The following is a 115,343-nucleotide window of genomic DNA, read 5'->3' on the forward strand; positions in this document are numbered from 1 at the left end:
GGCACGGCCGACAGATCTCAGCCAAGACAGCCAGGCGTCGGTCAGCACTCAGGGTCAGACCGCGCCCGATGGCGCCGCAGACATCCTCACTGTCATCCGGGGGATGCCCGGCAGGGACGATGGCCGGTGGGTGACCGCGGTCCCGCCCCGGCGTCGCTGGAGCGCGTCGCGTCCCCTCGGGATGTAGCCTCCGACGGCGCCCGCATCGTCGTCGTCCGTCGGACGGTGCGCCGCAGCCGCCTGCCGTTCGGGGGATCGGATGCCACATCGTCGGAACCGCGCTGCCGAGGTCACCGTCACCGACCACGACGTCCACGGTGTCCTCCGCGTGAGGCTGCGTGGCGCGCCGGGACACATCAGGGAGGCGGTCGCCCGGGAGCTCGGGTCAGCGGATCCCGCGCCCTCCGGCGAGCCGGACATCACGGTGACCTTCACCGACGAGCTCCCGCCCGAGGGTCCCCTGCGCCTGCTCGGTCTGCGTCAGGCTGCCTTCGACGACGCGCACTTCTACCTCTTGGACGGAGCAGGACACCGGGCGAGGCTGGACCTCTCCCGGCTCGGTGACCATTTCGAGGTGGTGTGCGAGCGCGGCATCAGTCACATCCCGCTCCTGATCCCGATCGTGGGGCTCCGCCTGCTCCTCAAGGACCACGTCCTGCTCCACGCGGCCTCCTTCGTCCACCGTGGGACCGGCGTCCTGGTGACCGGCTGGCAGAAGGGAGGCAAGACGGAGACGATGCTGCCCTTCATGGCGGCTGGAGCCGATTTCGTCGCGGATGAGTGGACGATCGTCGGGGGGCACGAGCCAACCCTCTCCGGGGTCTCGGGCGTCGCACGTCTCTGGGACTGGCACCTCCGCCAGTTCCCTCAGTACTGGCCTCTCATCCGACCGCGGGCGCGGGCGCGGCTCCGCCTCTGGCGGTTGTACCGACGCCTCTACGGGCTCGTCCCCGGCCTCGACCGTCTGCCCGGCCGTCCGGGTCGACGCCTCCGTCGACTCAGCATGGACGGGGGGGCCGACTGGCAGGGGGTGGACCAGATTTATCCGCCGGCACTGTTCGGTGACCGGGTCCGGCGCAGGAACGTCCCGGTGGACCGGGTCTTCCTGCCGGTCGTGGGTCAGGACGACAGCATCAAGGTCATCCCCCTGGCAGGTGAGGAGGTCGCCAGGCGGATGGTCAGCTCACTGGCCTTCGAGCGCGCGGCCCTGACGACGGCCTACCTGCAGTTCCGGTTCGCCTTCCCCGACCGCACCAGCTCGCTGATCGACACTGCGCGCGAGCGAGAGGAGCGAGTGCTCGAGCGGACCCTCGCCGACGTTCCGGCGTTCGAACTCAGGCACCCGTACCCGGTCGCTCTGCGAGACCTGTACGAGGCCGCTGCACCGTACTGCTGAGCCGTCCGTCCCCAGCTGCCTCTGTGCCCGCGGACCTCCACCGAGGCCACGCGGGCCTCCGCCCGGATCCGCCGGGTCGTCGTGTCCCGTGCCCCGCCCGAGGATGGCCTGCGGGCCAGTGCTCATGGATGACCTGGAGCGCCTGGCGGCGAACGGTCTGCGCGTCCGCCCGGGCGTCGACGGTGGCGTGCGCTGGGAACTCCCCCAGCATGGTCCGGTAGGACCGCCGGAGCCCGTCCAGGACCTCGACCGAGTGCTCACCCTTGCGCGCGAAGAGCACCTCGGGTGGGGCGTCGAGGAGGATCACCAGGTCGGGAGTCGGCGCCAACAGGCGGACGGCGAGCGCGTTGAGACGGCCGTTCACGCCGGCGGTGCGGAGCCGGACCTCGTGGGGGGTCCTGTCGAGGACCACGAGGTGGCCGAGCCCGCGATACCAGCGGGCGGCCATCCCGATCCGGACGACCCGCAGCAGTCGTCGCACTCGCGGTCCTCCGCGGACCCCATCGAGCCAGGTGCGACGCTCTCTCCGCTGCCAGAGCCCGCTGTACACGTAGCGGACCGGGACCGGCAGGGCGCCGACGAGGCTCCTCGCCAGCGTCGTCTTACCGGCGCCGTCGGGGCCGAGGAGGGCGATGCACATGCCCCTCCGGACCATGTGCTCACCTCCACCCAGTGGCTCTCGGGTCGGGTCACCGTACACGGCGCAGCGCGGAGAGAGCCCGGGCGGAGTCCCGTGCCGCACTCGGAGCCGCCGCGGACGATCTCCACCCGGGTCCCCGGCGCCTCGTGGCAGTCGACGGCCGGCCCCGGGCTGCCCGCAGCAGGCCGTGGGAGAACGGGTTGACGTCGCCTCCCGGCTGCGGCCACTCTGCCGGAGCCAGCAATCCGGGCACGGCGTCGGTCAGACGCTCCGCGCCCGCGGACGAGCAGGGGACGCGACATGGCTGCCACGGCGACGATCTCGGCGTCGGTCCACGGGTGACCCGTCCATGAGCGCCACGGTCACCGGCCCCTCCGATCTGGCCGGGGTGCTCGACCTGGCCGCCCGCGGCGGGGGCTCTTGTCGGCTGTGCGGACGGCAACTCACCGACGTCTTCGTCGATCTCGGCATGTCACCGCCGTGCGAGAGCTACATCCCGGCTGAGCGGCTGGAGTCGCCGGAGGTCTTCTATCCCCTCCGGGTGTGGATCTGCGCTGACTGTTTGCTGGTCCAGCTGCCTGCACACCTACCGGCGGAGGAGATCTTCTCCGACTACGCCTACTTCTCCTCGTACTCGACCTCCTGGGTCGAGCACGCCCGGGTGTTCACCGAGCACGCCGCCGAGCGAGTCGGGCTGACGGCAGACAGCCTGGTCGTCGAGGTCGCCAGCAATGACGGCTATCTGCTGCAGCACCTCGTCGGCCGCGGCATCCCGGTGCTGGGCATCGAACCGGCGGCCAACATCGCCGCCGTCGCGGTCGAGCGCGGCATCCCCACACACGTGGCCTTCCTGGGGGAAGAGGAGGGACGGCGGGTGCGCGCCGAGCACGGCCCTGCCGACCTGGTCGTGGCGAACAACGTGTTCGCCCACGTTCCCGACGTCCGCGACTTCAGCCTGGGGCTCGCCGCCCTGCTCGCCGACGACGGGTGGCTGAGCATCGAGGTGCCGCACCTCATGCGGCTGATCGAGTTCGCCCAGTACGACACGATCTACCACGAGCACTTCCAGTACTACAGCCTGCTGACCGCCCAGCGGGTACTCGCCACGGCCGGCTTGGCCGTCGTCGACGTGGAGGAACTGGCCTCTCACGGGGGCTCGCTGCGCCTCTGGGCGCGCCACGAGCGGACCGCGGATGGACGGGTCTCGAACGCCGTCCGCGGCGTGCTGGCCGAGGAGGAGGGACGCGGTCTGCACAGCCTGGCGGGCCACCGCGGCTTCGCCGACTCGGTCGCCCGCATCAAGCGGGACCTCCTCGGTTTCCTGCTCTCGGCGGCCGAGCAGGGCAAGCGGGTCGCCGGTTACGGCGCGCCCGGCAAGGGCAACACGCTGCTCAACCACTGCGGTATCCGTTCGGACCTGGTGCGCTACACCGTGGACCGCAACCCGTTCAAGCAAGGCATGTACCTGCCCGGCACACACATACCGATCCTGCCCCCCGAGGCCATCGCCGAGGACCGGCCGGACTACGTGCTCCTGCTGCCGTGGAACCTCCGCGCCGAGATCACGCAACAGTTGGCCTACGTCCGCGAGTGGGGCGGCCGCATCGTCGTCCCCATTCCTCGACTCGACATCGACTGACCTCAGGAGCCACTGCGTGGACGCTCTCCGCACGCCCAAGCCCCGCCTCCTGCGCGCCGGGGATGTCGTCGAGGTCCGCTCCGAGGAGGAGATCCTGGCCACCCTGGGGCCCGACGCGACCGTCGACGGCCTGCCCTTCATGCCGGAGATGCTGCAGCAGTGCGGCTCCCGGGTGACGGTGGACAGCCGAGCGGACACGACCTGCTTCTACGGGGCCCTGCGTGACATGGACGCAGCGGTCCACCTGACCGGGATCCGCTGTGACGGGTCGGCACACGGCGGATGCCAGGCCGGCTGTCTCATATACTGGAAGGAGGAGTGGCTCCGCCCGGTGGAGCCGACCCCCGAGCATCCGCAGGCGTCCCAGCCGTTGCTGCTCGCCCAGCCTCTCCACCGCGACGGCTGCACGCGGGACGACGTCTCCCGCGCGGTGCACCCTCCGGAGAGCTCCGGTGGTGAGGAGCTCTGGTCCTGCCAGGCGACCCAGGTCCGTGCCGCCACCAGACCCATCCGCACCTGGGACCTGCGGCACTACGTCCGAGACGTGCGCCGGGGCAATCTCCGGCCGGGAACGGTGCTCCGGAGGATCCTGCCGTCTCTCCTGTTCACCTACCAGGGTCTGAGCCGGCGGCGTCTCCCACGGTGGCTGCGGGTGGCGAAGGGCGCGGACATCCCCTTCATCCACGGCACATCGAGGCAGACGCCGTCCGTCGACCTGGGCCTCCAGCCGGGTGATCGGGTCCGGGTGCGGAGCCGTAGGGAGATCCGGGCGACCAACGACCGCAAGGCCCGCAACCGCGGGCTCGCGTTCGACGTGGAGATGACGCCCTACTGCGGCAAGAGCATGCGCGTCCAGCGGTTGGTGCAGCAGATCATCGACGAGTGGACCGGGCGGATGCTGCACCTGCCGGGTCGTTGCGTCGTCCTCGAGGGTGGCGTCTGCCAGGCGCTGTACCACGGCCTGTGCCAGCGCAAGACCGAGTCCTACTGGCGCGAGGTCTGGCTCGAGCGTGAGACACCCGCAGCCGCACAGGGGCCGGTGTCGAGGGCCGCAGCCCAGACCTGAACGGGTCGGGTTCCAACGTGCTCCTCCGACGACGAGCTCATCCTGTGCGGGCAGGCAGGAGGGCCTCCACCGACAGCCAACGGGCACCGGAGCGCTCCACCTCCGGGAGCCCCGAACGCACCTCGTCCAGCAGATCGGGCAGGAACAGGAGCACCTCGTCAGGGCGGGTCGCCACGAGCTCGGCCGGCCCGATCACGGGCATCCCCACTCCGGGGATCACTCGGCCCTGCTTGGCAGGCGATGCATCGGCCACCGCCGGGAGCAGGTCCGGGCCGATGCCGGCGGCCACCAGCAACGGGACCGCCCGTGACGCCGCGCCGTATCCGATGACCCGCCGACCGGCGGCCGCTGCCTGCTGCAGATGGGTCCGCAGCGCCGTGACGCCCGCGGACACCGACTCCGCCAGGACGGTCAACGCCGCCCGTGGGACGTCATCGGGGAGGCTGACCGGTGCTGCGTCCGGCGGCAGGGCGCCGTCGCGACGCGCCGCCAGCAGACGAGTACCTCCGTAGAGCGGGTGCAGCACCGAGGCCACGACGGTCAGGCCGCACTCGGCCAGCTGACGGGCGGCCACGGCGGTGGACGGGTAGGCGTGGTGCCCGTGACGGACCGCGTTCCACTGTCCGTGCTCGACCACCGTCTCCAGCGGGGGGAACACCAGCACCAGCACGCCGTGCGGGGTCAGCGCGTCGGCCCGGCGCCGCAGTCCCGCCCGCTGGTCCTCCTCGTGCATGAGCCCGAAGACGTCGATCACCGCGTCCACCGGTCCGGCACGATCGTCATCCCGGACGTCCAGGCCCGCGGTGTCGAGCAGGTGCACCCAGCTGCCACCGTGCGGACTGCCGAACTCCCGCGCCGATGTCCCGGGCACGAGGAGGCCCCGCTCCAGCGCCCACCCGACGGAGTCCCGAGCGTGCGCGGTCAGCGCGGCCGGCTCCACCGCACGAGGCTCCTGCGGCACGGGGGAGCGGTCGGGCAGTTGCACGAGTCCGCAGCCGTCGCAGGCCCACAGCCTGAGTGGGTGCACCGGGGCCGGCGGGTCATCCGGCAGCGGGAAGTCGTCACAGGCCGGCTGCAGCCCGAGGTCGAGCACGGCCTCCCCGTGTGGAGAACCGCACCATCGGCACGACGCCATCGACGTCACCGGCCCCTCTCCCACGCCACACTGCACGCGTGCTGATCGAGCGCTCGGAGCTTGCCGACGTCGTGTGCTTCCTCCCCGAGACCCGGCACGAGGACGAGCGGGGCTGGTTCGTCCGCACCCTCGACGTGACAGTGGCGGAGCGTGCCGGCGTGGACGCCCGGACCTTCCTGCAGGACAGCCAGTCGCGGTCGCGTCAGGGCGTACTCCGCGGCATGCACGGCCGGGCCGGTGCCGGCGAGGCCAAGCTGGTCCGCTGCGCGCGTGGAGCCGTGCTCGACGTCCTCGTCGATGCCCGGCCCTCCGCGCCGAGCTTCGGGCGCAGCGCGGCCTTCCGGCTGGACGACGAGACGGGACGACACCTCTACGTGCCCCCGGGGTTCCTCCACGGGTTCCAGGTGCTCACTCCGGAGGCCGACGTCTGCTACCGCATCGACCGCGAGCACGACCCGGCGGAGGACCTCGCCGTCCGCTACGACGACCCGGACCTGGCGCTCCCCTGGCCGCTGCCGGTGACCGCCATCTCCGCTCGCGACGCCGCCGCCGGTACCTGGCAGGACCTGGTCCAGCGGTTGGACGGTGCCCCCGGCCACTGAGGCGACAGCACTCAGCGCCACCGCATGTCCTCGGTGAGCCGCCCCTGGTGCTGCAGCTGCTTCAGCCACGCCAGCCGGGTGAAGCGCTCGCGCAGCATCGACCGGGTCAGCCCGTACCGGCGGTAGGCCGTGGCGAGTTCACGAGCGCCCTCCAGCGTCGTCCAGGCCGGCTTGAACGCCGGCACCGCCTCGGCGATGCGGCGGAAGTCGACGCGGTAGGAACGCGGGTCGCCGCCGAACTCGCCGGAGATCCGCACCGTGCTGCCGGGAACGGCCTCGGCGACGACCTCGGCGATCTCGGCCACCCGTCGGTTCTCGCTGTCCATCCCCACGTTGAAGGCCCGGTCGTGGACCGCCTCCCGCGGCGCCTCCAGGCAGGCGAGGAACGCCTCGGCGATGTCGCGGGCGTGGACCAGCGGCCGCCACGGGGTGCCGTCGGACCTCACCACGATCTCTCCGTCCAGGACGGCGGAGGCGACCAGGTCGTTGAGGACGATGTCGGCGCGCAGCCGCGGCGAGAAGCCGAAGGCGGTCGCGTTGCGCAGGGACACCGGCTCGAAGTCGTCGTCGGCCAGGTCGTGGAGATCGGCCTCCACGCGCACCTTGCTCTCCGCGTACGGCGTCACCGGGGCGAGCGGTGCCGTCTCGTCGAGCGGGTCCTCGGTCCCGGAGGCCCCGTAGACGCTGCACGTCGAGGCGTAGAGGAAACGGCGCACGCCGGCATCCCGGGCCAGCCGGGCCAGCCGGGTGCTCGCGGCGTGGTTGATGTCGTACGTGACCTCCGGCGCCAGGCTGCCCAACGGGTCGTTGGACAGCGCTGCCAGGTGACAGACGGCGTCGAAGCCGGTCAGGTCGTCGACGGTGACGTCGCGGAGGTCCCGCCGCACCAGCGGCGGCCGCGTCGGCTCCGGCCCCAGTGTGGCCTCGATGAACAGGCCGCTGTCCAGCCCCACGACGTCGTGGCCGGCACCCGCCACGACCTCCCCCATCACGGTGCCGAGGTAGCCCTCGCTACCAGTGATCAGGACGCGCACGGGACCTCCCGGTCGGGGCGGGCCGCGGGAGGCAATCCCACGACGATCTTGTCGCACCAGTAGGCCTCGGCGTACCGCTGGTGACACTCGACGCCGCGAAGGCGCATGAGACCGAGGAACACCTCTCGGTCGAACCAGTCGCGGTCCCGCTGGGACGGGTAGTGCTCGGCAAGCAACTCGAACTTGCGCGTGGCGACCTCCGGGGGCACCGGCAGATGCACGGCCGGCCGGCCGAGATCGCCGTCCCACTTCGCGATCTCGTAACCGAGCACCAGGTGGTCACGGAAGACCGTCGGCGTGAGCTCGGCGACCAGCCGGTGGTCCTGGTGCAGGTCCTGTCGGCAGGGGCTCAGGACGAGGTCGGCGCCGCCGGCCGCCCGTGCCCGGGCGCCCGCCTCCTCCATCGCCTCCTTGACCGCGTCCCAGTGGGCCGGCAGCCGGCCGTCGGGCAGGTCGAGCACGGTCACCTCGAGGTCGACTCCTCCGCTGAACGCCTTGAGCGACGCATGGGCCTCGGCTTCCCGGTCAGGTGTCGAGGACAGCACGAGGACCTGGAGTCGGGCACCGGGGCAGGACGCGGCGAGCTGCAGGAGGAGGGCACCCGCACCGATCTCGACGTCGTCGCAATGGGCCCCGAGGGCCACCACGACAGGGGGACTGCCGTCCTCTCGGGTGAGCAGTGTCAGGCCGCCCACCTCAGGTCGCCGGCACGGGCGCGCGGGTGGAGTCGTTCTCCCACACCATCCACGGACGTTCCCCATGTGAGAAGAGCGTCTCGAGGTTGTTCCGCTCCTTGATGGTGTCGGTGGGGTGCCAGAAGCCGGTGTAGCGGTAGGAGAGCAGCTGTCCCCGTTCAGCGAGGGCGGTGCAGGCGTCACCTACCAGGTCGCCTCCCTTGGGGATGTGGTCGAACACGCCCTGCCGCAGCACGAAGAAGCCCCCGTTGACCCACAGGTCCAGGTCGCTGGCGGCGCGGATCTGCCGGATGTGACCACTGGAGTCGATGTCGACGCAGTGGAAGGAGGGGTCGGGACGGGCCGCGAGGAGGCTCACCGTGGCGTCGCTGTCCCGGAACCGGTCGACCATGATCGGAAGGGGGGCGTCGGTGAGGACGTCGGAGTAGTTCGCCAGGAACACGTCGTCGTCGGCTACGAGATGTCGAACCCGACGCAGCCGCTCCCCGATCGCCGAGTCCACGCCGGTGTCGACGAAGTGGATGGTCCAGTCGGCGATGTCGCTGGAGAGCAGGTCGATCCGCCGGCCGCCTTCCCTGAGCACGAAGTCGTTGCTGGCGGTCTCGCGGTAGTTGAGGAAGTAGTCCTTGATGTGGTGGGCGCCGTAGCCGAGGCAGAGGATGAACTCGTCGTGGCCGAAGTGGGCGTAGTAGCGCATCACGTGCCAGATGAGCGGGCGGTGGCCGACCATGATCATGGGCTTCGGGACCTCTGTCGTCCCGTCCCGCATCCGAAGGCCGTACCCGCCGCAGAAGAGCACGACCTTCATGACGACGTCCCCATCGCACTGTTCTCGTACGACGCCGCGCTGTGGGAGTCGCGCGGCCCGGCACGACGATGACCCGGAGGTCGGGCGCTGGCGACTCGACCGGAGAGGCAGGGTGGGCGTCGGCTGTGCGTGCCCGGGGAAGGACGACTGGCTGTCGCGAGGAGCTCGACCGACCCGAGCGCGCCTCCGAACTCCGACATGACCACGGCAGAGATCCCTTCGTCCGCACGACGGGCGATCCCCGCACGACCGTTTGTCGTGATGGACGTCGACCGCATGAAGACCCTGGAGGTACGGGCGGGACTGGTCAACCACTTCGCGGATGGCAGCGCGAAGCTCGGCCACCGTGAGGGGCGGTTTGGTCCTGGTCCGCGGATCCAGCCACGCCGGGTGCCGACCGCACTCGACGTCTGGGTGACGGAAGGGGATGCCGCCGGCCGACTACCGGTGCGATCTCGACCTCGGTCGGCGCATCTCACCTACCGGTCGAGCACCCGCCGATCCGAGGTCCCCCCGGGACGTCTCTCGGCGGCCGTTCCCGGCGCATAAGGGTCACGGCCTGCCACCAGACGATGGGAACGATGACCCACTGGGCGAGGGACAGGCCGAGGGCCGCGCCGGGAGCCCCCCACAGGTCTAACCCGCCCAGACCGAGGACCAGGTAGGCCGGAGCCTGCACCGCGGACGCCCAGAAGGCCTCCCGTGCGTACCCGTGGGCCCAGAGCACGACGTGAGCTCCGGATGCGCACGCGAGGGCGACGACTCCGAGCAACGTGGCGGGGAGGACGGCCCGGCCGTTGGCCCAGCTGTCCCCGAGCAGTGCCGTCCCGACGCTGTCGGGGAGTGCCAGTACGGTCACGCCCCACGCCAGGTCGGCCACCACCAGCACGGCGGAGATAGCCATGGCGACTCGGATGGCGCTCCTGCCCCTCAGCCGACGGCGCGAGACCTCCGGGGTGGCGAACGTCGCCATGCTGGTCCCCAGCAGGGTCAGGGGGCCCAGTACCACCAGTGCCGCTCGGATCGCGCCGACGTCGGACGGCTCACCCAGGACCCCAATGAGGAGGAGGGTGACCTGGTTGGCCCCGACGAGGCCGAAGGTCGCGGCGTAATAGCCCAGGAGATCACGCTGCCGGGCGAGCCAGAGGAGGCTGGTCCTGAACCGTGGGGGAGCGCCGAACTGCAGGATGCCCACGAGTGCTGCCATGAGCGCGGCGCCGCCCCACGCGAGCAGCATCGCCGTTGACGAGTCCTGGCCCACGAACAGGGCGGCGGCGATGAAGGCGAACTGGGCCGCTCCCCAGAGGACGTCGTTGTAGAACGCAGCTGACGGGCGACCCTGTGTGACGAAGACCGCTCTCCACATGTCCTGCAGCAGGAGGCCAGGGAGCAGGAGACCCATGCACACGAGGGACAGACCCAGCGGCCCACCGATGGACAGGCCGACGATCCCTGCGATGACGCCCGACGCGATCCCGAGCAGCGTCGCCGCTCCGGTGGCGGAGCAGGCGGCGGAGGAGAACGCACCCGGCCCGACCGAGGTGTAGCGGACGACGAGGGGCTGAGCGATGAGAGCGCGACCAGCGCCGAAGAGCAGGGTGTACAGAGTGAAGGCGACGGCGAAGTCCCCGAACTCATCAGCCGTGAGGATCCTCGCGACGAGGACGGACAGGGCGAAGTTGGTGCCGCTCGACACGATCTGGTCCGCGAGGTTCCAGCCCGCCCGTCCCGCCAGGACCCGGGTCTGACGTACCGAAACGCTCGATCGTCCGCCTCGCCTAGTCAAGGACGGGCCCGTGCTCTGCCGTCACCAGAGCATCAGTCGAGGAACCGGTTGACAGGGGGCCGCCGAGGGTCTGCGTCGACGGGCCGGGTCCGCGTGCCGACGGCGCTCGGTTGCGATCACACCGGCCGTCCGCGGCGACCGTCGGCCACGAGGCGTCCGGCCACGGTGGCTCGGGCGGTGACGAGGCCCACGGCGTGTGCCCAGTCCTCCCGAGCGCGGTGGACGTGGCCGAGCAGGAGACGCGCCAGAGCCCGGCCGGTGTACCCGAGGCCGAGGGACGTGACGATCGCCGTGGCCGCCACGGGACGGTGGTGCTTGTGCAGATAGCGCGACATCGAACTGCCGTGGAGCCTGCCCATCTCGAGTGACGGAGCCCCCGAACCCCCGGCCGAGAAGATGGTCACATCCGTACGCAGACGTTGGTACAGCCCGTGGGCGCGGCTCTGCCGGCCGAAGGCCACGTCGTCGTTGTAGACGTAGAAGTCCTCGTCGAAGCAGCCGAGGTCGAGAAAGGTCTGACGACGCACCGCCATGACGGATCCGGACACCCAGTCGACGTCCAGCGACTGGCCGACCTCGGGATGGCAGTAGATCCCGAGTCGGGGAAAGGCCCTGTGCGCTCCCACAGCATGCGCGATCGCGCGCGGCAACGTCGGCTCCCAGCCCCCGACTGCCCACTCGGCTCGCCCTCGGGAGTCGACCACGACCCCAGCGCTCGTCGAGCACAGAGGATCGGTCGCCACGTCCTCCACGAGCGTCGTGATGACCTCGATGTCTGGCCGGGTGTCGGGGTTGAGGAAGACGAGGAACTCTGCCTCTGAGGATCGGGCCGCGAGGTTGGCGGCGCGGCTGTAGCCGATCCCTCCTCCTCTCATGTACCGGCCGTTCGGGCGATCGAGGACGACCTGGGCGAGGCCGTCGCCGTCATCGAAGTTGTCCACCACGGCCAACGGGATGTCCGCCGGCAGGCCAGCGAGCAGTTCGGTGACCTGCGCACGGCTGCGGTAGGCGACGATCACGAGTTCGACGTCGAACGGGCAGGTGTGCTGGCTGTGCCCCGCTTGCATCGTGTGCCGGCCTCTCCCTCAGCCGCGGACCATCGACCGAGCACCATCCACCACCGGGAGTGTGACCACAACCGGCGCACGCCCGTGCGGCGAACGTGACCGCAAGGCGTCGACCACGGCTGTCACGCGTTCAGTAGGCGCAGGACGGCGCGGGAGCATCCGCATCAGGTTCGCCAGGTCGAGCGCGAGCGGCCAGTTCTCGACACACCGGATGTCCGGCTCCACGGCCTCGTCCCAGGTCGAGTCCAACCGTCCGCTGACGTGCCGGCGACCCGTGCTGCCGGGCTTCGCGAGGCAGACAGTGCGCTTTCCCACCCGGTGCTGTGGGGGAGCGGCGGACCCTGCCCGCGCAAACGGACCACCGCACCGATCGTCAGGAGCAGCGGCGAGCACGACACGAGCGACGCGGCGGCGACCTCGTCGGGTATCCCCTCGTCCACCCGCCGGCGGCTGCGGAACTTCGGCTCCCGGACCTCGACCAGCAGGACGCTCGTCGTCGGGCGGATCTGGAGTCGGTGGGGTGCCATCTCCAGCAGAACCCATGCCGTGAGGACGTTGCTGCCGGTCCCCGCGAGGTGCCAGGACGTCCTCGTGCCTGGAGGCGAGGACGGCCGACGGGTAGCGGTCAGCGGCCTGCGCGAGGCAGGCTCCCTCTCCATCGACGACGGTGATGTCCCAGTTGGCAGGTCCCCACTCCGTCCTGTCGTGGCCATGTCGTTGTGGACCGGATCGTGCGATCAGTACGCCCCCTCACCGCGGACGACGGCCCGGAGCGTCTTCCACAGAATCATGAGATCCAACGCCAAGGACCAGTTCTCGACGTAGCGGAGGTCGAGGCGCACGGCCTCCTCCCAGGTCAGGTCGCTGCGACCGGAGACCTGCCAGAGGCCGGTGAGCCCCGGCTTGACGAGCAGTCGGCGACGGACGGAGTCGTCGTACCGGGCGACCTCTTCGGGCAGCGGTGGGCGCGGGCCGACGAGGGACATGTGGCCGAGGAGGACGTTGAACAGTTGAGGCAGCTCATCGAGCGAATGACGCCGGAGCATCTGTCCGACGCGGGTGACCCGTGGGTCTTTCCGGATCTTGAAGAGCAGCCCGTCGGCGTTCTGGTTCCGAGTCCCCAGTTCCGCCCGGTGAGCTTCCGCATCGGTGACCATGGTCCGGAACTTCATCATGGTGAAGGGCCGGCCCGCGCGACCGATGCGGGTCTGGCGGAACAGTACCGGCCCCCTGCTGTCGACCCGGATCGCCACGGCCAGGCCTACGAGGATCGGGAGCGCGAGGAGGACGAGCGCGACTGCACCGATCCAGTCCAGCGATGTCTTGACCACTCTCTTGGGACCGGTGAAGTGAGGCTCCTCCACGTGCACCAGGGGCAGCCCGATGAACGGACGCATGTGCATGCGTGGACCGGCGACCTCCATGAGGCCTGGGGCGACGAGCAGTTCCACACCCGTGCCCTCCAGTTGCCAGGACAAGCGACGGAGGTAGGCCGCGGCGGTCTCACTGCTGCTTGTGACGGCTACCGCGTCGACCTCCCACACCGAGACGGCCTCCCGGACGTGGGCGAGGTCGCCCACCACCTGCACACCTTCGGCGCGCAGCAGCGACGCGTCGTGGGGATGTGGGACGCAGGCCGCGACGACGGCCATCCCGCAGTGTCGCTCGCGTTGCAACTGGCGGACGAGATCGACCACCGCTCCCTCCCGGCCCACGGCGAGGACCGTCCGCATGCACCGCCCGGCAGCCCTGAGCCGGTGCACCCACCGGCGCAGTACGTACCGCCCGACCGCGCTCATCACGACCGTGGTCGGTACGGCGATCACGACCAGGGCGCGGGACAGCTGCCAGTTCCCCGCGTAGGACGCAAACCCGATGGCGGCCAGACCGGCCAGGCCGGCGTGGAGGACGCTTCTGAACTCCTCGTTGCCCGTGCCGATCGTCGAGACCTCGTAGCCGCCGCCGAGGGCCACGACCGCCACCCACACCAGGGGGAACACCGCCACCGCGACCTGCGTCGCCGGACCGACGTCGGTGCCGAACCGGACGAGGTGAGCACCGACCCCGCACACAGCAGCGGCGACCAGGTCGGACGCGACGGCCGCTGTGATGTACCGGGGTACCCAGTGCAGGGGGCGCCGATCCGGACTGCGAGCACGGAGTGGGCTGGCGCCGGTCGGCACCGGTCCGAGCCGTGTGGTTCGGGCCGGCGCGCCGCGGACCAGGTCGGCGAGCTCGACCGGCTCGCGGGTCCGGGGGACCTCTAACGCCACTGCACAGCCCCTTCCTGTCACTGCTGACAGGCACGGGGCAGCGCCTGGAGACGCTCCCCCACTGCGTCCCACGCCGGACCCTGGACACTTGCGTGTCGATGTCCTCGTGTGAGGACGTCAAGCAACCAGAAGCCGTAACCGAGCGCAACCCCCTCGAGCGCCATCACGCCTGATCAGGACGTAAGTCCCTTGTCGGCACGTGAGCCATCGGTGACAGAAGGTGAGGGGCGTCGACGAGCGATCGAGTGGCTGCCGCTCCTCTCCGGCACTCGAGGTCCTCGTCGGGGGTCGGCACGGGAGCGCCGCCTGGCCCCTAGTAGCGCACGACCCGGTCACCGCTTGATGACGTCCGCCTGAGCGGCGCCTGACAGCGGTTCCCGGTGCCGGCGACGACGGCGTCGAGCGACTCCTCGACGCGGCCCTCGGCGGTGTGGTGGGGCTTCGCGCGGGTCCGCGGGCGCAGCACCGAGTGGTGAACCAACCGGCGCATCCCCGCGCGGGCGGTGGTGTGTCGCACGTCCGAGGCGCGCGGCGCCTCGGTCGGGTCGAAGCCAGTCCTGGCTGTGCAGGCGGACGGCAACCAGTGCGACGTCGTCGGGGCGGTGGTCGACCATGCGCTCGACGAGGTGTCGCACAGCTCCGGCAGCGGGCGCGCGGCCAGGTCGTGCAGCACCCGGGTGAGGCGGGCCTGCCCCCGTCAAGGTGAAGTCGCGCCGCTCGACGACGCTCTCGGTGTAGAGCAGCACGGGCGAGCTCTGCTCGAGCACGGTGACCCGCTCCCGCCGAGGCGGACCAGGGGCGACGCCCAGCAGCCCGTCGTGGTGCCCGTCGTCGAGGACAGTCATGGCGCCGGCAGGGGAGAGGGCGACCGGGGGCGGGTGCCCGGCGTTGGACCACCGCAGCCGGGTGGTGCCGGCCGCGATCTCGGCGGGGGTCTGCTCGAGGCGGGCGGCGGCCGTCACCAGGGTCGAGAGCCGCAGCAGCGCTATCGACCGGTCGAGGTCACGCAGGACGTCGGCCGGCCCGGCGCCGGTGCCGGTGCCAATCCCCCGCAGCAGGCTGCGCAGCTGGCCCATCGTCGCCGCGGCCGCGGTATCTTGACCGGCGACGTCGCCGATGACCAGCGTGGTCGCGCCGTCGGAGGAGAAGAAGGCGTCGTATCAGTCGCCGCCACCTGATGCCGCCTCGGCGGCGGGCAGCGACCGGACGACTATCTCGGCGTGGTCAGGCTCGGGCGGCGCGGTGAGCATGAAGCGCTGCAGCTCCAGGGCCAGCCGGCGCCGCGTCCCGTATAGGCGAGCGTCGTCCAGCGCCGTGCCGAGGCAGTCGGCGACGCCGCGCAGCGTCGCCACCTCGTGGCCGGTCGGGACCCGCCCGTCCGCGTAGAGGAGGAAGGTCAGCCCTACCGTGCGGTCCCAGCCGGGCGGGGGCAGGGCCAGCGCGGTGCTGGGCTCCAGCGCGTTCAGCAGTGGCCGCGGCTCGCCGGACGGCGCCGTGCCTAGGGCGGTGACCTCGAGGAGGTAGACCGACAACCCGTCGGCCGCCGGCCAGGCGCGGATCTCGTACCAGCCGTCCAGCGGTGCGGGACGTACGCCTCGAAGGGGACTGGCTCGCCGGTCTCGAGGGCCCGCCGGTAGGCAGCTCGAACGTCGACCCGATGGCGACCGGCAACCTCTCCCCGAGCAGCTCGTCCCGGCGCCTCCCGAGATGCGCTCTGCCTCGGGGTTGACCTGGGCAGAGCGCCAGTCGCGGGTGAGCGGGTAGGAACTAGCGGGCATCGCCTCGAGGACGTGGACCACGCCGAGCTGCTCGGTCACGTCGGAGGCGGGGTCGAGCAGGCGGGTAGCTGCGCCGGAGGCGTCGCTCAGCACCCGGCCGCAGGCGGAGATCCACCGGATGGCGCCGGTGGGGAGCACCCGGCACAGGGTGTCGAATCCACCGCGGGTTTCCATGGCGCGCTGGACAGCGGCCGCGACGGCGTTCCGGTCGTGGGGGTGCACACCCGACCGGTGACGGTCCCGACATCGTGTCCGGACGGGCGGGTCGTCGCCGAAGATCGCGGCCAGGCGCTCGTCGCGGTCGAGCACCCCGCTGACGAGGTCCCAGTCGAACATACCGATGCCGGTGGCCTCCATCGTGAGCTCGGCGCGCAGTGTTCTCGACAGCTCGTCCCCTGTTGCCCGGCCTGCCGCGGATCCGCGTCGAGCGGGTCGCGCGCCGCGAGGTCCCCCGCTGCGCCTTTCCGTTCCTCCGGCCGGACCGGTCCCGTCCCGCCGACTGGAGACGCGACCACTCCTTGTGTTCACCCACGCGTCTGTTGACCGGCAACGCACCGACCTGGTGTCACAAGTGCGGAACTCTCCGTGGCTTTCAGTCGTGACGTGGAGGACAGTGTGGTGCAGCACGGGGGCCGGGCGACGGCTGGAGGACTCGTGCTGTGGTGGATCTGGCTGCTCCTCATGTGGAGCGCCCTCGCGCTCGTCCTGGGTGTCGTGCTGGGGGGAGTCATCCGGACGGCGGACCGGCGCGAGGTCGGTGCCAACCGGGGAGCCGACGAGCAGCCGCGGGGTGTGCGCCTGCCGACGCCCCGACTGCAGGGACAGGTCGGCGGTCAATCCGTCGGTCGAAGACGGTGACGCAGCCCCGGAGGTCTCATCGAGCCGGCCGCCGCAGGTGAGCCGTAGGTTCTCGTAGGGGTCCCCGATCGGCTTGTCGTAGTAGAGCTCATCGCAGGCGAGCATGTCGCCGTCCCGGCAGTCGGCGGCGAGGCTGGCGTACTGCGGGTCGTGGTCGCGGTCCCCGGCTGCGGGTGGCTCCGTCGGCGCGCCGGTGCCGCTTCACCCGGCGCCGGGCGACCCGCCGGTGACGAGGACGGACCCGCCGGTCAGGGCCAGGGTGACCGTCGCGACCACCGCTAGGGCGGCGATCGGCGCCAGCGCGGCGACGAGGGATCCCGTTGGCACGGTCGTGGGGCCGGGCGGCGGCCGCCCGGCCTGCGCCCACGGTATCCCCGGAGGGGCAGGCGCTGGCCGACCTGCAGGCCCTGCGCGACGAGTCCCTGGCGCGGGTGGACCTCGACGGCCGCTGGGTCGCGCAGGTGGCGAGCAAGGACGTCGGGATCACCGACCCCCTGCAGACGGCCGCCAACGGCACCCACCAGTTCTTCGCCGCCGACATCCTGGCGGAGAGCCGTGCGGCGTTGTCGGCGGTGGAGGACCCCGCGAATCTCTATGTGCTGTCGAGCACCGACTTCGGCACGACCTCGACCGCTCCCGACGGCGGCCCGTACTGGGTGACGCTCGTCGACGGCGGCTTCACCGGCGAGAGCGCCGTCGACGCATGGTGCGCCGGCGTTTACCCGCAGCTGAGCGCCGAGCAGCTGGCCAACACCTGCGTCGGGCGGCCCCTCACCCCACCGCACGCCTGAGGTCTGCGCGTCGCCCGTGGCAGGAGATCTGGAGCGCGTCGACACGTACGGGGCAGCCCCACCATGTGATCCAGCGTGCTGCCATGACGGTCAGTACCGTCAGGTCCTCCCCGGTGAAGGGCGCGCACTCATGCACATCGCCTACATCATCTCGGCGTACCGATCACCTCACCAGCTGCTGCGGCTGATCTCCCGCATCCAAGGCCGGGAGACCACGGTCCTGGTGCACGTGGACAAGAAGTCGGGTGACGAGATCATGAACCCGATCGCCTCGGCGCTCAGCGGGACGCCCAACGTCCACCTCCTCGAGCGTCACGTCTGTCATTGGGGGGACTTCGGGCACGTGGCGGCCTCACTCAAGGGCATCCGTTTCATCGTGGAACGGAGGGTGAAGTGTGACCGAGTGGTCCTCCTGACAGGTCAGGACTATCCGATCAAGAGCAACGCCGCCATCAGGGACTTCTTCGCAGCGCACTCGGACCGCGAGTTCATCGAACACTTTCCCCTCCCGCGCGCGGATTGGTACCGCGGTGGTATGCCACGGCTCGAACACTGGCACCTCTGGCTGGGTGGTCGTCACATCGAGCTGCCCAAGGACGAAGCTCACCCGGGTCACGAGGGGCCTGTACAGCTGTTGGTGAACAAGGTCCTTCCCCGGCGCCGACCTGTTCCGGGCGATCGACGACCCTACGGAGGTGGGGGGTACTGGTCCTTGACGAGGGCAGCCGTCGAGTACCTGCACCAGGTCCTCCAGGAGGAGCCGGCATACACGCGGTTCTTCAGGCGCGTCTACATCCCGGACGAGATCTTCTTCCAGACCCTTCTTCTCAATGCTCCACTGCAGGATCGGGTCGTCAACGACGATCTGCGGTACACGGTGTGGCGCGACGGCGCGCAGAGCCCGGCCGTGCTGGCTGTCGACGACCTCGACGACTTGGCCACCTCGCATGGTCTGTTCGCGCGGAAGTTCGACACCGGAGTGGACGCACGAGTGCTCGACCTCATCGACGACGCACTGCTGTGACCGGGCGTCACGAGTTCGGATGAGGTCGTAAGAGGGAGGGCACAACAGGCTGAGCCGGGTCCTCGTCACACCCGTCCAGGGGGCGGTCGCGGGGCAACAGAGGTGCGTTCGCGACTGACGCCGCATGATGGCGCCCGTGCGTCTGGACGGGGACTCGGTGAGGTGGACGGAGAACACGCCGCGGGGCGTCGCGCGAGACGACCCGTGGACCGCCCTGTGGCGGGCCCGGGAGCTGATCGGGTACTTCGCGTTGAGGGACCTGCGGTTGCGGTACCGGCAGGCGGTCCTCGGCGTCGTCTGGGTCCTGGCCCAGCCGATCGCGAGCGTCGCGGTGTTCACCGTCGTGTTCAGCCGGTTGGCAGGCGTGTCCAGCGAGGGGATCCCGTATCCGCTGTTCGCGCTGGTCGGGATGGTCACCTGGACGTATTTCTCCAGCACCGTGGTGTCGGCCAGCACGGTCCTCGCCTCCAACGTGAACCTCGTGACCAAGGTCTACTTCCCGCGGATCGCGGCGCCGGCGTCCTCCCTCCTGCCGCCGGCCGTGGACCTCGGGGTGTCGCTGCTGCTCGTGGGCGTACTCGCCGCCTACTACGGCGTGTCCCCAGGTGTGCAGCTGCTAGCCGCCCCCGCGTGGCTGCTGCTGCTGGTCCTGACGGCGACGGGGGTGGCGTTGTGGGTCTCCGCGCTCAACGTCCGGTACCGGGACGTCCAGCACGCGATCGCCCCGTTGCTGCAGCTCTGGCTGTTCGCCAGCCCCGTGGCCTACGGGGCAAGCCAGTTCTCCGGGTGGCAGGAGTGGGTGTACGCCCTCAACCCCATGGCCGGCCCCATCGAGCTGGGACGTTTCGCGTTGACCGGCACACCCTGGCCGGGATGGCCCCTCGCGGTCTCGGTCGCCTCCACCGCGGTCCTGCTGGCCAGTGGTGCCCAGTACTTCAGCCGGGCTCAACGCTCCTTCGCGGACGTGATCTGACGTGGACCGGATCCAGTTCGAGGACGTCAGCAAGCGGTACGTCCTCGGTGACCGGGCGAACGCACGGGAGGCCCTGGTCGCCGCGGCCAAGCGCGCAGTCAGACCGCGCAGGGCGCCCGCGCCCAAGGAGGTCTGGTCCCTCCGGGACGTCAGCTTCGCGGTGGCCGATGGTGAGACGCTCGGCATCCTCGGCCGCAACGGCGCGGGCAAGAGCACGGTGCTCAAGGTGCTGGCGGGCATCACCTCCCCCACCGCGGGTGTGTCGAGGACCCGGGGAAGGGTGGCGGCACTGCTCGAGGTCGGCACCGGCTTCCACCAGGAGCTGACCGGCCGCGAGAACGTCTACCTCAACGGCGCCATCCTCGGGATGTCGCGCCGGGATATCGGCCGGGCCTTCGACGCCATCGTCGATTTCTCTGGTGTTGAGCGCTTCCTCGACACCCCCGTCAAGCGCTACTCCAGTGGCATGTATCTGCGGCTGGCGTTCGCGGTGGCGGCGCACCTCGACCCGGACGTGCTGGTTGTGGATGAGGTGCTGGCCGTCGGGGATGCCGAGTTCCAGCGCAAGTGCCTGGGCCGGATGGAGGAGGCGGGCAGCGAGGGGCGCACGATCGTCTTCGTGAGTCACGACCTGGACGCGCTCACCTCCCTGTGTCGGCGCTCCCTGTGGCTGGACGCCGGCCAGGTCCGGGCGTCGGGGGACACCCGGGAGCTCGTCCGCGACTACCTCGCATCCGGTGGTGTCGCGCAGCGCGACTCCGGGCCCCTGGCCAGCGGCGGGCCGATCACCCTGCACGGCGTCGGGGTCTACTCGGCGGTGAGCCGCGCGCAAGCGGCGCTCGTGCGCGACGAGCCCGTCCGCATCGAGGTCGACTTCTCCGCAGAGGAGGACGTGGCCGGTCTGGACCTCGCGGTCTTCGTGACTACGGCCTCAGGAGTGCGGGTCCTCGACCAGGCGCTCAGCGATGGTGGTCCCCCCCGCATCTCCGCGGGGCGCTGGTGCGTGACGCTGGAGGTTCCGCCGATCCTGAACGTCGGGGAGTTCACGGTGGGCGTGTGGTTCGGCACCGCGCACACCGACCTCCTGGACGAGCCAGTGACCGCCTCGTTCACCTTGTTCGGCAGCGACCGCGGCAGACCCGGGCGGATCCTCGTGCAGGACCTGCCGATGTCCCTGTCGCGCGCCGACGGCAGTAGGTGACGGGCGGCGATCCGGATGCGGGGGAGCCGGCCGGTCGCAGTCCTCTTCGCCGGGCTGCTCCTGGTGACGCTGTCGGTCACCGGCGGTGACACCGGTGCCCGTCGCTGGACTCCCATGGACTTCGGGGCCGCAGGCGACGGGAGGACGGACGACACATCGGCCCTTCAGCGGGCGTTGGATGCGTTGCGCCCCGGTGACACCCTCGTGCTGCCGGAGGGGCGGACCTTCCTCCACTCGGACGTCCTGACGATCCGGGTGCCGACGACCCGCCTGGCTGGCGGTGGCTCGCTGGTCGCCGTGGAGGAGGCGCGATCGGCGGTCGTGGTCGATGCGGACGACGTCATCGTCGACGGCGTCACCCTGGAGATGCGCAGCACGAGCCGCCGGTGGGACGCCTTCGAGCAGATGAAGCTCCGGGTGGCGGGGCACAGCGGTGTCGTCGTCCGCCGCGTGACGATCGACGGGTCTGCGGCGGCCGGCATCTACGTCGGGACGGGTGCGTCGGGCTTCAGGGTGGAGGACGTCCGCGTCCGGGACACACGCGCCGACGGCTTGCACGTCACCGGCGGAGCGCACGACGGGGTTGTGCAGGGAGTGGTGGCGTCAGAAACCGGGGACGACGGTGTCGCGGTCGTCTCCTACCTGGGTGACGGCGTCCCCGTGCGGCGGGTGCGGATTGAGGACGTGACGGTCCGGGACAACACCTGGGGCCGTGGTGTCAGCGTGGTCGGAGGCGAGGACATCACCGTCGTGGACGGGTTGGTCGAACGGAGTAGTGCGGCCGGCCTGTACGTCGCATCCGAGGGAGCGCCGTACGACACGTTCGCGCCTCGCCGTGTCGACGTCTCGGGGTTCCGGGTGGTGGCCGGCAACACCGATCCCTCCGTCGGCCACGGTGCCGTTCTGGTCTACGGCGGCCGCCCCGACCGACCACCTAGTGACGTCGCCATCTCAGGCCTCATGGTGCGAGCGACCCGCGACGGCGCCCCTTGGGAGGTCGGCGTCGTCGCGGAACCCGGGGCGTCGGTGCGGGATGTCACCTTCACCGACGTGACAGTCGCAGGGCCTGGCCCGGCATTCGTGGCCGCCGGCGTCGATCCGGACTGCTGCCCCCGGATCGGGTGGGTGGTCGACGGCTCGGCTGTCCCGGACGCCCCCTGACGTCGCCGCGACGTAGCAGTTCGGCGGTCCGTCGGGCGGGAAACCGGAGCGTCGGAACGTACAGCGGTCCTCCGCTCGGCACGCCGGTCCGCGTCCCCCTGCTGCATGATGGCTGGACGCCCGAGCACCGGTCCCCGCGGGACGAGCGGCCGGTCGCGCGGCGCCACCGACGAATAGGGGGATCACGTGGACGTCCCGGACCGAGCCGCCGCAGCGGCGTCGAGGGCCTACGTGACCGTCCTGAGCTCCGACGACTATCTGCCTGGATCGGTCATCCTGCACGACTCACTCGTGCGTGTCGGATCCCGGTACCCGCTGTATGTCCTGGTCGGCAGGGCGGTGAGTCCCTCCGTGACGGCAGCGCTCGGGTCTGCGGGCATCGACTGTCTGCCCCTCCCCGCGAGCGCAGGACTCCCCGAGGACGTCCGGACCGTCAACGCCCGCAACGACCGAGACCACTGGACGAGGACGCTGGAGAAGCTTTCCGTCTTCTCCCTGGCGCAGTTCGCCAAGGTCGTCTACGTCGACAGCGACATGCTGGTCGTGAAGAACATCGACCACCTGTTCGAGCGGCCGCACATGTCCGCGGTCGCGGCAGGAGTGCGGGTCCCCGGGAACGAGGACTGGGTGACCCTGAACTCGGGGCTGATGGTGATCGAGCCGGACCCGGAGGCCTACGCCCGGCTCCCCGAGTTGATCCCGGCCACGGCACACCGGAGGCTGGTGGTTGAGGGAGCCCTGGGCCTGGGCGACCAGGACGTCATCACCGAGGCCCATCCGGAGTGGAGGCACACCCGGGAGCTCCGGTTGCCCGACGGATACAACATGTTCACGGACTACCTGGACCTCCACATCCGGCAGCTCGGCGTCTCATGGTCCGGCGCCGAGGGGGTCCACGTGCTCCACTTCGTCGGCCACCAGAAGCCGTGGATGGTCAGCACAGCGCGGAGGCTCCGGTGGTGCGCGTGGGCACTGTCCCGGCACCGCTGGTACGAGTGCCTGGTGGTGGCGATGTACAGCTCCCGCCTGGCCCAGGTCCGGCACAGGTACCGGCACACCGGGCTGGGTGCACTGCTCGGGTCGCGCACGCACGCGCGAGGACACCTCTGGGCCTCGGTGCTGGCGCGCCGGCGGACAACCGACGACGGGTCACGGCCCGTCCGCGGTCCGGTCTCCCCGGTGTCGCCGTCGCCCCGCCGGATGGGCGGCGGCACGCCGGTACGCCGCGTCGTACGACGCAGCCATGGCCGCCACTGAGAACGACCGGCGCGCCCTGACCCGTGCGTCGCGGCCGAGGCGCTCGCGAACGGCCGGATCGATCAACCGCCGGCACGCCGCGGCCAGTTGCGTGGCGTCCTCGGGATCGACGACGAAGCCGGTCCGACCGTCCTGTACGACGTGTCCCATGTCGCCGACATCCGTGGCGATCACGGGCCGGCCAGAGTGCATGGCCTCAAGCACGGCCAACGGCATGGCCTCCCATCGTGAGGGCTGGACGAGGGCGTGGACGGAGCCCAATACCACGCACGGGGAGTCGACCGGACCGAGGAAGCGGACGCGTCCGACGACCCCGACCTCGGCAGCCAGGTCCTCTAGCGCGGCTCGCTGGCTGCCGTCCCCGGCGATGACGAGGTCCGCATCCGGGACGTCGGTCAGGGCCCTCAACAAGACGTCGAGGCCCTTTTGTCGCTCGAGGCGCCCAAGCGTCCCCAGGACCAGCCGCGACCCGAGGGGACCGCCTCCCCCACAGCCAGGATCGGGGACGCCGTTCGGGATGATCTGCACGCTCCCGGCGCGCAGCCCCCCGTACCGCTCCACGTCCCGGGCGGCCGTCCTGCCTACGGCGATGCGCGCCGCGCTGCACCGGGTGAGGAGCCGCTGGACCGCCCGGCCACGCCAGGTCAGGCCGGGAGTGGGGAGGTGGTCGACGAGGACGACCGGCAGCCGGAGCGACAGCGCCGCGACCGCGGCGCGGCGGCAGCTGGGAAACGCGATCAGGTTGAGGTGTACCACGTCCGGCGCCAACCGCCGGAGGGCCCGCCGGAAGGCCCCGGTGCTGTCGTCCACCACCGCGGTCCGCAGCGCCGGGGTCGCGTCGGCCAGCCGGGCGAGGACCGCCGGCGACGTCCCGAGCACGGTGACGTCACGGTCGGTGGGCAGCGCGGTCAACAGGTTGGTGAGGAAGCGCTCGGCTCCACCGACCTCCTGTGCATCGGTGACGACGCAGAGCCGGTATGCCGCCCGTAGAATTGGGGCATCGCCGTGACCAGGCACGTCGCAAGGTTAGTGTGCCGCCATGGCACCCACCGCTGCGTTGCGCAACCTCCGTCGGCGCGCGACCGGAGTGGTCGCGTCCCGGTCCGCGCTGGCCCGCCGTCTGTCGTTCCGGCTGCGTTGGAGCAGCACCCGCCGGACCGACCCGCTCTCCGAGTGGGGTTTCGAGCGCGGTACCGCGGTTGACCGCCACCTCATCGACGAATTCCTTCGCGAGCACCGCGGCCTCGTCCACGGCCGGGTCCTGGAGGTGAAGGAGGACCTGTACTCGTCCGATCTGGGAGCAGCGAGCGTGGAGGTCCTGGACATAGACCCGAACAATCCGCTGGCCACCATCGTGGGAGATCTCTGCGACCCGGACACGCTCCCCGAGCAGGACTTTGACGCTGCCGTCGTGACACAGACGCTGCAGCTGGTGCCGGATCCCGTGGCTGCGGTCGCCCACCTGGTGCGTGCGTTGCGTCCAGGGACCGCCGCGCTCGTGACGGTCCCGTCCGTCAGCCGGCTCGCCGGGGAGTACGACAGGTGGCGGTGGACGGCCCTCGGTTTCCAGGACCTAGTCGCCAAGGCAGGGGCGGAGGCCGATGTGCGGGCGCGTGGCAACTTGCTGGCCTGCCGCGCGTTCCTGATGGGCGCGGCGGTGGAGGACCTCCCGGCAGGAGTGCTCGACGAGGACGACCCCGACTACCCACTGCTCGTCACGGCTGTCGTCCGGCGGCCGGCCACCCGCCGATCGGTGAGTCCGAAGAGCGACACGCCAGGAAGTGTGGTTCTCGGCGTCGAGGATGGCAGCACAGGCCAGTGAACGGCGGTTGACATCTCCGGGTGAGGACGGGATCCCCGACCATCACCTGGAGCCTCCTCGGGTGACCATCTCCCCGAGGGCGGCGGCTGCATACTGCCAACGCACGAAGCTACTGCGCTTCAGCGCCTCCGACTCCAGTCGGCGACGCTCTTCGCCGTCACCGATGAACCGGCCGATAGCTGCGGCGATATCCGTGACTGACGCGTCTCCCGGCACGCTGATCCCTCCGCCGCCGCGCAGGTTGTCGGGAATGCCACCCACAGCAGTGGCGAGGACGGGGATGCCGCACCTGATGAACTCCAGGACTGCGATCCCGGACATCTCCGCCACCGACAAGAGGCAGCCGAGGTCCATCCGTGAGAGAGCCGCGATGAAGGCGTCGGGCTCCGCGCTCTTGCTGATGAACCCGACGGCTTCGACCCCGTCCATCGCGGCGATGTCCGCGGGGCAGCGACCTACGACGAGGAGTCGAACCGGCACGCCTTGACGCCGCAATGCACTGATAGCCGACGCGAGCTTCGGAAGACCCTTGCGCTCTGGGTAGACGCCGATGAAACCGACGACGCATTCTCCGGTGTCCTCACGAGTGGCGCGAGCCTCGAGGACCCGTTCAGCCATCTCGTCGGTCATGTTGGCACCGGGGAGCACGAGGTTCACTCGTTCAGGAGCGACGCCGTAGTGGGACGTCAGCGTGTTCGCTGCCTGTGTGCTCATCACCGCTATCCCGTCGGCTCGTTGGTAGCCGTCGCGCTCGAGTGAGAACACCCTTTCGGCGCTCGACGGGTCGACGCCTGCGACGTCGAAGTCCTTGTAGCCCTCCAAGTAGTCGTGCAGGGTGGCGTCGAGATAGAAGTACATGCCGATCCCGTTTGACTCGCGCTGTCGCAGGAACCGGTCGGAGAAGAACTGGAAGTTGCTGATGACGTCCGTGCCCGCCAGTGACGGGAGGTAGCGGCGCCACAGATGCGCACTGAATGCCTCGGAGAACTTGAACCCGCCGATGGCCTCGTGGCGCAGCAGCCGCTGCGCCTTCCACAGTGCTCCCTTGAGCTGGAGTACCCGGTCCGGCTTTTCCGTGGCGTACAGCGTGAACGCTCCATCGAGTGAGCCGTTCTCGATTCCGGCCTCCGCCAGATAAGCGCTCGATCCACTGAAGGACGCCCGTACCGATCCGCCGTAGCCGGTGGCGATCAGGCGCGGCCGACGCTCAACGGGGAACCCGTCCGTTCGCAGAAACACGTCGGGCAGGCCGCTGATGGCGCGGGGATTGAGCACGTCGCTACCTCCAGGTCTCAGTTGTCCGGTGCAGGCAGTGCCCCGCGGTCGTCATCATCAAGCCCTACGCCTACTCGCCGTGTGGTCGACGGTCTGTGGGGCCGGGTAGTCACGCGCACCGGTTCTCGTGTGGCGATGCTGCTGCAGCGGAACGAGGAGACTGCTGTACGGAGAGTGGCGGAGGATCTGATCTGCCTCGCCCAGAGGGCGGCTGACTCGCACTGGCGGCGCCTCAAGCCGAGGATCCCGGAGACCCCCTCCCGCCGTCGGCATCGTGCGCCGGCGTCACCGATCGCGCCGCTGGCAGCCACGTCCGTTCGCGTGTGGGGAGAGTGCGGCCCGTCAACCCCTCGACCCGGCCCAGGGAGCGTGCGAGAGCCAGTCGCACCGCGAACGCAGGCGATCGGTCGATCTGGCCCAGCCTGAGCCAGGGCGCGGCCAGGATTCGAGCCCTAATCCAGAACGGGTAGGGATGCGTTCGATACACGTACCCGGTTCCTCGTGCATAGCCGCGGTGTTTGGCAACCAGTGAGGATGGATCCAAGTCGCGGCGTTCGCCCTCGCCGATGACGGCGATGTCCGGACGGCTAAGCACGACGCCGCCCTGTTCGATGATCCGCAGGAGCAGGTCAGTGCCCTCTCCGGACTGCCACGGAGTGGAGCACCCGGTGCCGAGGGCCTCGTTAAACCCGCCGACGTCGTCGAGGGTCTCACGGCGGAGGAACATCGCTGGCTCGATCGCTCGCCAGACGGTCAGTCGGTCGAGCGCGCCGTTGTCTGGGAGGGTAAAGCGGGGCTGACCGCGCTCGACGAGCGAACAAGCGAGGCCTGCGATGCCGGGATCACTACGGAAGGCAACAGCGACCTGCTCGAGACAGGTCCGGGGGTACGTGCTGTCGTCATTCGGGAACCCCATGACATCGACCGAGGGGCCGATGGCGTTGATCGCGTCGTTGCGCCCCCTGCTCGCACCCCCCGCACTCTCGACGATGTGGACGTCGAACGGCAGCCCAGAGGTGGACAATGCTAGATCACGACCGCTCTGATTGGCCACCGCAACGGTCTCGGGGAGCAGAGTCGAGTGCGCCACTGACTCGAGCAGTCGACGGAGGGCAGGGCGCCCCACGGTGGTGATCGCCAGTCCGATACGAGGACGAGGGGGTGTGGTCATGGGGTGTCACGTCTTCTTCCGCAGTAGGAGGAAGTACATCACCGACAGCAGGACCTCAGCTCCAGCAAGGCCCCCGAGGGCTCCGCGAAGGCCGAACAGCACGCTGCCGATAAGCAGGAACAGCAGTGAGACGCTCGCGGCCACGACATCGAGCAGTCCGGAGCGACGCGGGGAGACCAGTGTCACGAGGAGGACCCCCCCGATGGAACTCACCGCGAGGGCGCACCGCTGGATCGTGACGATGAGCAGGACCTCCCGGAGCAGCGGTTCTGCGGGACCGACGAGGAGGCGGAGCCACGCGTCCGGCACCAGAGCCAGGACGAGCCCGTTGAGGACGGCCACCACCGAGAGCGCGGCGGTGAACCGGACATACGTCGCGCGAGGCCTGTCGGTCCCTCGAGCGAGGAGGTTCTGCGTCGCTATCCCGATCAGCAGATTGGTCCCCCCGAACGCCAGTTCGCCAGCCCGGTAGACGCTGGCGGACTCGAAGCCGGCGGTCGCGGTGATGACGACGGGGATCGCTTGGACCAACAGCACCCCCGCTGCGACGCCGAGGACGTAGGGCAGCCAGGACGGGCGGCGGTCGCGCACCCAGACCCACGCGCCCTTCGCGCTCAGCCCCCGCCGCCCCAGGAGGATCGACACGCCAACCACGAGGAGTGTGACGAACGGGGACAGCACCACCGCCTGCGAGTGAAGGGTGAGCGCAGCGGTCACAACTCCGAGCGCCTGCACCGCGTATGCCGCGCTGAGCAGCCCGCCCGCGCGACGACTCCCCCCTGTGAACACGTCCCGCCAGAACGTGCTCTCCACGATCATAACCGCCGGTACGCCGATGGCTGCGCTGAGCAGTGTCAGGCGGACGAGCCCCTCACTGGCGAGCGCCGCCACGAGGAGGCCCGTACTTGCGAGGACGCTTCCGATGACCGCGGCTGACTGGGCCTGGGAGGCCTCGAGTACTGGCGCACCACGAGCAGCCAGGTTGGCGAGGGGCTTGCCCACGAGCGCAGGAGCGAGAGCGAGCGACGCGGAGGAGATCACCGTCGCCACCGAGAACGCGCCGAGGGAGCTGGCGTCGACGCGTTGCGCCACCAGGGCGAACACGACGATCGAGGTGAGGCGGGACACGACCTGCGGCAGTGCGAGCCACGCACGATCCAGGGCGCGCCCGAAGCGCGTCAGCGGCGTCGACGAGCTCAGGTCTTCCTCCCTGGCCCGAGCCGGTCGCCACGATCCGGGCAGTCGGAGACGGTATCGGTCATCCTGATCAGCTCACTCACGACGGCACACGAGACGACGGCGCCCGCGACATGCAACGCCATGCGGCATTCGCGGAAGAGGATTGCAGCGACACTCTGCCGCCACTCGACTTCTGTGAGCAACAGATGCGGGAAAGGCAAAGCGGGGAAGGTGCGGACTCCGTCACGTGAGCGGGTGGTCGAATGAACGCGGCGGTGCATGGAGCGTCCTGCACGATCGGTGACACGCTCGTCCGCACCTCCTCGGTCTCTTCCCGAGCCTTTCGCACAGTCGCCCGTCTGACTCCAGAGGAGGAGCTCGGGAGGCTCCGCGCAGGCTGGCACCTTACGCTGCAGAACGGTCGCATTCGCGATGACCAACGGACTCCGAGGGAGAAGGCGCGTGACGGTACACCCCGGACCCGAGTCGCCGGGAGCGCTGGCCACCGACACATCCGAGGTCTCGGGTGATTCCACGGTCGTGGAACCGGCAGGCGAGCCTCGGCGCGGCCGAGCAGCCGGGGGCGGAGTGGCGCGGAGGTCTCGCAGTCAGCGCCGTGGGCTCGCATTGGCCGCGATCGGGGCGATCCTCGGTGGTCTGGTCGGCCTCGTCGTGTCCCTCAGCGATCCAGAGACACCCACAGCGGTGACCCGGCTGTCGTTCGTCCAGGATCCCGTTCTCCCCGGTGAGCAGCCCAGCACCAGCACTGATGCGAGGGACCGCTTCATCCAGACACAAATCCTGATCCTGACTGGTCCTGACATCCACGACACGGTGGCCGATGCGCTGGGACTCGGGGACGAGTTCACACTTACGGCTCAGCAGGTCGGGGCCACCGACGTCGTCGAGTTGCAGGTCCAGTCCGACACGGAGATATCGGCTCGCGACGCCTCGACAGCCGTCATCGAACAGTACGACCAGCAGCGGAGCGCCTCCGTGACCGCTCGAGTCGACGCGCTGCTCGCAGGGATCGAGGCGGAGATCGCGGATCTCCAGGGCGCACTGAACGCGGAAGGTGACAGCGCCCTCGCCACCGCCACCGGGACCGAGTACTCGAGGCTCCTGGCCTCCCGCAGCCAACTCGTCCTCCTGCGCTCAGGGGACCAGGAGTTCACGCAGGTTGTGGGAGCACCACGAGCGTCGGCCGTGGGCGGTGCGGGCACCGTCGTCCAGGCCACCCTGATCGGGCTCCTGCTGGGTGCTGTCGTGGGCATCGCCTTGGCCCTAATCCTGCAGAGGGTCCGAACCGAGTGACGACGGGCGCGGCGCAGCGCACTCCCCCGCAGTCCCGATGGAGCGCGCTGTCGACCGGTGTGTGGTGGTTGTCGCCGGCCGGGGCGGCCTCCCTGACCGTGCCCGTCACGCTCCTGATCGCGTGGCAGCTCGACGACTCCTACTTCCGCCAGTCGTGGGGGACGGCGAAGTCGCTCACGCACGAGACCCTGCTGCTGTTCGGCGCGGGGGCCCTGCTGTTCGCCATCGGCGGCATGCTGCCGCTCCTCCTCAGCGGGGGCCTCGGACGCCACGCGGCGTCCCCCGCCGCCGCGGTCGACACCGGCTTCCTCCACCGGTGCTGCGCGGTGCTGTACCGGCTGACGGTCACCGGCTACGTCGTACTCGCCGCCGTGGGGTTCTCCCGGGGGGCCCGACCCGCGGATCTGATCGACGCGCTGACGTCCCAGGACACCTTCGACTCGACTCTCCGGACACAGTTCACCCCCATCGCCGGGATCACCACGCTGACCCAGCTCGGCATCGCCTACGTGGTCGTGGCCGTCACGCTCCTGACCCGCGGTCCGGACCGCTACGTCGCCCAGCGGCTGGTGGTGGTCTTCGTGCTCGCGCTGATGCGGGCCTTCTTCCTGACCGAGCGGCTGGCGATCCTCGAGCTCGCTATCCCGGCCGTTGGAATCCTGGCGATGCATGCGGCCCGCGGCGGAGGGCTCCGGCGCCGGCTGACCTCGGCCGCGCCGTTCATCCTGGTGCCCGGGGCGATCGCCGTCTTCGGCGTCTTCGAGTACTCCCGGAGCTGGGTCTTCTACTCACAGACGCGCGGCGGGTCGTTCTTCCAGTTCGTCATCGACCGGCTGGCCGGCTACTACGCCACGGCCTACAACAACGGCCAGATCGCCTTGACCTACGGGCTGGGTAAGGACGTACGGCTGCCCTACGGCAGCATCGAGGCCTTCTGGACTGCGCCGGGGATCTCACAGTTGGACCTCTACGGGCGGCTGACTGGGCACTACGAGCCCGACGACTACTCCTACCTCCTGCAGCAGTACGGCAACCCGGAGTTCAACAGCCCGGGCGGGTTGTCGGTGCCCTTCGTCGACTACGGGACGGCGGGCGGGCTGGTGTTCTTCCTGCTCGTGGGCATGGCGCTCGGGATCGTCTACCTCCGCTGGAGGGACGGCGAGTTCTGGGCCTCGCTCATCTACCCGGTGGCCCTGACCGGTCTCCTGGAGTTGCCCCGGTACCTGTACTGGGGACAGGGCCGGGTCCTGCCGGCGTTCGTGGCACTGGTCGTCATCGCATGGTTGACCCGGCGATCCACGACCACGACGGGGGCGACGTGAGACCACTCTCCTGGCTGATGCTGGCCACGCAGGTGCCGGCGTCCGGCTCCGGTGGCGGCATCGTCCGCTACACCGTCGAGCTGGCCCGCGCGCTGCGCGCGAGGACCGACGTCGAGCTGTCCGTGCTCGCCACGGCCTCGGCGCGGGCCTTCTTCACCGAGCTGCTCGGCTCTGGTGACCGGGTGCTCACCGTGCCCAACTTCCCGGTCCCGGTCCGCACGGCACTCGAGCGCACCGGGCTCGCGCAGCTGCCCGCCTGGCGCCGGTTCGACGTCGTACACGGGACCAAGCACGTCCTCCCGCGCTGGGGGAGCGCCACGGGCGTCCTCACCGTCCACGACATGCTGCCGTTCCAGCGCCCGCGCGACTTCGGGCTCCTCAAGCGCACGCTCCTGACCCGGCCCTACCTCGCCTCGATCCGCCAGGCGGATGCCCTGCTGTGCGTCAGCCGCGCCACGCAACGGACCGTGGAGCGGCTCGTGCCGGCAACAGCGGGCAGGACCGTCGCCGTCCCCCTAGCCATGTCCACTGGCCTGCGGACCGCCGAGCGCGAGCCGGTCACGTCGCTGGTCGACCGCGAGTTCGCCCTCATCGTGGGTGACACCTCGCCGCGGAAGAACCTCGGCCTCGTCGTCGACCTATGGCCCCGCGTGGTGGCGGAGCGCCCCGATGCGACCCTGGCGGTCGTCGGGCCGCCCAGCTGGGGGCCGTCGGAGCTGGGGACGAACGGCTCCGAAAGCCTCGCCAGTGGCGCCATGCAACTCCTCGGACACCTCAGCGACGCGCAGCTGCGCTGGTGCTACGAGAACGCCACGGTCGTGCTGTGCCCGAGTAAGCTCGAGGGGTTCGGACTGCCGGCCATCGAGGCACGGTCCTTCGGCGCGCCGTTGATCACGTCCCTGGACCCCGCGCTGGTCGAGGTGAGCGGCGACTCCGCCGTGCACCTGCCCAACGACGACGCCGATGCCTGGAAATCCGCCATCACCGCCGCACTGGGCGCCGGCCGCATACCCGGGACGGCCGTGCCGGTGCGAGGCTGGGACGAGGTGGCCGCGGAGACCGTGGCCGCGGTCCGCGCGGTCCTCGCCCGGTAGGCCTGACGAGCCCAGACGTGGTCCGGGTCACTCCAATCCAGTCAACACGCGTTCTGCGAGTCCCCTGACCGTCTGAACCACCTCCGCCGGTGCATAGCACGTCTCGAAGAGGCGGCGACCCGCTGCGGCGAGCCGGCGGCCCTCAGCCGGATCCGCTGCCAAGCGGGCACAAGCGGCGGCGAGCTGCTCGGGGTCGTTCGCGACCAGCAGGTGCACGCCGTCCACGACGTCCAGTCCCTCGCACCCGAGCGAGGTGCTGACGACCGGAACGCCAAGGGCGAAGGCCTCAAGGATCTTCACCCGCGTGCCACCCCCGAACCGGACGGGGACGACCGCGGCCGTGGCGGCCAAGAGTTCGGGGGTGACGTCGGCGACGTCACCGACCACGTCGACCCCCGGCAGGCCCTCGACCTCGCCGAGGAGGTCCTGGCCGCCGCGGCCGACCAGCCTCACCCGCGCCGAGGGCACCCGCTCCCGCAAACGGGGCAGCACCCGCGTGGCCATGTGCACGGCCGCATCCACGTTCGGCGGATACCAAAAGGTGCCCACCAGGACGAACGTCGGGACCACAGGCGGCGTCCACGTCGCACCGGACGGGAGGGGACCGGCGTACGTGTTGGGTACGACCGCCACCGGACCGCTACCGAGGCGCTGACGGTCCAGATCACTGCAGACCACCACTGCGTCGGCCCGCCGCAGGACCCGTCGTTCGAGCCGCCGCCACAACGGGAGTTCGACACGGCGCTGCAGGCGGATCCGGGGGCGGACCGTCGAGCCGTCCGGTGGGAGGTCGAGGAAGCCGGTGATCTTGGGCGACTCGACGTCGTCCATGTCGACGATGGTCCGCCTTCGCCGCACGGTCCTGGACAGGCTGACCGCGTGGTCGGTCGCCCCGAACCACACGAGGTCGTAGGACGACTGCTGCAGGTCCCGGACCGCGGTACGCGCCAGATCCCACCGGCGCACCGCGATCTGCCATGGCACCCGTCGGACCAGGAGGACCAGGGCGGCCACGGCTCGCGGCCGTGGACCCGCGTCCACCTGCGCGCACCGATGGGCCCGGACACCAGGGGGCAGCGGGCGCTCCACCGGGGGCCCGGCGAAGAGCACCAGGACGTCGAGGTCGACATCGGGGAGGGCGGCAAGTGCTTGCAGCGCGGTGGCTGACCGGGTCCGCTTGCCGCCGTCGGTGGGCCACGGCCGGTCAGGGAGTGTCACGAGGACGCGTCGCCGACGGCGGGGGAGGCGCACCCCACCCGGGCCCTCCCACCACGTCGCCGTCCGGCGGCGCTGGGCCGTCCGTACGACGGCGGGGAGGACGAAGGTCCCCAGCGCCAGCAGTCGGGACCGCGTGGGCTGTGCCCCGTCCCCGGCAACGGCCAGCGCAAGCCGGCGGACCGGCGCGCCCGGACGTCCGAGCGCCTGTTTCAGGCGGTAGCGGGCGGCGATCCGCTCCTGTTCGGCAGCAGTGGACGCCGCAACCCCGGCCTCTTCGGTCGTGAGGTCGAGCCGGGTGAGCGTCTGCCTGAGCAGGGCCGCGATCGACGCGCTCATGGCCGCTCTGTCCGAGCTGAGGCTCGACTCGTGGATGCGGTAGTGGGCGAGTGGGCGCTCAACGCACCCGATGCGCGAACCGGCATTGACCATGCGGATCCACAGGTCCCAGTCAGTCGCGTGTGCGATCGACTGGTCGAATCCGCCGGCGGCCAGGAACGCCTCCCGACGGATCACCACGTTGCCGAAGACGAAGTTGCGCTCCAGGATCGCGCGGCGCTGCTCCTCGTCGGCGAACGGATAGTGCTCGCCGTACCAGGTGCCCAGTTCCACCCCGTCGTGGACGAGCACCGCGTCGCTGGTCGCGACGTCGAGACCGGGTTCACGCAGGAGCAGGTCGCGAATAGCGGCCATCCGTCCCGGCAACATCTCGTCGTCGGCGTCGAGGAGGGCAACCCATTCGCTCGTGGTCGCACTCACCGCCGTGTTCTTGGCGGCTGCCTCCCCGCGATTGTGTTCGTGCCGGACGATGCGGACTGCGTCACCAAATCGGGCGAGTACCTCAGAGCTCCCGTCGGTCGAACCGTCGTCGCAGACAACGATCTCCGCAGGTGGAGGGTCCTGTCCGAGAGCCGACCGGACGGCATCTGCGACGTAGGCTGCGGCATTGTGGCAGGCGATGGCGACCGAGTAGTGGAAGTCCTGAACGGATCCGTCCTGCGACGAGGCCTCCAGGACGCCGCATCGATCCACGCCGAGATGCTAACCACGACGATTCTGTCCGGCGCAGCAGCATGAGGGTCGTTCCCCCCTTTCGGGACGTCTGGTCGCGGCGCCCTGTCTGGCCCCGACGGTTCCGTCCCCGCGGCCGGGACGTCGTCCTGCTCTACCACCGCGTCTCCGACGACCCGTCTCCCGATCCCGGCGGCATGGTGGTCCCCACAGCCCTCTTCCGGCATCACATGACGGCGATCCGGGAGTGGTTCGACCTCGTGCCGGCAAGAGACGTACCGCACCGACGTGACGCCCCCGCCGTCGCCGTCACCCTCGACGACGGGTACCTCGACAACCTGCAAAACGCAGCGCCGGTTCTGCGCGAACTCGGGATCCCTGCGACCTTCTTCGTCGTGGCGGACGCGATCAACGGGGCCGGGGGCCCGAGCTCCGGTCCCGAGTACTGGTGGGACCGCCTCGAGCACCTGCTCCTCGAGCCGGGCCCGGGGCCGTCTCGGCAGGAGGTGCGCGTGGGCTCGCACCGGCTGTTCCTCGACGTCGGTCGCCCCGAGGCCCGCGCCCGGTCCTACGCCCTGCTCACCGGGGTGCTGCACCGTCGACCGCCCGAGGACGTCGAACGGGTCGTGCGAGCTCTCGAGGACGTGTGGCCGCGCGCCGGGTCGTGTGACCGACACCGCCGGATGTCGGCGGACCAGGTGCGTGACCTGGCGCGGGACCCGCTCTTCGACATCGGCTCCCACACCTGCTCGCACGCCGCACTGGCGACCCTCTCCCGCACGCGCAGTCGGGCCGAGCTCGAACGGAGCCGGGACGACCTGCAGCACCTGCTGGGGGAACGTCCGGCACTGCTGGCCTACCCGTACGGCGCGCCGGGAACGGTCGCGCGCCGCAACGCCCGCCAAGCCCGCGGGGCCGGCTACGACCTCGCCTTCGTCAACGTCGCCGGTCCCGTCGAGGGTGCCGACCCGCACGCACTCCCGCGCATCACAGTCGGGCGCTGGAGCGTGGACCACCTGCGCCGCGCCGTCACCGCCTGGCGGCCCCGGTGAACGGGGACTGGCCGGTGCTGGCCCCCGAGGGCCCCTGGGTCGAGCCACCCCGTCCCGTGACGGTCGGCATCGTGGTCACCGCGCACAACGTCGCCTCCTTCCTCCCTGCTGCCCTGGCCTCGGTCCTCGCCCAGACCCGGCTCCCGGACGAGGTCGTCGTCTGTGACGACGCCTCGGAGGACGACGTGGTGGCCGCCGTCGCGCCGTTCGCCGACCGCGTCCGGCTCGTGCGGCGCGCGGTCCGCGGCGGGGAGGGCGCGGCGAAGAACACGGCCATGGCGGCGCTCACCTCCGACCTCGCCGTCATCCTCGACGGCGACGACGAGATGGCCCCGCAGCGCGTCGAGGCCCTGGCGTGGCTGGCCGAGCGCCGTCCCGACCTCCACCTCATGACGACGACGTGGGAGGACTTCGGCCCCGGCGCCACAGAGGTGGAGTCGGAGTGGTCGCTCGACCGCCACTTCCCGGTCGAGGACCAGCGGTCGGAGATCCTGCGGTGGAACTTCCTCCCCGCGCCGGCCATCCGGCGCCTGCCCTTCCTCGAGGCCGGGGGCTTCGACGAGACCCTCCGCTATGGCCCCGACTGGGAGTGCTACGTCCGGATGTTCCTTCACGGGGCGGCCGCCGGACTCATCCCCCTGCCGCTCTACCGATATCGGCGCTGGAGCGGCCAACAGACGGCGGACACCGAGCGGGTGCTCGCCGGGCGAGAGCGGGTCGCCGAGCTGATCGCCGCGAACCCGGAGCTCGGCGAGCATGACCACGAGGTTGCCGCCGGAACCCTGGCCGACGCGGCGTTCGCGCACTGGGCGTGGCGCATGCGGCACCGCCAGGCCGTGTCCGCCGAGGCGCGCCGGCTGTTGCGGCATGGCTCGCTGAGTCCGCGACGCCGGACCGTGCTCCACCTCGCCGCCCGCTGGCCCGGACTGGTCACCCGGCTCCTTATCCGCCAGGCCGGCAGCTGACGGTGCTCGACACCCCACCCGCGTCGGGTGCCCGACGCCCGTCCACACCTCGGAGCGCCGTGCGAGTCCTCCACGTGACCCAGCCAACAGTCGCCGGCGTCCCCGTCGTCGTGCGTGATCTGGTCACCAACCAGCATGCCTGCGGCTGGGACGTCGCCGTCGCGGCACCCGCGGACGGCGACCTGCCCGGCTGGCTCTCGGAGCTCGGAGTGCCGCACCTGCCGTGGCAGGCCTCGCGGGATCCGGGGAGGACCGTCCCGGACGAGGTCCGGCGCTTGCGCCGGCTGATCGACGAGGTGGACCCGGACCTGGTCCACCTGCACAGCGCGAAGGCAGGACTGGCCGGTCGGCTCGCCCTCCGCGGGCGACGGCCCACCGTCTTCCAGCCGCACGCCTGGTCCTTCGAGGCGGTGACGGGGCCGGTGGCCCGCGTGGCGCGGGGATGGGAGCGCTTCGCCTCCCGGTGGACCCACCTCGTCGTGTGTGTCAGCGAGGACGAGCGACGACGCGGCGAGGAGGTCGGCGTCCGTGCCCGCACCCTCGTGCTGCCCAACGGCATCGACCTCGGCCGCTACCGAGTGGCGGACGGCGCCGAGCGGGGCACCACCCGGCGCGACCTAGGCCTGGAGGACCGGCCCACGGTCGTGTGCATCGGACGTCTCGCCCGGCAGAAGGGGCAGGACGTGCTCCTCGACGCGCTACCGGCGCTGCGCACGAGGGTGCCCGATGCCCAACTCGTACTGGTGGGTGACGGTCCGGACGCGGATGCCCTGCGCGCCCGCGCTGCCCCCGGCGTCGTGTTCACCGGCAGCCGGTCCGACGTCCGCCCGTGGCTGACTGCCGCCGACGTCGTCGCGCTGCCCAGCCGGTGGGAGGCGGGCTTGTCCCTGGTCGCCATGGAGGCGATGGCCCTCGGCCGGCCGGTGGTGTCGGCGGACGTGGCAGGAGCACGCAACGGGTTGGCCGGAGCGGGCGCAGTGGTCCCGCGGGAGGACGCGGCTGCCTTGGCGAACGCGCTGGCGGCACGCCTGGAGGACCCCAGCCTCGCCGAGCATGAGGGACGAGCCGGACGGCTCACTGTGGAGTCCTCGCACGACCTTGTGGTCACGAGCCGCCGGATGAGGCACGCGTACGAGACGGTCCTCGCGGACAGCTCACCCGACCGCAGCGGTCGATGATGGCGCCTTCAGCTAGGGGCGTCGCGCAGCGCCTCTCAGGACGAGTCCCGGGTGGTGCTCGTTCGACCTCAATCGGCGGGTCGCGGCCTGGCGCACGGCCTGGGCTGCGGCGACAGGGCGTCCCCCCATGGTTCGAGCGAGCGACTTCTGGGGCGATTCCGCATGCCCAGTGGCAGTTCGTGAGTACCCGACCGCAAGGCGTGGCGTTTGTCCTGAATCAGGTGGAAATGGTCGAGCGAATGGCGATCGTGAAAAGGTCATGTCACGATCCTGCTCGTTGTGCCCAGAGCCGGGCACGACGGTGGAGGACTGACTGTGGCCGACAGCAACGGGGGCAGCGCCACGTCGAGGACGACCGTACGGGGGCTCAGAGGCGTCCGCGTGCAGTTGACCGAGACTGGTGGCGCCGTGCGCCCTGATCACCTCAAGCCTGCGGAGCGGGCGGTTCGGGAACGTCTGCGACCCTTGTGGCTCCGTCGTGGTGTGGGGCCCTACCTGGTCCTCGGTGACGTCACGGCCTTCGCCATCGCGACGGCGATCACGCTGCCGGGCTCGGCGCTGGTACACGGGCTTGCCCTGGCGTTCCTCCTGCTGGTGTTCTGGCGCGCCGGGCTCTACCGGTCGCGGCTGACCCTCTCCCTGCTGGATGACCTGCCCTACGTTCTCGCAGCAGTGATCGTGGCCTGGTTCTTCAAGGTGGCGCTCTTCTCCGTGCTGCCGGGTGTGGACGCCCCGGCCCGCCAGGTCGTCCACACCGTCGTGCTGCTTGTGGCCGTCCTGCTGCTCCGCCTGGTGGCCTACCGCATCGTGCACACCGCGCGGTGCCGCGGCCTGGTCCGCCACCGAACCCTGATCGTGGGCGCCGGCCCGGTGGGCGTGCGCGTCGCCGCCACCCTGCTCGAACGCCACGACTACGGACTCGACCCAATCGGCTTCCTCGACACCGAGTGGCCTGGCGGGTCGGGCCCTCTGCTCCCTATCCCGCTGCTGGGCCGCTACCACCGGCTCGGGCAGGCGATCCAGGAACTCGGGGTGCGCGACGTCGTCGTCGCCTACGGCGGGGTCGACGACGACGAGCTCGTCGACATCCTGCGCACCTGTGACCGGCTCGACGTCGACGTCTTTGTCGTGCCGCGTCTGTTCGAGCTGCACGACGCCAACCGCTACACCGACGAGATCTGGGGGATCCCGCTCGTCCGCCGTCGCCGCTCGGTCTACCGCAGCCCCTGGTGGCGGGTGAAGCGGTTGGTCGACGTCATGGTGTCCGCGCTCGCGCTCCTGCTGCTTACGCCGGTGCTGGCCGTCTGCGCGCTCGCCGTCCGGCTCGAGGGTGGGCCCGGGATCATTTTCCGGCAGGAACGGGTCGGGCTGGACGGACGGCCGTTCCAGGTCCTCAAGTTCCGCTCGCTCAAGCCGGTGGACGACACGGAGTCCCAGACGAACTGGAACATCAAGCACGACGACCGCCTCGGGCCGGTGGGCCGGTTCCTCAGGGCCACCTCGCTCGACGAGCTGCCGCAGCTGTGGAACATCGTGCGCGGCGACATGAGTCTCGTGGGACCGCGCCCCGAGCGACCGCACTTCGTCGACCAGTTCTCCGCGCACATCCCCCGCTACACCGCCCGCCACCGGGTGCCCGCGGGGCTCACCGGCTGGGCGCAGGCCCACGGGCTGCGCGGCGACACCTCGATCGAGGACCGCGCGCGCTTCGACAACTACTACATCGAGAACTGGTCGCCGTGGCTCGACGTCAAGATCGTCCTCAAGACGGTCGGTCAGGTGGTCCGGCGCCAGGGTGGCTGACGGCGCCGACTACCGGAAGCTGCGGCGTCGGTGCACCGACCCAGCCGGGGCGAGCAAGCACACGGCTGCTGCTGTGAGCAGGGGACCGTGCTCGGTGACGGCCACGTGCAGCGCCAGCCACGTCGACCCCAGGAGGAATGCCACGACCGCATCCTCCGGCCCGACGGACCCACGGGACCCCGGACGCGTGAGGTGTCCGTGACACGAGGGGACGGCGGGTCAGCGGGGCACGTCGGGCAGCGCCTCGGCGCTGAACTCGTCCGCGTTCTGCGACAACGTGTCGTTCTGCAGGTAGGCCCACATGCGCTCGCCAGCCACGTCGTCGAGGTAGACGACGCTGGCTGGGCCCTCACTCCCCGTGCCCAGCACCGGCGCGGTGAAGGAGTCGAGGGCATCGGGACGCAGGTCGCGCATCGAGTACGCCAGCCCGAGCAGGTCGGTGTTGCCCAACGACTCGTCGACGGCGACCGCGCTCGTCACCGTGAGCAGCGCGGCGTCGAGCCGGCCAGGGTCGGTGAAGGTGTTCGTGCTGAGAAGCTGGCTGAACACCGCCTCCATGAACTGCTGCTGGCGGCGCACCCGGTCGAAGTCGCCGCCGGGCAGCCCGTAGCGCTGCCCCAGGTACCAGCGCGCCTGATCGCCGTCGAGGTGGTTGACCCCGGCCGGGAAGGTGTATGGCCCGTTGCTGGTGGTCTCGGCGACGACGACGTCGACCCCGCCCAGGTCGTCGGTGACCTGGATGATCCCCTCGAAGTCGATGGCGACGTAGTGGTCGATGCGCACCTGGGTCAGCTGCTCGACGGTCTGCACGAGGAGCGCGGGCCCGCCGAAGGCGTACGCGGCGTTGATCTTGTCCATCCCGTGGCCCGGGACGTCGACCCACGAGTCCCGGGGGATCGACACCAGCTGCGCGTGCCGACGGTCGCCCGAGAGCCGGGCGATCATGACGGCGTCCGATCGGCCGCCCTCGGCGACGCCCGCCTCCGCCGTCTCCCGGGTGTCGGTGCCCACCAGGAGGAAGGTGACCGGCTCGGCGCCGGCCTCCGTGGCCGGCGCCGCCGGCGCGGGGCGGGCGTCCTCGTCGAGGCCGGCGAACACGTCGGTGACCCGGTCGATGTTGCCCGCGTAGCGGTCGGTCAGGTACCAGAGCCCACCGCTCATTAGCACCACCAGCACGGTGAGCAGGACGCCGAGGGCGATCAGGAAGCGCCGCAGTCCCCGGCGACGGCGGCGCGGTGGCACCGTGGGCGAGCCGTCCTCGTCGAGGACGGCTGTCGACCCGTCGCGTGCCTCGTCGTCGCTCACCCGGACCCCTGTCGTCAGTCGGCGCCCGGAGGCTAGACGGCTGGAGTGGTCCGGCAGACCCCCTGGCCACCCTGACGGGTGAGACGGAGAGGGCCGCAGTCGGTTCCGGCGGACCGGTCGGTCGTGCACGATGGAGATCGTGTCGAGTGGCGAGCGGTCCAGTGCAGGTCGTCCGGGTGAGTGGCGCCCGGATCCCAGCGCCGCCGAGCCGCGCCGCTGCAGGTGGCACCGGTTCCGCTGGGTCGGGGAGGACGCCTTCAGCGGCGCGAGTCTCTACGCCTGCCGGTGCGGCGCCGTCCGCCCCGGACCCTGACCGACGCCCCCCGCCGTCCCCCTGATCGGGTCCTCCCCAGGCGAGACACCGCCACCCGTGGTGCACTTCGGAGTCGAAGTGTCCGGACGGAGGGAGACGGCGGTGCGCATCTCGGTCATCGGTTGCGGCTACCTCGGAGCCGTCCACGCCGCCTCCATGGCCGAACTCGGGCACCAGGTGGTCGGCGTGGACGTCGACCGGCGCAAGGTCACCGCGCTCTGCGAGGGGCGGGCCCCTTTCTACGAGCCGGACTTCCCCGAACTGTTGCGCCACTCGTTGGGGTCGGGCCGCCTCTCCTTCAGCACGGAGGTCGCGGACGCCGCCGAAGCGGACGTGCACTTCCTGTGCGTCGGCACCCCGCAGAAGCACGGCGAGTACGCCGCGGACCTGCACTTCGTCCAGGCCGCCGCCGAGTCGCTGCTGGAGGTCCTGCGCCCCGGCCAGCTGGTGGTGGGCAAGTCCACCGTGCCGGTGGGGACCGCTGCCGAGCTGGCCGCGATGTTCGCGGAGAAGGTGCCCGGGGCGCTGCTCGCGTGGAACCCGGAGTTCCTGCGCGAGGGCTTCGCCGTCCGCGACACCCTCCACCCCGACCGGCTCGTCTACGGACTACCCGCCGGCGAGGACGGCGCCGCCGTGGAGCGGATGCTCGACGAGGTCTACGCCCCGATCGTCGAACGCGGGACGCCGAAGGTGACCACCGACTACGCCACCGCCGAGATGGTCAAGACGGCCGCCAACAGCTTCCTCGCCACGAAGATCAGCTTCATCAACGCGATGGCCGAGCTGTGCGAGGCCACCGGCGCCGACGTCAAGCAGCTGGCGGACGCCATCGGCTACGACGACCGGATCGGGCGCAAGTTCCTCAACGCCGGCCTCGGCTTCGGCGGCGGCTGCCTGCCCAAGGACATCCGCGCCTTCATGGCCCGTGCCGGCGAGCTGGGCGCCGACCAGGCGCTGACGTTCCTGCGTGAGGTGGACAACATCAACATGCGCCGGCGCATCCGAATGGTGGAGCTGGCCCGCGAGGTGCTCGACGGGTCGCTGCTCGGCAAGCGGGTGGCCGTCCTGGGCGCGGCGTTCAAGCCCGACAGTGACGACATCCGGGACTCACCGGCGCTCAACGTCGCCGCGCAGCTGCAGCTGCAGGGCGCCGTCGTCCGGGTGACCGATCCGGCCGCGGTCGAGAACAGCCGCCGTGAGTGGCCTCATCTCGACTACGCGGACACTCCCGAGGAGGCCGCCGACCGCGCCGACGCCGTCCTGGTGCTCACCGAGTGGCGGCAGTACCGGGAGATCGACCCGGTCGCGTTCGGCGACGTGGTCGCGAGCAAGCGGGTGCTCGACGGGCGCAACGCCCTCGACCGCGAGGCCTGGACCGCGGCCGGCTGGACCTACCGCGCGCTGGGCCGCCGCGCCGGCTGAGGCCGCCCTCCACCTCGGGTGACCGCGCACGGAGATCTGGTGCCGGAGTTCGTCTGCGCATGTCGACCACCACCTCACCCATCCGGCTGGTCCCGCCCGTCCCACGTGACCCGGTGGTGTGACCGGGCGGTCACGTCCGGGCCCGGACCTGCCGAGATCGCACGTGTGTGGACGTGGATCGTCGGCGGGCTCGCCGCGTGGGGAATCGTCGCCGTCGTCTTCGGCGTCGTGGTCGGCCGGAGCATCCGCCTGGCCGACGAGCGCTCGCCGGGTACCGGCGCCGACCGGGCGCTGACGGTCGCGGCGTTGGACCGGCCGGCGACCCGGGTCCGCCCCCCGCGCCGGCGGGTGCCGATGCCGCCGGTGGCCGTGGGCCTGGCGCTGCTTGCCGTCGCGGTCGAGGCCGTGGGCTACGCCACCCGGCTGACCGGCACCAGCGGTCCGACAGCCCGACTGCTGTCCATGGACGCCCCGGGCTCACTGCCCCGCACCTACGTCGCCGTCCTGTTCGCCGCGGCGGCGCTGGCCGCGGTCGCGGGGGCCGCGCGCAACCCCGGACGGCGCACCTGGTGGCTGGCCGTCGCGGCGGTCACCGCCGGCATCGCCGTGGTCAAGATGGGCGGCACCGTGCACGTCGCCGGGATGCAGGTGCTCGCGGAGCTGTTCTCCCCGACCGGCGCGGTGGTGGTCAGCGTGCTGCTCGCCCTGGCGGTCCTCGCCGTGCTGGCGTTCGTCAGCCGCGCCGAGCGCCGTGACCGGCGCCGTGTGCTGAGCACCCTCGGCCTCTACGCCGTCGCCGCGGTCGGCCTCTCGACGGTGTCGGCCGTCGTCGACGGCCGCTGGACGGCGATGGCGACCTTCGTCGAGGAGTCGGGCGAGGCGCTCGCGGGCGTGGCCGTGCTCGTGGCCGTCCTGGTCGGTGTCGCGCCGCGCCTGGTGCTGCCGTCCTCCTGGCTGCGCCGCTCCGACGACAGCCTCTCGCTCGAGGCGCCGGCTGTGGGAGTGCGGACCGCGCAGGACTGAGTTCCGCCGCCGTCCACAGCACGGGTTGCCCAGGCCTCCTCCAGCCGTATCATCCGCGCTCAGCAGGACGCCGCCATGGAGGGGGGCGCCGGAAAGGGCTCGCGGTGCACGCTCCGGGCGAGGAACGACTGCCCAGTCCAGACGACCTGCTCCCTGACGACTCACGGCCCGAGACGCGGCCCCGCCTGCGTGCCGTCGAGGAGCCGCCCCCACCGGCGGGACCGTCGTGCACCTGCGGTCATGGACGGACGGCGCACGAGCACCACCGCCGCGGCCGGGACTGTGCGCTCTGTCACTGCGTCGCCTTCCGTCGCCACCGGTGGTTCCGCCGCACGCAGGTCTGAACGCCCTCGTCCGCGCGATCCGGGGAGCCTCCTCGTCTCCTGAAATCGCTTTCGGGACGACAGGGGGCCGTTACGTAGCGTGAGACCTGGCTGGTGGGTCGCGCGCCCTTCGCCGTATCCGGTGGACGTCGCACGCTCCTCCGGGGAAGGTCGCTCGGGGACGTGCGCGGGCTGGTGCCCGTGCCCCCGCCACATCGCGACCGGCGCGCTGTGGCCACGAGGAGGGCAGCGTGCTGGCGAACGGACACTCCGCGGGAGCGCTCAGCTCCGCCGCGGTGCCCGTCGCGGCCGGCTTCCCCACCCGCGGCCCCGTGCTCCGCCGTGTCCTCGTCCTCCTCCTGTTCCTGGTCGGCGCCTGGGTGGTCCTCGGGGTGCTGGCCGGTCCGGCCCGTGCCCACGACGCGGGGACCGCCGCCGGGCCCGTCTCCCGTGGCGCCGACGCGGACGCCCGGTGGTGGGAGGACCACGGCGAGGCGGAGCTCCCCGAAGCCGAGCCCGTCGAGGAGCCGGTCGAGGAGCTGCCCGCGAGCGAGCCCGCGCCGTCCGAGGACGCGGCTCCGGCCGAGCCGGCCACGCTGCCCGAGCCGGTCGAACCGGTCGAGCCCCCGGCGGTCCCGGCTCCCGTTCCGCCCACGGCGCCCAGCACGCCCGCCCCCGCGACGCCTGCGCCGGTCACGCCCACCCCGGCCAAGCCCGTCCCGGGCGCGCCGGCCACGACCGTCCCGGCCAAGCCCGCTCCGGCCACGACCGTCCCGGCGTCGCCGGCCAAGCCCGCGACGGGCACCACGGGCGTGCCCGCCACGCCGGTCAAGCCCGCGACGGGCACCACGACCACCGGCACGACGCACACGGGCACCACGACCACGGGCGCGGCGACGACCGGTACGACGCACACGGGCACCACGACCACGGGCGCTGCGACGACCGGCACGGCGACCGCCGGCACCACGACCACCGGCACCACGACCACCGGCACCACGACCACCGGCACCACGACCACCGGCACCACGACCACCGGCACCACGACCACCGGCACCACGACCACCGGCACCACGACCACCGGCACCACGACCACCGGCACCACGACCACCGGCACCACGACGGTCCACCCGGCCGTGCCGGTCGCCCAGACGGTCGTGGAGGACCAGGTGGCGAGCGGGGTCACCACGCACGAGGCCCCGGTCACCCCCGCCGTGGACGCGACCCCTGTTGCGGAGCACGGGGTCCCGCACCCTCCCGCCGCACCCCCGGTGTGTGACGACGCCGCGGCCACCGTGCCGCCGCACGCGCCGGAGACGGTCGTCGCGCCCGACGACGACGGGACCTCGACCCGGGTCGAGCCCCCGGCGGAGACGCACGCCGCGGCGAGGGAGCGGAGCACGCCCCCCAGCAGCAGCGCGACCGCCGGTGCCCCGGTGCTCGAGTTCGTCGCGAGCCCTCCGCCCGTGTCCCCGGACTCTCCTCCGGCGCCCGCGCAGCCGCCCATGCCGACCCCGATGCCGCCGCCGGCCGTCCCGGCGCCGACGGGGTCGTGCGCCACGGGCGCCGCGGGCAGCTCCGCCGCGGGCAGCGGCCAGTACGGCGGGGGAGCGCAGGACCACGCCGTCCTCGGCGCGCGGGTCCCGGCTCTGTCCTTGTCGGACCCCGACCTCCCGCACGGCACCGACGTCGACCCGGTGACCCACCGCGCCGACGAGCCCGGCTCGCCTCCCGACTGAGGCGCACGCGGCAGGCCTCCCGACCTGCCGCTCCCGCGGTCGAGCCCCGGCACGCGCCGGCACCGCACCCCCGCCCGCCTCCTCGGAGCGCCGTGCGCAGCACCCCTCGGACCCCTCGTGGTCCCCGGTGCTCCCGGACGAGGACGCGGCCCCAGTCCCCAGTGACAGCGCACGAGGAACGAGAGCTGAGACATGACCCAGACCCAGAGCCACCCGGACGTCCGCATCCCGACGCAGGCCCGCATCCACCACGTCCCCGTCCGCACCGCCGCGCCGCGGGTGAGCGTCGTCATCCCGACCTACAACGAGGCGCGGAACCTGCCGCACGTCTTCTCCCGCCTCCCCGAGGGCCTACACGAGGTGATCGTCGTCGACGGGCACAGCATCGACGACACCATCGAGGTCGCCCGGGCACTCCGGCCCGACGTCCGGATCGTCCGGCAGACCCGCCGCGGCAAGGGCAACGCGATGGCCTGCGGCTTCGCGGCCGTCACCGGCGACGTCGTCGTCATGCTCGACGCCGACGGCTCGGCCGACGGGCAGGAGATCGAGCGCTTCGTCGCCGCGCTCACCGCCGGCGCGGACTTCGCCAAGGGCACGCGCTTCGCCAGCGACGGCGGGAGCTCGGACATCACCCGGACGCGGGCGTGGGGCAACCGGTGGCTGAACCGGATCGCCAACCTCCTGTTCGGCACCCGCTACACCGACCTCTGCTACGGCTACAACGCGTTCTGGACGCACTGCCTGTCGTCCCTCGACCTCGACCCGGGCACGGAGCGGGGCGACGTCAAGCTGTGGGGCGACGGCTTCGAGATCGAGACGATCATCAACACCCGCATGGCCAAGGCGGGGATGCAGATCACCGAGGTGCCCAGCTACGAGCACCCGCGGCTGCACGGGACCAGCAACCTCAACACCTGGCGGGACGGGTTCCGGGTGCTCGGTGCGCTGGCCGTCGAGCGGTGCAACCGCAAGGGCCGCCGGGTGGCGGTGGCGCCCATCGCCCTGCCGGCGCCGCACGTGCGCGACACGGCGCCGCGCGGAGCCGAGAAGACGGCGTGACCTCGGCCCCCGGCGACGGCGCCGGGGGCGCACTGCCCTCCCGCGGTCGGCCGAGGTCCCGACGGCCCCGGTTCCTGCAGGGGCCGTCGGGACGATGACCACCGTGACGAGTGGGACCGCTGCGTCGCCTGCTTACCCCAAACGGTGAGTAACTGGGCGACAGCGAAGCGGAGCCGTAGGCTTCCGTCGGTGCACGGCCCACCCGGGGCCTCGCAGCCCCAGGAGGTCGACCATGGAGCCTGCTCGCCGAGCCGAGTTCACCGGGAACACGGCGCTCGCCCGGCCGGAGGTCCGGCTGGCACCCGCCCCGAGCGCGGGCGTGGCGACCTGCAGCGACTGCGGCCACGGCCGGCAGGCGCACCAGCACTACCGCCGCGGCACCGACTGCGCGATGTGCGACTGCGACCGCTACCGCCGCTCGCTGCTCGCCCGGCTCCTCGGCACCCGCTGAGCCCCGCCCGGCGGACGGCGGCCTGACCGTCGCTGCCGGGACCGCTCCCGCGAGCCGGGCGCCGTCAGCGAGCCGGGTGCCGTCAGCGCGTCGATGCCCTCAGCGCGGCGTCCATGCGCGCCGCCAGCTCGGGGGTGTGCTCCCCGCTGAGCAGGACGTGGTGGGAGCCGGGGATCGAGACGACCCGGAGGTCCGGCGCGACCCGGCGCCACACGTAGAGCAGGTTGGCGATCACCGGCACCCGGAACCGGGCGCGGAAGTAGGTGACCGGCCCGGCGTGGGGCCGCAGCCGGTAGGCGTTGAACACCCGGTAGGCGGCCGTGAAGGTCTGCCGCTCCTCGTCCACCGGCGTCACGGCGCGGCCGAAGCGCCGGCGCAGGACCGCGAGCACCGAGTCCTCGACCATGCCGGGCACCAGGAGCGCGATCCACCACGCCACGGTCCGCAGCGCGCGGGAGACCCGGGACAGGTGGTCGAAGGGCGGCTCGGTGTCGAGCAGGCCGAGGAAGGTGACCGTCCGGCCGGCCGCGGTGAGCTGCCGGGCCATCTCGTAGGCGACCAGGCCCCCGAAGGAGTACCCCGCCAGCCGGACGTCCCCCTCGGGGAGCGTCTCCTGCACGCCGGCCACCAGCGGGGTGGCGATGTCCTCGATGGTGATGCCCTCGGTCGCGGCGATCCGGGGGTCGGACGTCAGGCCGTAGACCGGTGCCGAGGTCTCCAGCGCGTCCACCAGGGTGCGGTAGATGTCGACGTCCCCGAGGTAGCCGTGCACCAGGAACAGCGGGGTCTCGGCCGGGTCCCCGCGGCGCAGCACCTCGCACGGGGTGTCGGCCGTGGCCCCGGTGGTGACGGCCCGGGTCACCCCGCGCACGGACGGGTCGGCCAGGAAGTCCTCCAGCAGCAGCGGGCGGTCCAGCTCCAGCCGCAGTCGCCGCATCAGCGTCATCGCCTGGCGCGAGGTGCCGCCGGCGTCGGTGAAGTGGGCGTCGTCGGCCACCGGCCCGCCGAGCACCTCGGCGAAGACCCGCGCCACCGCGGCGTGGGTGTCGCCGTCCTCGGCCGGCACGGTCGCGGTCGCCGCGGCCTCCTGCGCACGCCGGGCCGCCGCGCCGATCGACTCCAGCGACCCGGGGTTCTTCAGCGCCGACAGGTTGCGGACCGGCTGGCCCGAGAGCACGGCCCGCGCCGCGCTCTCGGAGCGCTTGCCGTTGTGGGTCAGCGGGATCTCGTCGACCGCCAGGACCACCGACGGCACGTGCGCGGGTGACCCCTCCCGGCGCAGCCTGGCCCGGATCTCCCGGCTCAGCTCGTCGTCGAGCTCCGTGCCGCGCTGCAGCACGACCAGCAGCACCATGCGGCTGCTCCCCGGGGCGGCCGGGTCCTCGGTCTCGACGGCGACGGCGTCGGCGACGCCGGGCACCGCGCGGACGATCCGGTAGACCTCCGAGGGGCCGATGCGGATCCCGTTGACGTTGAGGACGCCGTCGGACCGACCGTGCAGCCGCGAGGAGCCGTCGGCGGCGATCTCGATGCGGTCGCCGTGGGTCCACGTGCCGGGGTGCTGCGTGAAGTAGGCGGCCCGGAAGCGCTCCCCGTCGGGGTCCCGCAGGAAGCGGACCGGCCGCGACGGGAAGGGGTTGCGGCAGACCAGCTCGCCGACCTCGTCGAGGACCGGTCGCTCGTCGTCGTCCAGCGCGGCCACGTCCAGCCCCAGGCTGAGCGACTGGCAGCGGCCCGGGCGCACCGGGACCTCGGGGTGGCCGAGCACGAAGCAGCCGACGATGTCCGTGCCGCCCGAGATGGACTGCAGCGGCACCGGGCCCACGTGCTCGGCGAGCCAGGCGAACTGCCAGTCGTGCAGGACGGCGCCGGTGGACAGCACCGCACGGATGGCGCTGACGTCGACGTCGGCCCGCGGGACGTAGCCCTCGTCCTGGCACAGCTGCAGGTAGGCGGGGCTGGTGCCCAACACGGTCACCCCGTGCCGCGCCGCCAGGCGCCAGAGCGTCTCCGGACCGGTGACCGGGCCGTCGTAGAGGACGACGTGCGCGCCGACGGACAGGGCCGACAGCTGCCAGTTCCACATCATCCACGCGGTGGTGGTGTGGAAGTACAGGACGTCGGTCGGCCGGAGGTCGACGTGGAGCCGGTGCTCCTTGACGTGCTCGAGGAGCGAGCCCCCGATCCCGTGCACCATCGCCTTCGGCGGTCCGGTGGTCCCGGAGGAGAAGAGGACCCAGAGCGGGTCGTCGAAGGCCACGCGCGGCCAGTCCGGCCCGGGGTCGTCGGCCGGCACCGCCGCCACCAGGTCGGCCAGGCGGGTGACGGGCAGCCCGGTGAGCTCGGGCAGCGGCCCGTCGTCGAGCAGGACCACCCGGCGGGTCGCCGGCAGCCCCGACACGACCTCCCGCAGCACCTCGTCGGCGGGCCGGTCCCCGCCGCCGAGACCCGAGCGGTCGACCAGCACGGTGGTGGCGTCGACCTGGCCGAACCGCCCGAGCAGGCTGCTGACCCCCATGTCGGGCGTGGCGGTCGACAGCGCCGCCCCGAGACCGGCAACGGCGAGTCCGGCGACGACGACCCGGGCGTTGTTGGCGGAGATCGCGACCACCGTGTCCCCGGCGCTCACGCCGGCGTCGGCCAGGGCACGCGAGGTCCGGCGGGCCGCCGTCCGCAGCTCCGACCGCGAGAACCGCTCGACCGAGCCGTCCCCGTGCACGGAGGTGAGCGCCGGCGACGCGTCGTCGACGCCGGGCAGCGGGCGCAGGAGGTTCTCGGCGTAGTTGAGCCGCACGTCCGGGAAGAAGCGGGCGGTCCACACGTCGTCCGACGTGCTCACCGTGTCCGCGGACCCCTCCCACGCCAGGTCCGCCCAGTCGAGGAAGGTGCGCCAGAAGTCCCGGTAGGAGTCCACCGACCACGCGTGCAGCGCCGTGGCGGTGGGGAGCGGGCGGCCGGCGACGGACTCGCAGCGCAGCCTGAGGTCCGCGACCTGGTGCACCCGCGCCGGCGCGCGCACCTCGTCCGGTGCGGTGCCGAGCTCCGTCATCTCCTACCTCCTGGCATCAGGGCCACCGGGCCGAGCGCGTCCCGGTCCGGCGGGAGGTCAACGGGCAGCCGGCGGATCCCGGTTCCCCAGGTACCCGACACGGCCTCCGCCGCGACGTCCCACCGGGGGGCGGCGAGGTCGACTCCGCGCACGGCGACGGGCGCGGCTCCGGAGGCGACGTCAGGGCGGGCGGTTCTCCCGCGGACCATCCGAATGACCATCACGCTCCGTGTGCGGGTTCGTCGACCCAGCGTAGTGGACGTCAAGCTAGTCGCTGGTCCGACCACTGCCAAGGCCGCTCTGAGCCGAGCATGGGCGCTCGACGGGCCCGGGTGCCCGTGCGCGGTCGTGCACTCACCCCGACGGATGACCCGCCGCTGCCGGGCCGGGTGGGGACGGCGACCACGATCGGAGGACCGAGGTGGGTCCCGCCGGTACCGGGCCGTTACCGTCGTCGGGTCCAGCCCGCAGGAGGAACGGTGTCCATGTCTGCCCCCGCGTCCGGTCCACCCGTCGCCGGCCCCGCCCGCCGCGCGGGTGCCGTCGCGTCCGTCTTCGAGGCCGTGGTGGCCCAGCGGGGCGGTGCGACCGCGGTGAGCGGACCGGACTCGTGCCTGAGCTTCGAGGAGCTCGGCGCGCGGGCACGGGCAGCCGCCGGCCGGATCGCCGCCCTCGTGCCGCCGGAGGCCGCACCCGGTGCGCCGGTGGCCGTCCTGGCGACCCCCGCCCCGGAGCTGGTCGTCGCCGTCTTCGGCGTGGTGCTCACCGGCCGGCCGCTGGTCGTCCTCGACCCGCAGCTGCCGACCGGGCGCCTCCAGCAGATCCAGGAGATGGCCGGAGCCGCGATCGCCGTGGTCGAGGGCCGGCTCGCGGCGCGCGCCGAGGAGGTCGGGACCTTCCCGGTCGTGACCGACCTCGACGCCCTCGTCGCCCCGCCGGGCCCGGAGGACGTCGCCCCGGCCGACGGGTCCGGGGAGCCCCCGGCGGCGCCCGGGCCGGACAGCCCGGCGACCATCGTCTTCACCTCCGGGTCCACCGGCCGGCCGAAGGGGGTCGTCCACGGCCAGGCGTTCGTCGTGGCGGAGGCCGCCATCACCGCCCGGTACATGGACCTGACGGCGGAGGACCGGGTCGGCCTCGTCCTGCCGCCGTCCTTCGCCCTCGGGGAGCACGCCCTCTTCGGCGCCCTCCTGAACGGGGTGGGCCTGCACGTCTACGACCCCCGGGACCGTGGCATGCGGGGCCTGCCCGCCTTCCTGCGGGAGCAGGGGGTGACGGTCCTGACGATGACCCCGTCGCTGCTGCGCGCCCTGACCGGTGTGCTGTCGCCGGGTCAGCGGCTGGACGACCTGCGGCTGGTGGCCACCGCCGGCGAGGCGCTGCAGGGACGTGACGTGCGGGCGGCCCGGGACCGCCTCGGGGAGGTCACGATCATGAACCACCTGGGCTCCTCCGAGACCGGGCAGCTGTCGTTCGCGCCCCTCCTGCCCGCCGACCCGGTGGGCGACGGCCCGGTCCCCGCCGGGTACGTGGCGGAGGAGAAGGAGATCCAGGTCCTCGGGGAGGACGGTCGCGCGGTCCCGCCCGGCGAGGTCGGCACGCTGCACGTCCTGGGCACCCACCTGGCGAGCTACCTGACCGGGAGCGCGGACGGCCCGTTCGGTCGCGCGGAGGACGGCCGGGCGACCTTCCGCACGGGTGACCGGGGCCGCTACGACGAGCACGGTGTGCTGCACCAGCTGGGCCGCACCGACGACGCGGTGAAGGTCAACGGCTACCTCGTCGAGCCCTCCGAGGTCGAGACGGCCCTGCGCGGCCTGACCGGCGTCGCGGACGCGGCCGTCGTCGCGGTGCGGCACGACACCGGCACCGGCCTCGTCGGCTACGTCGCACCGAGCAGCGACCAGCGCACCCCCTCGCCAGCGCAGTTGCGCCGCGAGCTGGTCGCGCTGCTGCCGAGCTGGATGGTCCCCGCCGAGCTGGTGCTGCTCGACGAGCTGCCGCGCAACGAGCGGGGCAAGGTCGACCGCGGGGCGCTGCCCCCGCCCGTCCGGCCCGAGCCCGAGCCGCCCCAGGGGCACTGGGAGCAGGTCGTGGCCGGGCTGTTCGAGTCCGTCCTGCACCGCTCCGGTGTCGGCCGGGACGAGACCTTCACCTCCCTGGGCGGGGACTCCCTCAGCGTCGAGGAGATGCTCACCCGTCTCGGGGAGGAGCACGGTGTCGTGCTGACCTCCGGGGACGTGGCGGAGAACGCGACGGTGCGCCAGCTCGCCGCGGTCGTGGCGCGGTCCCGGGCGGGCGACGCCGGCGGCGCGCGGGTCCGGTCCGGGCGCCGGCGCGCCAGCGTGGTCGCCCTGCGGCAGTCCGGGTCCCGCCTCCCCGTGCTGTGCTTCGCCGGGGCCGGGGCCGGGGGCCAGGCGTTCCTCCCCCTGGCCGAGGTGCTGGGTGACGACCAGCCCGTGTACGCCTTCCAGCCGCACGGGTTCGAGGAGTGGGGCCTGCCGGACTACTCCATCGGCATGGCGGCGCGCCGGCACCTGCGCCGGTTGCGGGCGATCCAGCCGCACGGGCCGTACCGGCTGGTGGGCCACTCCATGGGCGGGCTCGTCGCCCTGCAGGTCGCCCGGCGCCTGGCCGCCGCCGGCGAGCGGGTGGACTCGGTGACGCTCGTCGACACCGTCCTGCCCCAGCGGCTGGTCGAGCGGGCCTGGCCCGCCGAGGCGACCGCGGCCGGGGAGCGCCCGACCGTGGCCCCCCTGCCCGGCGACGACAAGTACGGTCCGCCGACGACGAGGCGCGAGCTGTGGCGGCGGCGGGTCCTGGCGCTCGCGACCGCGGTGCTGCCCCCGGGCGGGGCGCGCATGGAGGGCATGCTCGAGCTCGGGGTGCGGGTGTCGCTCCTGCACCACCCGCAGCCGTGGGACGGCCGCGTGGACGTCTACGTCAGCCACCTCAACGAGGCCAGCCTCGTCGTGTGGGAGCAGCTGCTGGTCGGGGACGTCCGGATGACCACCCTGCCCGGTGAGCACAACTCCCTGCTGCGGACGCCGTACGTGGAGCAGATCGCGCGCGGCCTCGCCACCGACGGCGACACGGCTCCCTGACCGCGGCGCCCGCCCGGGACCGACCGGGCGGGTGCCGACCGGCGTCGAGACCTCACCCGCGGTGACGGACGGCCGCAACATGATCGCGCTCACTCGATCGTGGATCTCCAGGTGTGTCACAGTTTCATCGGGCAACATCTTCGCCGTGATCGGAGCGGATCCGCGGGGGAGCGCCCTCGCCACGACAGCGCGGTCGTCGCCGAGCACGACACCGAACGCTGAGCACTGCGGAGGACGCCCGTGCTGAACCTGTCATCCAGCCCCGCCGGGAACGCGGTGGTCGCCGTGGCGCACCCGGCGCCGCACCGCCCCGCGGAACCGACGGTCTCGGTGGTCATCGCCTGCTACACCGAGGCGCGGTGGGCGGGGATCACCGCCGCCGTCCGGTCGGCGCTCGACCAGGACCGGCCACCGCTCGAGGTCGTCGTCGCCGTCGACCACGCCCCCGCGCTGCTGGACCGGGTCGAGCGGGCGTTCCCCGAGGTCCGCGTCGTCCCCAACACCACCGCACGCGGTGCCTCCGGCACCCGGAACGCCGGGGCGCGGGCCGCGCGGGGCGACGTCGTCGCCTTCCTGGACGACGACACCCGGGCGGCACGCACCTGGCTGCGCACCCTCGTCCGCGGCCTGCAGGAGACCCCCGGGGCCGTCGGCGTCGGGGGACGGGTCGAGGCGGACTGGCCCCGCGGTGTCGTGCCCCGCTGGTTCCCCCCGGAGTTCCTCTGGGTGGTCGGCGCGTCCTACGAGGGGATGCCGACCCGGCGCAGCGAGGTGCGCAACGTGTGGAGCGAGAGCATGGCCGTCTGGCGCGAGGACTTCGCCCGGGTCGGCGGCTTCCGCGACGGCTTCGGGAAGCTGGGGGCCGCGTCCAGCCCGGAGGACACGGAGTTCTGCATCCGCGCGGCCGCCGTGACCGGGCGGACCTGGCTCTACGTCCCGGAGGCCCAGATCGTCCACGACGTCCCCGCCGCCCGGGCCGGCTGGAGCTACTTCGTCCGCCGCTGCTACGAGGAGGGTCGGGGCAAGGCCGCGATGGCCGCCCTGGACCAGGGGAGTGCGCTCGGCGAGGAGCGCGGCCACGTGCTGGGGGCCATCCCGCGCGGGGTGTGGCGCGACCTGCGCCGTGTCCTCCGCGGGGACGGGTGGGGCCTGGCCCGCGTGGCCACCACCGGGGTGGGCCTGCTGGCCGCCGCCTGGGGGTACGCCGCCGGCCGGACCACCGCGGCCCGGGCCGGCGCCTGACGCGCGGGACGCCGGTGACCGGCCCGAGGCCCGGTCACCGGCGTCCGCGTCCCGCTCAGGCCGGTGCGTAGATGGTGACCCAGTCGACCTGCATGGTCGTCGTCCGCGGGTTGCCCACGCCGCAGCCGAAGGCGCCACCGCCGCCCTGGCAGCCGCCGGGCTGGGTCTGGATCGCCAGGTGCATCGCCTCGCTCGGCACGCCCTGGTGCACCGTCGTCGCCCACGGCCGGCCGTCGAGGGTGTAGACGAGGCGGCCGGGGGACCACTCGACGCCCATGGTGTGCCACTGCGTCAGGTCGACGGCGACCCGCTCGCCGACCATCGCGTTGTTCCCGCCGTAGTGCAGCGTGGCCGTCGTGCCGCTGCGGTTGCCGCCGGCGTCCTCGGCGAAGTCGATCTCCGGCGGCCAGCTCGGGCCGTCCGGCCAGAGCAGTGCGGCGTACTTGATCTCATCGCCCGCGTCGACGCGGAACCGCATCTCCCACTTGCCGTAGGTCTGGCCGATCCGGCTGGCCAGCCCGCCGCTGACCCACTGGCCGTTCAGCAGCTCGTTGCGCAGCTGCAGGAACCCGCCGCTCACCGAGACCTGGGAGGGCGACCAGGTGCCGTACGGGGAGCCGCCGGGCTGGCCGGAGTAGGTGCGCCACTGGGAGCCCAGCGTCGAGCCGTCGAACCCGTCGGTGAAGACCTGCCGCCACCCGGTGACGTCGCCCGTGGGCGCCGGGACGCCCGCCCCGCCGGTCGTCGTCGCGGACGGCGCCGGTGCCGCCGCCTGCGGGGCCGGGGTGGGCGACGGGGTCGTGGCCTGCGGCGCGGGGGCGGCGGGCGGCGTGGACGCGGGAACCGGCGGGGGTGCGGGAGCCGGCGTGGTCGGCGGCGGAGCGGGCTGCGTGGTGGGCGGCGTGGCCGGCGGCGGAACGGCCTGCGGAGCCGTCGCTGCCGGCGGTCCGGACCGCCGCGTCGAGGCGGGGGACTCGTTGCGCGGCCGGCGCTGCGAGGTCTCGTCGTTCCCCCAGACGCGCCACCACGAGGCGGCCTCGACCACGGAGTCGGTCGCCGTGGCGTCCTCCGGTGCGTCCAGCGACAGGGCCACGAGGCTGCTGGCGGCCGTGCAGGCGGCCGTCAGGGCGATGAGGCGGATGGCGAGGCGCTTCCTCACGTCTCGGGGTCGGCCGGATGCACGGTGTGACGACATAGCTGGGAGTAAACATGTCGACACGGTGAGCTGTGAAGAGTGGACAGGGTGGTACGGACCACTTCGTCTCTCCCGGGCACCGCGCGCACCAGTGGTCACACGCGTCCCTCGGCCGGGCCGGGGAGCACGGGCCGGCCGGGTCGCCCGTCCGGGGGCCGGGTGTCGTCCGATCCTGTCGTGTGCCCCACACCACCTGATCCCGCCGGTCCGGCCCCGTATCCTGGGATGATCATGTCGTCGCACGTTCGAGCCGCCGGGTCGCACGCCGAGGTCGGCCCGCCCCGCCGCGCCCCCCGCCGCCGGGTGGGTGGCTGGCTCGCCGCCACCACCGTGCTGGGCCTCCTCGCGTCCTGCACCACGGGCGGCTCGGAGCCCCCGTCGGCCGGTTCGGAGGCCCCGCCGACCGGCCTGGACGACGGTGAGCCCCTCCCCTCGACCGCAGCCGAACGCCTCGGCTGGCGGCAGTTCGACGGCGACGAGTTCGACGACGGGCAGCTCGACCCCGCCGACTGGCGGCTCTACGGGGGCGCGGGCGCCAACAACATCGGGGTCCGCAGCCCGGACGCGGTCTCGCTGCGGCAGGGCCAGCTGGTGATCACCGCCTGGCAGCAGTTCTCCGGTGGGCTCGCGTGGCACGGCGAGCCGGCCACCACGTACGGCAGGTGGGAGTTCCGGGCCAGGGTCGAGGAGGGCACGGGGTACGCGCCGGCCATCCTCCTGTGGCCGGACTCGGACAACTGGCCGATCGACGGCGAGATCGACGTGATGGAGATCGTCGCCGGCGACCGGGGGATCAACCACACGACCGTCCACTACGGCGCGAACGACATGCGGATCGACAGCACGGTGGACGGCGACTTCACCCAGTGGCACAACTACGCCGTCGACTGGCAGCCGGACAGCATCACCGTCTACCTCGACGGTGAGGAGGTCTTCCAGACCACCGAGCCGGCGGCCATCCCGCACGGCCCGATGCACCTGGCCATCCAGCTCGACGTGGGACCGCAGGGCACGTGGATCCCCGCTCCGGACGAGACCACCCCGGAGACGGTGAGCCTCTACGTGGACTGGGTCCGGATGTACCGCTGAGCGCCGGGGAGGTCGTGTCCGGCGGACCGGGTGCGGCCACGGGTCCCCGCGGGCGGCGGCGCGCCCGCTGCGCCGCGGGGCTGCTCGGAGCCCTCGCCGGACTGACGGCCGGCGTCGGCCTGGCCGCGCACCACCACCTCTCCGGCACCAGCCTCCTGGTCGCGGTGAGCGCCTTCTCCACCCACCTGCTGGCCCTCGCCCCGGTGTCCGTCGCCCTGCTCGCCGCGGGCCGGCGGTGGACCGGCGCCGCACTGGCCGCCGCCCTGACCGCCGCGGCCGTCGCGGCCGTGGCGCCCACCCACGCGGGCGACCCGGTGGACGTCCCCGGCGGGCGGTCGCTGTCGCTGCTGACGGCGAACGTGCGGCTGGGCGAGGTCGACGCCGAGGGCCTCGTGGCCGCCGTGGAGCGCTCCGGCGCGGACGTCGTGAGCCTGCAGGAGCTCACCCCGCGCCTGCGCCGGCAGCTCCAGGCAGCGGGCCTCGACGAGCTCCTGCCGCACAGCCTCGTCGAGGCCGCCCCCGGTGCGGACGGCATCGGGCTGTGGAGCCGCACCCCGCTGACCGACGAGGCCCGTCACGACGAGCTGACCTTCCCCGCGGTGTCGGCCCGGGTCGTCCTGCCCGACGGGCGGCCGGGCCCCACCGTGCTCGGTGTCCACGTGGCCGGCCCCTGGCCGCAGGCGGCCGACGACTGGGTCCGGGACATGGCCAAGCTGCCGGCCCTGCTGCAGGGCATCGCCCGGGAGGCCGACGCCGGGGACTCCGCCGTCCTCGTCGGCGGTGACTTCAACGCGACGTGGGGCAACGCCCAGTTCCGCGACCTGCTGCAGGACGGTTACCGGGACGTGGCCGAGCAGCTCGGCGCGTCCTGGACGGCGACCTTCCCGGCCGGCACGGCGGTCCCGCCGCTCATCGGCATCGACCACGTCCTGGTGCGCGGCGCCGGTCCGCAGGACCTGCGCACGGTGACCGTCCCGGGCTCCGACCACCGGGGGCTGCTGGCGACCGTCGGCCTGCCCACGGGCTGACCCGCGCGGCGGCGACGCCGGGCCGGCGGAGCCGGACGCCCCCCGGACCTCCGACGGCCCTCGGACCTCCGACGGCCCTCGGACCTCCGACGCTCCTCAGACCTCCGACGCGATGGCGGCCCGCCGGTGGCCCGGGTCGTCCACGCGCACCAGCTCCGCGGGGACACCGAGGACGACGCCCCACTCGGGCACGTCCCGCAGCACCAGCGACAGCGCGCCGACGCGGGCGTGCGAGCCCACGTGCACGGCGCCGACGACGACGCACCCGGCCCCGAACTCGACGTCGTCCCCGGCGCTGGCGACGCCCTTCTCCGAGCCGTCCCGCCGGACCACGTTGCCGATCGTGACGTGCTGCCGGAGCACGCAGTCGGCCCCCAGGCGCACACGGGGGTTGAGCACGATGCCGTGCGGGTGGAAGACGCGCAGCCGAGGTCCCACCTCGAGCTCGGGCGGGAGCTCGACGCCCACGAACAGCGAGGTGAACAGCGAGTAGCCGAAGGCCAGGGCCCGGCCGGGCAGACCCCAGTGGCGCACCGCCCACTGGGCGGTGCGGAACGCCAGGAGCAGCAGGCGGGAGTCCGGGTACCCGGCGTTGACCGCCCAGTCCTGGGTCGCCCAGCGGCGGAACCCCGGGCCGGGGACGGCGTCGCTCACGGCGCGCCGCCCTCGAAGCGGACGATCAGCGCGTCGTCGTTCTCGTACTCGGTGGTCCACCCCGGCGCGCCCGCGACGGCCTCCTCGAGCCGCTGGAGGGACCCGTCGGCCACCAGGCCGTAGTACTCGGAGTACTCGACCATGCTGCGGGTGATGACCAGGTACGGCCGCTCACCCTGGGTCGCCATGAACTCCTCGACCGCGGGCAGCCCGCCCTCGTCGAGCAGCTCCCCGCCCAGGCCGGCGAACGTGATGAGATCCGGGTCGCCGCCGGAGGACGGCACCCCGAAGGCGTTGTAGTCGGCCGTGAGGCGCCCGGGCGCGTTCTGGGCCCCGATCACGAGCGTGCTGCGCTGCTCCCCGTTCTCGTAGAGCCACCGCATGGCCGCCACCTCGTCCTCCGAGAAGGTCGACCAGGCCAGGGTGCCGTGCAGCCCCTGGATGCTGGCGAGCGAGACGGCGACCAGGACCACGGCCAGCGCCGGGGCGAGGACGCGCGCCCACCGGATGCGCAGCACCGCCTGGGCGATCAGGAAGGCGGTGAAGGGCAGGGAGAACAGGTAGACGCGGTAGATGGCCTCGCCGCCGTAGCTCTGCCCGAGCAGGATGAGGAAGGGTGCGAACGCCAGGGCGGCCGGCACCAGCACCCGGCCGGGCGTGCGCCAGGACACCAGCACCGCGAGGGCGCCGGCCAGCCAGATGCCCAGCGCGAGCGCGGAGGCGACCGTGCTGGTGAACACCTGGCCCGCGGTGCCGGTCGTCGTCGAGACGACGCCGCCGGCGTTCTCCCAGAACCGCAGGCTGTCGAGCAGGCCGTAGGCGCTGTTGATGAACTCGAAGCGCGGGAGCAGGTAGGCCACGGCGATGACGAGGCAGCCGAGGACCGTCCACCGGGGCCGGACCGTCCCCAGCGCCGTGAGCAGCACGAAGGCCGCGACGAGCATGTACGGCGACAGCTGGTGGGCGATGGTGACGGTGGCGAAGAGCACGTACAGCAGGGCCAGCGCGGCCCAGCGGCTCCGCTGCGCCACCGGGGTCACCGGCTCGGCCCCCCGCGCCGTCCACGCCTTGAGCCGCCGCAGCCACGACGGCCCGCGGCGCCACTCCGTCGGGGTCCGGCGCAGCCAGGCGAGCACGACGAGCACGCAGCCCAGGCTCAGGTGGAAGGCGTACGCCTGCGGCGACAGGTAGGCGGTGCCCACCCACAGCCCCGCGTGGAAGAGGAAGACCGTCAGGAACGCCACCCGGCGGTCCTCGGACAGGGTCCGGGCGATGGCGAAGACGGGCAGGCAGACCAGCAGGCTGGAGGCGAACGGGGCCCAGGCCGCCAGCGTCAGCGTGCTCACGCCGGTGAGGTCGCCGAGGGCGGCCACCGCCGTGAACAGGGCCGGCCACTGCTGGTAGATGTCGCGGGGGTCGGTGACGCCGTTGCCCTCGCGGAACCACTCGACGACGCCGAGGTGCTTGTAGGTCCAGGCGTACTCGGGGTTGGTGTAGAGGATCGGCACGGTCGCGTCGATGACCGCCACGAGGCCGACCACCCCGGCCACCAGCACCCAGGTGCGCCGCTGGTCGAACAGCTCCAGGACGAACCCGGCGCACAGCAGCGCCAGGCCGGCGTAGAACAGCGGGCCGACGAGGGCCAGCAGGCCGTAGTCCGACCGCGTCGCGGTGTCGACCTGCGTGAGGCTCCCCGCCCACGAGGCCAGGCCGGCGAGGACGACGAGGGGCGCCAGTGCCCGGCGGACCAGCGACGCCCGCTCCCGGCGCGGGGTGCCGCCGCTGGCGGAGGCGGGGAGGGCGTCGGGGGTGCCGGCGTCGGCGAAGGCGCGGGTCATCGGCCGGTCCTCCGCGTCCGCAGGAGCGCGACCGCGCAGGACGCGACGGTGCCGGCCGCGAGGACCAGCAGGAGGGTGGTCGGTGACCACGCGTTGAGCCACGCCATGACGGCGGAGCCGATGCCCCAGACCGCCAGCGACAGCACGTTGGTCAGCGCCCACGCCGTCGACTGCCGCGAGGTCGCCACGTGGGCCAGGACGGCCGCTCCCGGACCCGCGCAGACGAAGGCGAGCACCGTCACGAGGCGCACCACCTGCGGGGCGTCGACGGCGACCGCCAGGGCCGCGGCCACGGCCGTGGCGATGCCGGCCCAGGCGACGAGCGTCCGGGTGAAGGGGCCGGTGCGGTCCCGGATGCGGAGGGACACGTCCGGCGCTCCGGTGGGTGCACTGGTGGAGCTCATGCGGTGACCTCTCTCGCGCGGGTCCTGCTGGGGTCGACCTCGCGGACACGCCGGGCGGGGACGCCGGCGTAGACGCCGTGGGGCAGGCAGTCGGCCGCCACGACGGCTCCCGCCGCCACGACCACGTCGTCCCCGATCGTCACACCGGGCAGGACGGTGACCCGGGCCCCGAGCCACACCCGGTCCCCGATCACCACGGGCAGGCCCCGGGCCTGCGACCGCCACGTCCCGCCCGGACCGCGGTGGTCCGAGGTGATGATCATCGTCTGCATGCCGACGGCGCAGTCGACGCCGATCTCGACCGGGGCGACGGCCTCGACGAAGCACTGCAGGTTCAGGTAGCTGCGCGCCCCGATCCGGACGTTGCGCGGATCGCCCTCGAAGCGGCAGGCGGGGCTGACCACGAAGGAGTCGACCGCCATCCCGCCGAGCCGGTAGAGCGTGCGGCGCAGGGCCTTGGGGACGGCGAAGGAGGCCGCCACCCGGTTGAACCAGAGGTTGCGCCGGAAGACGCGCGCGTCCAGGCGCAGTTCCGCCACCAGCAGCCGGAGGTCGGACCCGCGCAGCAGGCTCCGGCGGGCGGGGGCCGACGTGGTCACGACGCCCCCTCGGGCCGGGCGGGCACCTCGGTCTCGGCCGCCCGCGGCCGGCCGGCGCTGGCCACGAGCTCCCGGTACAGCCGCCGCCCGATCGGCAGGACGGCGAGCGCCGTGACGACCTCCGCGGCCAGGTACACCAGCGCGAGCCCCTCCACGCCGAAGGAGGGCAGGCCCACGGCGGTGACCGCGAGGAACACCACCGCCTTCACCGCCAGGGCCGTCACCAGCGGCCGCAGCCGCTTGCGCGCCACGCTCAGGGCGGTGAAGACCACGAACCCGGCGCTGAAGGGGAAGGACAGGGCGATGATGCGCAGCAGCGTCGTCCCCTGGCTCGCGTACTCGGAACCGAGCAGGGCGAGCAGCAGGGGAGCGGCGAGCACCGACACCGACGTCGCCGCGACGCTCACCAGCGCGGTGAGGCGCATCGACCGCTTGATCAGCCGCCGGAAGGCCCCCGCGTCGCTGGAGTACTCCACGACGAAGGCCATGGCGATGCTCCACACCAGCGTCCCGAAGGCGACGCTGATGTACCACGGGACGTAGAAGTAGGCGGCCGCCTCGCTGCCGAGCTCGGCGGAGACGAGCACGGGCGGCAGCAGCGAGACGCAGCTGGCCAGCGCACTGGCCGCGTAGTCCCCGGCCACGAACCCCTTGATGGAGCTCCAGCCGACGTCGGCCGACCTCGTGGACGTCGCCACGTGCCGGGGGACCAGCCGGCGGAACACGAAGGCGTTGACCACCAGGACGGCCAGCAGGGTGGGCACCACCAGCGCGGCGAGCGCACCCCAGCGGCTGGACAGGAGCACCAGCGGGAACAGCAGCGCCACGCGGAGCAGCCCGGCCACCAGGTTCTCCAGGGGCACCCACACGGCGCTGCCGAGCGCGGTGAGCGCGCCGTCCTGGACCAGGAACAGGGCGTAGCACAGCGTCGCGCCCACGAAGACCAGCGGGACGAACCACTCGTCGCCGAGGATGGCGCTGCCGAAGCCCAGGGCGACGAAGCCGAGCGTGACCACCAGGCCCATGCCCAGCGCCAGGCCGTAGGCGCGGGCGATGAAGCCGCCGGTCGCGCGGCCGGCCTGGGGGACGAAGCGGAGCAGCACGCTGACGATGTTGAGCTGGGCCAGCCCCGCCAGGAAGGTGATGGCGGACAGGGCCGACGACGCCTCACCGACCGCCGAGGCCGGCAGCACGCGGGCGGCCACGATCCAGAACACGATGCCCAGGACACCGGTGAGGACCGTGGAGGCCATGAGCGCCACGGCGTTGAGCTCCATGGCCCGGCGCTTGCGCGGGGCCGCGGTGGCGGTCACGAGGTCTCCTTCGAGCGGGCCGTGAGGTAGGCGCGGGGCCCGGACACCATGCCCCGGAGGCGCAGCCGGCGGAGCTCCGCCGGGAGGCCCTCGAGCAGGGTGGTCACCCCGGGGTCCCGGGGGCGGAGCCGGCCGCGGACCACCGTGAGCACCGCGTGTGCCAGGCCGATCAGGTGGCGGGGGTCGCGCGCGACGACGGCCGTCAGCAGCGCGGTGAACCCCGTCCCGTAGCCGGCCATCTGGCGGGCGAGCTCCGCGTCGGTGCGGCGGTGCGCGTGGCTGGTGATCGCCGTGGGCTCGTACCCGAGCACCCGGCCGGAGGCCAGCATCCGGACGACCATGTCGACGTCCTCGCCGCCGCGGCTGGGCGTCCCGGTGCCGAGCGCCTCGTCGAAGGGCCCCTGCGCGCGCAGGGCGGCGGCCCGGAAGGCCATGTTCGCGCCCATGAAGGTGCCCAGCTGGTAGAGCGAGTGCGTGCGGACGGTGCGCAGGGCGCCGTCCACCCGCCGCTGGACCAGGACCCGGTAGCGCGCCGGGTGCCAGGACCACGCGCGGGGGCGCTCGACGCGGAAGGTCTCGGCGACGAGCACCTTCGCCGCCCCGCCGCTGTGGTGCTCGAACAGCTCCTGCGCCGGGGTCTCCAGCTCGCTGGGGAGCACCAGGCCGCCGAGGCCGTCGACCCCCGGCTCCGCCGCGAACCGCTCGGCCAGTGCCCGGGTCCAGTGCCGGTCGGCCTCGACGTCGTCGTCGGTGAAGGCGACCACGTCGCCCACGGCCTCGGCGACGCCGCGGTTGCGCGCCGCCGAGATCCCGGGGACGGGCTGGCGGAGCAGGCGCACCCGCGGGTCGTCGAGCTCCGGCACGCTGCCGGCGGCATCGCCGTCGGAGGTGCCGTCAGGAGTGCCGGGCCGGTTGTCGACGACGAGCACCTCGACCGGCGGGAGCTCCTGGTCCAGCAGCGCACGCAGGCAGCGGGAGAGCCCGGCGGGGCGCTCGAGCATGGTCGGGATGACCACGGAGACGCTCGGCAGCGCAGCCCCGGCCGTGACCGGGGCGTCCGCCGCGGAGGGCTCCACCAGCCGCTGCAGGGCGGCGTCGAGGGTGGCGCGGTCGAGCGCCTCGGGCAGGGGGAGGGGAACCAGCCCCACGGGGCGCGCCCCCCGCCGCGCGACGACGAGCACGGCTCCGTACCGGGCGGCGTCCGCGTCGTCCAGGAGCGGACCGCCGCCGCCGTCGAGGTCCCGGTGGACGACCCTGGTCGGCCGCCATCCGTCGTCCCCGGTGGGTGACCCCGCCGCCGGGAGGGCCGCGGCGCGCCGGTCCAGCCGCCGCTGGCGGAGGTAGGCCCCGGGTCCGCGGAGCATGCCGGCCCGGTTCGCCGACAGCAGCTCGGCGGGGAAGTCCGCCGCGAGTCCGGAGACGCGCAGGCTGTCGGAGCTGGTCATGTCCCGCACCGCCCTGCCGGCCAGCGCCGCCAGCCGGAGGAGGACGAGCGGTGAGTCGACGACCAGGGAGGTGTAGAAGGCGGTGAGGCCCGTGCCGTACCCCTCCATCTGCCGGCGGAGCCCGGCGAGGTCGCGGCGGTGGTGGTGCCGGGTGACGGCACCGGGGTGGTAGAGCGTGCGGTGCCCCGAGCGCAGCAGGTCGGTGAACACCCGCGTGTCCTCCGCGCCGTGGGTCAGGGTGCCGGCGCCGAGCGCGACGTCGAAGCCGCCGACGGCCCGCAGCGCCGCGGTGCGGAACGCCATGTTGGCGCCGACCCCGAAGGGGGGCAGCGGGTAGAGGGGACTCTGGCGGTCCCCGCTGCCCGGCCCGAACTCGGCCGGCGTGAACCCGCGGCCCTTGCTGTGCCCGCCGAACTGCTCGAACCAGACCTGCGCGCGGGTCGCCAGCTCGGCGGGGACGACCAGCCCGGACACGGCGGCGGCGTGCGGCCGCTCGGTCAGGGCGCGGGTCAGCTCCGACAGCCACATCGGGTCGGCGACCTCGTCGTCGTCGATCCAGGCGACGACCTCGCCCTCCAGCGGCTCCTGCAGGGCCCGGTTGCGGGCCCGGGACAGGCCGGGCCGCGGCTCGACGACGTACCGGACGTCCAGCCGGCCCGCGAAGCGCGCGACCACGTCCGCGGTGGCGGTGCTGACCGGCGCGTTGTCGACCACCCAGACCGCGAAGTCGGGGTGGTCCTGCGCGGTCAGGCTCTCCAGGCAGGCGGCCAGCGCCTCGGGCCGCTCCCTCGTGCACAGCACGACGCTGGCGCGCGGGGCGACGGCCAGGTGGCGGGCGTGCAGCTCGCCGAAGCCGGGACCGCCGGCGCGACGGCGGCGCACGACGTCGCCCCAGCGCTCGTCCAGGAGCCGCCGGAGCTCCTCGGCCGGCAGTCCCCCGTCCGGGAGGGACACGACCTCCCAGCCCACGGGCTCGCCGTCCAGGCGCAGCAGCAGCCAGGCCTCGTCCGCGGTCGACCCGTCCGGAGCCGTGCGCTGCAGCGGACCCACCGGGTCCGAGAGCTCCACGTCCAGCACGTGTGCCGCGATGGTGTGGACCGCCGGAGCGGTGTCCTCGACCAGCGCCATCTCAGCTCGAACCGTCCGTTCCCCCAGTGCAGCTCATGTCAGCTCGCGGCCCAGCACGTGCTTGGCGGCGCGGCGAGCGGTGCGCCACGCCGGCGCGGCGGCGCGCTTGACGTGCGGCGCGAGCCCGGGCTCGCCCCTCTCGACGAGCGCCCGGAAGGCCTCGCCGGTGTCCCCCGGCCGGACGTGCAGGCGGGGGAGACGGTACGGATCGTCCGCGGAGGTGGCGATCCTCCGCCCGACGATGCACCCGTTCGAGTAGCCGGCCTCGGCGACCGCGCGCGCGACCCGGCGACTGGAGTAGCCGTGGGGGTAGCAGAAGGAGACCACCGGCCGGCCGAGGGCGTCCTCGATGGCCCGGCGGCTGTCGACCACCTCCCGGCGCAGGTCGCCGGGGGAGAGCGTGTCGAGCGTCCGGTGGTCGACCGAGTGGCTGCCGATCTCCACGCCGGCCTCGGCGGCGTCGGCCAGCTCCGACCAGCTCAGCCGGGACCCGTGCGGGTCGCCGGGCGGCAGCCGGAGGCCGACGTCGGCGGTGGGGACGTACATCGTGGCGCGGGCGCCCAGCGAGACGAGCACCTCCACCGCGTGCGTGAAGTCGAGCAGCCCGTCGTCGAAGGTCACGCCCACGACCCGGGCGTCGGGGTCGGCGGCGCGGGCGGCGAGCGCCTCGGTGAGGCCGAGGAGGCGCCAGCCGTCCGCGGCGAGGGCGCCGAGCTGCTCGGCGAGCTCGTGCACGGGGACGGCGTGCTCGTCCGGCGTGGCCGGCGGCGTCGCAGGGGTCGAGTGGTACATCAGCACGGGCATCCGCCACCGCACCGACGGGCGCAGCAGGTCGGCGGCCGCGGTCCGGGCGCTCATCGTGCGCCTCCGGCCCGGGGACGGCGGGCCGGCGCGGCCCCGCCCTCGCCCGGGGTCTCGCGCGCGAGGTCGTCGACGACGGCCACGGGGACGGCCGGCCGGTGGCCGCCCGGCCGTGCGGTGAGGTACCCGAGCCCCGCTGCCGCGACCCCGGCCAGGATGGCGGCGGCCCGGCCGAGCCCGCCGGCGACGTCGCCGCGCAGGGCCGCGGCGAGGTTGCGGCCGACGCCGGCCAGCAGCACCGAGCGCACGTAGGCGGCCTCCTCGGCCAGGACGTGCTCGCCGGCCGTCGGGAGCGCCGCCATGTGCCGCTTGCCGGCGCCCTCGAGGTGGCTGCGGCGGAGGAAGAAGCGGAACGTCCGGCGCTCCGGCGGCACCTCGTGCCAGACCACCGCGGACGGGGTGAACCGCCAGCGGGCGCCGGGGCCGGTGTGGGCGTTGAGGCGCAGGCACAGCTCGGTGTCCTCGGGCTGCGAGGCCTCACCGACCTTGCCGAAGTCGTCGCTGAAGCCCCCGACCGCCAGCAGCGCGGTCCGGCGGACCAGCATGTTGGCGCCCCAGACGTTGCGGACGTCGGTGCCCCCGCGCCGGGGGATCGAGCCGCCGACGACCCAGGAGAACTCCCGGGGGAACCACCGGGGCGCGCCGTCCGGCCAGCGTGCCTCGATCGCGCCCCCGACCCCGGTGGCGAAGGGAGCCGCGCGGTGGGCCCGCAGCAGCTCCTCGATCCAGTCCGGCTCGGCCACCTCGTCGTCGTCGAGGAAGGCGATCAGCTCGGCCGTGCTGACCAGCGCACCGGTGTTGCGGCCGCCGGAGGCACCCCGGGAGTACTGGTTGGCCACCACGCGCGCGCGGTCCCCGACCTCGCGGCGCAGCCGGTGCAGCAGGGTGTCGTTGTGGTCGACGACCACGATCAGCTCGACCGGGACGGTCTGCGCCACCGCGGAGTCCACCGCGCGCAGGATGTCGGTCCAGCGGGCCTCGCTGAAGCAGGGCACGACCACGGCGACGGAGGTCATGCCACCTCCTCGACGTCCACCACTCCGGCGCGGGGCAGGGGCGCCGCCCACTCGGCCGCCGAGGGCCGGGGAACGGTCCCGTGGGCGCCGTTGACCCGCTCGACGAGCAGGGCCCACAGGACCCGCATGCCGTCCCGCCAGGTGTTGAGGTTGCTCTGCCCGTGCAGGCGGGGGAACTCGAAGCTGGGGACCTCGGCGATGGTCAGCCGGGCCTTGGCCACGCGCGTGTTGATGATCGTCTCGATCTCGAACCCGTCACCCCAGGCCTTGTGGTCGCGCTCGCCCTCGGAGGCGTCGAGCGCGAGCACCGGCAGGCAGTGCGTCCAGAAGGCGTTGTACCCGTAGCAGAGGTCGCTGTAGGAGGTGCCGTAGAGCACGTTGACGATCCGGTTGAGCCACCGGTTGCCCCAGGCGCGCAGCCGGGTGATGTCGGCGCTGCCGCCGCCCGGCGCGAAGCGGGTGCCCTTGGCGAAGTCGGCGCCGGCCGTGAGCGCCGCGACGTAGGCCGGGATCTCCCGCGGGTCGGCCGACCCGTCGGCGTCGAGCATGACCACGACGTCACCGGTCACCGCCTGGAAGCCGCACGCCAGGGCGTTGCCCTTGCCGCGCCGGTTCTGGCGCACGACGACGACGCCGGGACGCAGCCGGCGGGCCACCTCGACGGTGTCGTCGACGCTGCGCCCGTCGACCACGATGACCTCGTGCAGGTCGTCCGGGAGCAGGCCGAACACGTGCGGGAGGTTCTTGGCCTCGTTGTACGTGGGGATGACCACGCTGATGCGCGGCGCGGCGTGGGTGCGGCGGTGGTGCAGAGCGGTGCCCTCGTGTGGGCGCATGCCCGTCCTCTCGTTGCGGGAACGGGTCCGGTTTCGCCTCTGCTCGCCGTCGGGTCCGTGGCGACCATGTCGCCCGACGGGTCATCGCTACCCGTGGTGCTGCTGCTGAGTGGTGTCCTCTTGGCCGGTCAGTCGGCGCAGGAGCACCGGGACGCGTGACGGCACCTCGGTGTGCGGGTCCCCGTGCCACCTGGCCGGCGTCGCATCCCATGCTGACCGAGGGTCGCGGTCCTGTCCACAGAGTGCAGGACACGTCACGTCATGGGGTGAACGACGCCCCGCTCGGGAACGCGCAGCGCAGCGGGGTAGCGGGGTGGGTCGCCCGTCCGGGTGGGCACGTCCCCCGGACGGGCACGCGCCGACGGATCCGTCGTGGGTCAGCCGAGCCGGTCGTCGACGAGCTCGGCCGTCCCGGACCCGTCGACGGCCGAGCGCATGAGGGCCAGCCCCTCCGGGTCGATGTCCAGCGCCCACAGCAGGTAGTCGGTGGTGGCCTCGGCGACGACCGGCCAGGTCGGGGAGGAGGCGTCGTCGTAGGCGCGGCTGTGGTCGGCGTCGGGGACCTCGATGAAGGCCTTGGGGTCCGGGGCCCGGCCGTAGAGCTCCGCGCCCTGCTCGAGCGGGATGGCGTCGTCCTGGCCGCCGTGGACGAAGAGCAGGGGCCGGCCGGTCTGGGCGAAGGGCTGGGCCGGCACCGGCCCGAGCTCCGGCACGAGGTAGGTCAGCTCCCCGCCCGCGAGGACGAGCGCGGCGTCGAACCGGTCGTCGAGGTCCCCCTCGCTGCGCAGCAGGGCCGTCGTCAGCGCGCCCAGGGAGTGCCCGGCCGCGGCGAGCCGCTCCTCGTCGACGAGCCCCGCGATGTCACTGTCCTGCGTCCGGCTCAGCTCGAGGACCTGGTCGAGGACGAAGGACACGTCCGCCGGCTGCTGCACCACGTCGGCGCGGATCTCCTCGGTCCCCTCGGCGCTCAGCGGGAACCGCGGCGCCGCGACGACGATGCCGGCCGAGGCCCAGCGGCTGAGCAGCTCCTCGTAGGCCTCGGGCGAGGCGAGGTACCCGTGGCTGAACACGACCAGCGGGTAGGGGCCGTCCCCGTCGGCCGGGTACCAGATCGTGGTCTCCAGCGTCCGGCTCGCCTGCAGCTGGTTCCCCTCGAAGTCCACGGTCGGCCTCGACGGGTCCTCGAGGGGAACGGTCGTGCTCGTCACCTCCAGCCCGGTGGGCTCGGCCGGTGCGGGCTCGCCGTCGGTGGTGGCGGAGGAGCAGCCGGCGACGAGGAGGAGAGCCACGAGTGCGAGGAGGACGCGGTCGCGCCGGCGGTTCACCATGGGCTCAGTCTCCGGCATCGGGCCGGAGGGCCCCGGACCCAGGGCACCCGGTGAGGCGTCTCACGGGCGCCGGGACGGGCGGGCGCGGCGGGTCAGCCCGCCGTCCACTCCAGCAGCTCGTCGGCGCTCCACGTGTTGACCACGCGGTCGGGGTCCACCCCCGTCTCGACGGCGCGCTCGCAGCCGTTGCCCTGCCAGTCGAGCTGCCCGGGGGCGTGCGCGTCGGTGTCGATGGCGAAGCTGCAGCCCAGCTCGACGGCGAGGGCGAGCAGCCGCAGCGGCGGGTCCAGTCGCTCGGGCCGGGAGTTGATCTCCACCGCGGTGCCGTGCTCGACGCAGGCGGAGAAGACGGCCTCGGCGTCGAACGCGCTCTCCGGGCGGGGGCGCTGCCGCCGTCCCTCTCGCTGCTCGCGGGGGACGAGCAGCCGGCCGGTGCAGTGCCCGAGGACGTCGGTGTGCGGGTTGGCGACGGCGGCGAGCATCCGCTCGGTCATGGCCGCGGACTCGGCGCGCAGGTCGGAGTGCACGCTGGCCACCACGACGTCGAGGCGGCCGAGCAGCTCGTCGGTCTGGTCGAGGGTGCCGTCGAGGTGGATGTCGCACTCGATGCCGGTGAGGAGCCGGAAGGGGCGCAGCTCCTCGTTGAGCTCGGCGACCACGTCGAGCTGGCGCTCGAGCCGCTCGGCGGTCAGCCCGTTGGCCACCGTCAGGCGGGGCGAGTGGTCGGTGAGTGCCATGTACTCGTGGCCCAGCCCGATCGCGGCCTCGGCCATCTCGCGGATCGGGCTGCCGCCGTCGGACCAGTCGGAGTGGGTGTGCAGGTCGCCGCGCAGGGTGGCGCGGAACTCGGCGACGTCGTCGGCGAGCGGCACGAGCTCGGCGTGCGTCTCCTCCAGCCGGGCGAGGTACTCCGGCACCTCGCCGGCGTGCGCCTGCACGATCGCCGCGCCGGTCTTGGGGCCGATGCCGCGCAGGTCGGTGAGCGTGCGCGTGCGGATCCGCCGGTCGAGCTCCTCGGGGCCGAGGGCGTCGACGACCGCGGCCGCCGTGCGGAACGCGGCGACCCGGTGGGTGGGCTCGCGGGCGCGCTCCAGGAGGAAGGCGATCCTCCGGAGCGCGGCCGCGGGCGGGAGCGGCGTGGTCAGCTGGCCTTCTTGAGCTGCTTCTGGGCGCGCTTCTCGGCCTTGGCGGCCCGCTTCTGCGCCTGCTCGACGCTGCGCTCGGTGGCCGTGGAGGCGCGCCGGGCGGCGCGGCGGGCGCGGTAGCCGACCGACGGGCGGCCCTCGGTGTCCACCGCGGCGATCAGCAGCCCGCCGAGCAGGCCGGCGTTCTTGAGGAAGTTCGACAGCTGGCCGAAGCGCTCCTCCGGGTCCTCGTGCTCCCAGAACCGGTGGCCGGCCAGCGTCGTCGGCACGATGCTGCCGGCCATCACCAGCGCGGACAGCCGCGGCAGCTTGCCCAGCGCGAACAGCGAGCCGGCACCGACCTTGATCGCGGCGTCGACCTTCACCCACTGCTCGACGTCCCGGGGCACCTGGACGGGCAGCTGCTCGTCCGCGGCCCGGGCGATCTGGTCGACGACCGGCCGCGCGCCCGGCACCCGCGTCTGCGGGTTGCGCAGGGTGTCGACGCCGCCGTAGACGAACGACGCTGCGAGCAGGGGCCGGGCGATCCGGCGGACCAACATGGAGGACCTCTTCCGTCGGTGGACGTGTGCGGTGCGGTGACCCTGTTGCCCGGCGAGCCGCGCGGGACACCCTGACCGGGACCGTAGTGATCCACGCGGTGACCCGCCCGTCCAACGCCGGCGGCGGGGCTCAGTCGGTCCGGCTGCAGTACACGGTGAGCGACGGGCGCTTGCGGAAGTGGAACGACGACGCCGGGGGCGCCGTCTCGCCGTCGTAGGCCAGCGGCTCGGGACCCGACCACAGCTGCACCCGCACCTCCGGGCTGGCCACGGTGGCGTAGCCGGAGCTGCGGTCGCTGACGCCCAGCAGCGCGCCGAGGACCGCCCGGGTGCGGCTGAACGGGACGTCGGCGCGCAGGTACTGGACGTCGAGCAGCCCGTCCTCCAGCCGCGGCCGCCACGCCGGCGCCAGCCCGCGCGGGGTGTAGCGGCAGTTGCCGACGAAGAGGATCCAGACCTCGACCGGCCGGCCGTCGACCACCATCGACACCGGCTGCTCGTCGCGGAGCACCTGCGCGGCGGCGACCGCGGTGGCCAGCCAGCGCCCCAGCCGGCCCTCCAGGGCGTCGCGCCGCCGCACCATCTCGGGGTAGGCGCCGATGCTCGCGGTGTTGAGGAAGGGCACCCCGTTGACCTCGGCGACGTCCACGCACACCGCGCGTCCCTGCTCGACCGCCGCGGCCGCCTCCTGCGGCGTCTCGACGCCGAGGTCGCGGGCGAAGTGGTTGAGCGTCCCGGCCGGGACGACGGCCAGCGGCAGGCCGTGCTCGAGCGCCACCGCCGCGGCGGCGGCCACGCTGCCGTCCCCGCCGGCCACCCCGAGCGCCACGGCCCGGCCCGACCGCGCCGCCTCGGTGAGGAGGGCGTCGACGCCGTTCTCCGGCGAGGCGGTCAGGACCTCGGCGGCCGGGAACAGCTCGCGGACGGCCGCCACCGGGTCGTACCCGTCCGGGCCCGAGCGCGGGTTGACCGCGACCACCAGGCCCTCGCCGCCGGGCAGCGACGGGGCCGCCGAGGCCGGGCGCACCCGCGCCGGCCGGGTCGGCCGCACCGGCCACCACCGCCGCCCGGCCAGGGCGACCCCGGTGCCGATGGCCAGTCCCGAGACGACGTCACCCGGGTAGTGCACGCCCACGTGCACCCGGGAGTAGCCGACCGCGAGCGCCAGCGGTCCCAGGGCCGCGCCGGCCAGCGGGCTCTCCAGGGCCACGCCCGCGGCGAACGCCCCGGCCGAGGCGGAGTGGCCGCTGGGGAAGGAGAAGGTGTGGTGCGCCCGCGCCAGCCGGCGGTGGCTGGCCAGGTTGGCGAGGTCGGGCCGCACCCGGCCGAAGACCTGCTTGAGGACGGCGTTGACCACGGTGCTCGACACGGCCAGGGAGCAGACCCCGCGCAGCGCGCCGCGGCGCAGCGGCCCGCGGCGCAGCCCCAGCACGAGGGCGACGGCGAACCAGAGCTTCCCGTGGTCGGCGGTGGTGGACAGCCGGCGCAGCCACCGGTCGGCGGGGGAGTCCGGCAGCGCCCCGATCGCGGCGTGCAGCCGCGCGTCCCAGTACCGGAGCCGCAGCGGGGTCACCCGCGGGACGTTACGGCCCCGTCCGGACCGGCGTCAGGTCTTCCGGCGGGCGCGGTAGGCGGCCACGGTCGAGCGGCTCGCGCAGGTGTTGGAGCAGTAGCGCCGGCTGGCGTTGCGCGAGGTGTCGACGTAGACGTCGTCGCAGCCCTCGGCGGAGCAGACCCCCAGCCGCTGCCACCCGTGCTGGGCGACGACCTGGGACAGGCCCATGGCGACCGTCGTCGTCAGCTGCTCGAGGGCCGGGGCGTCGGGGCGGGCGTAGTGCAGGTGCAGCTCGCCGTCGTGGTCGGTGGCGTAGGGGTGCGGGCGGGCCAGCGCGAGCAGCTCGTTGAGCCGGGCGATGACCTCGTCCTGGGTCGCGGCGACGGCGACCGCCCGCACCAGGTCGGCGGTCGCGGCGGCCCGGCGGGCCTCGGCCGGCGAGAGCTCGAGGGGCGTCTCGATCGTGAACCACTCGTCGTGGGCGCGCAGGAACGCGTCGGCCCAGCCGGGATCGGCGTCCCGGTCGGCGTTGGCCAGGTCGATGGCCAGCTCGACCGCGTTCGACCCGTAGGTGTCGTAGTCCATGTGACTCCCTACCGCCCTGCTAGTGTTGTAGGTGGTCAACGTCGATTGACCAACTACTGTTCCTGGTGCTGCAAGTGGTGAAGCGGGTGCTCGTCGTGCGTTCCTACCTCTCGGTCTGGCGTCTGCCGTCCGCACCCGTCCTGCTGGTCGCCGGGTTCGCCGGCCGGCTGCCGTCGGCGATGGTCCCGCTGGCGCTGCTGCTCATGGTGCAGCAGCAGACCGGCTCCTACGCCGTCGCCGGGCTCGCCGCGGCCACCTACGGCCTGGCCATGGCGGCGATGGCCCCGGTGCTGGGGCGGCTCGCCGACCGGCGCACCCCGCGCCCGGTCCTGCTCGCCCAGGCCGCGGTCTACCCGCTGCTGCTCGCCCTGCTCGTCGCCGTCGTCCTCGGGGGCGCACCGACGGTCGCCGTCGTCGGTGCCTCGGCCGCCGCCGGCGCGGGGACGCCGCTGGTCTCGGGCGCGGTCCGCGCGACGTGGTCGCGCGTCGACCCGGGCGTGCGGGGCACCGCCTACGCCCTCGACGCCACCGCCACCGAGCTGGTCTTCGTGGCCGGCCCCACGCTCGTGGCGACGCTGGCGGTGCTGGCCGCCCCGGCGTGGGCGCTGGCCGTGGCCGGGGCGCTCGCGGTGGCCGGCGCGACCGGCATCGCGACGTCGACGGCCGTGCGCGGGTGGGTGCCGGCGCCGGCGGCGTCCCGCACCAGCCCGTTCGCCACGGTGCTCGCTCCCGGCATGCCGCGGGTGCTGCTCAGCGGCACGGCGCTGATGCTCGGCTTCGGCGCGCTCGAGGTCGCCGTCCCGGCGTTCGCCGACTCCGCCGGCTCGCCCGGGCTGTCCGGCCTGCTGCTCGCGCTGTGGTCGCTGGGCTCGGTCGCCGGCGGGCTGTGGTTCGGCGCCCGGGTGGTCAGCGCCTCGCTGCCGCGCCAGTACCGCTGGCTGCTGCTCGGCGTCACCATCGGGCTGGCCCCGCTGACCGCGGCGTCCAGCCCGTGGGTGCTCGGCGCGCTGCTGTTCCTCGGCGGGACGGCGATCGCACCCACGCTCACCGTGCAGAACTCGCTGGTCGGCGCGCTCGCCCCGGCGCACGCGACCACCGAGGCCTTCACCTGGTTGTCGACGATCGCGACCGGCGCCTCGGCACTGGGCGCGGCCTTCGGTGGCGCGCTGATCGACGGCCCGTCCGGGGTGACCGGCAGCCTCGTGCTGGCCGTCGCGGGGGCGGCGCTCGCGGTGCTGGTGACCCTGGTGCCCGGCCGCCGTCCGGTGCCGGCCGCGGCGCCGGAGCGGGTGGCCGTCTGACCCACCCTGGGACCGCGGGAGGGGCGCTGGTAGTCTCGTCGGCGGTGGTTCCGGGGGGACTCGGACCCCGGGAGGCTTCGCCTAGTCCGGTCTATGGCGCCGCACTGCTAATGCGGTTTGGGTTAATCCCCATCCCGGGTTCAAATCCCGGAGCCTCCGCGCACGACAACTGCACAGCACGCACCCGTAGCTCAACGGATAGAGCATCTGACTACGGATCAGAAGGTTAGGGGTTCGAATCCCTTCGGGTGCACGTCTGGTTGAGACAGCACCGCGGCCCCGTCCTCCTCGTGGAGGGCGGGGCCGCGGTGTCTCCGGGGTCGGGTGCGGGGCGTGGCCGCACGGGGTGTGGATGTGTGGGGCGGGGGGCCGGTCCTGGCGGTCTGGCCGCGTTGGTCGATCCACCGAGCTGTCGGTGGCCACTCGTTTGCCGGCTGCCCCCGCCCACGACCACTGTGAGCCGCGTCACAGGGAGAGTCAACCCCGGGTCCGCCCGGGCGTGTCGCTCATGCCACGCGGCGCAGCACCTCGGGCGTGAGCTCGCCGACCGACGTGTGCCCGGTGAGGCCCAGGGTCAGGTCGAACTCGCCGAGCACGTCGGCGACCACCTGGCGCACGCCGGCCTCCCCGGCCAGGCCGAGCCCCCAGGCGTAGGGCCGGCCCAGCAGCACCGCGCGGGCGCCCAGGGCGACGGCGACCAGCACGTCGGCGCCGCTGCGGACGCCGCTGTCGAGCAGCACCGGCGCCCGGTCGCCCACCGCCGCCACCACGTCGGGCAGCGCGTCCAGGGCGGGGATCGAGCGGTCCACCTGCCGCCCGCCGTGGGTGCTCACCACCACGCCGTCGACCCCCTCATCGAGCGCCCGCCGCGCGTCGTCGGGGTGCAGCACGCCCTTGAGCAGGATCGGCAACCGGGTGCGGGCGCGCAGCCAGGCGAGGTCGGCCCAGGTGATGGAGGGGCGCGAGTAGATCGCCTGGAACGTCTCGACGGCGGCCCGCGGCAGCGGCGAGCGGAGGTTCTCCCGCAGCGGGCCGGGCCAGGCGCGGGCCATGCCGACCATCGCCAGCACGGCGGACAGCGTCGGGCGGGGCTGGCGGTCGCGCCCCGCGGCCTCGCCCGCCCGCGCCGGGGCGGCGTCCCCGGCCTCGGCCACCCGCTGCTCCACCAGCCGCCGGAACACCGGGTCGGAGGTGTACTGCGCGATGCCCTTGCCGAGGGCGAAGGGCAGGTGGCCGAGGTCGAGGTCGCGCGGGCGCCAGCCGAGCATCGTGGTGTCCAGGGTGACCACCAGCGCCTCGCAGCCGGCCGCCTCGGCGCGGGCCACCAGGCTCTCGACCAGCTCGTCGGAGGTGGACCAGTAGAGCTGGGACCAGCGCGGCGCGTCGCCCATCGCGGCGGCGCAGGTCTCCATCGGCACCGACGCCTGGTTGGAGAAGACGAAGGGCACGCCCAGCGATGCCGCGGCGCGGGCCACCGCGAGGTCGGCCTCGCGGTGCACCAGCTCCAGCGCGCCGACCGGGCCGAGCAGCAGCGGCGCGGGGACCCGCCGGCCGAACAGCTCGACCGACGTGTCGCGGGCGCTGACGTCGCGCAGCACCCGGGGGACGACGGCCCACCGGTCGAAGGCCGCGCGGTTGGCCCGCTGGGTGTGCTCCTCGCCGGCGCCGCCCGCGACGTAGGCGTAGGCGCGGGCGGTCAGCCGGGCCCGCGCCCGGCGCTGCAGCGGCCGCGCGGTGGTCGGGACGAGCGGCCTGCGCCCGTACACCCCGGCGCGGTAGACCTCGTTCTGGCGCTGGCGTCCGGTCCCGGTTGCTGAGTCCACGGCGCCACCGTAGTGACCCGGCTCACCGGTTCCGGACCCGTACCGGCCGGTATGACACGCCCGCGTCACGACACGCCGCCGGTGACCAGCACCGCGCCGGGACTCCTCGTCCACGCCTGGTCACGCACCGCATCATGGGGGCGCGTCCCGGGCGGAACCACCGCGTGCGGCGCCGCACGACCGCTCGAGGGGGAATCCGTGCCGGTCGGGACGACGCTCCGGCGTCCGCCCCGCCCCGTCCTGACGACGGGGCTCCTGCTGCTGTCCACCGTGGCCGGCGCACTGGCGCTCGGCGTCGCCACCGCCCTGCCCGCCGCGGCCGTCGACGACCCCACCCGTCCCGACGCGCTGGTCACCCACGGCCCCAGCTGCCGCGCCGGCGGTGTGGTCGTGGAGGTGACCGCCGGGACCGTCGCCTACGCGGTCACGCTCGCCACCACCCGCCGCCCCGAGGGCGAGGACTCGGCGGAGGTCCAGCCCGGCGCCACGGTGGTGCTGCGCACCGGCGACGTCGACTGGGGCGAGACCATCGACACCCGCCTGGAGTACGCCGCCCTCGACGGCTCGGGCCTCACCCACGTCGACGAGCTGGACGGGCACGACTACACCCGGCCCGCCGAGGCGGACTGCGCGGCGATCACCGCCCCGCAGCCGCCGCAGGACGTCTCCCCGGCGCCCGCGCCGGAGGCGCCCTCGTCCGGCGCCGGGTCCGTGGCGGAGGCGCCGTCGTCCCCGACGCCGGTGCCCGACGTCCACCCGCTGCCCGGGCTGCCCGCGCCTCCCCCGGTCCCCGGGGCGCCGGCCGACGGCCCGGTCGCCGGGGGTCCCTCCGTCGGCGCCGTCTCGGCCTCGGCGCGCCAGGTGCCCGCCGGCGGGCAGGTCGTGCTCACCGGCACCGGGTTCACCCCCGGGGAGGCGGTCACCGTGCGGGTGGCCGGGGGCGAGGTGCTCACCACGGTCCCCGCCGGGCCGGACGGCACCGTCGAGGTGACCGTCTCCCTCCCGGACGGCGTGACCGCCGGGCCGGCCACGGTGCAGCTCGCGGGCACGGACTCCGCGGTCACCGCGGCCGTGCGCCTGCAGGTGGCCGCGGCCGCCACCCCGGCCGAGCCCGGGCCGCTGCCGGTCCCGCTGGTCGCGGCCGGCCTGGCGCTGGTCGTCAGCGCGGGCGGGCTGGTGCTGGCCGCGGCGCGGCGCCGCCCGGCGGTCGCCGCCCGGCCGACCGGGAGCGCCTGAGGGCCCGGTCGGCCAGACTGGGAGGATGCTCCCCGAGGACGTGCTGGCCGCCCCGTCCGGCACCGTCCCGCCCGACGAGGTCCCGGCCGACCCCGCGGCGCTCTCCGGCGCGGCACCGCGGCCGGCCGAGACGTGGCTGCGCATCGTCCAGGTGCACGACCGGATCACCCACCGCGTCGACTCCGCGCTGCACCGCGAGCACGACCTGTCGCTCACCGGCTTCGAGGCGCTGCGCCGGATCGCCGAGGCGCCGGGGGAGCGGGCCACGATGGGCCAGGTCGCCGAGGCCCTGGGCCTGTCGCGGGCAGGGGTGACCAGCACCGTCGGCCGGCTGGTCGAGCAGGGCCTGGTGGTGCGCGAGCGGCGCCCCGGCGACCGGCGGCTGCTGCACGCCCGGCTCACCGACGCCGGCCGCGACCGCGTCCGGGCCGCCGCGGCCACCCACGACGAGCTCGTCGCGCACCTGCTCGCCCTCCTGGGGGACGACGCGGCCGTGGTCACCGACGCCCTCGCCCGGGTGTCCGCGGCCACCCGGATCCGCCGCTGAAGAAGGACCCCCTCGCCCCCCGCCCGCTCGCTCCGCTCCCGTGCGGGACCCTGCGAGGGGGCCGTTCCAGTCAGTCACCACGGGGAACTTCAAGCCCGTAGTGTTTGCCGGGTGCCCCGGTCGGGCAGGGCGCGATCATGCTCGCGGAGTGCACCGTCGTCGTGCCGACCATCGGTCGGCCGTCGCTCGACGTGCTCCTCGACGCCCTCGCCGCCGCACCCGGCCCCCGCCCGGCCGCGCTCGTCGTGGTCGACGACCGCCCCGAGGGGCCCCCGCTGGCGGTCGAGCGGCCGGGGTTGCCCCCGGTCCGCCTCGTCCGCACCGGGGGCGGCGGGCCCGCCCGCGCGCGCAACCTCGGCTGGCGGGTCGCGCGCACCCCGTGGGTCGCCTTCCTCGACGACGACGTCGTCCCCGACCCCGACTGGTACCAGCGGCTGGACGAGGACCTGACCGGCCTGCCCGCCGACGTCGCCGGCAGCCAGGGCCGGGTCCGGGTGCCGCTGCCGGCCGACCGCCGGCCCACCGACTGGGAGCGCGGCACCGCGGGCCTGGCCACCAGCTCGTGGATCACCGCCGACCTGGCCTACCGCCGCGCCGCGCTGGCCGCCGTCGGCGGGTTCGACGAGCGCTTCCCCCGCGCCTTCCGCGAGGACTCCGACCTGGCGCTGCGCGTGATGGACACCGGCGGCCGGCTGGTGCGCGGGCAGCGCTGGATCACCCACCCGGTGCGGCCCACCGACCGCTGGGTCAGCGTCCGCGTGCAGGCCGGCAACGCCGACGACGTCCTCATGCGCCGGCTGCACGGCCCGGACTGGCGGGAGCGGGCCGATGCCGCGCTCGGCCGCCGTCCGCAGCACCTCGCCGTCACCGCGGCCGCCGTGACCGCCCTCGGCCTGGCCGCGGCGCGCCGACCCCGCGCGGCGCTCGCCGCCGCCCTGGCCTGGGCGGCCGGCACCGCGGAGTTCGCCGCGGCGCGGATCGCGCCCGGCCCCCGCGACCGCGCGGAGGTCGCCACCATGGCGCTCACCAGCGCCGCCATCCCGCCGCTGGCCACCTGGCACTGGCTGCGCGGCGTCGTGCGGCACCGCCGGGTGACGCCGTGGCGCGGCCTGCCCGACCTGGTGCTCTTCGACCGCGACGGCACGCTGGTGCGCGACTACCCGTACAACGGCGACCCCGAGCTGGTGCGGCCGGTGCCCGGCGCGCGGGAGGCGGTCGACGCGCTGCGCGCCCGGGGCGTGCGGGTGGGGGTGGTGAGCAACCAGTCCGGCGTGGCCCGCGGGATCATCACCCGCGAGCAGGTCGACGCCTGCATGGCCCGCCTCGACGAGCTGCTCGGCCCGTTCGAGACGGTGCAGGTCTGCCCGCACGGCCCCGACGACGGCTGCTCCTGCCGGAAGCCCGCGCCCGGCATGGTGGAGGCCGCGTGCGCCGGGCTCGGGGTGGACCCGGCGCGGACCGTCGTCATCGGCGACATCGGGGCCGACGTCGAGGCCGCCGCGGCCGCCGGCGCGAGCGGCGTCCTGGTGCCGACGCCGGTGACGCGGAAGCAGGAGGTCGCCGCCGCACCCCGGGTGGCCGCCACCCTGACCGCCGCGGTCGACGACGTCCTGGCGGGCCGGTGGTGACCGGGCGCCGGGGAACCGTCCTCGTCGCCCGGCTCGACAACGCCGGTGACGTGCTGCTGCAGGGACCGCTGGTCCGCGCGGTGGCCGCCGCCGCCGACCGGGTCGTGTTCCTGGCCGGCCCGGCCGGTGCCGAGGCGGCCGCGCTGCTGCCGGGCGTCGACGAGGTCTGGACGTGGGCCTGCCCGTGGATCCTCGGCGACCCGCCGCCGGTCGACGCCGCCGACCTCACCGCGCTCACCGACCGGGTGCGCGCGCTGACGCCCGACGAGGCCGTCGTCAGCACGTCGTTCCACCAGTCGCCGCTGCCGCTGGCGTTGCTGCTGCGCGCGGCCGGCGTGCCGCGGATCAGCGCGACCAGCGTCGACTACCCGGGCTCGCTGCTCGACGTCCGCCACCGCACCGACGACGACCGGCCGGAACCGGAGCGGGCGCTGTCGCTCGCCCGCGCGGCCGGCTTCGACCTCCCCGACGGCGACGACGGCCGGCTGGCGGTGCGCCGCCCGCTGCCCCCCGTGGACGCGCGAGATCTGCACACTCGCGGCTTCGGGGTCCCTGGAGGCCACCGGTGTGCAGATCTCGCGGAGGCGCTGGCGCCCGGCTACGTGGTGCTGCACCCCGGCGCGAGCGTCCCGGCCCGCGCCTGGCCGGCGCAGCGCTGCGCCGAGGCGGTCGAGGCGCTCGCCGACGCCGGCCACCGGGTGCTGGTCACCGGCGGCCCGGGGGAGCGGGCGCTGACCGCCGCCGTCGCCGGCGCCCGCGGCGTCGACCTCGGCGGCGCCACGACGCTGGCGGAGACGGCCGCGCTGCTCGACGGCGCGGCGGCCGTCGTCGTCGGCAACACCGGCCCGGCGCACCTGGCCGCCGCCGTCGGCACCCCGGTCGTCTCGCTGTTCAGCCCGGTGGTGCCGGCCGCGCGGTGGGCGCCCTACGGTGTGCCGACCGTGCTGCTCGGCGACCAGGACGCCCCCTGCCGGCTCACCCGGGCGCGCGAGTGCCCGGTGCCCGGCCACCCCTGTCTGACCTCGGTGACGGCGGACGACGTGGTCGCCGCGGTGGAGAAGCTGGTGACGACGTGAAGGTCCTCGTCTGGCACGTGCACGGCTCCTGGACGACGGCGTTCGTCCAGGGCGGGCACGAGTACCTGCTGCCCGTGGTGCCCGGCCGGGGTCCCGACGGGCTGGGTCGGGCGCGCACGTGGGACTGGCCTCCGTCGGCCCGCGAGGTGACGCCGGAGCAGCTGCGCGACGAGGACGTCGACGTCGTCGTGCTGCAGCGGGTGCGCGACCTGGAGCTGGTGCGCGAGTGGCTCGGCCGCGAGCCCGGCCGCGACCTGCCCGCGGTGTTCCTCGAGCACAACGCCCCCGGCCTGGAGGACGGCGCCGCGCCGGTGCCGTACACCCGGCACCCGTTGGCCGACCGCGACGACGTCCCCATCGCGCACGTCACCCACTTCAACCGGCTCTTCTACGACAACGGCCGGGCGCCGACGACCGTCATCGAGCACGGCATCGTCGACCCCGGCGAGCGCTGGACGGGCGAGCTGGCCCGCGCCGCCGTCGTCACCAACGAGCCGGTCCGCCGCGGCCGCACGGTCGGCGCCGACCTGCTGCCCGGGCTGGCGGAGGCGGCGCCGGTCGACGTGTTCGGCATGGGCCTGGCCGGGCTGCACGAGCGCTACGGCCTCGACCCCGGCCGGGTCGCGCTGTTCGACGACCCGCCGCAGGCCGCGATGCACGCCGAGCTGGCCCGTCGCCGCGTGTACGTGCACCCGGTGCGCTGGACCTCCCTCGGGCTGTCGCTGCTGGAGGCGATGCACCTGGGCATGCCCGTGGTCGCCCTGGCCGCCACCGAGGTGGTCGAGGCGGTGCCGGCGTCCGCCGGCGTGCTCTCCACCCGTCCCGAGGTGCTCTGGGACGCCGTCCGCACCTACCTGCACGACGAGGACGCCGCCCGGCTGGCCGGCAAGGCGGCGCGGGCCGCCGCGCTGGAGCGCTACGGGCTCCCCCGGTTCCTCTCCGACTGGGACCGCCTTCTGGGAGAGGTGACGAGATGAGGACGCACCGGCGCACCGGCGGACCGCTGCGCGTCGACCTGGTCAGCGAGCACGCCTCGCCGCTGGCCGCGATCGGCGGCGTGGACGCCGGCGGGCAGAACGTGCACGTCGCGGCGCTCGCCGCGGGCCTGGCGGCGCGCGGCCACGAGGTCACCGTGCACACCCGCCGCGACGACCCCGGCCTCCCGGACGAGGTGGCCACCGACGACGGCTACGTGGTCAGCCACGTGACCGCCGGGCCGGCCGAACCGCTGCCCAAGGACGACCTGCTGGCGCACGTTCCGGCGCTGGCCGCCGGGCTGCGCGCCCGCTGGGCCGTCGCACCGCCCGACGTCGTGCACGCGCACTTCTGGATGAGCGGGCTGGCCGCGGTCGAGGCGGCCGGCAGCCTGCTCACGCCGGTGCCGGTGCTGCAGACCTTCCACGCGCTCGGCTCGGTCAAGCGCCGCCACCAGGGCGACGCCGACACCTCGCCGCCGCAGCGCGTGGCGCTCGAGCGGGAGCTGTGCCGCGCGGTGGGCCACGTCGTGGCCACCTGCAGCGACGAGGTCTTCGAGCTGCGCCGGCTGGGCCTGTCCCGCGACCGCGTCTCGATCGTGCCGTGCGGCGTGGACACCGCCGTGTTCAGCCCGCGCGGGCCGGTGGCGCCGCGCACCGGCCGGCCGCGGCTGCTGGTGCTCGGCCGGCTGGTCGAGCGCAAGGGTCAGGAGGACGCCGTCCGCGCGCTGGCCGCCGTCCCGGACGCCGAGCTGGTCGTCGTCGGCGGCCCACCGCCGGGCGCGGTGGACGCCGACCCCGAGGTGCGCCGGCTGCGCGCCGTCGCCGCCGAGGTCGGGGTGGCCGACCGGGTGTGCTTCGCCGGGTCGGTGGGCCGGGCCGACGTGCCCGCCTGGGTGCGCTCGGCCGACGTCGTCCTCGCGGTGCCCTGGTACGAGCCGTTCGGCATCACCCCGCTGGAGGCCATGGCCTGCGGCCGCCCGGTGGTGGCCACCGCCGTCGGCGGGCTGCAGGACTCCGTGGCCGACGGCGTCACCGGCGACCTCGTCCCGCCCCGGGACCCCGAGCGGCTCGGCGCGGTGCTCGCCGCGCTGCTGGCCGACGACGCCCGCCGCGCCGCGTACGGCGCGGCCGGCGTCCGGCGGGCCCGCGCCCGCTACCGGTGGGCCCGCGTGGCCGCCGACACCGAGGCCGTCTACCGGCAGGTCCTGTCCACCCGGCGTCCCGTCGAGGCCGTCCGATGAGCGCCCCTGGAGGTCGCCCGATGAGTGTCGCCCCCCATTCCGCCGGCGAGGTCGTCACGCCGGACTCCTGCACGCACCTCACCGGCCGCGACCACGTCGCGTCCCTGACGGCGGCGCTGCGCAGCCTCGACGCCTCGGTCGACACGCTCGACCGCTGGGGCGCGCTGCTGGCCGACGTGCTGTGCGGGGAGACGCGCGGGCGGCTGCTCGCGGCGGGCAACGGGGGCAGCGCCGCCCAGGCGCAGCACCTCACCGCCGAGCTGGTGGGCCGCTACCGCGCCGACCGGCCGCCGTTCTCGGCCATCTGCCTGACGGCGGAGACCTCGTCGCTGACGGCGATCGCCAACGACTACCCGGCCGACGAGCTGTTCGCCCGCCAGGTCGAGGCGCACGGCCGGGCCGGCGACGTGCTGGTGCTGCTGTCGACGTCGGGCCGCTCGCCCAACGCCGTCGCCGCGGCCCGGCGCGCCCGCGAGTGCGGCATCACCGTCCTGTCGATCACCGGGCCGGCGCCCAACCCGCTGGCGGCGGCCTCCGACGAGGCGGTCTGCATCGACTCGCCGTGGACGGCGACCGTGCAGGAGTGCCACCTGGTCGCCCTGCACCTGCTGTGCGCCGCCTTCGACGCCGCGGTGCTCGCCGAGCCCGCGCGGGTGCCGGTCAGCCGGATCGGGGTGGTGCAGTGAGCGCCGGACCGCTGGTCGTCGTCGGCGACGCGCTGCTCGACGTCGACCTGGTCGGCACCGCGTCGCGGCTCACGCCCGACGCGCCGGTGCCCGTGGTCGAGGACCTGGAGACCCGCGAGCGCCCCGGCGGCGCGGCGCTGGCCGCGGTCGTCGCCGCGCAGGCCACCGACCGCGAGGTCGTGCTGGTGGCCCCGCTGGCCGACGACGAGGGCGCGGCGCGGCTGCGGGCGCTGCTGGCCGGGCGGGTGCGGCTGGTCGCCGTCCCGGCCACCGGCGGCACGGCGGTCAAGCGGCGGGTGCGCGTGGGCGACCACTCGGTGGTGCGCCTGGACAGCGGCTCGCCCACCGTGGTCCTCGGCGAGCTCCCGGACGAGGCGCGGGAGGCCGTCCGCGGTGCCGCCGCGGTGCTCGTCGCCGACTACGGCCGCGGCACCACCGCCGACGCGGGCGTCCGCGAGCTGCTCGGTGAGGCCGGCGGCCCGGTGGTCTGGGACCCGCACCCGCGCGGCGCCGACCCGCTGCCCACCGTGCGGCTGGTGACCCCGAACGGCGCCGAGGCCGCCCGGGTGGCCGCCGGCGCCGGCGTGCCCGCCGACGGCGACGGCCTGGCCGCCGTGGGCGCCCGGGCCGAGGCGCTGATCCGGCACTGGGGCGTCGGCGCGGTCGCGGTCACCCTGGGCGCCCGGGGCGCGCTGCTGTCCTACGGCGAGGGCGCGCCCATGGTGGTGCCCGCGGTGCCGGTCACCGGCGGCGACCCGTGCGGCGCCGGTGACTCCTTCGCCGCCGCGGCCGCGCTGACCCTGGCCGACGGCGCGGTGACCGGGGAGGCGGTGGCGGCCGCCGTCGCCTTCGCCGGGCGCTTCGTCGCCGCGGGGGGGGCCTCGGCGTGGGACGCCCCGGCGGAGCGGGAGCCGGACCTGGCCGCCGAGGACGGGGTGTCGGCGCTGCTGGCCCGCGTGCGCGGCGCCGGGGGCACCGTGGTGGCCACCGGGGGCTGCTTCGACCTGCTGCACCCCGGGCACGTGGCCACGCTGCGCGCCGCCCGCGGGCTGGGCGACTGCCTGGTCGTGTGCATCAACTCCGACGACTCCGTGCGCCGGCTCAAGGGCCCCTCGCGGCCGCTGGTCACCGCCACCGACCGGGCGCGTGTGCTGGAGGCGCTGGAGTTCGTCGACGCCGTCGTGGTGTTCGAGGAGGACACCCCGGCGCAGGTGCTCGACCGGCTGCGGCCCGACGTCTGGGCCAAGGGCGGCGACTACGCCGGCGCCGACCTGCCCGAGACCGCGGTGCTGCGGCGGTGGGGCGGCCAGGCCGTCGTGCTGCCGTACCTCGACGGCCACTCGACCACCGCCCTGGTCCAGCGTTCCCGCAGCAAGGACCCCGTTCTCCCCACGCTTCGCAAGCTCAGCGCGGGACCCGGAACGGGGCCGTGAGTGCACGGCCGACGGCGGTCGTGCTGCGGCCGCTGGGGCTGGGGGACCTGCTCACCGGGGTCCCGGCGATCCGGGCGGTGCGGGCGGCGGTGCCCGACCACCGGCTGGTGCTGGCGACGACGACCGCGCTCGCGCCGCTGGCCGGGCTGGTCGACGCCGTCGACGAGGTGCTGCCCGCGCGCGAGCTCGAGCCGCTGGACTGGTCCGGGCCGCCGCCGGAGCTCGCCGTCGACCTGCACGGCAAGGGGCCGGCCTCGCACGTCGTCGTGGCCGACCTGCACCCGCAGCGGCTGCTGACCTTCGCCAGCCCCGGCTACCCCGGCCCGACCTGGTACCCCGACGAGCACGAGGTGCGGCGCTGGTGCCGGCTGGTGTCCGAGGGTCTGGGCGTCGACGCCGACCCCGACGCCCTCGACCTCGCCGTCCCGGCCGTGCCCCCGCCGGTGACCGGGGCCGCGCTGGTGCACCCCGGCGCCGCCTTCCCCGGCCGGCGCTGGCCGCCCGAGCGGTTCGCCGCCGTCGCCCGGTGGCTGGCCGGCGCCGGGCACGACGTCCGCGTCACCGGCGGGCCGGCCGAGCGCGACCTGGCGCTCGCCGTGGCCGAGGACGCCGGGCTGGGGGAGGAGGCGGTGCTCGCCGGCCGCACCACCACCCTCGAGCTGGCCGCCACCGTCGCCGCGGCGCGGGTGGTCGTCAGCGGCGACACCGGCGTCGCGCACCTGGCGAGCGCCTACCGCCGCCCGTCGGTGGTGCTCTTCGGGCCGGTGTCCCCGGCGCTGTGGGGGCCGCCGCCGCGCGGGCAGCACGTCGTCCTCTGGCACGGCGACGGCACCGGCGACCCGTGGGGCACCGGGCTGGACCCGGCCCTGGCGCGGATTCCCGTCGACGAGGTCACCGGGGCGCTGGAGGACCTCCTGGCGCGCGGCGGCCACGATCAGGTGACCTGATCGTGGCGCGTCCGACCCGACCGTGGGACGTCGGGTCGGACGCGCTGCGGTGCGGGAGGACGACGCTCAGCGCTGCCGGAGGGCGTCGAAGAGGACGCCCTGGAAGTCGGTCGGGTCGACCGCCGAGTACGCCGCGCCGCCGGTGGCCTCCGCGATCCGCTCCAGCGCCGCGATGTCAGCGTCCGGGCCGAGCGCGACACCGATGACCTTCACCGGCCGCTCGGGGTCGGCCTCGTCCTGCAGGGTCTGCAGCAGCGCGTCCAGCGAGGTGCCGTCGTCGTCGTTGGTGCCGTCGGTGACCACGAGCACGCTGTTCACCGCGGTCGGGTCGAAGTCCGAGCGGGCCGCGCGGACCGCGTCCAGCGTGGTGTCGTACAGGCCGGTGCCCCCGGGGCTCAGCCGGTCGGGGATGGTGTCGAGCTCGGCGTCGAGCAGGTCGCGCTGGCTGCTGCCCTCGACCTCCGACTCCAGCGCCCGCGTGGGCACCGCCTCGGTCCAGTCCCGGTCCTCCTCCAGCTCGTGGGCGAAGAACCACAGGCCGAGCGCGAAGTTGCCCGGCACCAGCGTGAGCGTGCTCTTGGCGGCGTCGCGGGCCAGGGTGGCCCGGGTGCCGTCGCCCGCGGGCGCCTCCATGGAGGTCGAGATGTCGAAGACGGTGAGGATCCGCGACGGCGCGGCCAGGCTGGACAGCTCGGTGAGCAGCCCCTGCACCTGCTCGGCGTCGACCTCCACGGCCTCGGGCGCCTCCTGCGGCACGGACTCGCCGGCGTCGGTGGGTGCGGTGCCCTCCGCGTCGCGGAACCCGGCACCCAGGACGGCGGTGCGCGCGGTCGCCGAGGTCAGTGTCCGGACGACGGCGTCCACGGCCGAGCGCTCCTCCTCCGACGGGCCCCCGACGCGCAGGACCGGGTAGTCCAGCCGCGGCGACCCCTCCGAGGGGTAGACCGGCACGAGCTGCGAGTCGGCCGCCTCCCGGGTGGTGGCGACCACCTCCTGCTCGCTCACCGGCACCAGCGGCGCGTCGGCCGCGCCCGACCCCGCCGCCTCCAGCGCGTCGGCGGGGCTGACGGAGGGGCCGCGTCGGGCGGCCAGCACCGCCTGGACGACGGCGTTGTCGGCGGACTCGTCGCCGCCGAGGGAGGTGCGCAGCGCGGCGAGCGCGGACAGCCCCTCGGCGCTCTCGGCGAGGTCGGGCACCGCGACCGGGCGGACGCCGCTGAGCGCCTCGGCCCAGGACGGCGGCTCGGCGCCCCAGCCGAGCTCGTCGACGGCCGCCCGGCTGGTGCCCAGGACCACCGGCGAGGTGGCCATCGAGCCCGACGACTCCAGGTCGGCGTCGGCCGCCCGGACGGTCCACAGCGAGCTGTCGGGCACCCACACCTGCGGCAGCGCCGCGGCCTCGAGCGCCTGCAGGTCGCCGACGGTCTGCAGCGGCTCCTGCGCGGTCACCTCGGCGCCGGCGCAGGTGCCGTCGCCGAGGTCCTGGGGCTCGGCGAGCAGGTCCTGCGCGACCGGGGCGAGCTCCGGGGCGACGGTGACCCGGACGGTGCGCGTCTCGTCGCAGCCCCCGCCGGACCCGGCCAGCCACCACACCAGACCGCCGGCGACCAGCGCGACCACGACCAGGGCGACGACGAGGGCGACGGGCGTGGGGCGGGCCGGCAGTCGGCGCGCGGAGGTGGTGTCGGCGTGGCGGCCCATGATCGCTCTCCGTGAGTGTCCGGTCATCAGGCGTGCCCACGACGCCGGGCACCAGGGTAGAGGCGATCCGGGTCCCGCTGCCGCGCGGGAGGAGGACCCCGCGGTCCGCGGGCGCGGGGGTCAGCTCGCCCGCAGGGCCGCCGTCCGGCGCTGCGCGGCGAACCAGGCGACGGTCCGGCGCAGGCCCTCCTCGGAGGGCACCGTCGGCCGCCAGCCGAGCAGCTGCTCGGCGCGGGTGGTGTCCGGACGGCGCACCTTGGGGTCGTCGACCGGCAGGTCGACGAACGAGATCGGCGACGACGACCCGGTCAGCTCCACGATCCACTGCGCCAGCCGCAGCATGGACAGCTCGTCGGGGTTGCCGACGTTCACCGGCCCGGGCTGGTCGGAGAACGCCAGGGCCAGGATGCCGCGCACCGTGTCGTCGACGTAGCAGATGGAGCGCGTCTGCGAGCCGTCGCCGGCCACGGTCAGCGGCTTGCCCGACAGCGCCTGCCCGACGAACGCGGGGATGGCGCGGCCGTCGTCGGGGCGCATCCGCGGGCCGTAGGTGTTGAAGATCCGCACGATGCCGGTGTCGGTGCCCTTGGACGTGCGGTAGGCCGTCGTCATCGCCTCGCTGAAGCGCTTGGCCTCGTCGTAGACGCCGCGGGGGCCCACCGGGTTGACGTTGCCCCAGTACTCCTCGCGCTGCGGGTGCTCCAGCGGGTCGCCGTAGACCTCCGAGGTCGACGCCAGCACGTACCGGGCGCCCTTCTCGTGCGCCAGGCCGAGGGTGTGCAGCGTGCCGAGGCTGCCGACCTTGAGCGTCTCGATCGGCATCCGCAGGTAGTCCAGCGGACTGGCCGGGGAGGCGAAGTGCAGCACCAGGTCGACGTCGCCGGGCACGTGCACGTAGTCGGTGACGTCGCAGCGCACCAGCCGGAACCCGGGGTGCTCCAGGAGGTGGACGACGTTCTCGGGCGACCCGGTGAGGAAGTTGTCCAGGCACACCACCTCGACGCCCCGGTCGAGCAGCTGCTCGCACAGGTGCGAGCCGAGGAACCCGGCGCCGCCGGTCACCACCGCCCGCCGGATCGTCCGCGCCGCGTGCACCATCGCTGCTCCCGTCCTCTGGCCGTCCCCTCCGCAGGGCCCCCCGCTGCCCTACCCGGAGATCAACTCCCGACACTTCGGGAGCTGAGTGTCCACCGTGCAGGGAGCCGCGAGAGGGACCCGACTACTGCAGGTAGCCCTCGACCTCGGACCTCGGGCGCACCTCGGCGCTGTCGGGGTCCTCGTCGTACTGCCGCTTGGCGTCCCGCTGGCGGATGAGGTCCCAGAGCTGGTCCCGCTCCTCCTCGATCTGCCGGAGACGGGCGCGCTGCTCCTCGGTGTGGTCCCCGCCGTCCCGGAGCCGGTGCTCCTCCTCGACCAGCGCGTCGATGCGGCTGCGGATCTCGCTGTCGTCCATGACCGGTCCCTGCCCGGCGCAGCGGAGGCGAAACGGTCAGGGCCCGGGCACCCAGCCCTCGACGAAGGCGGCCAGCCGGCGGGTGACGGCGCCCCCGGCCCGGCCCAGCGCGAGCAGCGCCGCCCGGTCCAGGGGCACCCGGACGGTCCGCCGGCCCGGGACGGCGGTGCGCACCGCGTGCCCGGCGGCGACCAGCTCGGGCCAGGGCCGCGCCAGCTGCGCCCGCACGCGGTCGAGCGCGGCGGCCGTCGGCCCGGCGTTGCCCTCGACCATCGCGGTGACGAACGCGGGGTCGCTGCCGATCACGCGGGTGCCGTCACGGAAGCTCCCGGCCGCCAGCGCCAGCGCGAGCGGCCCCGCCTCGCCGGCCGCCGCGGCCAGCGCCGCGGCGAGCAGGTGCGGCACGTGGCTGACGGCGGCCACCGCGTCGTCGTGCTCGGCGGCGGTCACCGGCACCACCTCGGCGCCCGCGGCCAGGGCCACCTCGGCCGCGCGGAGCCAGCGCGGCAGCTCGGTGCCCGGCTCCAGGCACAACGCCCAGCGCGCGCCCCGGAACAGGCCGGGGTCGGTGGCCTCGTGACCGGACCGCTCGGTGCCGCACATCGGGTGGCCGCCGACGAAGCGGCTGCCCAGCGCCGCGCCGACGGAGGCCAGCACCGGGCCCTTCACCGAGCCCAGGTCGGTGACCGTGGCGGCCGGGTCGACGTCGACGCCGTCGAGGGCGGTGGCCATCGCCGGCAGCGGGACGGCGAGGACGACGACACCGGCGAGCCCCCGGGTGACCGCCACGCCGCGCGCGGCCGCCGCCTCGCGCGCCGCCGGGTCGACGTCCCACCCGCGGACCTCGCGCCCGGCGGCCACCAGCGCCGCGGCCAGCGATCCGCCCAGCTGGCCGAGGCCGACGATCCCGACCGGCGGCGCGGCCGTCGTGGGCACCGGCAGGGTCACACCGTCCCCCAGGGGCGGTCGGTGCGGAAGACCCGGGCCAGCGCGGTGCCCACCAGCCGGCCGTCCTCGCCGCGGGCGTCGATCCGGTAGACGGCGGTGCGGCTGCTGCGGTGCAGCTCGGTGCCCTCGGCGACCAGCCGCTCGCCGGGCCGGCCGGGGTGCAGGAACTCCGTGTGCACGTCCTGGGCCACCGCGACCGTGCCGTGGCTGTTGCTCACCGCGGCGTGCACGACGTCGAGCAGCGCCATCGTCGCGCCGCCGTGCGCGGTCCCGACGGCGTTGAGCAGGTGCGGGCCCACCGTCATCGACGCCCGGGCGTACCCGGGCCGGACCTGCTCCAGCTCGATGCCCAGGTGGACCGCCAGCGGGTCGGCGGCGAGCCGGGCGAGGAGGGCGGGGTCGACGTCGGCTCCGTCGTCCGGTGCGGGATCGGCCATGATCGGAGGCTATGCCGTGCTCCCCGCGCCCCTGGTCCCCGACGTGACGCCGCGGTCGTTCCTGCTCACCCCCGAGCTCGGCGACTACGTCCGGGCCAGCTCCGCGCCCCTCGACGAGGTGGCCGCGGACCTGGTGGCCGAGACCGCCGCCCTGGCCGAGCGCGGGCAGGCGCCGGCCACCTTCCAGATCGCCGCCGAGCAGGGCGTGCTCATGCAGCTGCTCACCCGTGCCCTCGGCGTCCGCCGCGCGATCGAGATCGGCACCTTCACCGGGTTCTCGGCGCTGTGCATCGCCCGCGGCCTCCCCGAGGACGGCAGCCTGCTGTGCCTGGACCGCAGCGAGGAGTGGACCGCCGTCGCCCGCCGGTACTGGGCGCGGGCCGGCGTCGCCGACCGCGTCGAGCTGCGGCTGGGCGAGGCGCTCGAGCAGCTGCGGGCGCTGCCCGCCGAACCGGTCTTCGACCTGGCCTTCGTCGACGCGGACAAGACCGGCTACCCCGCCTACGTCGACGAGCTGCACCCCCGGATGCGGCCGAACGGGGTGGTGCTGCTGGACAACACGCTGCGCAGCGGCCGGGTGCTCGACCCGCAGAGCGACGACGACCGGGCGCTGGTCGCGCTCAACGCCGCGCTGGCCACCGACCCGCGGTTCGAGACGGTGCTGCTGCCGCTGGCCGACGGCCTGACCGTGCTGCGGGTCCGGTGAGCGCCGCCGACGCGGCCGCGGCGCCGTCGAGCTGGGCGGTGCGGGTCGGCCGCCCGGACGGCCGCTGGCGGGTGGAGCTGCTGGCCGCCGACGCCGGTGACGAGCTGCCGGTGCTGGAGCGGGCGCTGGGCGAGCCGGGCACGGGGGAGTGGCCGCCGCCGTTCGTCGTGGTCGTCGACTCGCGGCTGTACTTCGTGGTGCTGCGGCACGGCCCGGGCGGGATGGTCCGGGCGCTGATCTCCGACGCCACCATGCAGGAGTGGGTGCTCGGCGCCGAGGTGGTGGAGCGCTACGGCATCGCCGTCGACGAGGACGGCGCCTTCGACGACGACGAGACGGGCTGGCCGGGAGGGGACCTCGACGTGTTCGCCGACGACGGCCTGCCCGCCGACCAGCTGCGGCCGATCGTGACCGCCGACGACCTGTGGGCCGACGAGATGGTCGCCCGCATCGCCGCCCGGTTGGGCTTCGCCGACGAGCTGGCCGCGGCGGTGCGGGCGTGACCGCGACCGTGCGCGCCGTCGTCTTCGACCTCGGCGGCGTGATCACCGAGAGCCCGATGCTCGCCTTCGCCGCCTACGAGCGCGAGGCGGGGCTGCCCGAGGGGCTCATCCGCCGGCTCAACAGCACCGACCCCGACACCAACGCCTGGGCGCGCTACGAGCGCAACGAGCTCGACGTCGAGGGGTTCGTCGACACCTTCGAGGCCGAGGCGCTGGCCGCCGGGCACCGCGTGGACGCCCGGCGGGTGCTCGCCGCGCTGCACGGCGAGCTCCGCCCGGAGATGGTGGCGGCGGTGCGGGCGCTGCGCGCCGCGGGCCTGCCGCTGGGGATGCTGTCGAACAACGTCGCGCCGATGGAGCGCACCGGGCGGCTGGCCGAGCTGCTCGACCTGTTCGACGCCGTCGTCGAGTCCTCGGTCGAGGGCGTGCGCAAGCCCGAGCCGGAGATCTACCGGCGGGCGCTGGCCCGGCTGTCGGAGGCGGTGGGCCGCGAGCTCGCCTTCGCCGACTGCGCCTACCTCGACGACCTGGGCATCAACCTCAAGCCGGCCCGCGCGCTGGGCATGCACACGGTCAAGGTCGTCGACCCGGCCGACGCGCTGGCCGAGCTGTCCGCGCTGACCGGCGTCCCGCTGGCCGGCGCGCGGGCGTGACCAGGCCGGCCGACGACGCCGTCGACGCCGCGATGGCCCGGGCGCTGGAGCTGGCGGCCGCGGCGCAGGGGTGGGGCGACACGCCCATCGGCGCCGTCGTCCTCGGCCCCGCCGGGACCGTGCTGGCCGAGGCGGCCAACGAGCGCGAGCGCACCGGCGACCCCACCGCGCACGCCGAGGTGCTGGCGCTGCGCGCCGCCGCCCGGGTGCACGGCGACGGCTGGCGGCTGACCGGCTGCACGCTGGTGGTGACCCTCGAGCCGTGCACGATGTGCGCCGGTGCGAGCGTGCTGGCCCGGGTGGCGCGCGTGGTCTACGGCGCCGACGACCCGAAGGCCGGCGCCGTCGGGTCGCTGTGGGACGTCGTCCGCGACCGCCGGCTCAACCACCGGCCGCAGGTCACCGCGGGGGTGCGGGCCGAGGAGAGCGCGACCCTCCTACGCGCCTTCTTCCGCGCCAGGCGGGGCCTGTAGTCTCTCCGGCGGTGGCGTGTCCGAGCGGCCGAAGGAGCACGCCTCGAAAGCGTGTGAGGTGCAAGCCTCCGTGGGTTCAAATCCCACCGCCACCGCCAGCAGGACCCGACGGCGGCGCCCCACCCGGGGCGCCGCCGTCGTCGTGTCCGGGCCCGGTGCCGCTCAGGCGACGACGTCGAGGTCGATGAGCAGCCGGCCGTCCTCGCCGCGGACGAAGGTCACCGCGTGCGTCTCCACCCGCCGCTCCCCGGGGTTGAGGAACTCGACGTCGGTGGTGGCGGTGACGGTGTCGCCCTGGTCGCTGACGTCGCGCACGTCGAGCAGGTCGACCTCCGACCAGCGGCCGAAGAAGTCCGCGTAGTAGTCGTAGCTCGCCCGCGACCGCAGTGTCGGGCCGGTGAGCTCGTAGGCCCCGGCGGTGTCGCCGGGCAGCAGCTCGTAGTACTGCTCCAGCGTCTGCTGCGCCGCCGTCGCCGGGTCGGCGGCCGCGGACGTCGCGGTCGGCGCGGGGGACTCCGAGCTCGCCTCGGCGGAGGTCTGCTCCGCCGACGGCGACGGGGTCTCCGGCCCGGCGGTGTCCGCCGGGGCCCCGTCGCTCGCCTCACCCGTCGCGCCACCGGTCGCCGAGGGCGCCGCGGACGACGAGGTCCCCGCGCCGGCCTGCGGGTCGGCGCCGTCGTCGCGCAGGCCCGCCCACGCCAGCACGCCGGCGATCGCCAGGGCCACCAGGGCGAGCAGCGCCACCAGCCGCGGACGGCGCCGGCGCGGCCGGGGGCCGACCAGCGGGCCGGAGCGCTCGGCCGGCGCCGGTCCGGCGGCGGGCAGGTCGGTGCGGGTGTCGCCCCGGGGCGCGGTCCCGGCCTCGGTCGAGGGCTCGGGCTGGGCCATCGGCACGGGCGGGCCGGCGGGCGTGGGCGGGGAGACCGGCGGCAGGGGGGCCCCGGGCGTCGCCGTCGCGTCGGGGCGCGCGGCCTCCGTGGGTCCCGGCCGCAGGTCCGTGCGCGCCAGCAGCACCGTCGTCGTGTCGCCGTCGCGGCCGGCGGCGAGCTTGGCCAGCTCGTCGCGCACCTCGGTCATGCCCGGCCGGGCCGCCGGGTCGGCGGCGAGCATCCGGGTCAGCGGCCGGGTCAGCGACCCCGCCCGCCGCGGCGGCCGGACCTCCCCGCCGGCCACCTTGTGCAGCAGGCGCAGCGCGTTGTCGTCCATCCCGAACGGCGGCTGGCCCTCCAGGCAGGTGTAGAGCGTCGCGCCGAGCGAGAACACGTCGCTGGCCGCGGACATCTCCACGCCCTGCGCGACCTCGGGCGCCAGGAAGGCCGGCGTCCCGGTGATCTGGCCGGTCTGCGTGAGCGTGACGTCGCCCGCGGCGTGCGAGATGCCGAAGTCGGTGATCTTCACCAGGCCCTGGACGCGCGGGCCCTCGCCGATGAGCACGTTGCCCGGCTTGACGTCGCGGTGCACGATCCCCGCCGCGTGCACGGCGGCCAGCGCGTCGGCCAGCTGGGCGCCGATCTGGGCGACCTGGTCGTGCCGCAGCACGCCCTCCTGGGTGAGCACCGCGGCCAGGCTGCGCGAGGGCAGGTACTCCATGACCAGGTACGGGATGCCGTCCTCGAGCACGACGTCGTAGACGGTGATGGCGTGCGGGTGGCTGAGCCGGGCGGCGATGCGCCCCTCCCGCAGGGCGCGCTGCCGCTGCTCGTCGCCGAGGCCGGGGCTGGTGCCCGCCGGCAGCAGGATCTGCTTGACGGCGATCTGCCGGCCGAGCAGCTCGTCGCGGCCGAGCCAGACCGAACCCTGACCGCCGCCGCCGATCTGCGTGAGCAGCCGGTAGCGGGCCGCGACGAGGCGGCCCGGGGCGGTGGTGGTCACCGGAGCGCCTTACCCCCGGGAGCGGTCCGGTCGAACCTGCAGGTCAGACCGAACTGGGGACGCCGTAGCGGCGGGCGTACTCCTCCTGCGCGCCGGAGGGAAGCGCGTCGTACAGCTCGCCGAGCTCGGCCACCGCGTCGGGCGCCAGGTCGTCGAAGAGCCGCTCCCAGGTGGGCGGCTCGTCGTAGCTGCGGGTGAGCAGCAGCTCCCACGCCTGTGCCTGGCGGTCGCGCTTGCTGCGCTCGGCCACGAACTCCGAGAGGTAGCGGTCCTTGGCCGCCGCCTTCTCCTCGCGGGTCGCCGAGGGCGGCAGCCCGGCGGGGTCGGCGCCGTGCAGGACGGCCACGATGGCCGCCACGACCTCCGGTCTGACCTGCCCCGGATCGCTCATCCGTCCTGCCTCCTCCTCGCCCCGGGACCAGCTGCGTGTGTCGTCGCCTCGGTGAGGCGTGCGGTGTGGACGCCCTCGCTGACGTCCGACGGGACGGCGCGGGGTCGTCGCACACTCCCGTGAGGGGTCCAGCCTGCCCCGTGCCGGGCGCGCGGACCACCCGGGGCGGCACGCGGTGTCCGCCGGGCCCCGGACGACGGTCCGCTACCATCGGCGGGCACGGGAGGATTCGCCTAGTGGCCTATGGCGCTCGCTTGGAAAGCGGGTTGGGGGCAACCCCTCGGGAGTTCGAATCTCCCATCCTCCGCACGTCGGCGACGGGCCCCGGCAGGCAGCCGGGGCCCATCGCCGTTCAGGCCCCCGTCGCCTCGACCGCCCGGCCCCGGCCCCGGCCGCCCAGCTCGCGCAGGTAGAGCCCCGAGACGGCGGCCAGCAGCAGCAGCCCCCCGGCGGCGGCGGCCGGCGCCAGGCGCTCACCGAGGAACACCGTGGCCAGGACGGTCGCCGTCAGCGGCTCGAGCAGCGTGACGATCGACACCACCGCACCCGGCACGCTGCGCACCCCGGTGAAGAACAGGCCGTAGGCCAGCGCGCTGGGCACCAGCCCGAGGTAGAGCAGCACGGCCAGCGCCACCCCGTCGGTCGGGACGGTCAGCCCCTCGGCGAGGACGACCGGCGTCAGCAGCAGCGCCCCGAGCACGAACCCGACGAGGGTGACCGGGGTGCCGGCCGGCACCCCGCCCCCGGACAGCGTGACGACGGCGTAGCCCAGCGCCGAGCCGGTGGCCGTGAGTGCGCCGAGCAGCACCGTCGTCCCGGTGTCGGCGCCCGCGGAGACGCCGACGAGCAGGGTGAGCCCGACGAGGGCGACGCCGAGCACGAGGAGGGTCGCGCGGCTGGGCCGGCCGTGCCCGAGCAGCGCGCCGCCGACGGCGACGAGCAGCGGCGCCACGCCGAGGGCGACCAGCGTGGCGATGCTCACGCCGGCCAGGGCGACCGCGGAGAAGAAGGCGAGCTGGTAGGCGGCCAGCCCGGCGCCGATGAGGACCAGGCGGACGGCGACCGGGCGGGTCACCCGGACGGCCGGACCGCAGCGCCGGCCGCCCACCGCCCAGGCCGCCAGCAGGGCCACCGCGCCGATGGCGAGGCGGTACCAGGCGATGTCGAGGGCGGACAGGCCGCTGCGGTCGGCGACGACGCGGCCGGACAGGCCCGCGGTGCCCCAGCACAGCGAGGCGAGGACGACGAGCAGGAAGCCGCGGTCGGCCGCGGAGGACCGGCGGCGGACGGCGGGGGACGAGGAGGGGGACGAGGCGGTGGACATGACGCTCCTGGGCGCTGGTGCCGGACGGGGAGGCGGTCCGGAGCACGGCGCAGCGGCGGCCGGCGGGCGCGCCGGCCGCGGGTCTCAGCCCGCGGTGCTCCGGGTCAGGAGCGGGGCGGGGGCAGGACGAGGGCGCGCCGGGGCGTCATGGGGCCGGAGCCTACTGGCCGGCGTCCTCTACAGTGGTGCGCAGACCCCTCGTGTGGCGTCACCCTGTGAACCTCCCCAGGGCCGGAAGGCAGCAAGGATAAGCGGGCTCTGGCGGGTGCGCGGGGGGTCCCTTCTTTCCCCCGGACGGTCGGCGACCCGCCGCCCGGCTTCCCTCCGACGACGACGGCACGGCACCCTGTGCTTGAAACGTCAAGGAGAGGAGCCCGCCGTGGCCCGTCGTCGTCGCGTGTGGTGGGTCGTCGGGGGCGCCGTCACGCTGCTCGTGCTCGGCCTGGTCCTCGGCCCGCTGGTGTACGCCGCGTTCCAGGAGGACGCCGCGGCCGCCCCGACCGTGCAGGCCCAGCCCTCCGACGTCGAGCTGGCCGCCGACACCGACGGCACGTGGACCGTCGGCCCCGGCTCGTCGGCCGGGTACCGCGTCGACGAGGTGCTCAACGGCGCGAACGTGACCGTGGCCGGCACCACCGACCAGGTGACCGGCTCGGTCGTCGTCGAGGGCGGGGACCTGGCCACGGCCGAGGTCACGGTCGACGTCGCCGGCATCCGCACCGACGTCGGGCAGCGGGACGGCTACTTCCGCGACGGCGTCATGGAGGTCGGCACCTGGCCCACCGCGACGTTCGCCGTCCAGGGTCCGGTCGACCTGCCCGAGCTGACCGGCACGCCGGTGACCGTCCCGGTGACCGGCGAGCTCACCCTGCGCGACACGACGCGGCCGGTGCGGACCGAGCTGGCCGTCGTCCGCACGGCCGAGGGCGTCGAGGTCTCCGGCGCCGTCCCGGTGGTCTTCGCCGACTTCGGCATCACCCCGCCGGACCTGGGCTTCGTCCGGGTCGAGGACCGCGGCCAGGTGGAGTTCCTGCTCCGGCTGGCGCAGTGACGCGTCCGGCGTCCGGGTGCTGCCGGGACGTCACCCCGGGCACGTAACCTCGCCGCGTGGCTCTGGCGCTCTACCGGAAGTACCGCCCGGCGACCTTCGCCGAGGTGGTCGGCCAGGAGCACGTGACCTCCCCGCTGGTCAACGCCGTCGACGGCGGCCGGATCAACCACGCCTACCTCTTCAGCGGCCCGCGCGGCTGCGGCAAGACGTCCTCGGCGCGGATCCTGGCCCGCTCGCTGAACTGCGAGCAGGGCCCGACGTCGACCCCGTGCGGAGTGTGCGCGTCCTGCGTCGCGCTGGCGCCCGACGGCCCCGGGTCGCTCGACGTCATCGAGATCGACGCGGCCAGCCACGGCGGTGTCGACGACGCCCGCGACCTGCGCGAGCGGGCGTTCTTCGCCCCGGTGAGCAGCCGCTACAAGGTCTACATCGTCGACGAGGCGCACATGGTGACCACGCAGGGCTTCAACGCCCTGCTCAAGGTGGTCGAGGAGCCGCCGGAGTTCCTGGTGTTCGTCTTCGCGACGACGGAGCCGGACAAGGTGCTCCCCACCATCCGCTCGCGCACCCACCACTACCCGTTCCGGCTGGTCCCGCCGACGACGCTGCGCGGGCTGCTGGAGAAGACCTGCGCCGCCGAGGGCGTGCAGGTCGAGCCCACGGTCTTCCCGCTGGTGGTGCGGGCCGGCGGCGGGTCGGTGCGCGACTCCCTGTCGATCCTCGACCAGCTGCTGGCCGGCGCCGGGCCCGAGGGCGTCACCTACGCCGGCGCCGTGGGCCTGCTCGGCGTCACCGACGACGCGCTGCTCGACGAGGCCATCGACGCGCTGGCCGCCTCCGACGCACCGGGCGTCTTCCGTGCCGTGGACCGGGTCGTCGAGGCCGGCCACGACCCGCGCCGGTTCGCCACCGACCTGCTCGACCGGCTCCGTGACCTCATCGTGCTCGACGCCGTCCCCGACGCCGGCGGCAACGGGCTGCTCGACTGCCCGCCCGACCGGCTGGACCTGATGAGCCAGCAGGCCCGCGCGCTGGGCTCGGCGACGCTGTCGCGGATGGCCGACACCGTGCACGAGGGCCTCACCGAGATGCGCGGGACGACGGCGCCCCGGCTGCTCCTCGAGCTGGTCTGCGCCCGGATGCTGCTGCCGGCCACCGACGACTCCGCCGCCGCGACGCTGCAGCGCCTCGAGCGACTGGAGCGGCGGCTGTCGATCGCCGGTGGCGGCGGCGCGGTCGCCGACGTCCCCGCGGACGTCCCGCCGGTCCGCGAGCCGGCCCGGCCCGCCCCCGCGCGGGAGGACCCCGCCCCCGCCGAGCGCGGCGGCCCGTCCCGGCGGGAGTACGTCCGCCCGTCGCAGCGCACCTCGGCGCCGGCTCCCCAGCAGGCCCCCCAGCAGGCCCCGGCCCCCCAGCGGGCCCCGGCTCCCCAGCCGGCACCGGCCGCCCCGGCTCCGGCTGCCGCGGCCGCTTCCGCCGGTGACGACTGGCCCGAGACGACCGCGCCCGGCTCCGCGGCGCCCCGACCGGCGCAGCCGGCCCCCGCCGCGGACGACGACTGGCCCGAGACCACCCCGCCAGGGTCGGGGGCCGGCCGTCCGGCGACGCCCCCGGCGCCGGCGGCCCGTGCCGGCGCGCGGGTGGCCACCGGCGAGCCGGACATCCCGCTGCCGCCCGAGCCCACCGACGACGAGGACTGGCCGCACGCCGCCCAGCCGGCCGCCGCCCGCGCCGCCGCGGACCGGGTGGCCCAGCCGCGCCCGCCGGCCTCGCCCCCGCGGGCGGCCGCGGAGTCCACGCCCGCCCCGCGCGGCGGGGAGCCGACGCCGGTGGTGTCGGCCGACCCCGAGGGTGCCGCCGCGGGTGGCGCCGGGGGCGACGGCGCGCTGACCACCAGCGACGTGCGGCGGGTGTGGCCCGAGCTGCTCGCCGTCGTCAAGCGGCACAAGCGCACCACCGAGGCGCTGCTGAAGAACGCCCAGGTGCACGAGCTGCGCGCCGGCGTGCTCACGCTGTCCACGGCCTCGCCCGCGCTCGCCCGCCGGATCGGCGACGACCTCAACAAGGACGTCCTCCGCGAGGCGCTCAACGAGCTGCTCGGGGTGCGCTGGAAGGTCGAGGCGGTCGTCGAGGGGGCGGCCGGCACCGGCGGCAGCCGCGGCGGCGGGGTGACGCCGGAGGTGGCCCGCGAGGCCGCCCGCGCCGCCGAGGCCGCCGAAGCGCGGGAGCTCCTCGCCGAGCGGGCCGCGGAGACCACCGCCGACGGCGAGCGGGAGCACGTGCCGGCGGTCGACCCGGAGCAGGCCGCCCTGGCGCTGCTGCGGGCCCAGCTCGGCGCCCGGCCGGTCGACTCCTGACCCGCCACCGGGCCGCCGTCCCCCGGATGTCGGTGCGGCGGCCTACGCTCGACGCATGTTCCCCGGTGGTGGCCAGCCCGACCTGCAGGCGATCCTCCAGCAGGCCCAGCAGATGCAGCAGGCGCTGGCCGCCGCGCAGGAGCAGCTGGCCGCCGAGGAGGTCACCGGCTCGGCCGGTGGGGGTCTGGTCACCGCCACGATGACCGGCGACGGCGAGCTGGCCGCCGTCACCATCGCGCCGGCCGCCGTCGACCCCGACGACCTGGAGACGCTGCAGGACCTGGTCGTCGCCGCGGTCCGGGACGCCTCCCGCCTGGCGAGCGAGCTGACCGCCGACCGCATGGGCCCGCTGGCCGGCGGCCTGGGCGGTGGCCTGCCCGGTGGCGGCCTGCCCGGCGCCGGCGGCGTCCCCGGGCTGCCCGGCGCCTGACCGGCGCCCGCCCACCCGACTTCTCGAGGAGCACCGTGTACGAGGGGGCCGTCCAGGACCTCATCGACGAGCTCGGCCGCCTGCCCGGCGTCGGGCCGAAGAGCGCCCAGCGCATCGCCTTCCACCTGCTGGCCGCCGAGTCCGCCGACGTCGGCCGGCTCGTCGCCGCCCTGCAGCGCGTGCAGGCCGAGGTCCGCTTCTGCGTGACCTGCTACAACGTCGCCGAGGCCGAGCAGTGCCGGATCTGCCGCGACCCGCGCCGCTCCGACGACGTCATCTGCGTGGTCGAGGAGCCCAAGGACGTCGTGGCGATCGAGCGCACCCGCGAGTTCCGCGGTCGCTACCACGTGCTCGGCGGCGCGATCAGCCCCATCGAGGGCGTCGGCCCCGACGACCTGCGGGTCAAGGAGCTGATGACCCGGCTGATGGACGGCGCGGTGACCGAGCTGATCATCGCCACCGACCCCAACCTCGAGGGCGAGGCGACGGCGGCCTACCTCGCCCGGCTGGTCGGCCCCCTCGGGCTGGCGGTGTCCCGGCTGGCCAGCGGCCTGCCGGTGGGCGGCGACCTGGAGTACGCCGACGAGATCACGCTGGGCCGGGCGTTCGAGGGCCGCCGCCGCATCGACGCCTGAGTAAGGACCCCCTCGCCCCCCACCCCTCGCTCCGCTCGGGGCGGGCCCCTGCGAGGGGGCCGTCCCATCCCCTCACTGGCTCGCGTCGGGGCCCTGCAGCGGGGCCGTTCCAGCACGTCACTCCGCTCGGGGCGGGTCCCTGCGAGGGAGCCGTTCCATCCCCTCGCCTTGCTCGCGGCGGGCCCCTGCAGGGGGGCCGACCGCCGCCAGCGGCGGGCTCCTGCAGCGCGGCCGCACGTCGTCCCCGCGCTGGTGGGGGCGGTGTCGGCAAGGTCACAGGATGGTGTCGATGGGCTGGCGCGGCTCACGACCCGCCGCTGCGCGGACCTAGGGTCCGACGCACGTCCGCGTGGCCTCCCGCCGTGCGGCCGCCCCAGTCGCAGACACCCGGCCCCGCGTGGGGTCGAGAAGGCAGGTCTCCCGCGATGCAGCGTCGACCACAGCGTGTGCTGGCCGCCTCGGCGGCGGCACTCACCGCCCTCACCCTGGCCGCCTGTGCCTCGAGTGACCGGGACTCCGGCTCCGGCGAGGGGGGAGGCGAGGAGGCGCAGTCCGGGGGCACCCTCGTCTTCGGCGCGGCCGGCGACCCGGCCATGTTCGACCCGGCCTTCGGCAGCGACGGCGAGACCTTCCGCGTCGCCCGCCAGATCCACGAGGGCCTGCTGACCAACGAGCTCGGCGGCACGGAGCCGGTCCCGCAGCTGGCCGAGGACTACGAGGTCAGCGAGGACGGCCTCGAGTACACCTTCGCCCTCCGCGAGGGCGTGAAGTTCCACGACGGCACGGACTTCAACGCCGAGGCGGTCTGCTTCAACTTCGACCGCTGGTACAACTTCGAGGGCCTCGCCCAGAGCCCCAGCGCGTCGTACTACTACCAGGCGGTCTTCGGCGGCTTCGCCAGCACGCCGGACACCCCGAGCATCTACGAGAGCTGCGAGGCCACCGACGAGAACACCGCGGTGATCCGGCTGACCCAGGTCACCTCGAAGTTCCCGGCCGCCCTGTCGCTGCCCGCGTTCTCCATCCAGAGCCCCACGGCCCTGCAGGAGTACGACGCCGACAACCTGTCCGGCAGCGAGGACGCGCTCAGCTACTCCGAGTACGCCCTGGAGCACCCGACCGGCACCGGTCCGTTCAAGTTCGAGAGCTGGGACCGCGGCAACGGCGAGGTCACCATCGTCCGCAACGAGGACTACTGGGGCGACCCGGCGCTGCTCGACGAGATCATCTTCCGGACGATCTCCGACCAGAACACCCGCCGGCAGGAGCTGCAGGCCGGCTCGATCGACGGCTACGACTTCGTGGCCCCGGCCGACTACCAGACGCTGGAGGACGAGGGCCTGCAGGTCCTCGTGCGCGACCCGTTCAACATCCTCTACCTGGGCTTCAACGGCGGGAACGTGCCCGGCACGAGCGCCAACCCGGCGCTGAAGGACCTGCGGGTGCGCCAGGCGATCGCGCACGCCATCGACCGCGAGACGATCGTGAACTCGCTGCTGCCCGAGGGTGCCGAGGCCGCCACGCAGTTCATGCCGCCGACCGTCGACGGCTGGGCCGACGACGTCACCACCTACGAGTACGACCCCGACCGCGCCCGGCAGCTGCTGCAGGAGGCCGGCGCCGAGGGGACGACGCTGCGGTTCTTCTACCCGACCGAGGTCAGCCGGCCCTACCTGCCGGACCCGGCGGCGCTGTTCCAGGTGATCAACCAGAACCTCATCGACGCCGGCTTCACCGTCGAGCCGACCGCGCTGCCGTGGAACCCGGACTACCTCAACGCCGTCCAGGCGGGCCAGGCCGACATCCACCTGCTCGGGTGGACCGGTGACTACAACGACGCCTACAACTTCATCGGCACGTTCTTCGCCGAGGCGTCGAACGGCCAGGCGTCGGCCGAGTTCGGGGCGTTCAGCAACCCGGAGATCTTCGCCGCGCTCGCCCAGGCCGACGCCGAGCCCGACGCGAGTGCCCGCACCGAGCAGTACCAGGAGGCCAACCGGCTGATCATGGACTACCTGCCCGGTGTCCCGATCTCGCACTCCCCGCCGGCGCTCGTGGTGGCCGAGAACGTCCAGGGTCTGGAGCCGAGCCCGCTGACCGCCGAGGTCTTCTCGACGGTCTCCCTCAGCGACTGAGAAAGGACCCCCTCGCCCCCCACCGCTCGCAGGCTCGCGGCGGGCCCCTGCACGGGGGCCGCCGCGAGCCTGTCCGGGCGGTCCGCCGCTCCCTGAGAGGGAACCCGAGGACGTGCTCCGCTTCGTCGTCCGGCGGCTCCTGCAGCTGATCCCGATCCTGCTGGGGCTGTCGGTGCTGCTCTTCGCCTGGCTGCGGGCGCTGCCCGGCGGCCCGGCCCAGGCCGCCCTGGGTGAGCGCGCCACACCCGAGGCGATCGCCCGCTATAACGAGCTGTTCGGTCTCGACCAGCCGCTCTACGTGCAGTACCTGCGCTTCCTCGGCCGCGCCGTCCAGCTGGACTTCGGCAACTCCGCGCGCACCGGCCGCCCGGTGACCGAGGAGTTCCTCGAGCGGATGCCCGGCACGATCGAGCTGACCCTCTTCGCCATGGTCTTCGCGATCGGCGTCGGCATCCCGCTGGGCTACCTGGCCGCGCGCCGGCACGGCAGCTGGCTGGACTCCGCGTCGGTCATCGGCTCGCTGCTGGGCGTGGCCATCCCGGTGTTCTTCCTGGCCTACCTGCTGCGCCTGCTGTTCGCCGTCGAGCTCGGGTGGCTGCCCGGCTCGGGCCGCCAGGAGGTGCGCATCGACGCCACCCGGATCACGAACTTCTACGTCCTCGACGGTCTGCTCACCCGCGAGTGGGACGCCGCCTGGGACGCCTTCACGCACCTCGTGCTGCCCGGGATCGCCCTGGGCACCATCCCGCTGGCGATCATCGTCCGGATCACGCGGGCCTCGGTCCTCGACGTGGTCAACGAGGACTACGTCCGGACGGCGAACGCGAAGGGCCTGGCGACGTCGACCGTCCGCCGCCGGCACGTCATCCGCAACGCGCTGCTGCCGGTCGCGACGACGATCGGCCTGCAGACCGGCCTGCTGCTGTCCGGGGCGGTGCTCACCGAGTCGGTGTTCGCCTTCGGCGGCGTCGGCTCGGCGATCTTCGACGCGATCTTCGCCCGGGACTTCGCCGTCCTGCAGGGCTTCATCCTCATCCTGGCGGTGGTCTACGTCCTGGTGAACCTGCTGGTCGACATCTCCTACGGCCTGCTCGACCCGAGGGTGAGGGTCCGATGAGCGCGCGAGGCGGACGGGGGCAGAGCCGGTGACCGCGATCGGCGACGTGCGCCGGCGGCGCATCGACGAGCTGGCCGCACGCGCGGGGCAGGTGCCCGAGGGCGAGGGCGGCGTCTCGCTCACCAAGAGCGCCTTCCGGCGGCTGCGGCGCAACCCGGTGGCGATCACGGGCGCGGTCATCGTGGTCGTGTTCCTGGTGGTGGCCGCGTTCGCACCGCTGCTGGCCCCCCGCGACCCCCTGGCACAGACGCTGCTCGGCGAGATCCGGCCCGGCTTCATCCCGGGGGCCCGGGAGGGCTTCCCGCTAGGTGCCGACGAGCTGGGCCGCGACCTGCTGTCCCGGCTGATCGTCGGCTCCCGTCAGTCGCTGCTGATCGGCGTGGTGTCCACCGTGCTCGGCGTCGTCGTCGGCATGGCGCTGGGCGTCCTGGCCGGGGCGTTCGGCGGCTGGGTGGACACCGTCGTCATGCGCTTCATCGACATCATCCTGTCCATCCCGAGCCTGCTGATGGCCATCAGCATCTCGGTGCTCCTGGGCCAGAACCAGTGGTCGCTGGTGATCGCCATCGCGGTCACCCAGGTGCCGGTCTTCGCCCGGCTGCTGCGCGGCTCGATGCTGGCCCAGCGCGGCAGCGACTACGTCCTGGCCTCGCAGGCCCTCGGCATCAAGCGCAGCCGGATCGTGTTCGGCCACGTCCTGCCGAACTCCCTGTCCCCGCTGATCGTCCAGGCGACGCTGTCGCTGGCGACGGCGATCATCGAGGCCGCCGCGCTGTCCTTCCTCGGACTCGGCGACCCCGACCTCGCCCGGCCCGAGTGGGGCGCCATGCTGTCCAACGCGCAGGACTTCCTGTCCGTCCGGCCGGAGCTGGCGATCTACCCCGCGCTGTGCATCATCGTCGTCGCCCTCGGTTTCACGCTGCTGGGCGAGTCGCTGCGCGAGGCGCTCGACCCGAAGTTCCGGAGGTGACCGGCGTGATCATCGAGGACGTGCCACCGGACGCCGTCGACCGCAGCGGCCGGCCGGTGCTGGAGGTCGACGAGCTCACCGTCACCTTCCGCCGCCGGGGCGAGCAGCCGATGCGCGCCGTCGACGGGGTCAGCTTCGCCGTGGCCCCGGGGGAGACGGTCGGCCTGGTGGGGGAGTCCGGCTGCGGCAAGTCGGTCACCTCGCTGGCGGTCATGGGACTGCTGCCCCGCCGCGGCGTGCAGGTCGGCGGCTCGGTCCGGCTCGACGGCCGGGAGCTCGTCGGCGCGCCGGACCGGGCGCTGCGCGAGCTGCGCGGCGCGGACATGGCGATGGTGTTCCAGGACCCGCTGTCCTCGCTGAACCCCACGGTGCCGATCGGCACCCAGGTCACCGAGGTCCTGCTCGAGCACCGCGACCTCTCGCGCAAGGACGCCACCGCGCAGGCGACCGACCTGCTCGACCGCGTCGGCATCCCCGACCCGGCCCGCCGGCTCAAGGAGTACCCGCACCAGCTCTCCGGCGGCATGCGGCAGCGGGCGCTGATCGCCATGGCGCTGGCCTGCCGGCCGCGGCTGCTCATCGCCGACGAGCCGACGACGGCCCTCGACGTGACCATCCAGGCGCAGATCCTCGAGCTGCTGCGGGAGCTCGTCGTCGACTCGGGGACGGCGCTGGTGATGATCACCCACGACCTCGGCGTGGTCGCCGGGCTCTGCGACCGCGTGCACGTCATGTACTCCGGCAAGATCATCGAGTCCGCCGACCGGCACGAGCTGTTCGCCCGGCCCCGCCAGCCCTACACCGGCGGGCTGCTCGCCTCGGTGCCCCGCCTCGACGGCGTGCGCGGCGCCCCGCTGCACCCCATCCGCGGGTCGGCGCGGGACGTGATCCCGTGGGCCGAGGGCTGCGCCTTCGCGCCGCGCTGCGACCACGCGCAGGACGACTGCCTCACCGAGGTCGCCGGCAGCACGGTCCCGCTGGAGTACGACGGCCCCGGCCGCGAGCTGCGCTGCCGCCACCCGCTGGAGTACCCGAGGTCCCCCGCGGGGGCCACTGCCGCCGGAGCCGCCCGATGACCGCCGACCCGCTGCTGCGCGTCGAGGGCCTGCAGGTCCACTTCCCGATCAAGCGGGGCGTGTTCGTCGACCGGACGGTCGGGCACGTGCGGGCCGTCGACGGCGTCGACCTCGCCGTCGAACGCGGGTCGACCTACGGCCTGGTCGGCGAGTCCGGGTGCGGGAAGTCGACGCTGGGACGCGCGGTGCTGCGGCTGGTCGAGCCCACCGCCGGGCAGGTGTGGTTCGACGGCACCGACGTCGCGTCGCTGTCCGGCGAGCCGCTGCGGCAGATGCGCCGGCGCATGCAGATGGTCTTCCAGGACCCGCTGGGCAGCCTCGACCCGCGGCAGGACGTGGAGTCGCTGCTGTCCGAGCCGCTGCACGCCCACGGCCTCGGCGGCGGCAAGGCCGGCATCGCCGAGCGGGTGCGCACGCTGCTCGACGCCGTCGGCCTGCCCAGCGCCGCGCTGCGCCGCTACCCGCACGAGTTCTCCGGCGGGCAGCGCCAGCGCATCGGCATCGCCCGGGCGGTCGCGCTCGAGCCCGACCTGCTCATCGCCGACGAGCCGGTGTCGGCTCTCGACGTCAGCGTGCAGGCGCAGGTGCTCAACCTGCTCGAGGAGCTGCAGGAGCGGCTCGGGCTGACCTACCTCGTCATCGCGCACGACCTCGCCGTCGTCCGGCACATCAGCGACGTCGTCGGCGTCATGTACCTCGGGTCGCTGGTGGAGCAGGCGCCGGCCGACGACCTCTACGCCCAGCCGCTGCACCCCTACACCCGGGCGCTGATGAGCGCCGTGCCGGTGCCCGACCCCGTCGTGGAGGAGAGCCGGGAGCGCATCCTGCTGGCCGGCGACCTGCCCTCGCCCGCCGACCCGCCCAGCGGCTGCCGCTTCCACACCCGCTGCCCGTGGCGGCAGGAGACCCGCTGCGACGACGAGGTGCCCGTGCTGCGGGAGCTCGGCACGGGGCACCTGGTCAGCTGCCACTGGGCCGAGGAGATCCGCGACGGCGTCCTCACGCCCCGCAGCGCGGAGGAGGTCGCCGCCACCATGGGCGTCTCGATCCGGGCGACCGGCGCGGAGAACCCGGAGAGCGACGCACTGGTGCAGGGCCTCGACGCCCCGATCGAGCGTCGCTGACCCAGGCACAGGAGGCTCTCCCCACGTCCTGGGTCCCCAGGACGTGGGAAGAGCCTCCTATGCCTCGACCACGACGTCGTCGCCGCGGCGCAGTGCGCGGCGCACCCGCAGCCGGAGCACCTTGGCGTAGCCGCGGACGAACTGGGTGTAGCCCGGGGTCGGGCCGTGGTAGCCGAGGAAGCCGCGCGGGCCTGCGACCATCCGGCCGGTGCCGACGTCGTAGCGGGCCCCGTGCCAGGGGCAGACCAGGCAGCCGTCGGCGTCGATGCTGCCCTGGGACATGTCGGCCAGCTGGTGCCGGCAGCGCCGCGAGACGGCGAAGTACTCCCCGTCGCGGTTACCGACCGCCCAGTTGCCCGCCCGGCGCACCGCCCCTGAAGGCAGCTGGCTGGCGGGGATGCGGTCGTCGTCGCTCACGGGTCCTCCTCGTGCCGGATCTGGGCTGGGCTGTCCCCTACCCGGTCGTGCGCGTCCTACCCGGCCGGGCTGCCCGGGCCGCGTCCGCGACCTAGGGTCGGTCCCGTGCGCCGGCTGATGGGGGTCCTCGCCGTCGCGGCGGTGCTGCTGCTCGCGGGCGGCAGCCCGGCGCTGGCGGAGGCGCCGTTCCGCGTGCCGCAGGAGGTGACCGACCTCGTCGGCGTCCTCGGCGGGGACACCGGCCGGGTGCAGCAGGCGATCGACGAGCGGCAGGCCGAGGACGGCACCCAGGTGTTCGTCGTCTACGTGTCCTCCTTCGACGGGGTGGGGTCGGGGGAGTGGGCCCGGCAGACGGCGGGGGTGTCGGGCCTGGGCCGCACCGACGTGCTGCTCGCCGTGGCCGTGGACGACCGGCAGTACGGCTACTGGGTCGACGACGCCTTCCCGCAGAGCGACACCGAGATCGCCGACTTCCTCGCCCGCGGCGTCGAGCCGGAGCTGTCCGCCGCCGACTGGGCCGGCGCGGCGGTCGCCTTCGCCGGCGGGATCGGCGACGGGGCGGCGTCGTCCTCCTCGGGGTCCTCCGGGTCGGGCGCGACCACCGCCGCGGTCGTCGGGGGCATCGCCGTCCTCGGGGGCGGGGCGTACCTGGTGACCCGGTCGCGGCGCCGCCGGCGGGAGGCGCAGCCCCCTCCGACGCGGCGGCTGGAGCGGCCCGACCCGCACGCCGGCGTCCCCACCGAGGAGCTGCAGGGCCGGGCCAGCGCCGCCCTGCTCGAGCTCGACGAGGCGGTGAAGACCTCCCAGCTCGACCTGGACTTCGCGCGGCTGCAGTACGGAGAGGCCGCCGTCGCGGGGTTCGGCGAGGCGCTGGCGCAGTCGCGGCAGGAGCTCACCCGCGCCTTCACGCTGCGCCAGCAGCTCGACGACGAGGTGGCCGAGGACGAGCCGACCCGGCGCGCGCTGGTCACCGGGATCCTGCAGCTGACGCAGGCCGCCGACGAGCGGCTCGACGCGCAGGCCGAGGCCTTCGCCCAGCTGCGCGACCTCGAGCGCACCGCGCCGCAGGTGCTCGAGGGGCTCGCGCCGCGGATCACCGCGCTGCACGGCCGGCTGCCGCAGGACGAGGAGCGGATGGCGCGGTTGCAGCGCCGCTACGCCGCCTCGGCGCTGGCGCCGGTGGCCGGCAACCTCGACCAGGCCCGCGCGCGGCTGGCCGCCGCCGAGCAGGAGGTCGCCGAGGCCCGCGCCGCGCTGGACGCCGGCCGGCCGGGCGAGGCCGTGGGCGACCTGCGCGCCGCGGAGGACGCCCTCGCGCAGGTCGGCACGCTGCTCGACGCCGTCGGCCGGCTCGAGCGCGACCTGGAGGCGGCCGCCGCGCGCCTGCCCCAGGTCCGCGCCGAGACCGAGGAGGACCTCGCCGAGGCCCGGGCGCTGACCGCCGCCGGGGACGCCCGCGGGCTGCGGCCGCAGATCGCCCGCGCCGAGGCCGCGCTGTCCGCCGCGGACGAGGCGGGAGCCACCGGCGGGGGCGCGCTCCCCGACCCGCTGGCCGCGCTGCGCCGGCTGGAGGAGGCCGGCCTGGCGCTGGAGCAGGCGCTCACCGTGGCCCGCGACGCGCAGACCCGCGCCCGGCGGGCCGCGGCCGCGCTCGACCAGACGCTGCTGCGGGCCCGCTCGACCGTGGCCGCGGCGGCCGACTTCGTGGCCACCCGGCGCGGGGCGGTCGGCCCCGAGGCGCGCACCCGGCTCGCCGAGGCCCAGCGCCATCTCGCCGCCGCCGCGGGCACCGGCCGCGCCGACCCGGAGGGCGCGCTGCGCGAGGCCCAGCTGGCCGACCAGCTGGCCCAGCAGGCGCTGCAGCTCGCGCAGGACGACGTCGCCGCCTGGTCCAGCGGCTACGGCGGCGGCTACGGAGGCGGTGGCTACGGCGGAGGTGGCTACGGCGGAGGTGGCTACGGGCCCGGCTACGCGCCCGGCTACGGCGGCCGCGGGGGCGTGGACCTGGGCAGCCTCGTGCTCGGCGGCATCCTGGCCGGTGGCATGCGCGGCGGTCTCGGCGGTGGGCTCGGGGGAGGTCGGCCGAGGGGCGGCGGCTTCGGCGGCTCGGGTGGACGCGGCCGGTCGGGCGGGGGCGGCTTCGGCGGCTCAGGGGGCGGGCGCTCCGGCGGCGGCCGCTTCTGACGCGGGGTGGCCCGCCATGATCAGGGGACCTGATCGTGGCGCGTCCTCCCCGACCGTGCACCGTCGGGGAGGACGCGCTGCGGTGCGGTGGGACGCGCGTCCCGGACGCCGTGGGGACGGGTCTGGGAACTGTCGGCGCCGGGTGGGACGGTGCTCTCCCCGACACGAGGAGGCGACCATGCCCACCCGCGACACCCCCTGGCCCGACGGCACGCCCTGCTGGATCGACTACGGCGCCCCCGACGTCCCCGCGGCCAAGGCCTTCTACGGCGAGCTGCTCGGCTGGAACTGGACGGAGGACAGCCCGGAGTTCGGCGGCTACGTCAACGCGCTCAAGGACGGCCGGCAGGCCGCCGGCCTCGGTCCGCTGATGGAACCGGGTGCCTCACCCTCCTGGACGACGTACTTCGCCACGAGCGACGCGGCGGCCACCTGCGACCGCATCCGCGCCGCCGGGGGCACCGTCGTCGTCGAGCCGATGGAGGTCGGGCCGATGGGCACGATGGTCGTGGCCCGCGACCCGCAGGGCAACCAGTTCGGCCTGTGGCAGGCCGGCACCCACACCGGCGTGCAGGTCCACGGCGAGCCCGGCTCGCTGGTGTGGAACGACGCCGCGGTCGACGACCCCGCCGCCGCGCGCGACTTCTACGCCGCCGTCTTCGACTTCACCTACGAGGAGGTCCCCGGCGCCGAGGGCTACACCACCTTCGCGACCGGCGACCGGCCGCTCGGCGGTCTCGGCGGCACCAGCCCCGGGGCGCCGAAGGGGTGGGCGACCTGCTTCGGCGTCGCCTCCACCGACGACACCGTCGCCGCGGTCGAGGCCGCCGGCGGCAAGGTCATCATGGCCCCGATGGACACCAAGTTCGGCCGGTTCGCCGTGCTCACCGACCCGTGGGGCGCGGCCCTCACGGTGATGCAGGAACCGCCGGCGGCCTGAGCCGCGGCCCGGGCCGGCGCGCGGGGGACGCGCCGGCCCGGACCGGTCACCCGCGCAGCTGGCCGTAGGTGTGCGTGGGCGTGAACCGGACGACGAGCCGCCGGTCGGTGACCATCGCCCGCCGGTAGTCGTCCCAGTCCTCGTGCTCACCGGAGATCCCGCGGTAGTAGGCGACGAGCTCGTCGACCGTGGCGTCGTGCGGGTCGGCGGCCACCGGGGTCAGCTCGGCGGTGCCCTCGACGGCCACCCAGGACCAGAAGTCCGACGACGACACGTGCAGCGTCACCCGCGGGTCGGCCTGCAGGTTGCGCGTCTTGGCCCGGTCGGCGGTCACCGACACCCGGAACAGCCGCTGCGCCGCGTCGTAGGCGTAGCCGACGTTGGACAGCTGCGGGCGGCCGTCGCGCCTGACGGTGGCCAGCACCCCCCAGCGGTGCTCGGCGAGGAAGGCGAGGTGGCGGTCGTCGGCGGTCACCGGACCCGCCCCCGGGCCTTGAGCGGCACGGAGGGCAGGGCCGGGGCGAGCTGGCGGTCGCCCTCGTACCCCTCGACGGCGCCGAAGCGGGCGTCCTCGTCGTTCCACTGCTCGGCGTAGGTGACGATCTCCTCGCCCGAGCGGCCGACGAAGTTCCACCACATGACCAGCCGTTCCTCGAACGGCTCCCCGCCGAGCAGCAGCAGCGTCGTGGCCGCCTCGGTCCGGATCCGCACCGACCGGCGGCCGGTCCCGAGATAGACCATCGCGCCGTGGGCCAGCGGCGCGCCCTCCACGTCGGCCCCGCCGGAGGCGCCGAGCAGGGCGTGCTCGAAGTCCGGCTCCAGTGGCAGCTCGACGTCGGCGCCGGCGGCCAGGTCCAGGTCGACGCCGAGGATCGGCGTGTGCGCCGTCCCCGGCGACGTCGCCCCGCCGAACGCCCCCATCAGCACGGTGGCCCGGACGCCGTCGGAGTCGAAGCCCGGCAGCGCGGCGTGGTGCTCGAAGGCGGGCGCGGTGTCGCGCGCGGAGTCGGGCAGTGCCACCCACAGCTGGGCACCGTGCAGGTACCGGGGATGGGGCACCGGCGACTGCTCGGAGTGCGCGATGCCGTGCCCGGCGGTCATCAGCGCCAGCTCGCCGGGACCGAAGGTGACGTCGCTGCCGAGGGAGTCGCGGTGGTGCACGCGGCCCTGCAGCAGCCAGGACACCGTCTGCAGCCCGGTGTGCGGGTGCGGCGAGACCTGCATGCCCGGGCCGTCGGCGACGTCGTCGGGGCCGTAGTGGTCGACGAAGGCCCAGGCACCGACCATCCGCCGGCCGAGCGTCGGCAGCAGCCGGCGGACCACGGTGCCCTCGCCCAGCGGCACCTGTTGGCCGGGCAGCAGGTCGAGGGCGGGGCCCGCGGCCGTGTCGGCCAGGCCCCCGACCTCGCGCGGGGCGGGGCGGGGCTCCGTGTTGCTCATGAGGTGGGCCTCCAGAGGGCGCGACGGTTCATCGGGGTTCGGGCGCGTCCGGGCAGCGCAGCGCGCCCAGGTCCCACCCGGCACGGCGGGCGCCGGCGGCGTAGGCGCTCTCCAGGAAGTCCAGGACGGTGGCCCGCGGGTCGGGCGCCGTCCGCACGTCCTCGTAGGGCAGCAGGGCGAGGTGGGCGCCGCGGCTGTCGATCCACCGGGCGGCGGCCGGCCGCAGCGGCTCCTCGGCCAGGCCCGCCGGCTCGGGCGCGGTGTAGGAGTAGAACGCGGGCTCCGGGACGCGGTCGTCGCCGAACCAGAACCCCGCGCTGATCACCTCGTGCGAGTAGGCCTCGCGGGTGACCGGGTCGACGGCCGCCGGCTGCTCCACCCGGCGGTCGGAGAAGCGGGTGACGGCGAGGTCGAAGGTGTGCCAGAAGTGGTGCACCGGGCTGGTCTTGGCGTAGCTGCGGCCGGCGAACTCCTCGAGCACCTGCGCCACCTGGCCGAGCACCACCCAGTAGCGGGTCACCGCGGCGCGGTCGTAGGCGGCGTGCTGCTCGTCCTCGGCGAACGGCGTGCGGTCGGCCAGGTCGAACGGGACGGGCCGCTCGATCGTCGAGGGCAGGCCGAGCGCGGACAGGGTGGCGAGCAGCTGCCGGTAGAACGCCGCCACGCTCAGCCCGGGCAGCGGGAACGACGCCCGCCGCCCGTCGGCCACGGCCACCTCCAGCCGGTGGTCGACCAGGTCGAGGTCGACGGCGAACACGGGGTCGAGGCCCATCGGCCGGGTGGTCAGTCCGCGGCCGGTGAGGTGCAGGGGGACGTGCCACCAGTGGTTGCGCCGCGGGGCGTTGGCCAGCCGCAGCTTGCCGAGGACCTGCAGGAACCGGTGCAGCGTGTCCTTGGTGTCGGCCCACTCGGCCAGCGGGACGGGCGGGAAGACGGACACGGGGGCTCCTGGTGTCGGGTTCGGCTCGCGGCCAGCATGCAGCCCCCGGCGGCGGCGCGGAAGCCGCCACCGGGGGCTGCGCTCACTGCCCGGTCTCGCCGCGCACGGAGTCGTGCGGCACGCGGAGGGCGGGGACGCTGCCGAGCCGGCCGGCCCGGAAGTCGTCGAAGGCGTCGACGACCTCCTGCCGTGTGTTCATCACGAACGGCCCGTACATCGCGACCGGCTCGCGGATCGGCCGCCCGCCGAGGACGACGACGTCGAGGGCCGGGGTCCGCGACTCCTGGTGCACCGCGCCGCGCACGGTCACGGTGTCGCCGGGGCCGAGGACGGCGAGCTGGCCGGTGCGCACGGGTGCGGCGTCGATGCCGACCGAGCCGGCGCCGGAGAGCACGTAGACCAGCGCGTTGAACGAGGGGTCCCAGGGCAGGTCGAGCGTCGCGCCGGGCGAGACGGTGGCGTGCACCATCGCCATCGGCGTGTACGTCGAGCCCGGCCCGCGGTGCCCGGCGACGTCGCCGGCGATCACCCGCAGGAAGGCGCCGGCGTCCGCGCTGGCCAGCAGCACCGACGCGTCGGCGCGCAGGTCCTGGTAGCGCGGCTCCACCCACTTCTGCGCCCGCGGCAGGTTCACCCACAGCTGCAGGCCGTGGAACAGCCCGCCGCTGGCCACCAGGTGCTCCGGCGGCCGCTCGATGTGCAGCACGCCGCCGCCGGCGGTCATCCACTGCGTGTCGCCGTTGCTGATCGTGCCGCCGCCGCCGTGGGAGTCGGCGTGCTCGAAGGTGCCGTCGATGATGTAGGTGACGGTCTCGAAGCCGCGGTGCGGGTGCCAGGAGGTGCCCTTCGGCTCGCCCGGCGCGTACTCGACCTCGCCCATCTGGTCCATGTGCAGGAACGGGTCGAGGTCGCGCAGGTCGACGCCGGCGAAGGCGCGGCGCACCGGGAAGCCCTCGCCCTCGAAGCCCGACGGCGCGGTGGTCACCGAGCGGGTGCGGCGCCGGACGGTGCGCGGCGCCGGGAGCGGCACGCGGGGGAGGGTGGTGGTGTCCTCGACGGTCACGGCGGGCATGGCCGGCCTCCTCGGTTGAGAGCTCAACTAGTGCCGACCGTAGCACCGGACGGGCCCGTCGTGTTCCCGCGCCCGGGTGGTCCGGTCAGGAGGCGCGGTCGGCCAGGTCGTCGAGGTCGTCGAGGTCGTCGTCCACGGCGGCCGGCGGCCCGTGCTCGGCGATGAGCGCGAGGTTGGCGACCTCGGCGTCGTCGAGGTGGACGGCGTCGAGCGGGTCGGTGGTGTCGAGCATGCGCGTCTCGTGCCCGCGGCCGACGACGAGCACGACGTCGGCCCGGCCGGCGGCGCGGACCGCGGCGAGGATGGCCGCCCGCCGGTCGGGGACCGTGCGCACCGCCGCGGCCGCGCCCAGCAGGCCGACCCGGAGCTCGGCCATGATCGCCCCCGGGTCCTCGCCGTGGCTGCCCTCGTTGGTCAGCCACACCACGTCGGCCGCGCGGGCCGACCCGCCCAGGCCCTGCCGCTTGTAGCGGTCCCGCCGGCCGCGGGCGCCGAGCACCAGGTGCACGCGGCCACCGGGCCGGCACAGGTCGCGCGCCGTGCCGATCGCGGCGGCCAGGGCCTGCGGGGTGTGCGCGTAGTCCACGACGACCAGCGGCCGCGTGCCCCCGCCGAGCACCGTGTTGCGCCCCCGGGGTGGCGCCACCGCGGCCAGCCCGGCGGCGATCCGCGGCGCGGGCACCCCGAGCGCGCGGCCGGTGGCCCACGCGGCGGCCAGGTTGGTCACGTGCACCCGGCCCACCAGCGGGCTGCGCACCCGGTGCCCGCCGGTGTCGTCGGCCAGCAGGACCTCGGTGCCCCCGGCGCCGGTGCGCCACCCGAGCACCCGGACGTCGGCGTCCTCGGCCGAGCCCACCCGCGTCACCGGCACCGGCGCCTGGTCGGCCAGCCGGCGCCCCCACGCGTCGTCGACGACGACC

At 74.3% G+C, this 115,343-nt stretch carries 99 protein-coding genes, 4 tRNA genes, 1 other RNA gene and 1 pseudogene (1 of these 105 running past the window's edge); 57 read left to right on the top strand and 48 right to left on the bottom strand.

Going from position 1 to position 115,343, the window contains the following annotated elements; translation table 11 throughout:
• The first annotated feature begins 259 nt into the window (after positions 1 to 259).
• The 3 genes from LY71_RS13440 to LY71_RS13455 all read left to right on the top strand — a co-directional run bounded on the left by LY71_RS13440 (position 260) and on the right by LY71_RS13455 (position 4,741).
• Positions 260 to 1,396 carry a hypothetical protein gene (locus tag LY71_RS13440; protein WP_106278332.1) on the top strand — a complete coding sequence of 379 codons (1,137 nt, stop codon included), beginning with the start codon at positions 260 to 262 and terminating at the stop codon, positions 1,394 to 1,396.
• 989 nt (positions 1,397 to 2,385) lie between these two features.
• Entirely contained in the window at positions 2,386 to 3,675 is a 1,290-nt protein-coding gene (locus tag LY71_RS13450; protein ID WP_245887876.1) for a class I SAM-dependent methyltransferase, read from the top strand.
• Positions 3,676 to 3,691: 16 nt separating this feature from the next.
• The gene (locus LY71_RS13455; protein ID WP_106278337.1) at positions 3,692 to 4,741 is read left to right on the top strand and encodes a hypothetical protein; all 1,050 of its coding nucleotides are present in this window, start codon (positions 3,692 to 3,694) and stop codon (positions 4,739 to 4,741) included.
• Between the two features lie 37 nt (positions 4,742 to 4,778).
• Here LY71_RS13455 and LY71_RS13460 read toward each other — a convergent pair whose 3' ends face one another.
• Together LY71_RS13460 and LY71_RS24715 are read right to left on the bottom strand one after the other, a co-directional pair.
• Positions 4,779 to 5,681, bottom strand: coding sequence for a Rossmann-fold NAD(P)-binding domain-containing protein (locus LY71_RS13460; protein WP_245887877.1), 903 nt, complete (start codon positions 5,679 to 5,681; stop codon positions 4,779 to 4,781).
• 42 nt (positions 5,682 to 5,723) lie between these two features.
• A pseudogene (locus tag LY71_RS24715) lies at positions 5,724 to 5,876 on the bottom strand (hypothetical protein); the annotation flags it as partial.
• Positions 5,877 to 5,914: 38 nt separating this feature from the next.
• Here LY71_RS24715 and LY71_RS13465 point away from each other — a divergent pair.
• Positions 5,915 to 6,478 carry a dTDP-4-dehydrorhamnose 3,5-epimerase family protein gene (locus tag LY71_RS13465; protein WP_106278339.1) on the top strand — a complete coding sequence of 188 codons (564 nt, stop codon included), beginning with the start codon at positions 5,915 to 5,917 and terminating at the stop codon, positions 6,476 to 6,478.
• Positions 6,479 to 6,489: 11 nt separating this feature from the next.
• Here LY71_RS13465 and LY71_RS13470 read toward each other — a convergent pair whose 3' ends face one another.
• The 9 genes from LY71_RS13470 to LY71_RS24490 form a co-directional block, all read right to left on the bottom strand.
• A complete protein-coding gene (locus LY71_RS13470; protein WP_106278341.1) occupies positions 6,490 to 7,512 on the bottom strand; it encodes an NAD-dependent epimerase/dehydratase family protein in 1,023 nt (340 codons plus the stop codon).
• Positions 7,500 to 8,273 carry a PIG-L deacetylase family protein gene (locus LY71_RS13475; RefSeq protein ID WP_245887878.1) on the bottom strand — a complete coding sequence of 258 codons (774 nt, stop codon included), beginning with the start codon at positions 8,271 to 8,273 and terminating at the stop codon, positions 7,500 to 7,502. Before LY71_RS13475 ends, LY71_RS13470 begins: the two co-directional genes overlap by 13 nt.
• A complete protein-coding gene (locus LY71_RS13480; protein ID WP_106278343.1) occupies positions 8,209 to 9,015 on the bottom strand; it encodes a sugar phosphate nucleotidyltransferase in 807 nt (268 codons plus the stop codon). The genes LY71_RS13475 and LY71_RS13480 overlap by 65 nt, the downstream gene beginning before the upstream one ends.
• 475 nt (positions 9,016 to 9,490) lie before the next feature.
• Positions 9,491 to 10,711: an MATE family efflux transporter gene (locus LY71_RS13485; protein ID WP_106278345.1), complete on the bottom strand. Its 1,221-nt coding sequence runs from the start codon at positions 10,709 to 10,711 to the stop codon at positions 9,491 to 9,493.
• Positions 10,712 to 10,917: 206 nt separating this feature from the next.
• On the bottom strand, positions 10,918 to 11,820 hold the full coding sequence (locus tag LY71_RS13490) for a glycosyltransferase family 2 protein (RefSeq protein WP_245887879.1): 903 nt from the start codon (positions 11,818 to 11,820) through the stop codon (positions 10,918 to 10,920).
• A 785-nt stretch (positions 11,821 to 12,605) separates the two neighbouring features.
• Complete coding sequence (locus tag LY71_RS13495) at positions 12,606 to 14,000, bottom strand: sugar transferase (protein ID WP_342748010.1); 1,395 nt, start codon at positions 13,998 to 14,000, stop codon at positions 12,606 to 12,608.
• Between the two features lie 473 nt (positions 14,001 to 14,473).
• The gene (locus LY71_RS13500; RefSeq protein WP_342748011.1) at positions 14,474 to 15,265 is read right to left on the bottom strand and encodes a PP2C family protein-serine/threonine phosphatase; all 792 of its coding nucleotides are present in this window, start codon (positions 15,263 to 15,265) and stop codon (positions 14,474 to 14,476) included.
• Positions 15,266 to 15,301: 36 nt separating this feature from the next.
• Positions 15,302 to 16,882 (bottom strand): PAS domain-containing protein, encoded by a 1,581-nt coding sequence (locus LY71_RS13505; RefSeq protein WP_106278352.1) that lies wholly within the window; start codon positions 16,880 to 16,882, stop codon positions 15,302 to 15,304.
• A gap of 96 nt (positions 16,883 to 16,978) precedes the next feature.
• The gene (locus LY71_RS24490; RefSeq protein ID WP_281261608.1) at positions 16,979 to 17,104 is read right to left on the bottom strand and encodes a hypothetical protein; all 126 of its coding nucleotides are present in this window, start codon (positions 17,102 to 17,104) and stop codon (positions 16,979 to 16,981) included.
• Here LY71_RS24490 and LY71_RS13510 point away from each other — a divergent pair.
• From LY71_RS13510 to LY71_RS13535, 6 genes are all read left to right on the top strand, one after another.
• Positions 17,098 to 17,568, top strand: a complete 471-nt coding sequence (locus LY71_RS13510; RefSeq protein ID WP_106278354.1) for a hypothetical protein — start codon at positions 17,098 to 17,100, stop codon at positions 17,566 to 17,568. The two genes, LY71_RS24490 and LY71_RS13510, sit on opposite strands and share 7 nt — an antisense overlap.
• Positions 17,569 to 17,698: 130 nt before the next feature.
• On the top strand, positions 17,699 to 18,592 hold the full coding sequence (locus tag LY71_RS13515) for a beta-1,6-N-acetylglucosaminyltransferase (protein ID WP_106278357.1): 894 nt from the start codon (positions 17,699 to 17,701) through the stop codon (positions 18,590 to 18,592).
• Between the two features lie 136 nt (positions 18,593 to 18,728).
• On the top strand, positions 18,729 to 19,565 hold the full coding sequence (locus tag LY71_RS13520) for an ABC transporter permease (protein WP_170121350.1): 837 nt from the start codon (positions 18,729 to 18,731) through the stop codon (positions 19,563 to 19,565).
• A 1-nt stretch (position 19,566) separates the two neighbouring features.
• Positions 19,567 to 20,766, top strand: coding sequence for an ABC transporter ATP-binding protein (locus LY71_RS13525; protein ID WP_106278361.1), 1,200 nt, complete (start codon positions 19,567 to 19,569; stop codon positions 20,764 to 20,766).
• A 63-nt stretch (positions 20,767 to 20,829) separates the two neighbouring features.
• Positions 20,830 to 21,927, top strand: coding sequence for a glycosyl hydrolase family 28-related protein (locus LY71_RS13530; RefSeq protein ID WP_170121351.1), 1,098 nt, complete (start codon positions 20,830 to 20,832; stop codon positions 21,925 to 21,927).
• Between the two features lie 186 nt (positions 21,928 to 22,113).
• Entirely contained in the window at positions 22,114 to 23,184 is a 1,071-nt protein-coding gene (locus LY71_RS13535; protein ID WP_106278366.1) for a glycosyltransferase, read from the top strand.
• Here the strand turns inward: LY71_RS13535 and LY71_RS13540 are convergent.
• A complete protein-coding gene (locus tag LY71_RS13540; protein WP_106278368.1) occupies positions 23,077 to 24,201 on the bottom strand; it encodes a glycosyltransferase in 1,125 nt (374 codons plus the stop codon). The genes LY71_RS13535 and LY71_RS13540 overlap by 108 nt on opposite strands.
• Positions 24,202 to 24,223: 22 nt before the next feature.
• Between LY71_RS13540 and LY71_RS13545 the strand changes: the two genes are divergently transcribed.
• Complete coding sequence (locus tag LY71_RS13545; RefSeq protein WP_146146143.1) at positions 24,224 to 25,006, top strand: methyltransferase domain-containing protein; 783 nt, start codon at positions 24,224 to 24,226, stop codon at positions 25,004 to 25,006.
• A 42-nt stretch (positions 25,007 to 25,048) separates the two neighbouring features.
• Here LY71_RS13545 and LY71_RS13550 read toward each other — a convergent pair whose 3' ends face one another.
• The 3 genes from LY71_RS13550 to LY71_RS13560 all read right to left on the bottom strand — a co-directional run bounded on the left by LY71_RS13550 (position 25,049) and on the right by LY71_RS13560 (position 28,580).
• A complete protein-coding gene (locus tag LY71_RS13550) occupies positions 25,049 to 26,281 on the bottom strand; it encodes a glycosyltransferase family 4 protein (RefSeq protein ID WP_106278372.1) in 1,233 nt (410 codons plus the stop codon).
• Between the two features lie 232 nt (positions 26,282 to 26,513).
• Positions 26,514 to 27,335, bottom strand: coding sequence for a glycosyltransferase family 2 protein (locus LY71_RS13555; protein ID WP_146146144.1), 822 nt, complete (start codon positions 27,333 to 27,335; stop codon positions 26,514 to 26,516).
• Positions 27,336 to 27,458: 123 nt separating this feature from the next.
• On the bottom strand, positions 27,459 to 28,580 hold the full coding sequence (locus tag LY71_RS13560; RefSeq protein WP_106278376.1) for an MATE family efflux transporter: 1,122 nt from the start codon (positions 28,578 to 28,580) through the stop codon (positions 27,459 to 27,461).
• A 678-nt stretch (positions 28,581 to 29,258) separates the two neighbouring features.
• Here LY71_RS13560 and LY71_RS13570 point away from each other — a divergent pair.
• The 3 genes from LY71_RS13570 (at position 29,259) to LY71_RS13580 (ending at position 32,361) form a co-directional block, all read left to right on the top strand.
• A complete protein-coding gene (locus tag LY71_RS13570; protein ID WP_106278380.1) occupies positions 29,259 to 29,945 on the top strand; it encodes a GumC domain-containing protein in 687 nt (228 codons plus the stop codon).
• A 98-nt stretch (positions 29,946 to 30,043) separates the two neighbouring features.
• The gene (locus tag LY71_RS13575) at positions 30,044 to 31,267 is read left to right on the top strand and encodes an O-antigen polymerase (RefSeq protein WP_146146146.1); all 1,224 of its coding nucleotides are present in this window, start codon (positions 30,044 to 30,046) and stop codon (positions 31,265 to 31,267) included.
• A 17-nt stretch (positions 31,268 to 31,284) separates the two neighbouring features.
• Positions 31,285 to 32,361: a glycosyltransferase family 4 protein gene (locus LY71_RS13580; protein WP_245887880.1), complete on the top strand. Its 1,077-nt coding sequence runs from the start codon at positions 31,285 to 31,287 to the stop codon at positions 32,359 to 32,361.
• Between the two features lie 27 nt (positions 32,362 to 32,388).
• On the opposite strand, the gene LY71_RS13585 is transcribed toward LY71_RS13580, so the two are convergent.
• The gene (locus tag LY71_RS13585; protein ID WP_106278387.1) at positions 32,389 to 34,608 is read right to left on the bottom strand and encodes a glycosyltransferase; all 2,220 of its coding nucleotides are present in this window, start codon (positions 34,606 to 34,608) and stop codon (positions 32,389 to 32,391) included.
• 209 nt (positions 34,609 to 34,817) lie between these two features.
• On the opposite strand from LY71_RS13585, the gene LY71_RS13590 reads away from it, so the two are divergent.
• From LY71_RS13590 to LY71_RS13610, 4 genes are all read left to right on the top strand, one after another.
• Positions 34,818 to 35,639 carry a polysaccharide deacetylase family protein gene (locus tag LY71_RS13590; protein WP_170121352.1) on the top strand — a complete coding sequence of 274 codons (822 nt, stop codon included), beginning with the start codon at positions 34,818 to 34,820 and terminating at the stop codon, positions 35,637 to 35,639.
• Positions 35,640 to 35,695: 56 nt separating this feature from the next.
• Complete coding sequence (locus LY71_RS13595; protein WP_170121353.1) at positions 35,696 to 36,604, top strand: glycosyltransferase family 2 protein; 909 nt, start codon at positions 35,696 to 35,698, stop codon at positions 36,602 to 36,604.
• 74 nt (positions 36,605 to 36,678) lie between these two features.
• Complete coding sequence (locus LY71_RS23160) at positions 36,679 to 37,782, top strand: glycosyltransferase (protein WP_146146147.1); 1,104 nt, start codon at positions 36,679 to 36,681, stop codon at positions 37,780 to 37,782.
• A 483-nt stretch (positions 37,783 to 38,265) separates the two neighbouring features.
• Positions 38,266 to 39,585, top strand: a complete 1,320-nt coding sequence (locus tag LY71_RS13610; protein WP_245887881.1) for a sugar transferase — start codon at positions 38,266 to 38,268, stop codon at positions 39,583 to 39,585.
• A 219-nt stretch (positions 39,586 to 39,804) separates the two neighbouring features.
• On the opposite strand, the gene LY71_RS13615 is transcribed toward LY71_RS13610, so the two are convergent.
• Positions 39,805 to 40,890, bottom strand: coding sequence for an LCP family protein (locus LY71_RS13615; RefSeq protein WP_245887882.1), 1,086 nt, complete (start codon positions 40,888 to 40,890; stop codon positions 39,805 to 39,807).
• A 415-nt stretch (positions 40,891 to 41,305) separates the two neighbouring features.
• Here LY71_RS13615 and LY71_RS13625 point away from each other — a divergent pair, with 415 nt between their 5' ends.
• The 5 genes from LY71_RS13625 (at position 41,306) to LY71_RS13645 (ending at position 47,223) form a co-directional block, all read left to right on the top strand.
• The gene (locus LY71_RS13625; protein ID WP_106278402.1) at positions 41,306 to 42,625 is read left to right on the top strand and encodes a UDP-glucose dehydrogenase family protein; all 1,320 of its coding nucleotides are present in this window, start codon (positions 41,306 to 41,308) and stop codon (positions 42,623 to 42,625) included.
• Positions 42,626 to 42,790: 165 nt separating this feature from the next.
• The gene (locus LY71_RS13630; protein WP_106278404.1) at positions 42,791 to 43,648 is read left to right on the top strand and encodes a hypothetical protein; all 858 of its coding nucleotides are present in this window, start codon (positions 42,791 to 42,793) and stop codon (positions 43,646 to 43,648) included.
• 574 nt (positions 43,649 to 44,222) lie between these two features.
• A complete protein-coding gene (locus tag LY71_RS23795; protein WP_211297337.1) occupies positions 44,223 to 45,710 on the top strand; it encodes a hypothetical protein in 1,488 nt (495 codons plus the stop codon).
• 192 nt (positions 45,711 to 45,902) lie between these two features.
• Positions 45,903 to 46,772, top strand: coding sequence for a glycosyltransferase family 2 protein (locus tag LY71_RS13640; protein ID WP_106278406.1), 870 nt, complete (start codon positions 45,903 to 45,905; stop codon positions 46,770 to 46,772).
• A 232-nt stretch (positions 46,773 to 47,004) separates the two neighbouring features.
• Positions 47,005 to 47,223 carry a hypothetical protein gene (locus LY71_RS13645; protein ID WP_106278408.1) on the top strand — a complete coding sequence of 73 codons (219 nt, stop codon included), beginning with the start codon at positions 47,005 to 47,007 and terminating at the stop codon, positions 47,221 to 47,223.
• Positions 47,224 to 47,305: 82 nt separating this feature from the next.
• Here the strand turns inward: LY71_RS13645 and LY71_RS13650 are convergent, their stop codons facing one another.
• Entirely contained in the window at positions 47,306 to 50,272 is a 2,967-nt protein-coding gene (locus LY71_RS13650) for an acetoacetate--CoA ligase (RefSeq protein WP_106278410.1), read from the bottom strand.
• Positions 50,273 to 50,757: 485 nt separating this feature from the next.
• On the opposite strand from LY71_RS13650, the gene LY71_RS13660 reads away from it, so the two are divergent.
• Positions 50,758 to 53,376: an alpha/beta fold hydrolase gene (locus LY71_RS13660; RefSeq protein WP_170121354.1), complete on the top strand. Its 2,619-nt coding sequence runs from the start codon at positions 50,758 to 50,760 to the stop codon at positions 53,374 to 53,376.
• A 240-nt stretch (positions 53,377 to 53,616) separates the two neighbouring features.
• Complete coding sequence (locus tag LY71_RS13665) at positions 53,617 to 54,618, top strand: glycosyltransferase family 2 protein (RefSeq protein ID WP_170121355.1); 1,002 nt, start codon at positions 53,617 to 53,619, stop codon at positions 54,616 to 54,618.
• 55 nt (positions 54,619 to 54,673) lie between these two features.
• Here LY71_RS13665 and LY71_RS13670 read toward each other — a convergent pair whose 3' ends face one another.
• Positions 54,674 to 55,777: a glycoside hydrolase family 16 protein gene (locus LY71_RS13670; RefSeq protein ID WP_106278419.1), complete on the bottom strand. Its 1,104-nt coding sequence runs from the start codon at positions 55,775 to 55,777 to the stop codon at positions 54,674 to 54,676.
• A 267-nt stretch (positions 55,778 to 56,044) separates the two neighbouring features.
• Between LY71_RS13670 and LY71_RS13675 the strand changes: the two genes are divergently transcribed.
• A complete protein-coding gene (locus tag LY71_RS13675; protein WP_170121356.1) occupies positions 56,045 to 56,902 on the top strand; it encodes a glycoside hydrolase family 16 protein in 858 nt (285 codons plus the stop codon).
• A 14-nt stretch (positions 56,903 to 56,916) separates the two neighbouring features.
• Positions 56,917 to 57,930: an endonuclease/exonuclease/phosphatase family protein gene (locus tag LY71_RS13680; RefSeq protein WP_170121357.1), complete on the top strand. Its 1,014-nt coding sequence runs from the start codon at positions 56,917 to 56,919 to the stop codon at positions 57,928 to 57,930.
• A gap of 96 nt (positions 57,931 to 58,026) precedes the next feature.
• Here the strand turns inward: LY71_RS13680 and LY71_RS13685 are convergent, their stop codons facing one another.
• The 14 genes from LY71_RS13685 to LY71_RS13750 form a co-directional block, all read right to left on the bottom strand.
• Positions 58,027 to 58,584: a serine acetyltransferase gene (locus LY71_RS13685; RefSeq protein WP_106278423.1), complete on the bottom strand. Its 558-nt coding sequence runs from the start codon at positions 58,582 to 58,584 to the stop codon at positions 58,027 to 58,029.
• On the bottom strand, positions 58,581 to 60,422 hold the full coding sequence (locus LY71_RS13690; RefSeq protein WP_106278425.1) for a hypothetical protein: 1,842 nt from the start codon (positions 60,420 to 60,422) through the stop codon (positions 58,581 to 58,583). Before LY71_RS13690 ends, LY71_RS13685 begins: the two co-directional genes overlap by 4 nt.
• Positions 60,419 to 60,826, bottom strand: a complete 408-nt coding sequence (locus LY71_RS13695) for a hypothetical protein (protein ID WP_106278427.1) — start codon at positions 60,824 to 60,826, stop codon at positions 60,419 to 60,421. Before LY71_RS13695 ends, LY71_RS13690 begins: the two co-directional genes overlap by 4 nt.
• Positions 60,823 to 61,425, bottom strand: coding sequence for an acyltransferase (locus tag LY71_RS13700; RefSeq protein WP_245887883.1), 603 nt, complete (start codon positions 61,423 to 61,425; stop codon positions 60,823 to 60,825). Before LY71_RS13700 ends, LY71_RS13695 begins: the two co-directional genes overlap by 4 nt.
• Positions 61,422 to 62,738, bottom strand: a complete 1,317-nt coding sequence (locus tag LY71_RS13705) for a lipopolysaccharide biosynthesis protein (RefSeq protein WP_106278428.1) — start codon at positions 62,736 to 62,738, stop codon at positions 61,422 to 61,424. Before LY71_RS13705 ends, LY71_RS13700 begins: the two co-directional genes overlap by 4 nt.
• Positions 62,735 to 65,311, bottom strand: a complete 2,577-nt coding sequence (locus LY71_RS13710) for a glycosyltransferase (protein WP_106278430.1) — start codon at positions 65,309 to 65,311, stop codon at positions 62,735 to 62,737. The genes LY71_RS13705 and LY71_RS13710 overlap by 4 nt, the downstream gene beginning before the upstream one ends.
• A 33-nt stretch (positions 65,312 to 65,344) precedes the next feature.
• Positions 65,345 to 66,169 (bottom strand): polysaccharide deacetylase family protein, encoded by an 825-nt coding sequence (locus tag LY71_RS13715; protein ID WP_106278432.1) that lies wholly within the window; start codon positions 66,167 to 66,169, stop codon positions 65,345 to 65,347.
• Complete coding sequence (locus tag LY71_RS13720) at positions 66,166 to 67,188, bottom strand: glycosyltransferase family 2 protein (protein WP_106278434.1); 1,023 nt, start codon at positions 67,186 to 67,188, stop codon at positions 66,166 to 66,168. Before LY71_RS13720 ends, LY71_RS13715 begins: the two co-directional genes overlap by 4 nt.
• Positions 67,185 to 68,024 carry a glycosyltransferase family 2 protein gene (locus LY71_RS13725; RefSeq protein WP_106278436.1) on the bottom strand — a complete coding sequence of 280 codons (840 nt, stop codon included), beginning with the start codon at positions 68,022 to 68,024 and terminating at the stop codon, positions 67,185 to 67,187. Before LY71_RS13725 ends, LY71_RS13720 begins: the two co-directional genes overlap by 4 nt.
• A gap of 377 nt (positions 68,025 to 68,401) precedes the next feature.
• Positions 68,402 to 69,352: an alpha/beta hydrolase family protein gene (locus LY71_RS13730; RefSeq protein WP_170121358.1), complete on the bottom strand. Its 951-nt coding sequence runs from the start codon at positions 69,350 to 69,352 to the stop codon at positions 68,402 to 68,404.
• A gap of 92 nt (positions 69,353 to 69,444) precedes the next feature.
• Complete coding sequence (locus tag LY71_RS13735) at positions 69,445 to 70,497, bottom strand: PHP domain-containing protein (protein WP_106278677.1); 1,053 nt, start codon at positions 70,495 to 70,497, stop codon at positions 69,445 to 69,447.
• Positions 70,494 to 71,039: a DoxX family protein gene (locus LY71_RS13740; protein ID WP_106278440.1), complete on the bottom strand. Its 546-nt coding sequence runs from the start codon at positions 71,037 to 71,039 to the stop codon at positions 70,494 to 70,496. Before LY71_RS13740 ends, LY71_RS13735 begins: the two co-directional genes overlap by 4 nt.
• 130 nt (positions 71,040 to 71,169) lie before the next feature.
• A complete protein-coding gene (locus tag LY71_RS13745; protein WP_106278442.1) occupies positions 71,170 to 72,612 on the bottom strand; it encodes a bifunctional phosphatase PAP2/diacylglycerol kinase family protein in 1,443 nt (480 codons plus the stop codon).
• A 33-nt stretch (positions 72,613 to 72,645) separates the two neighbouring features.
• Positions 72,646 to 73,179, bottom strand: a complete 534-nt coding sequence (locus tag LY71_RS13750) for a CGNR zinc finger domain-containing protein (protein ID WP_106278444.1) — start codon at positions 73,177 to 73,179, stop codon at positions 72,646 to 72,648.
• Positions 73,180 to 73,244: 65 nt separating this feature from the next.
• Between LY71_RS13750 and LY71_RS13755 the strand changes: the two genes are divergently transcribed.
• From LY71_RS13755 to LY71_RS13765, 3 genes are all read left to right on the top strand, one after another.
• A complete protein-coding gene (locus tag LY71_RS13755) occupies positions 73,245 to 74,480 on the top strand; it encodes an MFS transporter (RefSeq protein WP_245887884.1) in 1,236 nt (411 codons plus the stop codon).
• Positions 74,481 to 74,550: 70 nt separating this feature from the next.
• A tRNA-Ser gene (locus tag LY71_RS13760) sits at positions 74,551 to 74,639 on the top strand.
• A 21-nt stretch (positions 74,640 to 74,660) separates the two neighbouring features.
• Positions 74,661 to 74,733, top strand: a tRNA-Arg gene (locus LY71_RS13765).
• Between the two features lie 253 nt (positions 74,734 to 74,986).
• On the opposite strand, the gene LY71_RS13770 is transcribed toward LY71_RS13765, so the two are convergent.
• Positions 74,987 to 76,303 carry an alpha-hydroxy-acid oxidizing protein gene (locus tag LY71_RS13770; protein ID WP_106278446.1) on the bottom strand — a complete coding sequence of 439 codons (1,317 nt, stop codon included), beginning with the start codon at positions 76,301 to 76,303 and terminating at the stop codon, positions 74,987 to 74,989.
• Positions 76,304 to 76,501: 198 nt separating this feature from the next.
• On the opposite strand from LY71_RS13770, the gene LY71_RS13775 reads away from it, so the two are divergent.
• The 9 genes from LY71_RS13775 (at position 76,502) to LY71_RS13815 (ending at position 86,074) form a co-directional block, all read left to right on the top strand.
• Positions 76,502 to 77,539 carry a hypothetical protein gene (locus LY71_RS13775; protein WP_106278448.1) on the top strand — a complete coding sequence of 346 codons (1,038 nt, stop codon included), beginning with the start codon at positions 76,502 to 76,504 and terminating at the stop codon, positions 77,537 to 77,539.
• Between the two features lie 25 nt (positions 77,540 to 77,564).
• A complete protein-coding gene (locus LY71_RS13780; RefSeq protein WP_106278451.1) occupies positions 77,565 to 78,086 on the top strand; it encodes a MarR family winged helix-turn-helix transcriptional regulator in 522 nt (173 codons plus the stop codon).
• 161 nt (positions 78,087 to 78,247) lie between these two features.
• Complete coding sequence (locus tag LY71_RS13785; protein WP_245887885.1) at positions 78,248 to 79,714, top strand: HAD-IIIA family hydrolase; 1,467 nt, start codon at positions 78,248 to 78,250, stop codon at positions 79,712 to 79,714.
• Positions 79,711 to 80,790 carry a glycosyltransferase family 9 protein gene (locus LY71_RS13790; protein ID WP_106278682.1) on the top strand — a complete coding sequence of 360 codons (1,080 nt, stop codon included), beginning with the start codon at positions 79,711 to 79,713 and terminating at the stop codon, positions 80,788 to 80,790. Before LY71_RS13785 ends, LY71_RS13790 begins: the two co-directional genes overlap by 4 nt.
• Complete coding sequence (locus LY71_RS13795; protein WP_106278456.1) at positions 80,787 to 81,767, top strand: glycosyltransferase; 981 nt, start codon at positions 80,787 to 80,789, stop codon at positions 81,765 to 81,767. The genes LY71_RS13790 and LY71_RS13795 overlap by 4 nt, the downstream gene beginning before the upstream one ends.
• On the top strand, positions 81,764 to 83,008 hold the full coding sequence (locus tag LY71_RS13800) for a glycosyltransferase (protein ID WP_106278458.1): 1,245 nt from the start codon (positions 81,764 to 81,766) through the stop codon (positions 83,006 to 83,008). The genes LY71_RS13795 and LY71_RS13800 overlap by 4 nt, the downstream gene beginning before the upstream one ends.
• A 20-nt stretch (positions 83,009 to 83,028) precedes the next feature.
• Positions 83,029 to 83,694 (top strand): D-sedoheptulose-7-phosphate isomerase, encoded by a 666-nt coding sequence (locus LY71_RS13805; RefSeq protein ID WP_106278460.1) that lies wholly within the window; start codon positions 83,029 to 83,031, stop codon positions 83,692 to 83,694.
• A complete protein-coding gene (rfaE2, locus tag LY71_RS13810; protein WP_106278462.1) occupies positions 83,691 to 85,127 on the top strand; it encodes a D-glycero-beta-D-manno-heptose 1-phosphate adenylyltransferase in 1,437 nt (478 codons plus the stop codon). The genes LY71_RS13805 and rfaE2 overlap by 4 nt, the downstream gene beginning before the upstream one ends.
• Entirely contained in the window at positions 85,124 to 86,074 is a 951-nt protein-coding gene (locus tag LY71_RS13815; RefSeq protein ID WP_106278464.1) for a glycosyltransferase family 9 protein, read from the top strand. The genes rfaE2 and LY71_RS13815 overlap by 4 nt, the downstream gene beginning before the upstream one ends.
• Before the next feature lie 66 nt (positions 86,075 to 86,140).
• On the opposite strand, the gene LY71_RS13820 is transcribed toward LY71_RS13815, so the two are convergent.
• The 5 genes from LY71_RS13820 to LY71_RS13840 form a co-directional block, all read right to left on the bottom strand.
• Positions 86,141 to 87,775, bottom strand: coding sequence for a VWA domain-containing protein (locus tag LY71_RS13820; protein ID WP_106278466.1), 1,635 nt, complete (start codon positions 87,773 to 87,775; stop codon positions 86,141 to 86,143).
• A gap of 120 nt (positions 87,776 to 87,895) precedes the next feature.
• On the bottom strand, positions 87,896 to 88,873 hold the full coding sequence (locus tag LY71_RS13825) for a UDP-glucuronic acid decarboxylase family protein (protein WP_106278468.1): 978 nt from the start codon (positions 88,871 to 88,873) through the stop codon (positions 87,896 to 87,898).
• A gap of 121 nt (positions 88,874 to 88,994) precedes the next feature.
• The gene (locus LY71_RS13830) at positions 88,995 to 89,228 is read right to left on the bottom strand and encodes a DUF2630 family protein (protein WP_106278470.1); all 234 of its coding nucleotides are present in this window, start codon (positions 89,226 to 89,228) and stop codon (positions 88,995 to 88,997) included.
• 36 nt (positions 89,229 to 89,264) lie between these two features.
• Complete coding sequence (locus LY71_RS13835; RefSeq protein ID WP_245887886.1) at positions 89,265 to 90,164, bottom strand: prephenate dehydrogenase/arogenate dehydrogenase family protein; 900 nt, start codon at positions 90,162 to 90,164, stop codon at positions 89,265 to 89,267.
• A gap of 8 nt (positions 90,165 to 90,172) precedes the next feature.
• Complete coding sequence (locus LY71_RS13840; RefSeq protein ID WP_106278474.1) at positions 90,173 to 90,613, bottom strand: PaaI family thioesterase; 441 nt, start codon at positions 90,611 to 90,613, stop codon at positions 90,173 to 90,175.
• Here LY71_RS13840 and LY71_RS13845 point away from each other — a divergent pair.
• The 5 genes from LY71_RS13845 (at position 90,612) to LY71_RS13865 (ending at position 93,046) form a co-directional block, all read left to right on the top strand.
• Positions 90,612 to 91,319: an O-methyltransferase gene (locus LY71_RS13845; RefSeq protein ID WP_106278476.1), complete on the top strand. Its 708-nt coding sequence runs from the start codon at positions 90,612 to 90,614 to the stop codon at positions 91,317 to 91,319. The genes LY71_RS13840 and LY71_RS13845 overlap by 2 nt on opposite strands.
• Positions 91,316 to 91,822 carry a tRNA adenosine deaminase-associated protein gene (locus LY71_RS13850; protein ID WP_106278479.1) on the top strand — a complete coding sequence of 169 codons (507 nt, stop codon included), beginning with the start codon at positions 91,316 to 91,318 and terminating at the stop codon, positions 91,820 to 91,822. Before LY71_RS13845 ends, LY71_RS13850 begins: the two co-directional genes overlap by 4 nt.
• Positions 91,819 to 92,475, top strand: coding sequence for an HAD-IA family hydrolase (locus LY71_RS13855; RefSeq protein ID WP_106278480.1), 657 nt, complete (start codon positions 91,819 to 91,821; stop codon positions 92,473 to 92,475). Before LY71_RS13850 ends, LY71_RS13855 begins: the two co-directional genes overlap by 4 nt.
• The gene (locus LY71_RS13860) at positions 92,472 to 92,948 is read left to right on the top strand and encodes a nucleoside deaminase (protein ID WP_245887887.1); all 477 of its coding nucleotides are present in this window, start codon (positions 92,472 to 92,474) and stop codon (positions 92,946 to 92,948) included. Before LY71_RS13855 ends, LY71_RS13860 begins: the two co-directional genes overlap by 4 nt.
• A gap of 10 nt (positions 92,949 to 92,958) precedes the next feature.
• Positions 92,959 to 93,046, top strand: a tRNA-Ser gene (locus LY71_RS13865).
• 64 nt (positions 93,047 to 93,110) lie between these two features.
• Here LY71_RS13865 and LY71_RS13870 read toward each other — a convergent pair.
• A complete protein-coding gene (locus LY71_RS13870; RefSeq protein WP_106278482.1) occupies positions 93,111 to 94,820 on the bottom strand; it encodes a serine/threonine-protein kinase in 1,710 nt (569 codons plus the stop codon).
• Positions 94,821 to 94,863: 43 nt separating this feature from the next.
• Positions 94,864 to 95,211, bottom strand: a complete 348-nt coding sequence (locus LY71_RS13875; RefSeq protein ID WP_091109119.1) for a hypothetical protein — start codon at positions 95,209 to 95,211, stop codon at positions 94,864 to 94,866.
• Between the two features lie 222 nt (positions 95,212 to 95,433).
• On the opposite strand from LY71_RS13875, the gene LY71_RS13880 reads away from it, so the two are divergent.
• A tRNA-Ser gene (locus LY71_RS13880) sits at positions 95,434 to 95,518 on the top strand.
• A gap of 45 nt (positions 95,519 to 95,563) precedes the next feature.
• Here LY71_RS13880 and LY71_RS13885 read toward each other — a convergent pair.
• Entirely contained in the window at positions 95,564 to 96,535 is a 972-nt protein-coding gene (locus LY71_RS13885) for a DMT family transporter (RefSeq protein WP_106278484.1), read from the bottom strand.
• Positions 96,536 to 96,724: 189 nt separating this feature from the next.
• Between LY71_RS13885 and ffs the strand changes: the two genes are divergently transcribed.
• The 10 genes from ffs to LY71_RS13935 all read left to right on the top strand — a co-directional run bounded on the left by ffs (position 96,725) and on the right by LY71_RS13935 (position 107,430).
• Positions 96,725 to 96,820, top strand: an RNA gene (gene ffs, locus LY71_RS13890) — signal recognition particle sRNA small type.
• Positions 96,821 to 96,914: 94 nt separating this feature from the next.
• Positions 96,915 to 97,586: a YceI family protein gene (locus LY71_RS13895; protein ID WP_106278486.1), complete on the top strand. Its 672-nt coding sequence runs from the start codon at positions 96,915 to 96,917 to the stop codon at positions 97,584 to 97,586.
• Positions 97,587 to 97,642: 56 nt separating this feature from the next.
• Positions 97,643 to 99,943, top strand: coding sequence for a DNA polymerase III subunit gamma and tau (locus LY71_RS13900; protein ID WP_106278488.1), 2,301 nt, complete (start codon positions 97,643 to 97,645; stop codon positions 99,941 to 99,943).
• A 55-nt stretch (positions 99,944 to 99,998) separates the two neighbouring features.
• Positions 99,999 to 100,373: a YbaB/EbfC family nucleoid-associated protein gene (locus LY71_RS13905; RefSeq protein ID WP_106278490.1), complete on the top strand. Its 375-nt coding sequence runs from the start codon at positions 99,999 to 100,001 to the stop codon at positions 100,371 to 100,373.
• 35 nt (positions 100,374 to 100,408) lie between these two features.
• On the top strand, positions 100,409 to 101,008 hold the full coding sequence (gene recR, locus LY71_RS13910; protein WP_106278492.1) for a recombination mediator RecR: 600 nt from the start codon (positions 100,409 to 100,411) through the stop codon (positions 101,006 to 101,008).
• A gap of 425 nt (positions 101,009 to 101,433) precedes the next feature.
• A complete protein-coding gene (locus tag LY71_RS13915) occupies positions 101,434 to 103,143 on the top strand; it encodes an ABC transporter substrate-binding protein (protein WP_106278494.1) in 1,710 nt (569 codons plus the stop codon).
• 112 nt (positions 103,144 to 103,255) lie between these two features.
• On the top strand, positions 103,256 to 104,260 hold the full coding sequence (locus tag LY71_RS13920; protein WP_106278496.1) for an ABC transporter permease: 1,005 nt from the start codon (positions 103,256 to 103,258) through the stop codon (positions 104,258 to 104,260).
• 28 nt (positions 104,261 to 104,288) lie between these two features.
• On the top strand, positions 104,289 to 105,230 hold the full coding sequence (locus tag LY71_RS13925; protein WP_106278498.1) for an ABC transporter permease: 942 nt from the start codon (positions 104,289 to 104,291) through the stop codon (positions 105,228 to 105,230).
• 5 nt (positions 105,231 to 105,235) lie between these two features.
• A complete protein-coding gene (locus LY71_RS13930) occupies positions 105,236 to 106,306 on the top strand; it encodes an ABC transporter ATP-binding protein (RefSeq protein WP_245887888.1) in 1,071 nt (356 codons plus the stop codon).
• The gene (locus LY71_RS13935; RefSeq protein WP_106278500.1) at positions 106,303 to 107,430 is read left to right on the top strand and encodes an ABC transporter ATP-binding protein; all 1,128 of its coding nucleotides are present in this window, start codon (positions 106,303 to 106,305) and stop codon (positions 107,428 to 107,430) included. The genes LY71_RS13930 and LY71_RS13935 overlap by 4 nt, the downstream gene beginning before the upstream one ends.
• Positions 107,431 to 107,487: 57 nt before the next feature.
• Here LY71_RS13935 and LY71_RS13940 read toward each other — a convergent pair whose 3' ends face one another.
• A complete protein-coding gene (locus LY71_RS13940; protein ID WP_106278502.1) occupies positions 107,488 to 107,847 on the bottom strand; it encodes a Rieske (2Fe-2S) protein in 360 nt (119 codons plus the stop codon).
• Between the two features lie 105 nt (positions 107,848 to 107,952).
• Between LY71_RS13940 and LY71_RS13945 the strand changes: the two genes are divergently transcribed.
• Complete coding sequence (locus tag LY71_RS13945; protein ID WP_106278504.1) at positions 107,953 to 110,031, top strand: TPM domain-containing protein; 2,079 nt, start codon at positions 107,953 to 107,955, stop codon at positions 110,029 to 110,031.
• A gap of 178 nt (positions 110,032 to 110,209) precedes the next feature.
• Complete coding sequence (locus tag LY71_RS13950) at positions 110,210 to 110,971, top strand: VOC family protein (protein ID WP_106278506.1); 762 nt, start codon at positions 110,210 to 110,212, stop codon at positions 110,969 to 110,971.
• 46 nt (positions 110,972 to 111,017) lie between these two features.
• Here the strand turns inward: LY71_RS13950 and LY71_RS13955 are convergent, their stop codons facing one another.
• The 5 genes from LY71_RS13955 to LY71_RS13975 form a co-directional block, all read right to left on the bottom strand.
• Positions 111,018 to 111,446, bottom strand: coding sequence for a PPOX class F420-dependent oxidoreductase (locus tag LY71_RS13955; RefSeq protein WP_106278508.1), 429 nt, complete (start codon positions 111,444 to 111,446; stop codon positions 111,018 to 111,020).
• Positions 111,443 to 112,411 carry a pirin family protein gene (locus LY71_RS13960; protein ID WP_106278510.1) on the bottom strand — a complete coding sequence of 323 codons (969 nt, stop codon included), beginning with the start codon at positions 112,409 to 112,411 and terminating at the stop codon, positions 111,443 to 111,445. Before LY71_RS13960 ends, LY71_RS13955 begins: the two co-directional genes overlap by 4 nt.
• Before the next feature lie 28 nt (positions 112,412 to 112,439).
• Positions 112,440 to 113,351: a DUF5996 family protein gene (locus LY71_RS13965; RefSeq protein WP_106278512.1), complete on the bottom strand. Its 912-nt coding sequence runs from the start codon at positions 113,349 to 113,351 to the stop codon at positions 112,440 to 112,442.
• Between the two features lie 82 nt (positions 113,352 to 113,433).
• Positions 113,434 to 114,423 carry a pirin family protein gene (locus tag LY71_RS13970; RefSeq protein WP_106278514.1) on the bottom strand — a complete coding sequence of 330 codons (990 nt, stop codon included), beginning with the start codon at positions 114,421 to 114,423 and terminating at the stop codon, positions 113,434 to 113,436.
• A gap of 85 nt (positions 114,424 to 114,508) precedes the next feature.
• Positions 114,509 to 115,343 carry the 3' portion of a Mur ligase family protein gene (locus LY71_RS13975; RefSeq protein ID WP_106278516.1) on the bottom strand. 719 nt of this gene lie beyond the right edge of the window, so only the last 835 of its 1,554 coding nucleotides appear in the window; its start codon lies beyond the right edge, outside the window; the stop codon is at positions 114,509 to 114,511.

It is taken from the genome of Geodermatophilus tzadiensis, from assembly GCF_003002915.1.
In the GTDB taxonomy this organism is placed as follows: Bacteria; Actinomycetota; Actinomycetes; order Mycobacteriales; family Geodermatophilaceae; genus Geodermatophilus; species Geodermatophilus tzadiensis.

Bases quoted from the DNA above. Each gene is read 5' to 3' on its own strand.
- LY71_RS13725 (WP_106278436.1), bottom strand. From the start codon at position 68,024: ATGCGCCCACACGAGGGCACCGCTCTGCACCACCGCCGCACCCACGCC.
- LY71_RS13695 (WP_106278427.1), bottom strand. From the start codon at position 60,826: ATGAGCTCCACCAGTGCACCCACCGGAGCGCCGGACGTGTCCCTCCGC.
- LY71_RS13830 (WP_106278470.1), bottom strand. From the start codon at position 89,228: ATGGACGACAGCGAGATCCGCAGCCGCATCGACGCGCTGGTCGAGGAG.
- LY71_RS13480 (WP_106278343.1), bottom strand. From the start codon at position 9,015: ATGAAGGTCGTGCTCTTCTGCGGCGGGTACGGCCTTCGGATGCGGGAC.
- LY71_RS13650 (WP_106278410.1), bottom strand. From the start codon at position 50,272: ATGACGGAGCTCGGCACCGCACCGGACGAGGTGCGCGCGCCGGCGCGG.
- LY71_RS13970 (WP_106278514.1), bottom strand. From the start codon at position 114,423: ATGCCCGCCGTGACCGTCGAGGACACCACCACCCTCCCCCGCGTGCCG.
- LY71_RS13840 (WP_106278474.1), bottom strand. From the start codon at position 90,613: ATGGCCGATCCCGCACCGGACGACGGAGCCGACGTCGACCCCGCCCTC.
- LY71_RS13505 (WP_106278352.1), bottom strand. From the start codon at position 16,882: ATGCTCGCCTGCGATGAGCTCTACTACGACAAGCCGATCGGGGACCCC.
- LY71_RS13660 (WP_170121354.1), top strand. From the start codon at position 50,758: ATGTCTGCCCCCGCGTCCGGTCCACCCGTCGCCGGCCCCGCCCGCCGC.
- LY71_RS13935 (WP_106278500.1), top strand. From the start codon at position 106,303: ATGACCGCCGACCCGCTGCTGCGCGTCGAGGGCCTGCAGGTCCACTTC.
- LY71_RS13590 (WP_170121352.1), top strand. From the start codon at position 34,818: ATGACGGCGATCCGGGAGTGGTTCGACCTCGTGCCGGCAAGAGACGTA.
- LY71_RS13960 (WP_106278510.1), bottom strand. From the start codon at position 112,411: ATGAGCAACACGGAGCCCCGCCCCGCCCCGCGCGAGGTCGGGGGCCTG.
- LY71_RS13875 (WP_091109119.1), bottom strand. From the start codon at position 95,211: ATGAGCGATCCGGGGCAGGTCAGACCGGAGGTCGTGGCGGCCATCGTG.
- LY71_RS13640 (WP_106278406.1), top strand. From the start codon at position 45,903: ATGACCCAGACCCAGAGCCACCCGGACGTCCGCATCCCGACGCAGGCC.
- LY71_RS13580 (WP_245887880.1), top strand. From the start codon at position 31,285: ATGCTGGCCACGCAGGTGCCGGCGTCCGGCTCCGGTGGCGGCATCGTC.
- LY71_RS13750 (WP_106278444.1), bottom strand. From the start codon at position 73,179: ATGGACTACGACACCTACGGGTCGAACGCGGTCGAGCTGGCCATCGAC.
- LY71_RS13720 (WP_106278434.1), bottom strand. From the start codon at position 67,188: ATGACCTCCGTCGCCGTGGTCGTGCCCTGCTTCAGCGAGGCCCGCTGG.
- LY71_RS13800 (WP_106278458.1), top strand. From the start codon at position 81,764: ATGAGGACGCACCGGCGCACCGGCGGACCGCTGCGCGTCGACCTGGTC.
- LY71_RS13825 (WP_106278468.1), bottom strand. From the start codon at position 88,873: ATGGTGCACGCGGCGCGGACGATCCGGCGGGCGGTGGTGACCGGCGGC.
- LY71_RS13645 (WP_106278408.1), top strand. From the start codon at position 47,005: ATGGAGCCTGCTCGCCGAGCCGAGTTCACCGGGAACACGGCGCTCGCC.
- LY71_RS13475 (WP_245887878.1), bottom strand. From the start codon at position 8,273: ATGGGGAACGTCCGTGGATGGTGTGGGAGAACGACTCCACCCGCGCGC.
- LY71_RS13690 (WP_106278425.1), bottom strand. From the start codon at position 60,422: ATGACCCGCGCCTTCGCCGACGCCGGCACCCCCGACGCCCTCCCCGCC.
- LY71_RS13780 (WP_106278451.1), top strand. From the start codon at position 77,565: ATGCTCCCCGAGGACGTGCTGGCCGCCCCGTCCGGCACCGTCCCGCCC.
- LY71_RS13740 (WP_106278440.1), bottom strand. From the start codon at position 71,039: ATGTTGGTCCGCCGGATCGCCCGGCCCCTGCTCGCAGCGTCGTTCGTC.
- LY71_RS13450 (WP_245887876.1), top strand. From the start codon at position 2,386: ATGAGCGCCACGGTCACCGGCCCCTCCGATCTGGCCGGGGTGCTCGAC.
- LY71_RS13545 (WP_146146143.1), top strand. From the start codon at position 24,224: ATGGCACCCACCGCTGCGTTGCGCAACCTCCGTCGGCGCGCGACCGGA.
- LY71_RS13440 (WP_106278332.1), top strand. From the start codon at position 260: ATGCCACATCGTCGGAACCGCGCTGCCGAGGTCACCGTCACCGACCAC.
- LY71_RS13805 (WP_106278460.1), top strand. From the start codon at position 83,029: ATGAGTGTCGCCCCCCATTCCGCCGGCGAGGTCGTCACGCCGGACTCC.
- LY71_RS13905 (WP_106278490.1), top strand. From the start codon at position 99,999: ATGTTCCCCGGTGGTGGCCAGCCCGACCTGCAGGCGATCCTCCAGCAG.
- LY71_RS13845 (WP_106278476.1), top strand. From the start codon at position 90,612: ATGATCGGAGGCTATGCCGTGCTCCCCGCGCCCCTGGTCCCCGACGTG.
- LY71_RS13820 (WP_106278466.1), bottom strand. From the start codon at position 87,775: ATGGGCCGCCACGCCGACACCACCTCCGCGCGCCGACTGCCGGCCCGC.
- LY71_RS13675 (WP_170121356.1), top strand. From the start codon at position 56,045: ATGTCGTCGCACGTTCGAGCCGCCGGGTCGCACGCCGAGGTCGGCCCG.
- LY71_RS13915 (WP_106278494.1), top strand. From the start codon at position 101,434: ATGCAGCGTCGACCACAGCGTGTGCTGGCCGCCTCGGCGGCGGCACTC.
- LY71_RS13515 (WP_106278357.1), top strand. From the start codon at position 17,699: ATGCACATCGCCTACATCATCTCGGCGTACCGATCACCTCACCAGCTG.
- LY71_RS13710 (WP_106278430.1), bottom strand. From the start codon at position 65,311: ATGGCGCTGGTCGAGGACACCGCTCCGGCGGTCCACACCATCGCGGCA.
- LY71_RS13730 (WP_170121358.1), bottom strand. From the start codon at position 69,352: ATGGTGAACCGCCGGCGCGACCGCGTCCTCCTCGCACTCGTGGCTCTC.
- LY71_RS13885 (WP_106278484.1), bottom strand. From the start codon at position 96,535: ATGTCCACCGCCTCGTCCCCCTCCTCGTCCCCCGCCGTCCGCCGCCGG.
- LY71_RS13715 (WP_106278432.1), bottom strand. From the start codon at position 66,169: ATGAGCGCCCGGACCGCGGCCGCCGACCTGCTGCGCCCGTCGGTGCGG.
- LY71_RS13950 (WP_106278506.1), top strand. From the start codon at position 110,210: ATGCCCACCCGCGACACCCCCTGGCCCGACGGCACGCCCTGCTGGATC.